Source organism: Acinetobacter sp. F-1 (assembly GCF_022869025.1).
GTDB classification, from domain to species: domain Bacteria; phylum Pseudomonadota; class Gammaproteobacteria; order Pseudomonadales; family Moraxellaceae; genus Acinetobacter; species Acinetobacter pseudolwoffii.
On the sequence record NZ_JAJKFX010000006.1, the window covers coordinates 1 to 115,343 of the forward strand.

General features: G+C 44.1%; 107 protein-coding genes and 1 riboswitch (1 of these 108 running past the window's edge). Of the genes, 43 read left to right on the forward strand and 64 right to left on the reverse strand.

Going from position 1 to position 115,343, the window contains the following annotated elements:
• Positions 1-167: 167 nt before the first annotated feature.
• The 6 genes from LOZ91_RS07220 to LOZ91_RS07245 all read left to right on the forward strand — a co-directional run bounded on the left by LOZ91_RS07220 (position 168) and on the right by LOZ91_RS07245 (position 4,705).
• Positions 168-1,058, forward strand: a complete 891-nt coding sequence (locus LOZ91_RS07220; protein WP_005095841.1) for a VacJ family lipoprotein — start codon at positions 168-170, stop codon at positions 1,056-1,058.
• 102 nt (positions 1,059-1,160) lie between these two features.
• A complete protein-coding gene (gene gigA, locus LOZ91_RS07225; RefSeq protein ID WP_005095839.1) occupies positions 1,161-2,129 on the forward strand; it encodes an RsbU family protein phosphatase GigA in 969 nt (322 codons plus the stop codon).
• A 112-nt stretch (positions 2,130-2,241) separates the two neighbouring features.
• Entirely contained in the window at positions 2,242-2,760 is a 519-nt protein-coding gene (gigB, locus tag LOZ91_RS07230) for an anti-anti-sigma factor GigB (RefSeq protein ID WP_004647542.1), read from the forward strand.
• 20 nt (positions 2,761-2,780) lie between these two features.
• Positions 2,781-3,608 carry a carbon-nitrogen hydrolase family protein gene (locus LOZ91_RS07235; RefSeq protein WP_179999671.1) on the forward strand — a complete coding sequence of 276 codons (828 nt, stop codon included), beginning with the start codon at positions 2,781-2,783 and terminating at the stop codon, positions 3,606-3,608.
• A gap of 105 nt (positions 3,609-3,713) precedes the next feature.
• Positions 3,714-4,139, forward strand: coding sequence for an organic hydroperoxide resistance protein (locus LOZ91_RS07240; protein WP_005095836.1), 426 nt, complete (start codon positions 3,714-3,716; stop codon positions 4,137-4,139).
• Between the two features lie 173 nt (positions 4,140-4,312).
• Complete coding sequence (locus LOZ91_RS07245) at positions 4,313-4,705, forward strand: DUF4951 domain-containing protein (protein ID WP_100355709.1); 393 nt, start codon at positions 4,313-4,315, stop codon at positions 4,703-4,705.
• Between the two features lie 49 nt (positions 4,706-4,754).
• On the opposite strand, the gene gspE is transcribed toward LOZ91_RS07245, so the two are convergent.
• Positions 4,755-6,242 carry a type II secretion system ATPase GspE gene (gspE, locus tag LOZ91_RS07250; RefSeq protein WP_005172539.1) on the reverse strand — a complete coding sequence of 496 codons (1,488 nt, stop codon included), beginning with the start codon at positions 6,240-6,242 and terminating at the stop codon, positions 4,755-4,757.
• 144 nt (positions 6,243-6,386) lie between these two features.
• Between gspE and LOZ91_RS07255 the strand changes: the two genes are divergently transcribed.
• On the forward strand, positions 6,387-7,166 hold the full coding sequence (locus LOZ91_RS07255; protein WP_167381259.1) for a hypothetical protein: 780 nt from the start codon (positions 6,387-6,389) through the stop codon (positions 7,164-7,166).
• Between the two features lie 9 nt (positions 7,167-7,175).
• Entirely contained in the window at positions 7,176-8,099 is a 924-nt protein-coding gene (locus LOZ91_RS07260; RefSeq protein WP_005095828.1) for a mechanosensitive ion channel family protein, read from the forward strand.
• A gap of 47 nt (positions 8,100-8,146) precedes the next feature.
• Here LOZ91_RS07260 and LOZ91_RS07265 read toward each other — a convergent pair whose 3' ends face one another.
• Positions 8,147-10,849 carry a DUF2339 domain-containing protein gene (locus tag LOZ91_RS07265; RefSeq protein WP_244782902.1) on the reverse strand — a complete coding sequence of 901 codons (2,703 nt, stop codon included), beginning with the start codon at positions 10,847-10,849 and terminating at the stop codon, positions 8,147-8,149.
• 161 nt (positions 10,850-11,010) lie between these two features.
• On the opposite strand from LOZ91_RS07265, the gene polA reads away from it, so the two are divergent.
• Positions 11,011-13,773: a DNA polymerase I gene (polA, locus tag LOZ91_RS07270; RefSeq protein WP_244782903.1), complete on the forward strand. Its 2,763-nt coding sequence runs from the start codon at positions 11,011-11,013 to the stop codon at positions 13,771-13,773.
• A 303-nt stretch (positions 13,774-14,076) separates the two neighbouring features.
• On the opposite strand, the gene LOZ91_RS07275 is transcribed toward polA, so the two are convergent.
• From LOZ91_RS07275 to ppx, 5 genes are read right to left on the reverse strand one after another with little or no spacing between them, the layout of a single operon-like run.
• The gene (locus tag LOZ91_RS07275; protein ID WP_005095820.1) at positions 14,077-14,646 is read right to left on the reverse strand and encodes a YggT family protein; all 570 of its coding nucleotides are present in this window, start codon (positions 14,644-14,646) and stop codon (positions 14,077-14,079) included.
• A gap of 19 nt (positions 14,647-14,665) precedes the next feature.
• Positions 14,666-15,505, reverse strand: a complete 840-nt coding sequence (proC, locus tag LOZ91_RS07280; RefSeq protein ID WP_005095818.1) for a pyrroline-5-carboxylate reductase — start codon at positions 15,503-15,505, stop codon at positions 14,666-14,668.
• Between the two features lie 2 nt (positions 15,506-15,507).
• Positions 15,508-16,884, reverse strand: a complete 1,377-nt coding sequence (gene tilS, locus LOZ91_RS07285; RefSeq protein WP_244782905.1) for a tRNA lysidine(34) synthetase TilS — start codon at positions 16,882-16,884, stop codon at positions 15,508-15,510.
• Positions 16,821-17,645 (reverse strand): acetyl-CoA carboxylase carboxyltransferase subunit alpha, encoded by an 825-nt coding sequence (locus tag LOZ91_RS07290; RefSeq protein ID WP_005095813.1) that lies wholly within the window; start codon positions 17,643-17,645, stop codon positions 16,821-16,823. Before LOZ91_RS07290 ends, tilS begins: the two co-directional genes overlap by 64 nt.
• Before the next feature lie 30 nt (positions 17,646-17,675).
• Positions 17,676-19,196 carry an exopolyphosphatase gene (ppx, locus tag LOZ91_RS07295; protein WP_005095810.1) on the reverse strand — a complete coding sequence of 507 codons (1,521 nt, stop codon included), beginning with the start codon at positions 19,194-19,196 and terminating at the stop codon, positions 17,676-17,678.
• Positions 19,197-19,455: 259 nt separating this feature from the next.
• On the opposite strand from ppx, the gene trxA reads away from it, so the two are divergent.
• From trxA to LOZ91_RS07310, 3 genes are all read left to right on the forward strand, one after another.
• Positions 19,456-19,782, forward strand: coding sequence for a thioredoxin (gene trxA, locus LOZ91_RS07300; RefSeq protein ID WP_004278266.1), 327 nt, complete (start codon positions 19,456-19,458; stop codon positions 19,780-19,782).
• A 322-nt stretch (positions 19,783-20,104) separates the two neighbouring features.
• Complete coding sequence (gene rho, locus LOZ91_RS07305; RefSeq protein ID WP_005095808.1) at positions 20,105-21,373, forward strand: transcription termination factor Rho; 1,269 nt, start codon at positions 20,105-20,107, stop codon at positions 21,371-21,373.
• Positions 21,374-21,775: 402 nt separating this feature from the next.
• The gene (locus tag LOZ91_RS07310) at positions 21,776-22,063 is read left to right on the forward strand and encodes a hypothetical protein (RefSeq protein WP_004647530.1); all 288 of its coding nucleotides are present in this window, start codon (positions 21,776-21,778) and stop codon (positions 22,061-22,063) included.
• Between the two features lie 103 nt (positions 22,064-22,166).
• On the opposite strand, the gene LOZ91_RS07315 is transcribed toward LOZ91_RS07310, so the two are convergent.
• The 3 genes from LOZ91_RS07315 to pheS form a co-directional block, all read right to left on the reverse strand.
• Complete coding sequence (locus LOZ91_RS07315) at positions 22,167-22,463, reverse strand: integration host factor subunit alpha (RefSeq protein ID WP_004783565.1); 297 nt, start codon at positions 22,461-22,463, stop codon at positions 22,167-22,169.
• A complete protein-coding gene (pheT, locus tag LOZ91_RS07320; RefSeq protein ID WP_244782907.1) occupies positions 22,460-24,841 on the reverse strand; it encodes a phenylalanine--tRNA ligase subunit beta in 2,382 nt (793 codons plus the stop codon). The genes LOZ91_RS07315 and pheT overlap by 4 nt, the downstream gene beginning before the upstream one ends.
• A 137-nt stretch (positions 24,842-24,978) precedes the next feature.
• The gene (gene pheS / locus LOZ91_RS07325; RefSeq protein WP_005095803.1) at positions 24,979-25,959 is read right to left on the reverse strand and encodes a phenylalanine--tRNA ligase subunit alpha; all 981 of its coding nucleotides are present in this window, start codon (positions 25,957-25,959) and stop codon (positions 24,979-24,981) included.
• Positions 25,960-26,117: 158 nt separating this feature from the next.
• Between pheS and LOZ91_RS07330 the strand changes: the two genes are divergently transcribed.
• Complete coding sequence (locus LOZ91_RS07330; RefSeq protein ID WP_244782909.1) at positions 26,118-27,140, forward strand: hypothetical protein; 1,023 nt, start codon at positions 26,118-26,120, stop codon at positions 27,138-27,140.
• A 455-nt stretch (positions 27,141-27,595) separates the two neighbouring features.
• Here the strand turns inward: LOZ91_RS07330 and rplT are convergent, their stop codons facing one another.
• The 5 genes from rplT to LOZ91_RS07355 form a co-directional block, all read right to left on the reverse strand.
• On the reverse strand, positions 27,596-27,955 hold the full coding sequence (gene rplT / locus LOZ91_RS07335) for a 50S ribosomal protein L20 (protein ID WP_005095799.1): 360 nt from the start codon (positions 27,953-27,955) through the stop codon (positions 27,596-27,598).
• 11 nt (positions 27,956-27,966) lie between these two features.
• Complete coding sequence (rpmI, locus tag LOZ91_RS07340; protein WP_004278281.1) at positions 27,967-28,161, reverse strand: 50S ribosomal protein L35; 195 nt, start codon at positions 28,159-28,161, stop codon at positions 27,967-27,969.
• A gap of 196 nt (positions 28,162-28,357) precedes the next feature.
• A complete protein-coding gene (locus LOZ91_RS07345; RefSeq protein WP_005095796.1) occupies positions 28,358-28,780 on the reverse strand; it encodes a YqaA family protein in 423 nt (140 codons plus the stop codon).
• Positions 28,781-28,787: 7 nt separating this feature from the next.
• Positions 28,788-29,078 (reverse strand): hypothetical protein, encoded by a 291-nt coding sequence (locus tag LOZ91_RS07350; RefSeq protein WP_005095794.1) that lies wholly within the window; start codon positions 29,076-29,078, stop codon positions 28,788-28,790.
• Positions 29,079-29,152: 74 nt separating this feature from the next.
• On the reverse strand, positions 29,153-29,773 hold the full coding sequence (locus LOZ91_RS07355; protein WP_005095793.1) for a glutathione binding-like protein: 621 nt from the start codon (positions 29,771-29,773) through the stop codon (positions 29,153-29,155).
• A gap of 281 nt (positions 29,774-30,054) precedes the next feature.
• Between LOZ91_RS07355 and LOZ91_RS07360 the strand changes: the two genes are divergently transcribed.
• On the forward strand, positions 30,055-30,510 hold the full coding sequence (locus LOZ91_RS07360) for an Hsp20 family protein (RefSeq protein WP_005095791.1): 456 nt from the start codon (positions 30,055-30,057) through the stop codon (positions 30,508-30,510).
• A gap of 103 nt (positions 30,511-30,613) precedes the next feature.
• Positions 30,614-31,165, forward strand: coding sequence for a hypothetical protein (locus LOZ91_RS07365; protein ID WP_074384065.1), 552 nt, complete (start codon positions 30,614-30,616; stop codon positions 31,163-31,165).
• 43 nt (positions 31,166-31,208) lie between these two features.
• Here LOZ91_RS07365 and infC read toward each other — a convergent pair whose 3' ends face one another.
• The 4 genes from infC to LOZ91_RS07385 all read right to left on the reverse strand — a co-directional run bounded on the left by infC (position 31,209) and on the right by LOZ91_RS07385 (position 36,378).
• Entirely contained in the window at positions 31,209-31,760 is a 552-nt protein-coding gene (gene infC / locus LOZ91_RS07370; protein ID WP_064094722.1) for a translation initiation factor IF-3, read from the reverse strand.
• A gap of 5 nt (positions 31,761-31,765) precedes the next feature.
• Positions 31,766-33,688 carry a threonine--tRNA ligase gene (gene thrS / locus LOZ91_RS07375; RefSeq protein ID WP_244782915.1) on the reverse strand — a complete coding sequence of 641 codons (1,923 nt, stop codon included), beginning with the start codon at positions 33,686-33,688 and terminating at the stop codon, positions 31,766-31,768.
• 224 nt (positions 33,689-33,912) lie between these two features.
• A complete protein-coding gene (locus LOZ91_RS07380; RefSeq protein WP_244782916.1) occupies positions 33,913-35,082 on the reverse strand; it encodes an alanine racemase in 1,170 nt (389 codons plus the stop codon).
• 12 nt (positions 35,083-35,094) lie between these two features.
• The gene (locus LOZ91_RS07385; RefSeq protein ID WP_244782918.1) at positions 35,095-36,378 is read right to left on the reverse strand and encodes a D-arabinono-1,4-lactone oxidase; all 1,284 of its coding nucleotides are present in this window, start codon (positions 36,376-36,378) and stop codon (positions 35,095-35,097) included.
• 233 nt (positions 36,379-36,611) lie between these two features.
• Between LOZ91_RS07385 and LOZ91_RS07390 the strand changes: the two genes are divergently transcribed.
• A complete protein-coding gene (locus LOZ91_RS07390) occupies positions 36,612-38,252 on the forward strand; it encodes an acyl-CoA synthetase (RefSeq protein WP_244782920.1) in 1,641 nt (546 codons plus the stop codon).
• Between the two features lie 122 nt (positions 38,253-38,374).
• On the opposite strand, the gene trpB is transcribed toward LOZ91_RS07390, so the two are convergent.
• The gene (gene trpB / locus LOZ91_RS07395) at positions 38,375-39,619 is read right to left on the reverse strand and encodes a tryptophan synthase subunit beta (RefSeq protein WP_005095779.1); all 1,245 of its coding nucleotides are present in this window, start codon (positions 39,617-39,619) and stop codon (positions 38,375-38,377) included.
• The gene (locus tag LOZ91_RS07400; protein WP_159138718.1) at positions 39,600-40,244 is read right to left on the reverse strand and encodes a phosphoribosylanthranilate isomerase; all 645 of its coding nucleotides are present in this window, start codon (positions 40,242-40,244) and stop codon (positions 39,600-39,602) included. The genes trpB and LOZ91_RS07400 overlap by 20 nt, the downstream gene beginning before the upstream one ends.
• 144 nt (positions 40,245-40,388) lie before the next feature.
• Positions 40,389-40,601: riboswitch (cobalamin riboswitch) on the forward strand.
• Between the two features lie 36 nt (positions 40,602-40,637).
• Here LOZ91_RS07400 and LOZ91_RS07405 point away from each other — a divergent pair.
• The 6 genes from LOZ91_RS07405 to LOZ91_RS07430 all read left to right on the forward strand — a co-directional run bounded on the left by LOZ91_RS07405 (position 40,638) and on the right by LOZ91_RS07430 (position 47,834).
• On the forward strand, positions 40,638-42,461 hold the full coding sequence (locus LOZ91_RS07405) for a TonB-dependent receptor (RefSeq protein WP_244782922.1): 1,824 nt from the start codon (positions 40,638-40,640) through the stop codon (positions 42,459-42,461).
• A 91-nt stretch (positions 42,462-42,552) separates the two neighbouring features.
• Positions 42,553-43,137, forward strand: a complete 585-nt coding sequence (locus LOZ91_RS07410) for a cob(I)yrinic acid a,c-diamide adenosyltransferase (RefSeq protein ID WP_005172582.1) — start codon at positions 42,553-42,555, stop codon at positions 43,135-43,137.
• Positions 43,138-43,279: 142 nt separating this feature from the next.
• A complete protein-coding gene (locus tag LOZ91_RS07415; RefSeq protein WP_100329210.1) occupies positions 43,280-43,993 on the forward strand; it encodes a glycerophosphodiester phosphodiesterase in 714 nt (237 codons plus the stop codon).
• A gap of 440 nt (positions 43,994-44,433) precedes the next feature.
• Complete coding sequence (locus tag LOZ91_RS07420; protein WP_005095770.1) at positions 44,434-45,597, forward strand: acyl-CoA desaturase; 1,164 nt, start codon at positions 44,434-44,436, stop codon at positions 45,595-45,597.
• 134 nt (positions 45,598-45,731) lie between these two features.
• On the forward strand, positions 45,732-47,177 hold the full coding sequence (locus tag LOZ91_RS07425) for a protein adenylyltransferase SelO family protein (RefSeq protein ID WP_244782924.1): 1,446 nt from the start codon (positions 45,732-45,734) through the stop codon (positions 47,175-47,177).
• An 18-nt stretch (positions 47,178-47,195) separates the two neighbouring features.
• Positions 47,196-47,834: a hypothetical protein gene (locus tag LOZ91_RS07430; protein WP_225553108.1), complete on the forward strand. Its 639-nt coding sequence runs from the start codon at positions 47,196-47,198 to the stop codon at positions 47,832-47,834.
• Between the two features lie 44 nt (positions 47,835-47,878).
• Here the strand turns inward: LOZ91_RS07430 and LOZ91_RS07435 are convergent, their stop codons facing one another.
• Both LOZ91_RS07435 and baeS read right to left on the reverse strand, forming a co-directional pair.
• Positions 47,879-48,565 (reverse strand): response regulator, encoded by a 687-nt coding sequence (locus tag LOZ91_RS07435; protein WP_004278304.1) that lies wholly within the window; start codon positions 48,563-48,565, stop codon positions 47,879-47,881.
• 13 nt (positions 48,566-48,578) lie between these two features.
• Positions 48,579-50,231 carry a sensor histidine kinase efflux regulator BaeS gene (gene baeS, locus LOZ91_RS07440; RefSeq protein WP_005095758.1) on the reverse strand — a complete coding sequence of 551 codons (1,653 nt, stop codon included), beginning with the start codon at positions 50,229-50,231 and terminating at the stop codon, positions 48,579-48,581.
• 135 nt (positions 50,232-50,366) lie between these two features.
• On the opposite strand from baeS, the gene LOZ91_RS07445 reads away from it, so the two are divergent.
• The 3 genes from LOZ91_RS07445 to LOZ91_RS07455 all read left to right on the forward strand — a co-directional run bounded on the left by LOZ91_RS07445 (position 50,367) and on the right by LOZ91_RS07455 (position 55,034).
• Positions 50,367-50,978: a hypothetical protein gene (locus LOZ91_RS07445; RefSeq protein WP_244782925.1), complete on the forward strand. Its 612-nt coding sequence runs from the start codon at positions 50,367-50,369 to the stop codon at positions 50,976-50,978.
• 303 nt (positions 50,979-51,281) lie between these two features.
• On the forward strand, positions 51,282-53,084 hold the full coding sequence (locus tag LOZ91_RS07450) for an acyl-CoA dehydrogenase C-terminal domain-containing protein (RefSeq protein WP_005095752.1): 1,803 nt from the start codon (positions 51,282-51,284) through the stop codon (positions 53,082-53,084).
• A gap of 168 nt (positions 53,085-53,252) precedes the next feature.
• A complete protein-coding gene (locus LOZ91_RS07455) occupies positions 53,253-55,034 on the forward strand; it encodes an acyl-CoA dehydrogenase C-terminal domain-containing protein (RefSeq protein WP_244782927.1) in 1,782 nt (593 codons plus the stop codon).
• A gap of 63 nt (positions 55,035-55,097) precedes the next feature.
• Here the strand turns inward: LOZ91_RS07455 and LOZ91_RS07460 are convergent, their stop codons facing one another.
• Positions 55,098-55,304: a hypothetical protein gene (locus LOZ91_RS07460; protein WP_005095746.1), complete on the reverse strand. Its 207-nt coding sequence runs from the start codon at positions 55,302-55,304 to the stop codon at positions 55,098-55,100.
• A 173-nt stretch (positions 55,305-55,477) separates the two neighbouring features.
• On the opposite strand from LOZ91_RS07460, the gene LOZ91_RS07465 reads away from it, so the two are divergent.
• Positions 55,478-55,975: a phosphate-starvation-inducible PsiE family protein gene (locus tag LOZ91_RS07465; protein WP_005095743.1), complete on the forward strand. Its 498-nt coding sequence runs from the start codon at positions 55,478-55,480 to the stop codon at positions 55,973-55,975.
• A gap of 38 nt (positions 55,976-56,013) precedes the next feature.
• Here the strand turns inward: LOZ91_RS07465 and LOZ91_RS07470 are convergent, their stop codons facing one another.
• Positions 56,014-56,469: an RcnB family protein gene (locus tag LOZ91_RS07470; protein ID WP_005095740.1), complete on the reverse strand. Its 456-nt coding sequence runs from the start codon at positions 56,467-56,469 to the stop codon at positions 56,014-56,016.
• Between the two features lie 179 nt (positions 56,470-56,648).
• Here LOZ91_RS07470 and LOZ91_RS07475 point away from each other — a divergent pair, with 179 nt between their 5' ends.
• Positions 56,649-57,101, forward strand: a complete 453-nt coding sequence (locus LOZ91_RS07475) for a hypothetical protein (RefSeq protein ID WP_005095738.1) — start codon at positions 56,649-56,651, stop codon at positions 57,099-57,101.
• Positions 57,102-57,184: 83 nt separating this feature from the next.
• Here LOZ91_RS07475 and LOZ91_RS07480 read toward each other — a convergent pair whose 3' ends face one another.
• The gene (locus LOZ91_RS07480) at positions 57,185-58,648 is read right to left on the reverse strand and encodes a phospholipase D-like domain-containing protein (RefSeq protein WP_244782929.1); all 1,464 of its coding nucleotides are present in this window, start codon (positions 58,646-58,648) and stop codon (positions 57,185-57,187) included.
• A gap of 105 nt (positions 58,649-58,753) precedes the next feature.
• Complete coding sequence (gene znuD / locus LOZ91_RS07485; RefSeq protein WP_244782931.1) at positions 58,754-60,892, reverse strand: zinc piracy TonB-dependent receptor ZnuD; 2,139 nt, start codon at positions 60,890-60,892, stop codon at positions 58,754-58,756.
• 140 nt (positions 60,893-61,032) lie between these two features.
• On the opposite strand from znuD, the gene LOZ91_RS07490 reads away from it, so the two are divergent.
• The 4 genes from LOZ91_RS07490 (at position 61,033) to LOZ91_RS07505 (ending at position 64,959) form a co-directional block, all read left to right on the forward strand.
• Positions 61,033-61,797, forward strand: coding sequence for a DUF4184 family protein (locus LOZ91_RS07490; RefSeq protein ID WP_244782933.1), 765 nt, complete (start codon positions 61,033-61,035; stop codon positions 61,795-61,797).
• 161 nt (positions 61,798-61,958) lie between these two features.
• Positions 61,959-63,743: an aspartate--tRNA ligase gene (gene aspS, locus LOZ91_RS07495; RefSeq protein WP_244782934.1), complete on the forward strand. Its 1,785-nt coding sequence runs from the start codon at positions 61,959-61,961 to the stop codon at positions 63,741-63,743.
• A gap of 115 nt (positions 63,744-63,858) precedes the next feature.
• Complete coding sequence (locus LOZ91_RS07500) at positions 63,859-64,080, forward strand: hypothetical protein (RefSeq protein ID WP_004733007.1); 222 nt, start codon at positions 63,859-63,861, stop codon at positions 64,078-64,080.
• Between the two features lie 18 nt (positions 64,081-64,098).
• Complete coding sequence (locus LOZ91_RS07505) at positions 64,099-64,959, forward strand: lysophospholipid acyltransferase family protein (protein ID WP_244782936.1); 861 nt, start codon at positions 64,099-64,101, stop codon at positions 64,957-64,959.
• A gap of 13 nt (positions 64,960-64,972) precedes the next feature.
• On the opposite strand, the gene LOZ91_RS07510 is transcribed toward LOZ91_RS07505, so the two are convergent.
• The 16 genes from LOZ91_RS07510 to mazG form a co-directional block, all read right to left on the reverse strand.
• The gene (locus LOZ91_RS07510; protein WP_159516245.1) at positions 64,973-65,761 is read right to left on the reverse strand and encodes a glycosyltransferase family 25 protein; all 789 of its coding nucleotides are present in this window, start codon (positions 65,759-65,761) and stop codon (positions 64,973-64,975) included.
• Positions 65,762-65,769: 8 nt separating this feature from the next.
• A complete protein-coding gene (locus tag LOZ91_RS07515; RefSeq protein ID WP_159516244.1) occupies positions 65,770-66,534 on the reverse strand; it encodes a glycosyltransferase family 25 protein in 765 nt (254 codons plus the stop codon).
• Between the two features lie 9 nt (positions 66,535-66,543).
• On the reverse strand, positions 66,544-67,515 hold the full coding sequence (locus tag LOZ91_RS07520; RefSeq protein WP_159516243.1) for a Stealth CR1 domain-containing protein: 972 nt from the start codon (positions 67,513-67,515) through the stop codon (positions 66,544-66,546).
• Between the two features lie 41 nt (positions 67,516-67,556).
• Positions 67,557-68,279 (reverse strand): glycosyltransferase, encoded by a 723-nt coding sequence (locus LOZ91_RS07525; protein ID WP_074384044.1) that lies wholly within the window; start codon positions 68,277-68,279, stop codon positions 67,557-67,559.
• Between the two features lie 128 nt (positions 68,280-68,407).
• Complete coding sequence (locus LOZ91_RS07530; protein ID WP_244782937.1) at positions 68,408-69,334, reverse strand: branched-chain amino acid transaminase; 927 nt, start codon at positions 69,332-69,334, stop codon at positions 68,408-68,410.
• 24 nt (positions 69,335-69,358) lie between these two features.
• Positions 69,359-72,109, reverse strand: coding sequence for a bifunctional [glutamate--ammonia ligase]-adenylyl-L-tyrosine phosphorylase/[glutamate--ammonia-ligase] adenylyltransferase (glnE, locus tag LOZ91_RS07535; RefSeq protein ID WP_244782939.1), 2,751 nt, complete (start codon positions 72,107-72,109; stop codon positions 69,359-69,361).
• An 84-nt stretch (positions 72,110-72,193) separates the two neighbouring features.
• Positions 72,194-73,462 (reverse strand): HAMP domain-containing sensor histidine kinase, encoded by a 1,269-nt coding sequence (locus LOZ91_RS07540; RefSeq protein WP_244782941.1) that lies wholly within the window; start codon positions 73,460-73,462, stop codon positions 72,194-72,196.
• Positions 73,463-74,445: 983 nt separating this feature from the next.
• Positions 74,446-74,979, reverse strand: a complete 534-nt coding sequence (yjgA, locus tag LOZ91_RS07545) for a ribosome biogenesis factor YjgA (protein ID WP_005172645.1) — start codon at positions 74,977-74,979, stop codon at positions 74,446-74,448.
• 2 nt (positions 74,980-74,981) lie between these two features.
• Positions 74,982-75,251 (reverse strand): HPr family phosphocarrier protein, encoded by a 270-nt coding sequence (locus tag LOZ91_RS07550; protein WP_034608740.1) that lies wholly within the window; start codon positions 75,249-75,251, stop codon positions 74,982-74,984.
• Positions 75,248-76,099 carry an RNase adapter RapZ gene (rapZ, locus tag LOZ91_RS07555; protein ID WP_005172647.1) on the reverse strand — a complete coding sequence of 284 codons (852 nt, stop codon included), beginning with the start codon at positions 76,097-76,099 and terminating at the stop codon, positions 75,248-75,250. Before rapZ ends, LOZ91_RS07550 begins: the two co-directional genes overlap by 4 nt.
• Before the next feature lie 18 nt (positions 76,100-76,117).
• A complete protein-coding gene (gene panC, locus LOZ91_RS07560; RefSeq protein ID WP_005095700.1) occupies positions 76,118-76,966 on the reverse strand; it encodes a pantoate--beta-alanine ligase in 849 nt (282 codons plus the stop codon).
• 1 nt (position 76,967) lies between these two features.
• The gene (gene panB, locus LOZ91_RS07565; protein ID WP_074384037.1) at positions 76,968-77,777 is read right to left on the reverse strand and encodes a 3-methyl-2-oxobutanoate hydroxymethyltransferase; all 810 of its coding nucleotides are present in this window, start codon (positions 77,775-77,777) and stop codon (positions 76,968-76,970) included.
• A gap of 53 nt (positions 77,778-77,830) precedes the next feature.
• Entirely contained in the window at positions 77,831-78,316 is a 486-nt protein-coding gene (gene folK, locus LOZ91_RS07570; RefSeq protein WP_005172653.1) for a 2-amino-4-hydroxy-6-hydroxymethyldihydropteridine diphosphokinase, read from the reverse strand.
• The gene (pcnB, locus tag LOZ91_RS07575; protein WP_159516240.1) at positions 78,313-79,785 is read right to left on the reverse strand and encodes a polynucleotide adenylyltransferase PcnB; all 1,473 of its coding nucleotides are present in this window, start codon (positions 79,783-79,785) and stop codon (positions 78,313-78,315) included. The genes folK and pcnB overlap by 4 nt, the downstream gene beginning before the upstream one ends.
• 136 nt (positions 79,786-79,921) lie before the next feature.
• Positions 79,922-80,335 (reverse strand): ComEA family DNA-binding protein, encoded by a 414-nt coding sequence (locus LOZ91_RS07580; RefSeq protein ID WP_005172659.1) that lies wholly within the window; start codon positions 80,333-80,335, stop codon positions 79,922-79,924.
• Positions 80,295-81,107: a nucleoside triphosphate pyrophosphohydrolase gene (gene mazG / locus LOZ91_RS07585; RefSeq protein ID WP_244782943.1), complete on the reverse strand. Its 813-nt coding sequence runs from the start codon at positions 81,105-81,107 to the stop codon at positions 80,295-80,297. Before mazG ends, LOZ91_RS07580 begins: the two co-directional genes overlap by 41 nt.
• A 90-nt stretch (positions 81,108-81,197) precedes the next feature.
• Here mazG and LOZ91_RS07590 point away from each other — a divergent pair, with 90 nt between their 5' ends.
• Complete coding sequence (locus tag LOZ91_RS07590; protein ID WP_179999049.1) at positions 81,198-81,968, forward strand: SDR family oxidoreductase; 771 nt, start codon at positions 81,198-81,200, stop codon at positions 81,966-81,968.
• Between the two features lie 22 nt (positions 81,969-81,990).
• On the opposite strand, the gene LOZ91_RS07595 is transcribed toward LOZ91_RS07590, so the two are convergent.
• From LOZ91_RS07595 to LOZ91_RS07675, 17 genes are all read right to left on the reverse strand, one after another.
• Positions 81,991-82,638, reverse strand: coding sequence for a 4'-phosphopantetheinyl transferase superfamily protein (locus LOZ91_RS07595; RefSeq protein WP_218208828.1), 648 nt, complete (start codon positions 82,636-82,638; stop codon positions 81,991-81,993).
• A gap of 145 nt (positions 82,639-82,783) precedes the next feature.
• Positions 82,784-84,193, reverse strand: a complete 1,410-nt coding sequence (gene der / locus LOZ91_RS07600; RefSeq protein WP_005095683.1) for a ribosome biogenesis GTPase Der — start codon at positions 84,191-84,193, stop codon at positions 82,784-82,786.
• A 170-nt stretch (positions 84,194-84,363) separates the two neighbouring features.
• A complete protein-coding gene (bamB, locus tag LOZ91_RS07605) occupies positions 84,364-85,512 on the reverse strand; it encodes an outer membrane protein assembly factor BamB (RefSeq protein ID WP_005095682.1) in 1,149 nt (382 codons plus the stop codon).
• Positions 85,509-86,204, reverse strand: a complete 696-nt coding sequence (locus tag LOZ91_RS07610; RefSeq protein ID WP_005095680.1) for a tetratricopeptide repeat protein — start codon at positions 86,202-86,204, stop codon at positions 85,509-85,511. Before LOZ91_RS07610 ends, bamB begins: the two co-directional genes overlap by 4 nt.
• A 30-nt stretch (positions 86,205-86,234) precedes the next feature.
• A complete protein-coding gene (gene hisS / locus LOZ91_RS07615) occupies positions 86,235-87,530 on the reverse strand; it encodes a histidine--tRNA ligase (RefSeq protein ID WP_005095678.1) in 1,296 nt (431 codons plus the stop codon).
• Positions 87,531-87,533: 3 nt separating this feature from the next.
• Positions 87,534-88,655 carry a flavodoxin-dependent (E)-4-hydroxy-3-methylbut-2-enyl-diphosphate synthase gene (ispG, locus tag LOZ91_RS07620; protein WP_225553145.1) on the reverse strand — a complete coding sequence of 374 codons (1,122 nt, stop codon included), beginning with the start codon at positions 88,653-88,655 and terminating at the stop codon, positions 87,534-87,536.
• Positions 88,656-88,678: 23 nt separating this feature from the next.
• Positions 88,679-89,470, reverse strand: a complete 792-nt coding sequence (locus LOZ91_RS07625; RefSeq protein ID WP_244782944.1) for a helix-turn-helix domain-containing protein — start codon at positions 89,468-89,470, stop codon at positions 88,679-88,681.
• Positions 89,461-90,261, reverse strand: a complete 801-nt coding sequence (pilW, locus tag LOZ91_RS07630) for a type IV pilus biogenesis/stability protein PilW (RefSeq protein ID WP_005172689.1) — start codon at positions 90,259-90,261, stop codon at positions 89,461-89,463. Before pilW ends, LOZ91_RS07625 begins: the two co-directional genes overlap by 10 nt.
• A 14-nt stretch (positions 90,262-90,275) precedes the next feature.
• Entirely contained in the window at positions 90,276-91,511 is a 1,236-nt protein-coding gene (rlmN, locus tag LOZ91_RS07635; RefSeq protein ID WP_005095669.1) for a 23S rRNA (adenine(2503)-C(2))-methyltransferase RlmN, read from the reverse strand.
• Positions 91,512-91,633: 122 nt separating this feature from the next.
• Positions 91,634-92,065 carry a nucleoside-diphosphate kinase gene (ndk, locus tag LOZ91_RS07640; RefSeq protein ID WP_004647460.1) on the reverse strand — a complete coding sequence of 144 codons (432 nt, stop codon included), beginning with the start codon at positions 92,063-92,065 and terminating at the stop codon, positions 91,634-91,636.
• A 110-nt stretch (positions 92,066-92,175) separates the two neighbouring features.
• Complete coding sequence (iscX, locus tag LOZ91_RS07645) at positions 92,176-92,376, reverse strand: Fe-S cluster assembly protein IscX (RefSeq protein ID WP_100329232.1); 201 nt, start codon at positions 92,374-92,376, stop codon at positions 92,176-92,178.
• Between the two features lie 87 nt (positions 92,377-92,463).
• On the reverse strand, positions 92,464-93,015 hold the full coding sequence (locus LOZ91_RS07650; RefSeq protein WP_005095663.1) for a phosphatase PAP2 family protein: 552 nt from the start codon (positions 93,013-93,015) through the stop codon (positions 92,464-92,466).
• Positions 93,016-93,045: 30 nt separating this feature from the next.
• Positions 93,046-94,317 carry a glycosyltransferase family 1 protein gene (locus LOZ91_RS07655; protein WP_244782946.1) on the reverse strand — a complete coding sequence of 424 codons (1,272 nt, stop codon included), beginning with the start codon at positions 94,315-94,317 and terminating at the stop codon, positions 93,046-93,048.
• 91 nt (positions 94,318-94,408) lie between these two features.
• A complete protein-coding gene (locus LOZ91_RS07660) occupies positions 94,409-94,642 on the reverse strand; it encodes a hypothetical protein (RefSeq protein ID WP_244782947.1) in 234 nt (77 codons plus the stop codon).
• 326 nt (positions 94,643-94,968) lie between these two features.
• The gene (gene ilvC / locus LOZ91_RS07665; protein ID WP_005095658.1) at positions 94,969-95,985 is read right to left on the reverse strand and encodes a ketol-acid reductoisomerase; all 1,017 of its coding nucleotides are present in this window, start codon (positions 95,983-95,985) and stop codon (positions 94,969-94,971) included.
• 107 nt (positions 95,986-96,092) lie between these two features.
• Complete coding sequence (gene ilvN, locus LOZ91_RS07670) at positions 96,093-96,584, reverse strand: acetolactate synthase small subunit (protein ID WP_005095657.1); 492 nt, start codon at positions 96,582-96,584, stop codon at positions 96,093-96,095.
• A complete protein-coding gene (locus LOZ91_RS07675; protein ID WP_244782948.1) occupies positions 96,581-98,308 on the reverse strand; it encodes an acetolactate synthase 3 large subunit in 1,728 nt (575 codons plus the stop codon). Before LOZ91_RS07675 ends, ilvN begins: the two co-directional genes overlap by 4 nt.
• Before the next feature lie 686 nt (positions 98,309-98,994).
• On the opposite strand from LOZ91_RS07675, the gene LOZ91_RS07680 reads away from it, so the two are divergent.
• From LOZ91_RS07680 to holA, 4 genes are all read left to right on the forward strand, one after another.
• Complete coding sequence (locus tag LOZ91_RS07680; protein WP_244782949.1) at positions 98,995-99,348, forward strand: DUF4124 domain-containing protein; 354 nt, start codon at positions 98,995-98,997, stop codon at positions 99,346-99,348.
• A 123-nt stretch (positions 99,349-99,471) separates the two neighbouring features.
• Positions 99,472-102,108 carry a leucine--tRNA ligase gene (gene leuS / locus LOZ91_RS07685; RefSeq protein ID WP_244782950.1) on the forward strand — a complete coding sequence of 879 codons (2,637 nt, stop codon included), beginning with the start codon at positions 99,472-99,474 and terminating at the stop codon, positions 102,106-102,108.
• Positions 102,109-102,362: 254 nt separating this feature from the next.
• Positions 102,363-102,896: a hypothetical protein gene (locus tag LOZ91_RS07690; RefSeq protein WP_218208823.1), complete on the forward strand. Its 534-nt coding sequence runs from the start codon at positions 102,363-102,365 to the stop codon at positions 102,894-102,896.
• Positions 102,897-102,905: 9 nt separating this feature from the next.
• The gene (gene holA / locus LOZ91_RS07695; RefSeq protein ID WP_074384021.1) at positions 102,906-103,904 is read left to right on the forward strand and encodes a DNA polymerase III subunit delta; all 999 of its coding nucleotides are present in this window, start codon (positions 102,906-102,908) and stop codon (positions 103,902-103,904) included.
• On the opposite strand, the gene LOZ91_RS07700 is transcribed toward holA, so the two are convergent.
• Positions 103,901-104,350, reverse strand: coding sequence for a bacteriohemerythrin (locus LOZ91_RS07700; protein ID WP_005172715.1), 450 nt, complete (start codon positions 104,348-104,350; stop codon positions 103,901-103,903). The genes holA and LOZ91_RS07700 overlap by 4 nt on opposite strands.
• A 577-nt stretch (positions 104,351-104,927) precedes the next feature.
• On the opposite strand from LOZ91_RS07700, the gene LOZ91_RS07705 reads away from it, so the two are divergent.
• Genes LOZ91_RS07705 through LOZ91_RS07715 form a run of 3 tightly spaced genes read left to right on the forward strand, consistent with a single transcriptional unit; the run spans position 104,928 to position 109,700 of the window.
• Positions 104,928-106,292: a MacA family efflux pump subunit gene (locus tag LOZ91_RS07705; protein ID WP_244782951.1), complete on the forward strand. Its 1,365-nt coding sequence runs from the start codon at positions 104,928-104,930 to the stop codon at positions 106,290-106,292.
• A 2-nt stretch (positions 106,293-106,294) separates the two neighbouring features.
• Positions 106,295-108,271, forward strand: coding sequence for a MacB family efflux pump subunit (locus LOZ91_RS07710; protein WP_005095636.1), 1,977 nt, complete (start codon positions 106,295-106,297; stop codon positions 108,269-108,271).
• Between the two features lie 10 nt (positions 108,272-108,281).
• Positions 108,282-109,700, forward strand: coding sequence for an efflux transporter outer membrane subunit (locus LOZ91_RS07715; protein ID WP_159516231.1), 1,419 nt, complete (start codon positions 108,282-108,284; stop codon positions 109,698-109,700).
• A 70-nt stretch (positions 109,701-109,770) separates the two neighbouring features.
• Here LOZ91_RS07715 and LOZ91_RS07720 read toward each other — a convergent pair whose 3' ends face one another.
• Both LOZ91_RS07720 and LOZ91_RS07725 read right to left on the reverse strand, forming a co-directional pair.
• Positions 109,771-111,606 carry a tetratricopeptide repeat protein gene (locus tag LOZ91_RS07720; protein WP_180082958.1) on the reverse strand — a complete coding sequence of 612 codons (1,836 nt, stop codon included), beginning with the start codon at positions 111,604-111,606 and terminating at the stop codon, positions 109,771-109,773.
• 98 nt (positions 111,607-111,704) lie between these two features.
• Complete coding sequence (locus tag LOZ91_RS07725) at positions 111,705-112,475, reverse strand: tRNA threonylcarbamoyladenosine dehydratase (protein ID WP_005172727.1); 771 nt, start codon at positions 112,473-112,475, stop codon at positions 111,705-111,707.
• A 171-nt stretch (positions 112,476-112,646) separates the two neighbouring features.
• Between LOZ91_RS07725 and LOZ91_RS07730 the strand changes: the two genes are divergently transcribed.
• On the forward strand, positions 112,647-112,895 hold the full coding sequence (locus tag LOZ91_RS07730) for a hypothetical protein (RefSeq protein ID WP_005095625.1): 249 nt from the start codon (positions 112,647-112,649) through the stop codon (positions 112,893-112,895).
• A 36-nt stretch (positions 112,896-112,931) separates the two neighbouring features.
• On the opposite strand, the gene orn is transcribed toward LOZ91_RS07730, so the two are convergent.
• The gene (gene orn, locus LOZ91_RS07735) at positions 112,932-113,489 is read right to left on the reverse strand and encodes an oligoribonuclease (RefSeq protein ID WP_004278381.1); all 558 of its coding nucleotides are present in this window, start codon (positions 113,487-113,489) and stop codon (positions 112,932-112,934) included.
• Between the two features lie 124 nt (positions 113,490-113,613).
• Between orn and rsgA the strand changes: the two genes are divergently transcribed.
• The 3 genes from rsgA to grxC form a co-directional block, all read left to right on the forward strand.
• Positions 113,614-114,672 (forward strand): ribosome small subunit-dependent GTPase A, encoded by a 1,059-nt coding sequence (rsgA, locus tag LOZ91_RS07740; protein ID WP_005095621.1) that lies wholly within the window; start codon positions 113,614-113,616, stop codon positions 114,670-114,672.
• Positions 114,673-114,765: 93 nt separating this feature from the next.
• Positions 114,766-115,173 (forward strand): rhodanese-like domain-containing protein, encoded by a 408-nt coding sequence (locus LOZ91_RS07745; protein ID WP_005095619.1) that lies wholly within the window; start codon positions 114,766-114,768, stop codon positions 115,171-115,173.
• An 18-nt stretch (positions 115,174-115,191) separates the two neighbouring features.
• A protein-coding gene (gene grxC / locus LOZ91_RS07750) for a glutaredoxin 3 (protein ID WP_100329331.1) crosses the window boundary here: on the forward strand, positions 115,192-115,343 show its 5' portion. 106 nt of this gene lie beyond the right edge of the window; only the first 152 of its 258 coding nucleotides appear in the window; it begins with the start codon at positions 115,192-115,194; its stop codon lies off the right edge, out of view.

A 115,343-nucleotide genomic window follows, 5' to 3' on the forward strand; every position in this document is an offset into this window, starting at 1 on the left:
CTTTTTCAAGAAAATTATTTTGCATGTACATTTTTTACTCTTTTTGTGTATTTTCATTCATTTTTTATACAAATTTGCTTAAATGATGTCTATTCGTGAATATAACGTTTATTATTTTTATACTAATAAGTAGTGCTCCTTACTCAGACAAGGCCTCGGGTTTCCTTATGCATCGTTCTATTTACTTATCTATATGCTTATTTTCTCTAGTATCAAGCGTACATGTTTTCGCAGAGGTCAACACGGATGTGGAAAATGAATCTTTGAAAACGCCACTCAGAACCAAAATATCGGCCAAGGCACAACAATTACAGACACAGCTAAAAGTCGATGCCAGTGCAGCACAGGCTGAAGAAGTCAAAGATCCTTTCCAACCGTTAAATAGAAAGATTTATCAGTTTAATGATGCGATTGACCGTACTGTGGTACGTCCTATAGCTGTTCAGTATGTTGAGAAAGTTCCACAGGATGTCCGCGGTAGCTACACCAATTTCCGTAATAACCTGGGGGAACCCTGGAATGTGGTCAATCAGCTGATTCAGGGCCGTCCGACCCGCGCAGCAAAATCCTTGGGACGTTTTACCATTAATACTTTAACGACCTTAGGTTTGGCTGATCCGGCACGTCGCCTTGGTTTAAGTCATGAAGACGAGAGATTTGGAACTACTTTGGGTTATTATGGTGTTGCGTCTGGTCCTTATATTATGTTGCCATTTTTAGGCCCAAGTTCAGTGCGTGGGGTGATTGGTACTGCTGTAGATAGTCAAACCCGCCCACAAAAATATCTTCTCGAAGATGAAGATGGGCTTTACTGGACCGACCAGTTCTGGCGTGCCATTGATAACCGCTCGGAAATACTGGATGTTGAAGGGGTACTGACCGGTGATCGTTATGCCCAGATTCGGGATATTTATTTGCAACGCACCAACTACGCGATTGCTGAAAAGAAAGGTACAGAACAAGATACCCTATTCCTAGAAGATGACTTCGAAGAAGATAGTTCTGAAGATGTACCTTTTGATGAGAACAATATTGAATCTTCAGAAGAAGATCTTTAAGTTCATGCTTGATGTATGATTGCTAGTGAAATCTGTTCGCTAGCAATACCTTGCTTGTTATAGTACATCGTATAACCAACCCTGAGATCGAATCACTTTTTTATGTATTTCATTCAACCGACTCGTGATATTCCCTATTTAGATCAGGTACTTGATACGCTTCCGCATATTCAGATGATCTATCTGGATGATCATGAGCTGTATGATTCTACGATTATCGCAATTGCAGATGTACATGACTATCTGAAATATAAGTGGAATCTGCCTACCATTGTGCTGGCCTTAGAGCATGAAGGCACAGCGTTGGCTCAGGCTTGGGAGCAAGGGGCGCTGGCAGGCTGGATCTGGAATAAACTTCCTGAAAATCCTGACCTGGCGCTGCAAAAAATTGATGCGCAATATAAACGTAACCAGGACAGCCGTGATCTGCCTTCTGCGGCAGAACTCCAAAAAAGATTGTTACCCAACCCGATTAAACTGACCAATTATGAGGTCGAAACTTATTTTCAGCCTTCAGCCTATCTTTCTGGAGATTGGTATGATTACTGGAAAATTAGCGACAAAGAAGTGATTTTCTATTTGGCCGATGTATCTGGACATGGCGTCACCAGTAGTTTACTCACGTCCTGGATGGCGGCTTTTCACGGTCGCTCCAAAACGCCGCGAGAGCTGATTAAAAAGCTTAACGGCATGCTAATGCAGGAAAATATTGAAAAGCACATCACCATGATTGCCGGGATTTTAAATCTGGAAACCCATGTATTGAAATGGTCCAGTGCCGGACATTATCCCCCACCGATTATATTTGAACCCAATCAAGAACCTAAGATTTTCTCTACCAGCAGCTTCCCTTTAGGCCTGACCGAAGAGCTTGAGGTTGAAGAAAACGAATGGGTATTAAGCCCTAATGCCCGTTTTATTATCTGTTCAGATGGTGCACTGGAACCCTTTGATGGTGGATTAAATGAGCAATTTTCACAATTATTACATCACTTGCAGAATGAGTCATTTCAGGCTCCAGAACATGTGGCCGACGATATCGCCTTTTTAAGCTTTATCCGCGTAAATTAGCAGTATATTTACAGACTTTATAAGCACTTAATTTGATTACCACTTTCAGCTACTTGAGTATCAATACACCCTATGGGATAATTTAATATCCTTCTCTGCAAATGGCATTTATATGTCAACAGGTCATGTTGAATATGCAAGTCTGAATGGAACGCATATTTTTAAGCTTATCGGCGAAGTGCGTGCCCAATCTTGTATTAGTCTAGACAAATTACTGAACAAAATTGAACAGCAGGACAATGTGGTTGGCGCTATCGTTGATCTCACCGAAACCAGTTTTATTGACAGTACCGTACTCGGTGTTTTGGCCAAGTTAGGACTGAAACTCAAACAAGTACATAATATTCAGGCTGTTATGCTTTCTACCAATTCCGACATTACTACTTTGGCCAACAGTATGGGACTGAGCCAGGTGTTTGTGATTCTGAATTATTGTGGCGATCCGAATGTCTGCACCCGTGCGCTGATGGAAGAACATGTCACGCATCAAAATATGCTAAATACCGTTCTGGATGCGCATAAAACCTTGATGAAGCTAAATCAAAGCAACCAGAATATGTTTGAACCTTTAGTCAAACAGTTACAGAAAGAGCAAGACAATTTAGATAAAATCTCCGAGCAAAAGGTATAACGACTATATAAGAGGACCGCATGACTTTACTTTCTGTTGCACAAATGAATTCTCAAAATGAAATTGATGCCAATTTTGTGGAGATTGAGTCTTTAATTCAACAAAGTAAGGCCAATGGTGCTGAGTTAATTGTTTTCCCGGAAAATTTCGTCTGTTTCGCAGCAGGCAAACAACGCGAAACTGCTGCACAATTTGAAGTCATTCAACAACGTCTGGAACAACTTGCCCATCAATATCAAACCTGGATTGTGGCCGGGACTTTGCCCTGCCCTTATCGTCCGGATGGCTCAATCATTCAAGATGGCCGGGTGCGTACTGTCAGTCTGTGTATCAGTCCTGAACGAACTGAAGCGCGCTATGACAAAATTCATTTGTTTGATGTGCAAGTCGGCGATGCCGTTGGTGGTTATCAGGAGTCCAAATTCTTTGAACCTGGTACAGAGGTGGTCGTCGCGAAAACTCCTTTTGGCAATATCGGCTTGATGGTCTGTTATGACCTGCGCTTTCCAGAACTGGCTTTAAGCTTACGTGCTAAGGGTGCAAACCTGCTGACTGCGCCTTCTGCATTTACCTATACCACCGGTGAAATGCACTGGCAGTTATTGCTGCAAACCCGTGCCATGGATAGCCAGTGTTCGGTACTTGGCGCTGCTCAACAAGGCTGGCATGGTGAAAAACGTCAGACTTGGGGGCATGCAGCTGCCACCAATAGCCGCGGCCAACTGTTGAATATGATCCATGCTGATGGCTCCCATTTGATTACGGTGGACTTTGATTTAAGTGAACAGCAAAAAATCCGTGAATCCATGCCTTTAATGCAACATCGTAAACTGCTACAACTTTCTTAAGAAACCTGCCCGGATACTTGCATAAATTAACAAAATCCCTGCTTATTCTTCAGGCAAAATCGCCGAGCATAGAAGCTCCATGAACAATAAATAGGGATTAAGCTCATGTCATTAGAAAAAGCCGTCTATACCGCACATGCCAAAGCCACAGGTGGTCGTGATGGCCGCGCCACCTCTGACGATCAGATTTTAGATGTACAATTAGCCGTGCCCAAAGAAATGGGGGGCCCTGGTGGTGGAACCAACCCTGAACAGCTCTTTGCCGCAGGTTATTCGGCATGTTTCTTGGGTGCGATGAAATTTGTTGCCAATCGTGACAAACTGAATATGAGTAAAGATGCTTATATCGAAGGTGATGTAGGAATTGGTCCAATTCCGACCGGGTTTGGTATTGAGGTGACTTTAAATATCCATCTTGAAGGTATGGATCAGCAAGAAGCGCAAAAACTGGTAGATGCCGCGCATATTGTCTGTCCGTATTCAAATGCAACCCGCAATAATATTGATGTGAACTTAAACGTCATTACTTAATTTTTCGATTCAACCGCTATCCTGAAAAATGCTTCAGGATAGCTAGAGCGCTATTATAAAATTTTAATCGCTGCATCTTCCCTTAAAAACAAATTCTCTTTTCAAAACAAAAGCAAAAATCTTAATACTTATATATAATGATTCTTATTTGCAATGATTTATTTTAAGTCACCATGTTCAAATTATTTATTTCTAGTTCTCTCCTGTTCAGCATTGCGACTGCCTCTTTTGCAGAGCTGCAAATTTCAGAAAAAGTTCGCCCCCAAGTAAAATCTGTAGTTAATGCCGGGATTGAACGTCTGCCCATTCCTGCAACACCCAACAATATGATTCTGCCTGAATTTGGTAAAGGTATCATTGGTTGGGGTGCTGGCCCCAAAGATGCCGAAGTCCGTTTCCAGCGTGTCACCACAGCCGATGTTGAAAAAATGAAACAGGATGGGGTTACTTTAGAAATGGCGCAGGCCTGGCAGACCTTCTATGAAAATGAAACTCAGCGGAATCCGGGCAATCCGACTGCACCTTTTCGGGCCCAACTGATGAAAAAAATCGTCAGCCTCTGGTAAATATCCAGATATCCTGAGGATAAGTCATTAAAAGCAGCAGATTAAAAAATTATTCTGCTGCTTCATTGGTGACCCGTAATACTTCTTCAATGGTAGTTTTCCCTGCCAAAACTTTGCGCAGACCATCATCCCGAATCGAACCGGATTGCTGCCGTGCATAACTTTCTATTTCGTATTCGGCCGCATTGCCATGAACCAGACGGCGCATATGATCATCGACGGGCACAATTTCATAAATCGCAGTACGCCCACTAAAACCAGTATTGCCACAGCGTTCACAACCCTGTGGTTGCGGCAGTCTTAAATCCTGTGGATGTTCAATATTTTCAAACAGTTTCTTTTCAAAAGCATCTGCTTCATGCCAGGTCGCGCAATGCGGACATAACGTTCTGACCAGACGCTGGGCAATTACCCCAATCAGGGAACTTGAAAGCAGGAACGGCTCAATGCCCATATCCTTCAAACGCGTGACAGCACCAATCGCGGTATTGGTATGCAGGGTCGACAACACCAGATGCCCGGTCAAGGAGGCCTGCACCGCAATTTCTGCGGTCTCCAGATCACGAATTTCACCGACCATCACCACATCAGGATCTTGGCGCAGCATGGCTTTTAAGGCACGCGCAAAGGTCATATCCACTTTGGTATTCACCTGGGTCTGGCCAATACCTTCCAGTTGATATTCAATCGGATCTTCAGCGGTGAGGATGTTTTTGGAACCATCATTCAGGTCAGAAAGTGCGGCATATAAAGTGGTGGTTTTACCCGAACCGGTGGGGCCAGTAACTAAAATAATGCCGTGTGGACGATGCACCAGAGTTTTCAGTCGATCATAGTCATTATTCATCAAGCCCAAATGGGTCATATTTAAACGACCGGCCTGCTTGTCCAGCAGACGCATCACCACACGCTCACCATGAGAGGATGGCAAAGTAGATACACGGACATCGACTTCACGTCCGGCCAGACGCAAGGAAATACGACCATCTTGTGGAATACGCTTTTCCGCAATATCCAGTTTGGCCATGACTTTAATCCGCGAGACCAAAAGCGGCGCAAGTTCACGGCGTGGCTGGACAATTTCACGGAGCTGGCCATCGACCCGTAAACGTACCGACAGTTTTTTCTCAAAAGATTCAATATGAATATCGGAAGCCCCGACCCGAATCGCTTCAGACAATAATGCATTGATCAGTCGTACAATCGGCGCATCATCTTCCTGATCCATCAGATCTTCAGCTTCAGGTACGGAATCGGCCAGACTGAGTAAATCCGGATGATCTTCCAGACCCGCAGCCACCTGTTGTGATTCGCCGCTATCTCCGGCAAAACTGGAGCTGAGTAACTGGTTAAATTCCTGTTCGCTGCACAGCTGAAAATGAGCCGGATAACCGAGCAGACGGCGCGCTTCCTGCAATGCAAGCATCGAGGTATTGTCACGACGCAGAATAAAGGCCTGATCTCCCTCATAACGCAACAGCACACCATGGCGCTTGGCGAAGCTATATGGGATTTGTAATTGTTTAAGTACTTGCATCGCGGATTATAATAATGATGAAAAAATTTAAATTGAGTGTACTCTAAGCATATGACAGCGTGAAGTATGTTTTCAAAGATTTAGCAAGAAAGGGTGCCAACATTGCCGCAAGATAAAGATGAATTAATCCCGAATACAGCGAAAATGCGCTGGTGGGGAGAACAGATTTTTGAAATAAATCAATCCAAAGCCTGGCAGTTTGGTTCCTTGCTGTTTCGTCTGACTCGAGGCATTCAGGAATGGCGACTGGAATACTATCGTCCTGTGGTGCAATATGATTATGAGCAGCAATGGCATCAGATTGATGATCCGAACTTTGCCTTTCCAGCGCCGGTGCACATTGAACGTTATATGTTCAAATCCACCCAAAATAAATTACAGTTGATGCCACGTTTGGCAAACCGTTCGGTGGTGATCAAGCCGGTTGATCCGATTTATATTCCTGCCGGACAACGTGGTACGCTTTATATCAGCACGCCCTTATGGATTGCTGGTTTTGTCGAGGGGCAGCGCGAACCAATTTTTGATCTCCCGGTGATCTTGCCAAAAGACACCTGGTTTGGGCCGAATCATCGCTCAGGTGAAATCTGCTATGCCACTGCAGTCGATGGCAGAACTGAACTGAAACAATTGCATCCACGCGCTTTTCGTGCGGTTACACCGATTGAATTTCACAATACCAGTAACCAGCAATTGCGCTTTGACCGGATGAATGTCCCGGTGCCTGCCCTGCCGTTATTTTACAGTGAAAGTACCGGGCGCTTATGGACCTCGCAAATCCGGGTCTTGCATGAAGGTTCGGACCGCCCACCGCGTATTCGGGTGGAGAACCGTACCCCGCCAAATGCCGGTGAAGTCGCCTATCTGCATCCACCGCGTGATCCGGCGGGCGCTTTATTTAATATGTTTGATTCATTTTTCTAAGGGCGTCTGATGCCAAGTTCAAATATTCCGACCGAAGTCACCAACAGCCTGAAGGGAGTATTTACCAATATCAATACCGACCGTTTAACCGAAATTTTGGTCGCGGTGGTGTTATGTTTTATTGGTTTCCTGATTGCGCGCTTTATTTCCAATACCTTTATTCGGACCATTGGTGTACGTTTTAATGCCCATCAGAAGCTGGTCTGGCGCCGCGGGATTTTCTATTTTATTTTCCTGCTGTTTGTAATGGCCAGCCTGAAAGAAGCCGGTTTTAAACTGAGTGTCTTCCTCGGGGCTGCCGGGATTCTCACCGTAGCCTTGGGTTTTGCGTCACAAACCTCGGCATCCAACCTGATCAGCGGTCTGTTCCTGATTGGTGAGGGTTCTTTCGAAGTCGGCGATACTATTCAAATCACCTTGATTCGTGGGCATACCATTGAAGGTGAAGTGATTTCGATTGACCTGCTTTCAGTCAAACTCCTCACGCAGGATAATATCTATGTACGTTTGCCGAATGAACAGCTGATTCGGGCACCGGTACAGAACCTGTCAAAATTTCCGATACGGCGTATTCCGATTACGCTGGCGATCAATTTCCACGAAGATATTATTAAAGTACGAGAAGTGCTGCTGGATGTCGCCAATAAGTATCCATTAGTTTTGGCTGACCCGAAACCTGCAGTCACCGTTACCGCCTTTCGTGAATCATCCATCGAGTTGTTATTTGCGATCTGGTGCCAGCAGGAAAATTATCTGAAAGTACGCGATGAAATGCAGGAACGGATTCGTAATGGCTTTGTCGATAATCAGATTGAAATTCCAGTGCCGAAAATGGGCTTTGTCGACCATCCATTATCTCGCCCCTTAGAGAATGTTGATATTGACCAATACGCCAATGACAAGGCCCTCAAAAGAGAGCCTGATCTAAAATAACCCTTCGATTCCCTCTCCTTTTTAAAGGAGAGGCTTAGGGAGAGGATTCAATCAGTTTTCTCTGGCATCGGTGCAATATAGGCAATCAGCAGCATCACCCCACCTGCCAGCAAGAAGGAAATGACTCGCGTCAGGGTGCCAATATGCGACAGGTCAAAGAGCACCAATTTTAAGGTCACAACCACCAGAATACTGCCGCCTAAAATCCACATCGGCTTCAGGTTTTTTAAGGTTGCCGTCCACATGGTGATCCAGGCCAGTAATACCCAAAGTACAGTCAAGCTGAGTTGCACCGTCGCATTACCCCATAGCTCCATATCATTAAACGGCGTGTGTAAATACACATGTAAAGCTCTTAAAACCATATAACTGGAAAGCCATAACAGGCTCAACACCATCAAGACTGCGATCATGCCCTTATCACGGCCAACCTTAATCTGTTGCAACAGCATCCAGATAAAACTGGCAAACATGGCGATACTGATCAGGTCAAAAGGATTCAGAATCGGCAACCAGTAATACTGGAATGCTTGCTGACTAAATAACTGTGAACATACCAGCCAAGTGGCCATCAGCAATAAACAACACTTGGTTTGCCAAAGCTGCTGCCAGCCTGATTGCAGGTCCTGTCGATAGCACCACAGGCAAAACAATAAAGGTAAGATCACCATACTGAAATAAGGCATGCTCGGGATCAGACACAGACTGGCCAAAGCCAAACTGCTAAAAACGCCCAAACTCATCCATTCTTTGGATAGCTGCAAACCAGCCAGCGGTCTGAGCCACAGAATCGCTAATAGCATCGCCGAAAGGGCAAAAACCCCGCGCTCCAGACCGCTATCCCAGACAATCACCGCATTTTGACTGCGATCCAGTGTCAAAATCACTGCAATGACCAGCAAGGGTGAGATACCACTCCACTTCGGTAGCAACCAGGACCATTGCTGATTTTTGCGCAGAATCATTTCATTCAACAGCACATAGCCCAGTGTGATGATGAATAAACTCAACACATAGGCATGCTGACTCGAAAATTCATCTTCCAGCAAGGCAAAGAGCATTAAACTGGCTGCAACACTTAAAGTACTTAAAAAACTGACACTCAGACTATCCAGTTGCTGCTGGTATTTTTCTTTAAGCTGACTGATCGCCACCACTGCCACATAACACAGACTCAAAATCCAGAAAATCATCCGCGGTGTGGGATTGATTTCGACCAGATAATACAGGCTGCTAAATCCGGCCATCAACAATAAGCCCATACTTAAATAATGCGCCACCCGGACATTTTTCTCTAAGGCCCACAGATAAATTAGTACCCCTTCCACAGCCCAACCAACCACACTCCATTGTTCGGTCAATAAGATCGGTGGCACCAGTGCCAGAAAAATTAGCATCAGACTCAGATAACTTTGTGAAATAAGCTGAATCGTTTGTTTTTGGCGCAATAAAGTCCAACAAGTGGCAAAGACCCCTGCGAACAACAGACTTAGACCGGCTTGCCAGAGTTTTTGATCGGGCTGATTAAAGTGAATCAGATACAGAAAAATATAAGCAGTAATCGGTGCGGCAAAAATCAAGGCCAAGTCGAGTACCGGTTTTAGCTGAAAACGGGACAAATCCTGTCGTGCCAGCAACTGGCTAAAACGAAAACCCAGCCAGATAAACAGCGCACTATGCGCCAGAATCAGCGCAGTCATGGCATAACGCTCATGAGTATCACCATGAATCAGGCTATACATTCCACCGACAATCGCCGTAATTAAAAAGGCAATCTGATTGAGAATTTTCCAGGGGCGGAAGCTGCTCAGCACTGCCACCCCGACATTAATCAGCAAGTAATAACTGATCAGCTCAACAGCGGAAGCATCTCGGATTGGCAAGGTAAACGGCGCCAGATAAGCAATCAGCAAAGCCATTATGGCCAGTTCGATACTTTCCTGTTTCAGACTTAAATACAGCGTCATTGCCAAAATGATGATAAATACACATGCTGCCAGCGGTAGGGTTGGAATCACCAGATTGTAATAGGCAAAGAATAATGTCAGAAACAAACTCCCTAAACCTAATCCTTCCAGCGCCAGAGCAAAACTGCGGTTTTTAGGAATCAGCCGATAGCCCAGTCCTGTTACAAACAAACTGGCCAGCGCAACCAGACCTAATTTAGCAGCCAGACTCAGCTGCCAGTGCTCGGTGGCAAAACGCAGCAACAAAATAATCCCGATCACTAAAATACTAATGGCAACTTTTAAGACCGGATTGCCCTGAAAGATCCAGCGCTGCACTTGATCGATGAGATTAGGCGTAGACTGAGAATTGAGAGCCGGTTGAGTAGTCACAGGTGCAGCATCAGACCAGTTCGGTGGTATTGAAGGTGATGCATCGTCAGAATAAGATTGCAACTGTATCAAGCGTCCTTCCAGACGTTGCAGCCATCGGAGTAAAAAGAACACCCAAGCGGTAATCCCGATGCCCATCAACCAGTCAAGCTCGGCCAGCCCACCAACAATTGCAATAATTGAAGAGACATATAAAGGAACTTTTGAATTGCGTTCCAGAGACCTCTGCTGCTGTGCAGCCAGTTGCTGTAGCGGGGCTTCTACTGCGCTGACATATTGCATCACACTGAAGAGAAAACCCACGCCACACAGATAAGTCACAATCTGATAATCCAGATACCAGGCACTGATCCCGACAATTAGCAGAGTAATCAGCCAGATCATGCGTAACTCATTGCGTCCTGCAGCCATTCTTATATTTCTCTTTCCTGAATCATTCCATCATACAACAGCTTGTGCTGCTTATTTCATCTTCAGCCGATATTCGCTAAGCTGTAAACTCAGACTCGCCTCAGCGAGCGCAGTAAAAATCACGTACAATAGCGCTGTATTTTGAATAAGGAATTGATTACATGCCACCATTTGTCTTGGTCGATGGCTCTTACTTTTTATTTCGTGCCTTTCACGCACTGCCACCATTAACCACGTCAACCGGTTTACATACCAATGCAATTCGTGGTGCGATTTCTGCTATTCAAAAACTGATGCGTCGGATCCAACCGACCCATATGGCGGTGATTTTCGATACGCCAGAACCGACGTTCCGGCATGAGCTTTCACCGATTTATAAAGGTGACCGCCCGAGCATGCCGACGGAATTATCCGAACAGATTCCTTATTTGCACGCCTTGATTCGTGCGCTGGGTATTCCCCTGCATACCTTACCGGGTGCCGAAGCCGATGACATTATCGGAACATTGGCCAAACGTGCCGAAGCCTTGGGACATCAGGTGCTGATTTCGACTGGTGATAAAGATATGGCGCAATTGGTCACAGACAAAGTGACCCTGGAAGACAGCTTCAAAGAAAAACCGCTGGATGTCGATGGCGTGTTTGAAAAGTTTGGCGTCTGGCCAAATCAGATTATTGATTACCTGACCCTGATGGGCGATGCTTCTGATGGCATCATGGGCGTGCCGGGTGTCGGTGCCAAAACCGCGGCAAAACTGCTAACCGAATATGGTTCGATTGGCGGCATTTTAGAAAATGTCGACAAGATCAAAGGCAAAGTCGGTCAAAATATTAAAGAGCATGTGGAGGGCATTGCACTGGACCATCAACTGGCCAGTATTGTGATCGATCTGGATCTTAACTTTGGTTATGACGATTTAAAACTGGGTGAGCCGAATGTCGAGACCTTACGTCATTTGTACACCGAGCTGGAATTTCGTAATCAGCTACAATCCTTAGATCATCCAAACAACCCGAATCATTCAAATTATAAACAGGCGGCAAGATCCATTACCGCCAAACCGGCAACTCTGCCAGACACCACAGAAGATCATGCTTCTGTGACCAGTGGCGATGATCAGCTGGGTCAAGCGACCTATCATAGCGTGTTAAGCCAGCAGGACTGGGACAAGCTGTTTGCGCGCTTAAGTAGCGAAAAACGTTTTGCCTTTGATACTGAAACCACCAGTCTGGATTATCGTATCGCGCAGATTGTCGGCTTCTCGGTCGCCTTTGATGCCAACGATGCCTACTATGTTCCTTTGGCCCATGATTATGAAGGCGCACCGGAACAGCTCAATCGTGAAGTCATCTTGGCACAGATCAAGCCGATTCTGGAAGATGACAGTGTACAGAAAATTGGTCATCATCTGAAATACGATGCGCATGTACTGGAAAACCATGGCATTCATTTGGCAGGCTGGTATTTTGATACCATGCTGGCATCGTATGTGCTGAATTCTGTGGCAACCCGTCATGGTATGGATGATGTGGCGCGTCTGTATTTGAGCCATCTGACCACGACCTATGAACAAGTTGCCGGTAAAGGAGCCAAACAGAAAACCTTTAACCAGATTCCGCTGGAAACCGCTGCACATTATGCTGCTGAAGATGCTCATGTCACTTATCGTCTTTATGAAGTTTTGGATGAAAAACTCAAAGTCCATCCTGAATTAAGTCAGCTTTTGCATCGCATTGAAATGCCGGTGGCACGTGTATTAACGAAAATGGAAGAAAATGGCATTCAGTTAGACGTGCATTTCCTTGACCAGCTCAGTGAAGAATTTGCACAAACCATTCAGAATCTGGAAAACCAGATTATTGAATTAGCAGATCAAAGTTTTAATGTCAGCTCACCAAAACAAGTCGGTGAAATTTTGTTTGATAAGCTGGGCCTCAAAGGCGGCAAAAAAACCTCGACTGGCCAATACAGCACCAGTGAAAGTATTTTAGAAAAACTGGATCATCCGATTGCCGCATTGATTTTGGAATATCGTGGCCTGTCTAAACTGAAAAGCACCTATACCGATGGTTTATGCAAACAGGCCAATAATGACAGTGGCCGCGTACACACCAGTTATCATCAAGCGCTGACTGCAACGGGTCGTCTATCCTCAACAGATCCAAATTTACAGAATATTCCCATTCGCGAAAAAATTGGCCGTCAAATTCGTAAAGCTTTTGTAGCACCGAAAGGTCGTGTGCTGCTCGCTGCCGATTATTCACAAATTGAATTACGCCTCATGGCGCATTTTTCCCAAGACGAAGCCTTGGTACATGCCTTTAATCACGGTCAGGACGTGCATCGTCGTACTGCAGCAGAAGTTTTGGGCATCGCTTTTGAAGAGGTGACAAATGATCAACGTCGCCAAGCCAAAGCCGTGAACTTTGGTCTGCTCTATGGCATGTCTGAATTCGGTCTAACCCGTCAGTTGGGCTTTACTCGTCAAGAGTCACAAGAATACATTAAACAGTATTTCCATCGTTATCCGGGGATTTATGAATATATGCAACGCACCCGTCAGGTGGCACTCGATCAAGGTTTTGTCGAAACCGTTTCTGGTCGTCGTTTATATACACCGGATATTGATGCTCGTAATATGATGGTGCGTAAAGCAGCAGAACGTGCTGCAATTAATGCCCCGCTACAGGGTTCGGCTGCAGATATCATTAAAATGGCAATGATTGAAGTCGACAAGATGTTACCAAAAGATCAGGCCAAAATGCTGTTGCAAGTCCACGATGAACTGGTGTTTGAAGTCGATGAAGCTATTGCCGATGAATTGGCACCGAAACTGGCTGAAGTCATGCAATCGGTATTGCAGATTTCTGTACCGTTGCTGGTTGAAGTCGGTAAAGGTAAAAACTGGGATGAGGCGCATTAATGCGCCTTTAAGCCCCTTCCTCCCTATAGGAGATGAGGCATATATTCGGCAAGGGGATGCAGGTTAGTTTTAATCCCCTCTTCCCTTACGAAGCAATGCTCCCCATCCCAAAGGAAGAGGAACTTTCATTTACTTATTCCTATGCCTTTCTTGAAGTCCATAATTTTGAGTTGGAAGATGTAAGGTAAAGCCCCTCTTTGAAAAAGAGGGGTTTGGGGAGATTTAAATCCTTCCCAACCTCCCTTTAGAAAAAGGAGGCGCAAATAAAAAGGACGCCTCAGCGTCCTTTTTATTTGAATCCAATTAAAGACCGGTCAACAATACAATTGCCACCTGGTTCATGATCATTTCAATGATGATCAAGGTTAAAATAGCAAAAATTGGAGAGAGATCAATCATCCCCATATTTGGCATAATCTTACGGAAAGGTGCCAGCAATGGTTCAGCCAACTCCTGAACCACTTCAATATACGGTGAACGAGACTGAGTAAACATCACCACCCAACTTAAGATAATCGTAGCGAAAATCAAATAACGACAGAAACGGATCAAGTCCTGCATCATGGTGACAAAGGTCAAAATCAGTAAATGCACAGGACCATTCGGCATGCCACCAGAGAGATACATCATGCCGAAAATTTTCAGCAAATACAGTACCACCAATAATGCCAAAGCGGCAGTATTGACACGGCCTTTGGCCAAAGTTGGGAAAATTCGACCAAACACATCTACAATTTTAGTGGCTTTTACAGTCGAAAGAACCACGGGATTGTAGGGGCTGACAGCAGCCAATTGCATTAAAAATCGGAAGAATACGAGCAAAATCGCGACGTTAATGATAATGCCAAAAATTAGCGCAGAATTTGCACCCATACTTGAACGTTCCTAAAAATTAAACTGAAGATTTGCTGCTTTCACTGAGCTCTTGTGCCAGTTCTTGACTGCGTTTTTGTGCAGCGGCAAGTGCGGCCTGAATATTTTGAGAAATCTGGGCGCGATCGAAGACTTCAAGGGCTGCCTGTGTCGTTCCATTTGGAGAGGTCACATTTTTACGCAGCTCGGCTGGGGTGTTCGAACTGGTGATCGCCATTTGTGCCGCACCTAAAGCCGTTTGCAAGGTCAGCGCCGTAGCCACTTTTTCATCCAGCCCTAAATTTTTGCCCGCACGAATCATACTTTCCATCATATAGAAAAAGTAAGCCGGCCCCGAACCCGATACAGCAGTCACCGCATCAATTTGCGCTTCTGAATTCACCCAAATGGTCAAGCCCGTAGAGGCTAAAACCTGACTGGCCAAATCACGGTCACTATTTTCTACATCTTCATGGGCGTATAGACCATGCGCCCCGGTTTGTACCAAGGCTGGCGTATTCGGCATGACCCGTACAATACGCGCTGTCCCCAATAAGCTTGCCAATGTCGCTATTTCCGCACCGGCAACAATGGAAATAATCAGCTTATCATTGACCAGACCTTTTAAAGGCTGTAACACTTGTGCCAAAACTTGAGGCTTTACCGCAAACACCACAATATCTGCATCCTGAATTGCAGCGCTATTATCATCGGTCACATTGATTTCTTTTTCCGCAAGTAAGGCACGGACTTGTTCGACCGGATCAGAAACTGTAATACGTGTTGTTGGCAAACCACGCGAAATCAGGCCGCCAATTAAGGCTTGGGCCATATTACCGCCACCAATAAAACTAATATTACAATTTAAAGCTGCACTCATGTTTAATGCTCGTTGTTGAGTTCTAAAGTTGAAGAAACCGAAATCGGCAGCCATCCCCCTGCTTCACAATATGCAGATTGGGCCAACCAAAATCCTTTAGGGGTAAACACGCCTAGCATAACATTATCTGTGCTTAATATTTGAATAGTATGCCGAACCCAAGGAAATATTTGCGCTTCCTGAATGGCTTTTTTCAGCGGCCAGGCGCCAACACGACCATAGAGATGGATCTTTTCACCCCCCTGACGCTGCTGCAAGTATAAGGGCTGCTGCAATAATGCTGCGGATAAACCCACCTTTGCAGATTCAATGACATATTTTCCGGACAAGACCTGCACATGATCTTTTAACGCAATTTTCAAGGTTTTTAGGCCAGTTTGAAGCTGTTGCTGCTCGGCCAAATAAACCTCTGCTGTCAAACGATATAGTTGCTGCTGATAGCGTACATAGTAATAATCTTTCCAGTGTAAGGCCGCCTGAGCATCAGGTTTGGCATGAATCACCTCGCGTTGCAAACGCTCGACCATATCTAAAGAGGGACGATACTGCGCTTCGCCTTTCATCCAGGCGGAGAGTAACTGGCGTTGCCGTGATCTTGAAAGTTGTAGAAGTTTAGACAAATCAAGTTGCGTATCGGTTCCACACGCCTGTAAATCTTGTTGTAGCACTTCTTGCAAAATTTGCTGGGCATCTTGCATCAGTTCACTGGTGCGTACCAGCGCAGACTGCATTTTCGGATAACGTTCACTCAAAACTGGCCACAAGGTCTGGCGTGCCCAGGCCCGGTCATAATGGGTATCAGCATTGCTCGGATCTTCAATATTTTGAATATTTAAGTGTTTTGCCCATTGGCAAATCTGTTCACGGGAAATATCCAGCAGTGGCCGCCAAATGGTGAGATTTTCACGTACATCAACCTGTTTCATGGCCGCCAAACCATCCACGCCAGCACCAGATAATAGGCGCAGCATTAAGGTTTCTGCCTGATCCTGTTGATGATGCGCCAGCACCAGAATTTCATCCGTTTGCAAATGTTGTAAATAAGCCTGATAACGGCAATGACGCGCTTGCTGTTCCAGATTGCCATTTTTGACCTGAACCGGCTGGATGATGCAGGGAATACTCAGTTGCTGGCATCGATCTGCCACGAACTTGCCCCAATCTGCACTAAAAGCTTGTAATTGATGATCGATATAAATCGCCCGAACTTTTTCCGGGCATAAAAAAAACATCAGATGCAGTAGCAGCATAGAATCTACGCCGCCACTGCACCCGATGAGAAATTTTGTCTCTGCAGGAAAGCCCTGCAGCTGTTTTAAGAAACCAGACCTAAATTGTCGCTGCCAAACTTCATTAAACGTTGGTAACGTGCTTCGCATCGTGCTTGCGCTTCCATTGGTTGCAGTTCATTCAAAGCTTCTTTTAACACTGCTTTCAAGCTGTTCATCACATGATCCGGATTTAAATGAGCGCCCTCACCTTCATCTACCACATATTCTACAATGCCCATTTTCTGCAATTTTTCTGCAGTCAGCGCCAAGGCTTCACTGGCCTGTTCGGCTTTTTCGGCAGTTTTCCAAAGAATCGATGCACAGCCTTCAGGTGAAATCACTGAATAGATACTGTGAGACAGCATCACCACACGGTCTGCCACACCAATACCCAGTGCGCCACCTGAACCGCCTTCACCGAGTACAGTTGCAATCACCGGTACTTTCAAATTGGAAAGCTGCGCCAGACTGGTGGCAATGGCTTCAGCCTGACCACGTTCTTCTGCACCAACTCCCGGATAAGCACCCATGGTATCAATAAAGGTGAAGACTGGCAGATTAAAACGTTCAGCCATATCTAACAGACGCTGCGCCTTACGATAACCCTCAGGGTTACTCATGCCAAAATTATGCTGTAATTTTTCACGGGTACTACGACCACGATGCTGACCGACGATCATCACCGGTTGACCATCAAAACGAGCCAGACCACCGATCATCGCACCATCATCACCATATAGGCGGTCACCATGTAAAGCATCAAATTCAGTGAATATTTCACCCACATAGTCCAGAAATTGTGGACGTTCCGGATGACGTGCAATCTGCACTGTCGCCCATGCTTTTGATGGAGTCGCTTTATTTTTCATAGGTTAACCGTTTTCATCCCTATAAAGGTATTAATTAACAAACTGTTCGGATTGAATCGAGAGTTCAATCTCCCAATTTTTAAATTGCTGCTGTTCATCATGCAGTTCAGCCACCAGCAATGGCCATTGTTTGGCATCACCAGACACGCTGAGCTGCCATTGTTGCGCATTTTCAACCTTAAGTTCAATGGCAGGAAGCATCTCATCACTACGACTGTGATTGACCAAAACCGACAGACGAAGCAGCAAACATAACCATAAAAGTTTCGATCCACCGACTTTCATCACATCATGCTTGGCATCAACGCGCAATTTGCGGCGATGGTGTGCGACCAAATGTGACAAATGATTTTGGTCGACTTGTGAGAAACCGGCAATATCCGAGTGTTGTAATAAATAGGCACCATGACGATGATAACCACTATGGCTGATCGCCAAACCAATCTCATGCAGATAGGCAGCACGACGTAACAGATCGCTATCCTCTATCGTCAGGCCCAGTTCATGTTCCACGTCATTAAACAGTTTTTGTGCAGTCTGGACCACACGCTCGGCCTGTTTGGCATCGGCATTATAACGACCAATCAGGGCATGTACGGAACGATCACGGATATCTTCATGCTTGAAACGGCCAAGCAAGTCATACATCACGCCTTCACGCAGCGCACCATCCGAATAAACCAGATGATTAATTCCGAGCACATCAAACACAGCATAGAGAATGGCAATCCCAGCCGGCAATACCGCGCGGCGGTCTTCTTTGAGACCTTCGAATTCCATATCCGAGACATATTTATATTTGAGCAGTTTGTCTTTGAGTTTTTCCAGGCCTTCACGGGTGAGCTGTTCTTTGTCATTGCTCCAGCCCATATTGATACAAATCTGACGACAGGCCTTGATCGTGCCACTGGAACCGACCACCGCATCCCAGCCGGCTTCTTTATAGGTATTCGCAATTCCGGAGATTTCTTTACGCGCCGCAGTAACCGCTTTATCAAAAGCTTTGGCACTGATCTCACCATCCTGAAAATAAGCCTTGGTAAAGGCGACACAGCCCATCTGCACCGATTCAGTATGAATCGGCTCGAACTCTTCACCAATAATCAGCTCAGTCGAACCGCCACCGATGTCAACCACCAGACGACGACCACTGTTGGCCATGGTATGCGAAACCCCGAGATAAATCAGACGAGCTTCTTCACGGCCGGCAATAATTTCGATTGGCTTGGGTAGAATTTCTGCAGCTTTTTGAATAAATTCATGCCCATTTTTGGCTTGACGCAAGGCATTGGTCGCCACAATCCGTAAACGATTTGGCTGAACTGCACCTAAACGTCCGACAAAACGTGCCAGACAGGCCAAACCCCGTTGCTGTGCAGCTTCGGTTAAATTTTTATTTTCATCGAGTCCGGCGGCAAGCTGAACTTTTTCTGACATTGATGCCACTTTTTTAACTTCGCCATGATCTACACGTGCGATGGCCAAATGAAAGCTATTTGATCCCATATCGATGGCGGCAAGTAATTCTTCATCAATCAAAAAGTCAGACATTCCGGAAATAAACCTTTAACGAATTGTGCTTAGAGTAATTCACATGCATGCAATTTAAAAGCCATTTGTAGCGACAATTTGATGCATGATTCTTTTTATATCGGGAACAATAGTAGGACACGATCATCACTATCGTGATCATCCATTAGACAAAATAACATTAAGCATTGAAAATTTACAGATTCCCCTACATTGTTAAAGATGGCTATGTAATACTAATAATTAGTTATCTTTAAAATATTAATCTGGAGCACATTCCATGTCTGGCAACATCGTAAACACTACTGACGCAAACTTCGAAGCAGACGTTCTTCAATCAGACGTACCTGTACTGGTCGACTTCTGGGCGGGCTGGTGTGCACCATGTAAAGCAATTGCACCCGTACTAGAAGTGCTTGCTGATGAATACCAGGGCAAAGTTAAAATCGTGAAAGTTGACGTAACTTCTTGCGAACAAACTGCCGTAAATTTCAACATCCGTAATATCCCGGCTTTGTTGATGTTCAAAAATGGTGAAGTTGTTGCAACTCAAGTGGGTGCTGCGCCAAAATCTAAACTGACTGCGTTTATTGATGACAATATCTAAGCCCAGCATTTTCAGTAAAAAATACGCGACTGACAATCGCGTATTTTTTTCGGCTATAAATTGACAAAGCCGACATTTTCTCTTATATTTGCTACTCAAGAGATAAAGGATCTTAAATCCTGCCAATTTCTTACAAGACACATTACATAAGATGCCGCTCGGCAATAGAAATTGTTTTTCACATTTTTCTTTGAAACACTCAAACAGATCTCTGAATTGTTCTTTTGCAAATTCAATTGCTTTCGTTTGAATGCTTGTATGCGGCCGAATGTTACTCCCTTTCTAACCTGTACCTCAGAACTTTGATTCTATCTGACCACCTATGAATTTAACCGAACTCAAGAAAAAACCGATTGGCGAACTCATCAAGATTGCCGAGTTTATGGGCCTTGAAGGTATGGCTCGTAACCGTAAGCAAGACATTATTTTTGCCATCTTAAAACGTCATGCAATGAATGGCGAAGAGATTTTTGGTGATGGCGTTCTAGAAATTTTGTCAGATGGTTTTGGCTTTTTACGCTCAGCCGCAGGTTCTTATTTAGCAGGCCCTGACGATATCTATGTCAGTCCTTCTCAAATTCGTCGTTTTAACCTACGTACTGGCGACACCATTACTGGCACTATTCGTCCACCAAAAGAAGGCGAACGTTATTTTGCCTTACTTAAAGTTAATCAGATTAACTACGACACCCCTGAAAATTCACGTAATAAAATCTTATTCGAAAACTTGACCCCATTGTTCCCGACTGAACAGCTGGTGATGGAACTCGGTAATGGTACCACTGAAGATTTAACCACACGTGTGATCGACTTGGTGGCACCGATTGGTAAAGGTCAACGTTCAATCATTGTGGCACCGCCAAAAGCCGGTAAAACCATGTTGCTGCAAAGTATTGCGCAATCGATTGTTCGTAATAACCCAGAAGCTATTCTGATTGTGCTTCTCATTGATGAACGTCCAGAAGAAGTCACCGAGATGGAACGTACCGTTCGCGGTGAAGTGGTTGCGTCGACCTTTGATGAATCACCTGCACGTCATGTTCAAGTCGCTGAAATGGTGATTGAAAAAGCCAAACGTCTGGTTGAGCACAAAAAAGATGTGGTGATTCTGCTGGATTCGATTACCCGTCTGGCACGTGCGTATAACACGGTGATTCCTTCATCAGGCAAGGTTTTGACCGGTGGTGTAGATGCGCATGCATTAGAACGTCCTAAACGTTTCTTCGGTGCTGCACGTAATATTGAAGAAGGTGGTTCACTCACCATTATCTCTACTGCCCTGATTGAAACAGGCAGCAAGATGGATGAAGTGATCTACGAAGAATTCAAAGGTACAGGCAACCAGGAAATTACTCTGGATCGCCGTATTGCTGAAAAACGTGTCTTCCCTGCGATGAATATCAAGAAATCTGGTACTCGCCGTGAAGAACGCCTGATGTCAGAAGACAATCTGCGCAAAGTCTGGATTCTGCGTAAGCTGCTGCATACTCAAGATGAATTGGCAGCGATGGAGTTCTTACTGGATCGTATGAAAGAAACCAAGACCAATGATGACTTCTTTGATCAGATGAAACGCAAAGCCTCGAATTAAAATTTCAAATGAAAGGTCACCTAAGCGGTGGCCTTTTTTTAGGTTGACATAAATTACACAATGAAACAATCGAGCCTCATTTATGTAAACTTATTTTTAAGTTTTTGATTAATAAAATAATCAAATTAAAAATTGTATAACTTTTAAAAACTTAACAAGCCTTTCTCCAATCTAAATGTTTCATTCCATTGTTATTTTCTGTTAAAAACTTATGATTTTTTAGCATTTTTCAGTACTTTTTTGAGTCTTGCTAGTAGCAATTAAAAAGGCGCAGTGATAGCATATTTGCAGACCAGTTAGACTGCTCCTGCGTTGTTAGTCCCTAACACAATTAGGAACAATAAAAGCACTTAACAGACTAACTTAGGTTTTTTTTAATCTCAATTTTTAGAGAGTGATGCCATGTTATTCAAAAAAATCGCTATTGCTGCTGCAGTTGCTACTACTCTAGCTTTCGTTGGTTGTGCTAAAAAAGCTGACGACGCTGCTGCTGACGCTAACCAAGCTGCATCTGAAGCTGTAGAAGCTGCTTCTGAAGCTGAAGCTGCTGCTGACGCTGCTGCTGTAGAAGCTACTTCTGAAGTTGCTGCTTCTGAAACTGCTGCTGTTGCTGAAGCTGACGCTGCTGCTGCTGTTGCTGTTGACGCTGCTGCTGACGCTACTGCTGCTTCTGAAGCTGCTGCTCAATAATCTTTTAGATTATTCAGTACAAAAAAAGAGAGCCTTGAGCTCTCTTTTTTTTTATTTTAAAAACTGAAATTTAGAAAAATAACAGAATTTTAAAAAAAGCAGATCAGTTGATCTGCTCATTTCCCACACGTTGACGGAACTTCTGTCCCGCACGGAAGGTCACCACACGGCGTGCAGAAATCGGAATTTCTTCACCCGTTTTAGGATTACGGCCTGGACGTTGACGCTTATCACGCAACTCGAAGTTACCAAAACCCGAAAGTTTTACTTGTTCGCCTGAGATCAGCGCTTGGCTGATCTCATCGAAAAACAACTCAACCATTTGTTTTGCTTCACGACGGTTTAAACTCGTGAGCTCACTTAAATGATCAGCCATTTCTGCTTTAGTTAGTGCTGTCATGAAGCCCTCAATGTCGCTTGGTAAGTGTTTTCTAACACTTGAAGGATATTATCCATACCTGATTTAATTTCAGCATCTTCCAGTGTACGGCTTGGATGCTGCCAGAGAAGTGCAAATGCCAGTGAGCGTTTCCCTTCTTCTACTCCTTGTCCAGTGTACACATCGAATAACCACGTCGAGTCTAAAAGCTCCCCACCTGTTTGTTCGATAAGTCCCTGAATTTCGCTAACATTAATCTTATCACTAATTAAAAGCGCAATATCACGTCGAACCGATGGAAAACGTGATAATTCTGTAAAATTAGATACATAAGTTTGCAAAACAGCTGTTTGATCCAATTCTGCCACCCAAGTCGTTGCCAGATCAAGCTCGTCTTCCAGAGAAGGATGTAGACGCCCTAGGTAACCAATTGATTGACCATTCACGAGAATTTCTGCGGATTGACCTGGGTGTAACCAGCTACGCTCTGAACGTACATATTCCACTTTGACACGGCCGGCAGCCAGAATTTCTTCTACATCACCTTTAAAGTCAAAGAAGTCCATTGCAGCAGGTTTAGCATGCCAAGATTCAACATGACGTGAACCGGTTGCAATCAGCGCAAAGGTTGGAATCTGTTTTAAATCATGAATGCTGCTGGCTTCCTGATAGTCAAAACGTAAACCCAGTTCAAAGAAGCGTACACGGCTTTGCTGACGGTTAACATTGTACTGAACACAAGGGATCAGACTAGACAACAAGGTAGAACGCATGACAGCCAAATCACTTGAAATTGGATTTGCTAATGCTAATGGATTCACACCGGAATTAAGTTGCTTTTCAAGCTTCAAGTCAGCGAAGCTAAAACTGATCGCCTCTTGATAGCCTAAAGTCACCGCCGTTTGACGTAATTGACCCAGTTCAAACTGATCCTGGTATTTTGCCAACTTCACATCAATCACAGGCAGACTGATTTGAATGTTGTCATAGCCATGAATACGTGCAACTTCTTCAATCAAATCCTGATAAATCACCATATCATAACGATGTGATGGCGGAACTACAGACCATTCGCCTTCTGCTTTTACCATCACCGTGCAACCAAGGCGTGTCAAGGCATCAGTAATAAAATCGCTTTCAACTTTATAACCTAATAACTGATCGACTTGAGCTTGGTTTAATTCAATCGCATCACGTTTTGGCAAAAGTTCAGCTTTTTCCGCCACGGTGATTGGTCCAAATTCACCGCCAGCCAGCTCAGAAATAAGCTGAGATGCACGGTGCATTGCAATTAATGGCAATTCAAAGTCCACACCACGTTCATAACGTTGTGAGGCATCCGTATGTAAACCAAAGCTACGGGCACGACCGGCAATATGTAATGGTGCGAAGAAAGCAGATTCCAGGAAAATTTCAGTGGTTGCATCACTGACTGCTGAAGACAGGCCACCCATGATACCGGCAATCGCCAATGCTTTTTCGTCATCCGCAATCACCATCACGTTGTCAGAAAGCTCAACGTCTTGCTCGTTTAAAAGCACAAGTTTTTCGTCCGCAGTGGCTTGACGTACATGGACTGCGCCTTGCACTTTAGCAGCATCAAATGCATGTAGCGGTTGACCCAGCTCCATCAAGACATAGTTGGTAATATCGACCAGAATACTGTGCTGACGAATACCTGAACGTGCTAATGCGCGTTCCATCCATACAGGAGTCGCTGCCTTGGTATTGACGTTTTTGATCACACGACCTAAGTAACGTGGACAGCCTTCAGTGCTGACTACAACCTGCTTTTCATCAGCAATGGTTGCAGTCACTTCTTTAATTTCAGGCGCAGTCACTGGCAATTGGTTAATCACACCAATTTCACGTGCGATCCCGCGAATGCTGAAACAGTCACCACGGTTCGGCGTGATACTGATGTCAATCACATTGTCATCAAGATCCAGATATTCACGAATGTTGACACCCACAGCTGCGTCGTCTGGTAGCTCTAACAGACCGTCAATTTTATCTTCGAGATCAATCTCAGAAGCGCCGCACAGCATCCCTTGAGACTCAATACCACGTAGCTTGCCTTTCTTGATTTTGAAATCACCCGGCAATACCGCACCAATGGTTGCTACAGGCGCTTTCATGCCTGCACGTACGTTTGGCGCGCCACAGACGATTTGTAATGGCTCAGCTGTACCGATATTCACAGTGGTCACACGTAAACGGTCTGCATCCGGATGCTGTTCTACTGTCAGAACTTCACCAACCACTACGCCTGTAAATGCTTTTGCTGCAGGAGCAAGTTCATCAACTTCAAGACCCAACATGGTCAATTGATCAGAAAGCTTGTCGCTATCGATGGCTGGGTTGACCCATGTGCGTAGCCAATTTTCGCTAATTTTCATTGATATAAAACCTGTAATTCAAATCTCTAGAATCCCCCTCTGACTCCCCCTTTTTCTAAGGGGGAGAACCCCATTTATTTCGTGGAGTACCTCTCCTTTCTTAAAGGAGAGGTTAGGAGAGGATTAAATAAAAAGTTTTAAGCAAACTGGCGTAAGAAACGCACATCATTCTGGAAGAACATACGTAAGTCGTTCACACCGTAGCGCAACATCGCAAAACGTTCTACGCCCAGTCCGAAAGCAAAGCCTTTGTATTTCTCAGGGTCAATGCCGGCAGCTTGTAGCACATTTGGATGCACCATACCGCAGCCCAAAACTTCTAACCAGCGACCGCGTTCATCCATGATATCCACTTCAGCACTCGGCTCAGTGAACGGGAAATAAGATGGACGGAAGCGTACTTTCAAATCTTTTTCGAAGAATTCATTCAGCAGGTTAATCAACAAACCTTTCAGTTCTGCGAAGCTGGTATTTTCAGCCACATACAAACCTTCGATCTGATGGAACATTGGCGAATGGGTTTGATCCGAGTCACAACGATAGACACGACCCGGACACACGATCTGGATCGGTGGCTGTTGTGTTTCCATGGTACGGATCTGTACACCAGACGTATGCGTACGTAGCAAATGATTTACATCGAAGTAAAAGGTGTCATGCATGGCACGCGCCGGGTGATGCCCCGGAATATTCAGCGCTTCAAAGTTATGATAGTCATCTTCAACTTCAGGACCAGTGGCCACCGTAAAACCGGCTTTGGTAAAGAACTGACAAATACGCTCTTGTACCTGGGTTACAGGGTGGATACTGCCCACCTGTTGACCACGACCGGGCAAGGTAATATCAATGGTTTCGCTTGCCAATTTTTGTTCTAACGCCGCTTTATGCAGTTCAGCTTGACGTGATGTTAATGCAGCGGTAATGGCTTCGCGTACAGCATGGATTTGTGCACCGAAGACTTTACGTTGTTCAGGATCCATTTTACCAAGCGACTTAGATTGTTCCGCGAGCTGGCTTTTTTTCCCCGTAAATTGCACTCGTACTTGATCAAGTGCAGCAAGGTCTTCTGCTGCTGCAATCGCAGCGAGCGCTTCAGTGGTCAGGGCTTCCAGTGACATAGTAACTCTCAAAGCAACAGGTTAAAAAATATTTTAAAACCCCACATTCTAACAGTTTTTAGACACTTTGATGAAGATACGTTTTAAGGAAAATTAGATTGGCATGATTAAATATAAAAAGTATAAGATAAACACAATATCAATCAGATCAAATCACTATGGCACTCGATCAAATTTGGAAACAGCAGCTGACCTTGGTCACTTATGGCAATGAGTATCTGACTCAGGACCTGAGTTTCAATCGTTGGATTCAACATTCCATTTTTAATCAGCATCAGTTTGCCTTCCGGGATCTGATGTCACAGCACCTATTGGCCCAGCATTTTCAGATTTGGCTGGAAGGACTTAAAAAACAAGGGGTTCGCCGACTAAGCTTGCATCGCTCGGATTTACTGGTTGATGAAAAAAATCCGAATGCCAATGTCGAGCTGCTACCTCTGGCGCATTTTATCGTCAGCCATGGTGCCAAAGCCAAAACTGCCTGGATTATTGGCAAAGAATTGCCGGAATGGTATAGCTCAGACAATGATTACGAAGCGCCTAAATCGCAGCAGTCCCCTTTACGTCATGAAACATTCTGGTGTTATGAGCTGAATCCCAAACTGGCCAAGCGTATTGACACAGATCTGGAAGCACCGAACTGGGACGATATCCAGGCTTATACCAATTATGAGTTATTTGAAAGCAGCCTAGCTCAAGATTTTATAGAACCGGCGTATACCAATCTTCCATACTACGGCACGATACCTGCAATTCAGGCAGATACAGAAAGTCATTTGGCCCTGATTCCGACCGACTATTCAGCTGATTATGCCCATCAGACTTTATACCGGCTAGATGCCTTAAATGAGTTTATTCAAACTAAAATTCAACATCCCTATACGTCAGATGGTGAAGTCCTGAGCCCAGATCAGCAGCTCAATTTACGCCACTTTTCACAAAAAATTGATGATTTAAGTGCCAAATTCATCAGCAAAGTTGCCAACCACTATAAAATTGCACAGCTCACCCCAAAAGTTGCGCCTGACCCATTTGTGGGTATGAGTACCGAACACCGTTCGCCCAAAATATCTAAAGCGGAAAAACCTCAAGATCCGGGCAAATCTAATTCTGCAAATGTACTGACCTTGATTGTGATTACCGTGATTATCTGTCTGATTGGCTACTATTTTGGTCTTTAAGATTTCAGCAAGAAAATATTAACTTCTTGGATAAAACTTAGCCGAATCCAGTGGATATGTCGATATTCGACAGCAGAGATGAGCTTGAAATAATGCTGTCGGTTTTCGCGATGAGTTTTGATCATTCATCAAACAATTGAATCTCAACTCAACCAGGGTTTGATATTTTTTCGATTATTTGAATTTAACCGCAATTATTTTTTACTCAGCGCTCGAGATAATGCTCTTTTTATTGCTCAGTAAAGATGGAAATAAAAGGTTAAATTCAAGCAGATTACAGTATTAGTTTCAGCCCATTTTTCTGAAATAGTATCGGTGTCGTTATTCGCAAACTTAACTTTTTTTAGTCTGATCGATGGGCGACCATATTTCACGAAAATCGCGCATTAGCTATTTCCCATTTTTCAGGCAAAAAAAGACCGCCAAATGGCGGTCTTTTTTCAAGTCATAAAGACTTATGCAGCCAACGCATCTTTTGCTTTTTGAGCAATCGCAGCAAACGCAACTGCGTCATGCATAGCGATGTCAGCAAGAACGCGACGGTCAATGATTACTTGAGCTTTTTTCAAGCCAGAAATCATGCGGCTGTATGACAAACCGTTTTGACGTGCACCAGCATTGATACGTGCAATCCACAAAGCGCGGAATTGACGTTTCTTCTGACGACGGTCACGGTATGCATATTGACCAGCTTTGATTACCGCCTGGAACGCTACGCGGTAAACGCGTGAACGAGCACCATAGTAACCTTTAGCGCGAGCAAGAATTTTTTTGTGACGGCGATGAGCCTGTACACCACGTTTTACACGAGCCATTTATAATCTCCTTAGATGTACGGGCACATACGACGAACTGAAGCAACGTCACTTACGTGAACCATTACACAGCCGCGCAATTGACGAATACGCTTAGCAGATTTTTTGGTCAAAATGTGGCGTTTGAACGCTTGTTTACGCTTAAAACCGTTAGCAGTCGCTTTAAAGCGTTTAGCTGCACCACGGCGAGTTTTCATCTTAGGCATAACAACCTCTTTTGAACACCTGTTCGGCTCGTTTGCACCATTACAAAACGACCTGCAGGTAAGGGAGCGAGTATTCTAAAGCATCTTTGTTTAAAACAAAAGCATCTTCATCCAATAAGCGAATTTAAACAGGATGGTTTTATGATTTCACTTTAAAAATAGTGCGCAAAACAGAATCAGAAAAATCGCTTCAGGTTTAGAACAGGGCAAAAGCCGCATAAATAAACAGATAACGTCCAATTTTCGCCAGGCTGACAATGAGTAAAAATCGGGCAAAGTTTTCTTTCAGTAGTCCTGCAATTAAAGTAATGGGATCTCCAATAATAGGCACCCAGCTCAGCAGCAAAGACCAATAGCCATATTTCTGATATATCATTTGTGCCTTGAGCATCTTGTCTTCTGACACCGGAAACCATTTTTTATTTTTATAATGCTCGATTTTGAGCCCCAGATACCAGTTGACACAGGAACCCAGAATATTCCCCAGACTGGCCACCGCAATTAACAGTGCCACACTATGGCTTGCCTGTACCAAAAGACCAAGCAGCACAGCTTCAGACTGTAAAGGCAGTAATGTCGCTGCACCGAAGGCTGATAGAAAGAGCAGAAACAGGCTCATGCCAGTATTAATGGCTTAAACGCAGTTTTTTCTTGGCTTTGCTATATTCCCAGCTGGACCACAGTACTGCTGCCACCATTGCCATGATCCGTCCCCATTTATACTGCTGAGTAATGGGTTCAATCGCTGCACGCAAAATCTGCTGATCTTTGGTATTGAGAGCAGCAATTACCTGATCAATATGTACAATTTCAGCAATATAAAGCACTAAACATGCAGCAATACCGAAGAGAATACTCCAGTAAATTCGGGTATTGCTTTCAACAATCTTGGTAAAATTCAGAAGAAAATCGTTCATATATCCATCCAATAAAAAACCACCTTAAGGGTGGCTTTATTTATTTAAGGCTATTTTAGCATAAAGGCTGCAGCTTAACTGACCTGTATAGCAAGCGCTTTCTGAACCGCAGGACGTGCATTCAAGCGATCGATATATTTAGCCACTTCAGGATAATCTGCCAGATTAATCTGCTGCCAGTCGTGTCGCAACAACCACGGGAATATCGCCATATCGGCAATCGAATATTCACCAGCCACATAATCCTGCCCGACCAGCTGCTTGTTTAACACGCCATACAGACGTTTGCTTTCATTGACATAACGCTCGGTGGCATAGGCGATACGTTCAGGCGCAAAACGGCTAAAGTGATGATTTTGCCCAAGCATCGGGCCTAGTCCACCCATTTGCCACATCAGCCATTGTTCTACCTGAATACGTTTGATTTCATCTGTCGGATAGAACATGCCGGTTTTACGACCTAAATACTGCAAAATCGCACCCGATTCAAAGATTGAAATCGGCTGGCCATCTGGCCCTTCCTGATCGACAATCGCCGGAATTTTATTGTTAGGAGAAATAGCCAGAAAGTCAGACTGGAACTGGTCATTTTCCAGAATATTAATCGGAAAAATTTGATACTTCAGCCCCATTTCTTCCAAAGCAATGCTAATTTTATGGCCATTGGGGGTGCCCCAATAATATAAATCGATCATTTTTTTAATACTCCCTGCACTTTATCTATGCCATGATGCATTCAACATAGAGGATTCAGCCAGAAACAACAAGTCTGTATTTTAAAAATATTTTTATATAAATATCATTATCTTAATAAAAATTCATGTATTTTTTTATTTTTTATCTTGAAAATTTTTACAGCAGACACATATTTATTTGTGCATAAGGATTGCGTCAATCTTATGTACTGTCGATGTCTGACATGACAGATCTTATTTTCTTGTTTTTATAACTTTGCTTAATCGAGAAGGTTCTAATCATGAGCAACTTAAATCTTCATCCTCTGTTTCGTCGTAGTATCGGTTTTGATCGCTTGAATGACTTTATTGACTATGCCATGCAAAGTGATGCGCCGAATTATCCCCCGTATAATATCGAAAAGCATGGCGAAAATAATTATCGGATTGTGGTCGCAACTGCGGGTTTCCGTCAGGAAGAACTCGACATTCGTCTGGAAAATAAGTTACTGACCATTTTAGGTAAGCCTGAAAACCAGAGCAATGACCATACCGAATTCTTGCACAAAGGCATTGCACGACGTACATTTAAATTGTCTTTGCGTCTGGATGAATATATTGAAGTACAACAGGCAGATTATGAAAATGGTCTATTGATCATTGACTTGCAACGTATCATTCCAGAAGAGAAATTGCCGCGCCAAATTCCGATTGGCAATAAACTGCTGATCGAAAATGATGAAAAATCAGTTGAATAAGCTGGATTTGACTTAAAAGAAGGGCCCAAAAGGGCCTTTCTTTTTGACTCCAGATTCTCTAAGCTCATTAAAACAATACGCTTTATGATCATAAAAATAAGCTATGAACGCGTCAGAAAAAATCCTGTTTCATCAGAGTAGTCCGATCATGCGCGCTATTGGATATTTACTACTCTGTTATCCTGTTGGCATATTCAGCATTTTTTATTTAAGCAGTCTGCGTAGCAATTCCAGCTTTCTGCAAGGATTGTTATTTTTATGGCAAGAGTCGCCTGGCTTTTATGTTTATATCGGCGGCTTTCTTGGTCTTTCGCTGCTCATGCTGGGAACCAAACTAAAAATAACGTCTCAGGCAATTTATTATACTTTGGCCGGTTTCCGGATCAGCCTCTGCTTAAAACGGCACTCGGTACACTATAGCTTTCTGAATCCTCGATACGATTCTCTCAAAGCCCATCTCAAGCGCTGGCTGAGTAGAACTCCAGCGCATCTCATCAGTCAACGCGATGGCACGCTAGATTTTAGATTATGCCAGCCTGATCTGATCAATCAAATCTGTCTCGGATTTTTCAGGATTCAATTATCAATGTTTTCCCGGCAACAGGCTCAACAGATTATGCAGGCCATACAAACTGCTTGGAATTTTAGGGCATAAAAAAAGCCCTGCATCTGCAGGGCTTTTTTCGCTTCATGAGTGCTTACTTTTTCTTTTTAGGACCAAGCAGCATACCCATTTGACGGCCTTCCATTTTCGGCATCTGTTCAACAGTACCGAATTCAGCCACGTCAGCTTCAATTTTTTGCAATTGAGCCAGACCCAACTGTTGGTGCGCCATTTCACGGCCACGGAAACGAAGGGTGATTTTCACCTTGTTACCTTCTTCAAGGAACTTGATGATTGCACGTAGTTTTACGTTGTAATCACCAACATCAGTACCCGGGCGTAGCTTGATTTCTTTCACCTGGACTTGATGTTGTTTTTTCTTCGCTTCTTTCTGCTTTTGCTTAAGATCAAACAAATGCTTGTTGAAGTCCATGATCTTACATACTGGTGGCTCAGCATTGGCTACGATCTCGACAAGATCAAGTTCCACACTTTCTGCTGCGCGCAGGGCTTCAGCTAAGCTTACAATCCCTTTTTGCTCACCATTTTCGTCTACAAGACGGACTTCTTTCGCACGAATTTCATCATTCAAGGCAGGACGGTTTGATTTGTTACCGCCCTGTTGATTACGGTCAGGCTGTTTAATCGCTGTTACTCCACAATGTACCGGCCGCGTTCGGCAACGGCTGCTTTTACTAGGTCAACGAAAGCATCGATTGACATAGTACCCAAATTTTTTCCTGAGCGGGTACGGACGTTTACTGTACCTTCTTCAACTTCCCGGTCCCCAAGTACCAGTAAGTAAGGAATACGCTCTAAAGTACGTTCACGAATCTTAAAGCCGATTTTCTCATTTCTCAAGTCAGAAATTGCACGAATACCGTTTTCTTTAAGTTTTGCGACAACTGACTCACATGCTTCTGCCTGAGAATCGGTAATATTCATCACACACGCTTGCATCGGCGCCAACCAAGGTGGCATGAAGCCTGCGTAGTGTTCAATCAGTATACCAATAAAACGCTCAAAACTGCCAAGAATTGCACGATGTAACATTACTGGCTGATCGCGGTCGTTATCTTCTGTGACATAAGACGCATCTAAACGTTCTGGCAAGTTAAAGTCACACTGAATGGTACCACACTGCCAGACACGCCCCAGACAGTCTTTCAGAGAGAATTCAATCTTTGGACCATAGAATGCACCCTCGCCCGGCTGAAGCTCCCATTCAAGACCCGCAGCATCTAAAGCATCTGCTAAAGATTTTTCAGCCATATCCCAAAGTTTGTCATCACCGACACGTTTTTCAGGACGTGTTGATAATTTCATTTGTACTTCTTCGAAGCCAAAATCTTTGTATACGTCGAGTGTCAATTTGATAAAGTCTGCAACTTCAGGCCCAATCTGTTCTTTGGTACAGAAGATATGCGCATCATCTTGGGTAAAGCCACGTACACGCATAATGCCGTGTAAAGAACCTGATGGCTCGTTACGGTGACATGAACCAAATTCTGCCAGACGTACCGGAAGATCACGGTATGATTTTAAACCCTGGTTGAACACTTGTACGTGACAAGGACAGTTCATTGGTTTAACCGCGTAGTTACGGTTTTCAGAATGCGTGGTGAACATGTTGTCTGCATAGTTGGCAGCATGTCCTGATTTTTCCCACAGCGTGAAATCAACTACTTGCGGGGTACGGATTTCTTCATAGCCGTTGTCTTGCTGAACTTTACGCATGTATTGTTCAAGTACCTGGTAAATGGTCCAGCCGTTCGGATGCCAGAACACCATACCCGGTGCTTCTTCTTGCATATGGAACAAGTCTAGCGCTTTACCAATTTTACGGTGATCGCGTTTTTCTGCTTCTTCAATACGTTTTACATAAGCTGCAAGCTGTTTCTTGTCTGCCCACGCTGTACCATAAATACGTTGTAACTGTTCGTTTTTCGCATCACCGCGCCAGTAAGCACCAGAGATTTTAGTCAGCTTGAACGATTTTAAGAATTTGGTATTTGGTACGTGCGGACCACGGCACATATCCAAGTAATCTTGATGGTAGTACAAGCCCATTTGTGTTTCTTCAGGCATGTCGTTGATCAAGCGTAATTTGTATTCTTCGCCACGCGCTGTGAATTCTGCAATCACTTCGTCACGCGGGGTCATTTTTTTCACAACATCATAGTCTTGATCGATGAGCTTTTTCATACGCTCTTCGATGACTGCCATGTCGTCTAATGTGAATGGACGTGGCATCCAAATGTCATAGTAGAAACCTTCTTCAATGACCGGACCAATGACCATCTTTGCTTCTGGGAACAGTTGCTTAACCGCATGACCCACCAAATGCGCGCAAGAGTGACGAATAATTTCGACACCGGCTTCGTCTTTAGGCGTAATAATTTGTAAGGTTGCATCTTCAGTGATGAGATCAGACGCATCCACTAAACGGTCGTTTACACGACCAGCAACGGTATTTTTTGCAAGACCAGGACCAATGCTGAGTGCAACGTCCATCACAGATACGGCTTGATCAAACTGTTTTTGATCGCCATTTGGCAAAGTGATAATTGGCATAAGAAATCCTTAAGGAGTGATGCCCCGTACCATGGAGCATGTCACCGCGAGATTATGATCGAGGAAAACCTCAAAAGATAAAAACGGTGGATAAATAAAATCGATTCGAATTTTACACGGCTTGGCCGCATGATTAAACCTTTTCCCCAATAAAAATCAGATTTACTCCCAAATCTTTCCCTGATCTTTAAAGACTTAGGCTCATCTCTTAATTCAAAATGTGGTTATTCCCGGAAAGTCTGCCACTCAATAAATGTTCTCTCACGATAAACATAGAGCTGGGCAAATTGTGGAATGATGGCTTCACTTTGTGTCGGCCTTAAAAACACATAATCATCGACATGAATATTGCATTGCCTAGGTACCTGAAGCATTTCCTGATTACTACTGCGACCATACAACAGATGCGGCCGGCTTTTTTCAGGATAAATATAATCTGCCTGCCAATAGCCACCATAGATAAACAGTGCTTTATGCCGATGCGGCAAATGATTCAGCATTTCCAGACCCGGAATCTGGCTATAAGACAATACCTTTAAAATCGGTGTGGCAATCCAGAGCGCACATTTTAAAACGGATAAATTGTCCAGATCGAAGTCACTGGGTTTGAGCAGCATCGAGCCAAAAGCCAGATCATTACAGACACTCTGCTGGCAGTGCTGCATAAAGGTCGGACTGCCACCACCGTTAAAACACAAATCTGCCCGCCATAAATCGGGGAATTGCTGCTGAATAGTATTTTTATATTGTTGATAAATCTGCTGCGATTGCTGATAACTTTTTTCGGGGCTTTTCAAAATATTCGGCAATTTGGCGACATGTGCATCATAGCCCATCAACCCTGAAAGCCTGAGAGCGACGGGATATTGCTGAATAAGTTTGAGTAAGGCTATCAACTGTTGCTGGCTACTCACCCCACCACGATGTAAGCCGACATCAATTTCAATATTGATATTTAACTGAAGATTAGATTCTTGAGCGAATTGCAGATATTGCTTCAAGCGTTTTATGTCATCGACCAGCCATTGAATATTGCTTTGATCATTTGCTTTATTTTGTTCAGGAACGTTTTGATAAAAATGTTGTACCGCATGAATCGGCATTGGCTTACCCAGCAAGATATCGGCCTGTTCAAATGCTCTCATCATTTCTAAAAGATGGGGTAAATGAAATACCATAAATCGTCGGGTATTCAGCTTTTCACTGGCCAGTTTGAGTAGCTGGATACTGGCTAGAGACTTCACCACCAGACGCGGCTTGAGCTGCGCAGGGATTTTTGCCTGTACAATCTCCAGATTCTGCTGATATTGAGCCAGATCCAGAATCAGTTGCGGTGTACCAGTTCCCTGCTGCTGCAAATCTCGGGTCAGTTGCTGAAAATACTTCGATTGCATAATTCGCTCCTGCTATTCAGACAAAAATAACTGCTGTAAATGCGGATTCAGCCATTTTTGCTGCGGATCCAGTTGCTGGCGCAATCTCATAAAATCATCCCATTTTGGGTAAAGATCACACAGCGAAGCGGCTGTCATGCTGTGCAACTTTCCCCAATGTGGCCGTCCCTGATACTTCTGAAAAATCGGCTCGACCAGATCGAAAATAGCTCGGCAATCCTGTTTATAAAATTGATGAATCGAAATCGAAACCGAATCACGCTGATAAAAAGGACTCAGCCAGATCTCATCGCCTTTGACATAACGGAATTCGATCGGGAAAAACATCGGCACATTCTGCTTCCTTAAGGTGGCTAAAACCTCCTGCAGACATTGCAAGCCGGAATCGACCGGAAGCTGATATTCCATTTCATTAAATCTGGTCTGACGCGGAGTCGGAAAAATCCGGGATGACCAATCTACATAACAACTCGGTTTAACAAAAACACTGAGCAGTTTTTGCAGATAAGGATTAGATGCAGGAATAAATCGGGTCAATTCAGAACACAAGCTCAATAACGCATCTTCAGATGGCCAGTTCTCCTGCCTTGGCTGAATTTCATCATCCGTTTCATCCAGGGTTTTTAGCATGACCTGATCAGAATGAAGAAAAGCCCAAAATTCAATATGCCGGTGCTGATGTTTCCATTGATCGATATGCGCAAATACTTCTTTTAATGGACACAGCCGAATCTGTTCTTTTAATTTATAGCGCGGACGATTTTGCAGGGTAATTTTGGTCAATATCCCCAGACTACCTAACGCCACACGCCCCGCTTGAAATATCTCGGTATTCTGCTGATGATCACATTGCAACAGCTCTCCATCTGCAGTCAGCAATTCAAAACCGTCCACAAAAGCAGATAAACAGGGTAAATCGATGCCGGTGCCATGCGTTCCCGTGGAAATCGCTCCCGCCAGACTTTGCTGATCAATGTCACCCTGATTGGGTAAAGCTTGATTGATCGGGGCAATATATTCACCTAAATCATATAAACGCGTACCAGCGTGCACGGTACATTGAACTTTTGCCTCATCCAAAGCCACCACACCTTTTAAATGATCGAGATGAAGCAGCACATCATTGGTTTTAGCCAAAGCACTAAATGAATGCCCCGCACCTACTGCACGAATCTTTGCCTGTGACTTCACCAAACCTTGTAATTCGCTTATTTCTCTGGGCTGAAAAACTTGAGGAGCGCTGTGCTGACTCCCTGACCAGTTTCGCCAGACTGCATTCGCCTGTTGTATTTTCATTATTATTCTCTGGCTCATATTATTTTACTGACTCAATTAGAGTAAAATACCTAAAAAATCAAATATGGGAACCCACGGGTTCAAAAAAATCAAATAGGGCTAAATATTTTAATTAATATTCAATGACTTAAAATTTATATTAATTTACTCGACTAAAGCATAAATGCAAGATTTCGAAGAAGTGCATATCTTTTCAAAAGGATATGAAAATAACGATACAACGGAGTTTTACCATGGTTAGCGCATACGATGAATTACCGCGTACCCCCGCAAATTTTGTAGCCTTGTCACCTTTACGCTATCTAGATCGTGCAGCTTATATCTATCCGAATCAAAATGCGATTATTCATGGTCAGCGCCGCATTACCTGGCGTGAAAAATACAATCGCTGCCGTCAGTTTGCCAACCAACTCCAAAAATTAGGCATCGGTAAAAATGATACCGTGTCTGTCCTGCTGCCTAACGTCCCTGCCATGATTGAAGCGCACTTTGCTGTGCCAATGGCAGGTGCGGTACTCAATACCTTAAATACCCGTCTGGATGCCAAGACGCTCGCCTTTATGCTGGAACATGCTGAAAGCAAAGTCTTATTGGTCGACCCTGAATTTACTGCACTTGCGACCGAAGCACTGGCGCTGGTTTCACAAGAAATTTATGTGATTGATGTGGCCGATGCAGAGTTTGAAGGTGAAGACAGCCGTATTGGTCAAATCGAATATGAAGACTGGATTGCCCAAGGCGATGCAAATTTTGACTGGCATTTGCCTCAAGATGAATGGGATGCCATCAGCTTAAGTTACACCTCTGGAACCACGGGTAATCCGAAAGGTGTGGTCTATCATCACCGCGGTGCCTACATTAATGCCGCCAGTAATATCATTGCTTGTGGCATGATGCCGCGTGCCACCTATTTATGGACACTGCCACTGTTCCACTGTAATGGCTGGTGCTTTGCATGGACTATGGCGGCCAACGGCGGAACCAACGTCTGCCTGCGTAAAGTCGATGCCGAACTGATTTTCAAACTAATTGCTGAACATAAAGTCGATTACTTCTGTGGCGCACCGATTGTCCTGTCAATGCTGATCAATACGCCTGAAGAGAAAAAGACCAAAATTGACCATCGTGTCGAAGTCATGGTGGCGGGTGCTGCCCCGCCGGCTGCAATTATTGAAGGCATGCGTAATATCGGAATTAATGTGACGCATGTTTACGGTTTGACTGAAACCTACGGCCCTTCTGCGCTCTGTGCATCACAGGCTGGCTGGAGTGATTTGTCTATTCAGGAACAGGCGCAATTGCATTCACGTCAGGGTGTGCCATATCCGCTACAAGATGGTATGAAAGTGCTTGATCCTGACACCATGCAGGAAGTTCCGCATGATGGTCAGACCATGGGCGAGATCATGTTCCGTGGCAATATCGTGATGAAAGGTTATCTGAAAAATCCGGAAGCGACCACAGAAGCCTTTGCCGGTGGCTGGTTCCATACCGGCGATCTGGCCGTGTGTCAGCCTGATGGCTATGCCAAAATTACTGACCGATCTAAAGACGTGATTATTTCCGGAGGGGAAAATATTTCCTCACTAGAAGTCGAAGAAGTGCTGTATCAGCATCCTGCCATTTTAACGGCAGCTGTTGTGGCCAAGCCGGATCCACGCTGGCAGGAAGTACCATGTGCCTTTGTAGAACTCAAAGCAGGACAAACTGCAACAGCGGAAGAGATTATGGAATTCTGCAAACAGCATCTGGCACGTTTTAAAGCGCCTAAAGATGTTGTGATTACCGAAATTCCAAAAACCTCGACCGGAAAATTGCAGAAATTTGTTTTACGCGAATGGGCCAAAGAACGCGCTGAAGGTGAGTTTTCTTAATTCCATACCAGTGTGTTTTTTCAAAATCTACTCAATAAAAAATCGTGCCAAGTTTTCTTAGCACGATTTTTTTAACTTACCTTCTCCAAACCTATCCCATAGGAAGAGGCTGATCAGAACAGTTACATCTCAACCATTTCCACGCCATCAATACGTGCCACAGTCATCAAGTCTTTATCACCACGACCTGAAACCGTCGCAATAATGATTTGATCCTTGTCCATGGTCGGTGCAAGTTTAGATACATAAGCCATAGCATGTGCGCTTTCCAGCGCCGGAATAATGCCTTCAATCTTGGTTAAATCACGGAAACCCTGTAGGGCTTCATTGTCCGTGATCGGTACATAGTTCACACGTTCCATATCTTTCAGGAAGCTATGTTCTGGCCCCACACCCGGATAATCCAGACCGGCAGAAATTGAATGCGTTTCAATGATCTGACCTTCTTTATCCGACATCAGGTAAGTTCGGTTTCCATGCAGTACACCGACATGACCGGCATTCAATGGCGCTGAATGTTTACCGCTTTCAATACCCAAACCCGCGGCTTCTACACCGTACATTTGCACATCTTGATCGTTCAGGAATGGATAGAACAAGCCCATTGCATTGGAACCACCACCAACACAGGCTACCAAGGCATCAGGCAGACGACCAGCTTGCTCCTGAATCTGACGGCGTGCTTCACGGCCAATAATCGACTGGAAATCACGTACCAGCTGCGGATATGGATGTGGGCCTGCCACGGTACCAATCACATAGTAAGTTGAATCGACATTGGTTACCCAGTCACGCATGGCTTCGTTCATGGCATCTTTCAAGGTTTTAGAGCCACTTTGTACAGGCACAACTGTCGCACCAAGCAAACGCATACGGTACACGTTCATGGCCTGACGTTTGACATCTTCAGCGCCCATAAATACCACGCACTCAAGACCTAAACGTGCTGCAATTGTGGCAGTTGCTACACCATGCTGACCGGCACCTGTTTCGGCAATAATACGTTTTTTGCCTGACAATTTCGCAAGCAAGGCCTGACCAATAGTGTTGTTGACCTTATGCGAACCGGTATGGTTCAGGTCTTCACGTTTCAGATAAATTTGCGCACCACCCAACTCTTTCGACCATCGTTCAGCATGATATAAAGGACTCGGACGACCGACGTAAAACGCCAGATCACGGTCAAATTCTGCCAAAAACTGTGCATCATCTTTCATACGGAAGTAGAGCTTTTCCAAGTCTTCTAAAGCCGCCATGAGTGTTTCTGACACAAAACGTCCGCCATGAATACCGAAATGCCCGCGTTCATCCGGGAATTGGGTATAGTCAACTGCCTGACTGTTCTGGCTAGTACTTTGCTGATCCACGATGGACTCCTTGCATAAAGCGTTCTATGAGTTGTTGGTCTTTAATACCTTTTGCGGACTCGACACCGCCACTCACATCTACGGCATAGGCCTGTGTGGTGAGAATTGCCTGTTCGATATTGTCAGGATTTAAACCGCCTGCCAAGATCAAGGGAATATCAAGTTTGGGAAATGTCTCCCAATCGAAGCTGTGGCCCGTACCACCTTTCAGATCAGGATGCCATGCGTCTAACAGCACTGCACTCGCGCCAGCATCTTGATAACGTTGAATTTCTACAACTACGTCAAGATCAGGTTTGACCTGAATGGCCTTGTACCAGCGGCGTCCGACCTGTTGAGCGATTGTCTGACATTGTTCCGGCGTTTCATCACCATGGAATTGCACAATATCAAGATGAACCGTTTGCAAGATATCCTGAATCTCATTAGCTGAATGATTCACAAACAGTCCAACCACTTGCACATAAGGTGCAATGGCTTGAACCAGTTGAGCAGCTTGAGCGGCTGTAACAGCTCGGGGACTCGGTGGATAAAATACGAATCCTATCGCATCTGCACCTGCGTTCACCACAGCATGAACATCTTCGACTCGGGTGATTCCACAAATTTTGGCACGGGTTCGCATATTATTCTGGCTCTAGATCTACCAATGTCTTGAACAATCTATAAGATTGGGGCAAATCATTGTAATGCAATTTTTCCGGCTTGCGTAAAGTTCATCCGGATTATTCTTGCTGCAGATTGTGTATAAGGCATACAAACTTTATACTGCGCCCATCTTGCAACAAGCCAAAGTAGCCTCCTGCTTTAGGGAAGCTGGTGTAAATCCAGCACTGCCCCCGCAACGGTAAAAATGAAACGTCTATCAAATAAACCACTTCGGTTTACACCACTGCATCTTGATGTGGGAAGGTGGATAGACAGCAAAGCCTGTACTTTGCACATTTAAGTCCGGAAACCTGCTTGTTGTGTTCTATCACCCAATCATTCACGGGGAAGTGAATGTATGGAGCATTTCATGTCTATTCAATTTCAACCTACTGCCTTGGTAGGTGCGATCGCACTTGCGTTGGGTATCACTTCACCTGTTTTTGCTACCGAGCAAAAAGTTGCAAAAGCATCTTTGGATACCATTGTGGTGACTGCTTCTCGTAGTGAACAAAATATCAAAGATGTACCCGCGCGTATTTCAATTATTGAAGCTGCGACTCTTGAGCAATCTCCTATTGCTTCATTACCAAACTTATTGAAAAAAGAGGCTGCTTTAAACGTCGCTCAGCTCGGCGGTTATGGACAACAGTCCTCTATTTTTATGCGAGGTACAAGCTCTTCACATACACTCGTTCTTCGTGATGGCATGCGATTGAATACAGCATTAAGCAGTTCAGCTTCCTTACCTTTTATTGATACGACTGATCTCAAGCAAATTGAAATTTTAAAAGGCCCTGCATCCGTTCTATATGGCACAGATGCGATTGGTGGTGTGGTACAACTCGTGTCTAAAACACCTGAAAAAACATCTGCATTTATGACTGGTGAAATTGGCGAGAATAAAACCTACAAATCACTTGTGGGTGCCGATTTAGCTGAAGATGGTTTTTATGCGCAAATCCGTGGTCAACGTCTAGAAACTGACGGAAAATCTGTTCTAGATAATGAAGATGAAAACTATTCCTTTGACCAAAAAGGTTTCAGCACCAAATTTGGTGTCGACAAAGACCAATATGCGTTATCTCTTGATTACAGCCAAAATAAAGGCATAAGTGATTACAACGCAGGTAGCCTTACTTCACAAGATTTTGAAAATGAAATGTTTAACCTGAAAGGGCGCATTAACCTAGGTTCACAATTAGAACTCAATGCTCGCTTATCGCAGTTTGATGATCAACTCGATCAAAATGCTGCGAATTATCTGGGTCAGGTCGATTATTCATATAGCACCACTCAAGAAGCTGAAATGTATGCCAAACTCAATTTAAATGATCAGCATCATTTTTTATTAGGCACAACTTACAGCAAGCTTGATGGCGATGTGCTGTCCTATGGAATAGCCTATCAAGGTGATGTTTCATCACAAGGCTATTATGCACAACATCAATATCAATCAGACAAACTTAATACGCAACTTGGCATCCGTGTTGAAGACAACGAAAAATATGGCACCCATACGGTAGGCCAAGCCGCTGCACGTTATGCAATATCACCTCAACTCAGCGTCTATACGAATATCGGCTCTGCTTTCCGTTCACCGAATCTGAATGAGCTGTACAGTGGCGAATCTGCAAATCCAGACCTAAAAGCCGAAGAAAGCCTGTCTTATGAAATCGGCTTAGACCATGCTCTCACTCAAAACTCATCTGTTGCAATTTCTGTATATCAAAATGATATAGATCACATGATCCAAAAAGTAGATGGCAAGTTAAATAATATCAACGAAGCGACACTTCGTGGTGGCGAGCTTGCATCGAACTGGAAAAAAAACGATTGGTTCATTGATGCTGCTTTTGCATATGTGCAAGCTAAAGATAGCAAAGCGGATGTTGCTTTAGCTAAACGACCACGTCAGACCCTCACTCTGACTACAGGCCTGGAAAATGAAGTTTATGGAATGAGTGCTTCTCTTATTGCTCGTTCCAAGTCAAAAAGCTGGAGTGATTCAGACCATAATCCGGGCTATGCGACCGTCGATTTAAATGCCTACTGGAATATCAATCCACATGTCAAAGTCTTTACCAACATAGAAAATGTCGGTGATGTCCGTCATAAGATCGAATACAACTGGAATAATTATTATATTGATGAAGGCCGCCTCGCTTCTGCCGGTGTAACCTTTACATACTAAGTTCAGCGTTTCAATAAATACTTTTGAGCATCATGTCATGCCTATGGCATGATGCTTTTTATTTACAGCATTTAAAAATCAAGGAAATCACATGGGTCACCGTTTAAGTAAGATTTATACCCGCACAGGCGATTCAGGCACCACAGGTTTGGGTGATGGTTCTCGCGTTGCCAAAGACGATTTACGTATTGATGCGCTCGGTGATGTGGATGAACTCAATGCCGTGATTGGTGTATTACGTGCACAGATTTCAGCAAGCACGATTGAAGATAAAGCCACTTGGGACAAATCTTTAAGCCTGATTCAACACTGGTTATTTGATCTCGGTGGTGAAGTGTGTATTCCGGGTTTTAATCTGGTACAACCTGTGTCGATTGATTTTTTAGAAAATGATATCGACCGTATGAATGAAGCCTTGCCAATGCTCAAAGACTTTATTCTGCCTGCCGGCACTTTAGTCTGCAGCTTTGCCCATCAGGCGCGCGCAGTCTGCCGCCGGGCAGAACGTAGCGTGATGTCAGTCCACTCTCGCGACCAGAATATTCAGGCAGCGTCGCTACAACTGCTGAACCGTTTATCAGACTGGCTATTTGTAGCATCGCGCACCTTGCAACGCAGCGAGGGCGGTTCAGAAGTGCTGTGGCAAAAAAATATCAATGACAGCATCGAAAACTAGAATTATTTCTTGATTCTAAATCTAAAAATACGCGTCAGATGTATCTTGATTTTACAGTGCATCTGACGACAATAAGCCTTATCATCTTTTTGTCACATAGCACGCATACAATGAAATCAACTTCTCAATTTATGGGCAGTCTATGCGCATAATTGGTCATCGTGGTGCACGTGGCGAAGCCCCTGAAAATACCCTAGGCGGTTTTCAATATATTCAAGACATCGGTATTCGCGCCGTTGAGTTTGATGTGCGTCAGCTCAAAGACAATGCCTTAATCATCATGCATGATGACGACTTTGTGCGAACCACAGGTTTGCAAAAGCATTTATATGAATGCAATCGTCAAGATCTTGCACACTATAATCATGCTGTGACCTGGTCAGACTGGAATAAAGTCGAAGCCACTCCCCTTTTAAATCAGACCTTAAATGTCATTCGAGACTTTGAGCATATTGAAGTCGAAATCAAAAGTGTCGATTCCGAAGCTGCGGCTGAGAAAATTGCACTGGACGTTGCACAGCAACTGCAAGGCTATGAGCAGGCGGCCATCATTACCAGTTTTGATGCCAAAGTCCTACAAGCCTTCAAACAGCAAAATTCCCGGCTAAAACGCGGTTTACTCATCGAAACCGACCTAAAATATCAAGCGATTGATCAGGCGCTAGAACTGGATTGCTGTCATATTGGCTGGATGAATGAGCTGGCCAGCAAAGACCTGATTCAGGCCACCCAGGCTGCTGAATTGAATATCAGTGTCTGGACGGTCAATGATGTGAGCCGAGCCAAAGAGCTGCGTGATTGGGGAATTCAAGGGCTGATTACCGATTACCCAAAACTGATGCTGCAGCAACTCTAAAAAACACCCTGATTATTGATCAGTTCAAATCGTTTTATTTAAGACAGCTCGATTTCATGTCAAGCTATTAAAGCGTGTCTGACTTTTAGATTGATTCGACTTGAATGTTAAATTAATTTTCTATGAGATATATTCTGCAAATTTTCTGGCAATATTGTAGAAATGATGAACAGTTAAATCGCTTAATATTAGCCCAATTAAATAGTCTAAAAGACCGATAATCCTCAGTCACTTAGTCGAAAATCAAGCCCCGTCTAGACTGGCAAAATGGTCGTTTTTGCCCTACTTATCCTGTTACTGACAAGTACAATACAACCGTACAATAATGCTAGTGATGCTATAGGCCACATGCTAATATAAACAAGATAGGCTGCTGTTAAAATCAACAGTGGTTTCTGCTTTTTGTTAAACCTTCCGAGGTTCTAGGAGTGCTGTTGGAGATGAATGCTCCCTTACCCAAAGCCCCCATTAACTGGATTGCGGTGTTTGCATTGGTGTTATTACCCATTGTCGCACTGATTGCAATTCCGTTATATGCGTATCACCATGATTTTAGCGCCGCCGCTTGGATCAGCATGTTTGTTTTACTGGGCGTAAGCAGCCTTGGCATTACAGCAGGATACCATCGCCTGTGGGCACATCGTGCTTATGAAGCCACTCTACCATTAAAAATCATCTTAATGATTATGGGTACATTTGCTGTACAGAATAGTATCTTGTTCTGGGCATCTGGTCACCGTACTCATCATCGTCATGTCGATGATGTGGATCAAGATCCGTACTCGATCAACAAAGGTTTCTGGTATGCACATATCGGCTGGATGTTACGTGATTATCCATCAGGTGTGGCAAACTATAAAAATGCGCCAGATCTGTTAAAAGACAAAGTCGTCATGTTTCAGGACAAATACTATATTCCATTAGTGATTGCCGTTCATGCTGCTATTTTGCTTCCAATTGGCTGGGCAGTCGGCGATGTCTGGGGAGTCTTGCTGCTGGGTGGATTAGTGCGTTTAATCCTGAGCCATCATGTGACTTTCTTCATCAACTCGCTGTGTCACATGTGGGGTAATCGTCCTTATACCGACGAGAACACTGCACGTGACAACTTCGTACTTGCGATTGCCACCTGGGGTGAGGGTTATCATAATTACCACCACATTTTCCAGTACGATTACCGTAATGGCGTGAAATGGTGGCAATACGATCCAACCAAATGGTTGATCTGGACCTGCTCTAAACTGGGTTTAGCCAAAAACTTACGTCGTATTCCTAGCTTTAATATCAAAAAAGCGGAACTGGCGATGAAGTTTAAATATGCTGAACAGGATCTTGCGGTCTATGGTCATGATGTTTCTGAAGACATCATTACTGTGAAAACCAAGATTGCTCAGGAATATGATGCCTTTACCCAAACTTTAAATGACTGGGCCAAACTGAAAGAGCAAGAAATTCAGGTGAAAAAGGCTTCTATGGCAGAAAAAATTCACCAGATGGATGACAAACTGAAAGTTGAATTCCAGCTGGTTGAACAGCGTTTATCCCATCACCGGGCAACCTTGAATCTACTGGTTCGTAATTTGAAAAAATCAGCAGTATCTTAATAAAAACTGCTCACAAAAAAGCCCCAATCGGGGCTTTTTTATGTCTGAAAGATAACTTGAACTCTCGTTTATACAACAGTTTTCTACAGGCAACTTTGTTATAGTCAAGGTATTCCAAGCCTGTACTGAGTGCCATGTATTTTAACTCTCGTTATCAAACCCTTCCTGCTGCCCTTTATCACCATCAAGTTCCGCTGCCGTTGAAAGGCGCAAAAGCCGGGCATTTTAACGTAGCTTTGGCAGAACAACTGCAATGGTCAGATGATGATAAAGCGCAATGGGTCGAGATGTGTAGTGGTCAGAAAGTCTTTGCTGAGTTTCAACCCTTGGCCATGGTCTACGCAGGTCATCAGTTTGGACAGTGGGCCGGACAATTGGGAGATGGTCGCGGCCTGTTAATTGCACAGATTCTTGATCAGGAAGGTCAGACTATTGACCTGCATTTAAAAGGTGCGGGTGCAACGCCCTATTCACGCATGGGTGATGGGCGTGCAGTACTGCGTTCGGTGATTCGTGAATATCTGGCGGGTCATGCATTAAATGCTTTGGGTGTGGCGGCGAGCAATGCGGTTGGCTTTACTTCCTCAACGCAAGGCATTCAACGCGAAAGGCTGGAGCCGGGTGCGATGATGTTACGTACCTCAGATTGTCATATCCGTTTCGGGCATTTTGAATGGATCAATCAATATCAGCCGGAGTTATTGGCTGAATTTACCCAGAAATGTATTGAATGGCATTATCCGGAATGCCTGCAAGCCGAACAGCCGCTATTAGCCTTTGCCACAAAAGTCATTCAGCGCACAGCGGTGATGATTGCCAAATGGCAACTGGTTGGCTTCGCGCATGGCGTGATGAATACTGACAACCTGAATATTACCGGTTCAACTTTGGACTTTGGTCCTTATGGCTTTATGGAGCGCTTCCGTCCGAACTGGATCAATAACCATTCGGATTATCAGGGGCGTTATACCTATCAGCAACAACCAAGTATCGGGCACTGGAACTTGTGGCAATGGTTAAACAATCTGGTTCCCCTCTGCCCTGCGGATTATGACAAAGAACAATGGAAACAGGATCTGGCCTGCTGTCTGGAACATTATGAGCAGACGTTCTTGGAACATTACAAACATGGTTTAAACCAGAAAATGGGCTTGCCAAGTTTTCATAAAGACAGTTTTGATTGTGCGATGGCATTTCTACGCATTTTGCAAAGCGAGCAACTGGACTACACTCAGAGTTTTATCCGTCTGCAAAATAAAGACTATGAAGCCATGAAAGACGATTGTCTGGATCGTCGTCAGTTTGAAGCATTCTTGGCGCAATATGAAAGCATTCGCGAACAACAGGATATTGAAGAATTAGACGCCGCCATGCAACTGGCCAATCCGCATTATATTCTGCGTAATCATATGGCACAGAAAGCCATTGAACTGGCAGAGCGGGATGATTTTTCTGAAGTAGATCGTTTATTTAAACTATTGAGCCAGCCTTATCTAAAACAGCCAGATCTGGAACAGCCTGAAGATTTAGCGCCATTGCCAAGTGATGTGCCTGAAGTGATGGTGAGTTGTTCGTCTTAATAAATAGACTCAAAAAACATGCAAAAAATTGATCAAACTAAACTGACACATGAAATTATTGAAACAGCATATAAGCTGCTTACTCACAAACTCGCATTTGGAGGATTAATTACACATAACGAAAGTGCTTTCCAATTAGAACTAGGACATATTTTAAAAACACTTGGGCAGTTATATGAGTTTAGGTTAAGCGACAAATTCCATTTAGAGTTTGAAACATTTTTACCTTTAAAAACAACGAGTATTAAGAGTCAATCTGAGCGAGCAAGAATTGATATTTTAATTCGTTATCAAGATGGTAATCATCAAACTTGTGCTGCTATAGAACTAAAATTCTTTAAGAAAAGTAACCATCGGGAACCTAACAACCGCTACGATGTCTTTAAAGATCTTTCAAATTTAGAACTTTACAAGAAAAATGGAGTCGACATTTGTTATTTCATTCTCGCAACTGATCATGCCCACTATTGCAACCAAATAAAATATTCAGATGATACCCGTGATTTTGATTTCAGGCATAAAAGTACGTACAAAGAAGGAACGATATTAAGTTATAGAACTCCTAAGCCTTACGGAAACGATATTACACTCATGCAAGACTATGAGTTTTTATGGGACCAGATTAACGATTTATATTTTCTGAAAGTACAAGTTTAAATAAATGTGGATGGTTAATAATTACATCCACATTTATTTTTTAATCAGTCTTCGGGATATTCAAAACGGTAACCAACACCGTACACTGCCTGAATCCACTCATGGCGGTTACCGGTTTCAGCCGCATCTGAAATCTTACGGCGCAAATTCTTGATATGACTGTCAATGACCCGGTCTGCGACATCAAAACTGTCCGGATTGATATGATCCAGCAATTGCGCACGTGAATAGACCTGTCCGACATGTTCCAGGAATAACTCCAGCAAACGGAATTCGGTCGGCGTTAAATTCAAGGCTTTTTGTTGATACCAGATGCGCTGTTGTGATTTGTCCATACGAAATAAATCATTGCTTTCCGGTTCTGATTTACGATCCAGACGACGTAACACAGCCTGTACGCGCGCAACCAGTTCTTTCGGACTAAATGGTTTACAGAGATAATCATCTGCACCCATATTCAGACCCAACACACGGTCAATTTCTTCGGTACGCGCGGTCACCATAATAATCGGCAAATCTGACTGTTCACGCACTTTACGGCAAATGGTCAGACCGTCCATACGCGGCACCATCAAGTCCAAAATCATCAGACTCGGTTTACGCTGGGTAAAACTGTTATATGCTTCCTGCCCATCATGAAACATACTGACCTCAAAACCAGCAGCTTCCAGATAGTCTCGCACCAATTGTGCAAGTTCGATTTCATCTTCAACCAGCATGACATGTTTCATCAATATATTTCCTTTAGGGTTTCATTTGTTTAGGAAAACTCAGTTTGCAGCGTAAACCACCCAGTGGTGAATGCGCAAAGCTTAAGCTGCCACCCAGCGCCTGCGTAATTTTACATGATAATGCCAAACCAAGCCCAGTTCCGCCAGTCGCCCGGGTACGCGAATCATCGACACGGTAGAAACGCTCGCCAATCCGCGCCAGTTGCTCATCGCTCAAACCAAATGGGCTGTCATCGACATATAAGCTCCATTCTTTCTCATCCTGCATGCTATGAATATGCACCTGCCCGCCCGCTTCAGTATAGCGAATACTGTTACTGAGCAAGTTCGCCACAATCTGTTTAAAGCGGTCCAGATCCAGATTTAACTCAGTATCTTCGCCATTTGCGGTGACCGTCAATTTGGCCTGTTCAAAGTTTGGCTGGAAGTTGATCAGTTCCTGCTGTACCACCTCCCACGGATTCACCGTCGAGAAGTAAAATTGCAATTGCTGCGCATCGGCCTGTGCCAATGCGGCCAGATCCTGTGTCAGTTTTTTCAGGCTGGTGACCTGCGCCAGCATGGAAGCAAAATGTTCAGGGGTGGGTTTACGAATCCCATCCTGCATCGCTTCAATCTGTGCCTGCAATACCGCCAGTGGCGTTTTCAATTCATGTGAGGTATCTGCCACCCATTGACGGCGTGAGGTTTCATGCTGATCCAGAATCACAGCCAAGGCATTTAATTCATTGGACAAATCACCCAATTCATCATTGCGGTTGACTTTGACCTGATACTGATAATTGCCTTGGGTCAGAGCACGCGTACCATTCAGCAAACGTTGAATTGGTTTCTTGAAATAAGTCGCCAATAACAAGGAGGCAATCAGACTGGCCAAAATACTGAGCGCATAGACCAAGAACAAATAACGCTTTTGATTACTAAAAAAATTAATACTTAAGGCATCATCCTGATCCAGAACCGGCTTTAAGCCCAGATAGCCGACAATCTGATTATTCACCATAATCGGGCGATAGGAAATCTGCTCATCTGAAGCCTCACCGACCACAAAGCGCCGTTTTGCATCATACAGCGAAAGACGTGAACTGAGACCAAGACGGTCCGGCATCTGGATAAACTGCTTCTTGCCGGTCGGCTGCTGTGCTGCTTGTTCGCCATTCTTACGGTCAGTTCTAAACAGATTCTGATTGGAACTCAGCGGAAATTTTAGGCCTTCAAAGGGCTGAAACTGCGAGGGTAGATTGGAAGCCAGGAGGCGTAACTCTTCTTCATTGACCTGACGCGGTGGCAAAGCCGGATCGACCATACTGGGTGCGACTTGAACCAGGGTCTGTTCCTGAAAATAGCGCTGCTGCAAGGCAATATCATACTGACGGCGCAGCCACCAGCGTGATAAACGGTCATAATCATCTGGCGCAGCTTCCCCTTCCATTTGTAGAATCTGGGCCTGAATCGCATTGCCCCAGTCCTGATACACCGCATAGACATCCGCCAGATTTTTAATCACATAATCCAGTTTCTGCATTTCGACATCAGCCACATAGCGGGCGAAATTACGCTGCATATTCAGATGCAGTACACCCAGACTCACTGTGGTAATAACCAGCGTGGTCAACAGTACGGTCAAAAATAGACGTAATGCAATCGGAATACGACGAATGTTCAAAACAGAAATCTCAATTTTTCTTCTATATTCATTATTGTAGCGAACATGGCATCAAAAAACTCTTCATTGTTTCTTCATCTTTATTGTTTAATCTTTACCTGACATAAAATCAGGTTCTTGACGGGAATAAATACAATGCAAGCCATGACAAAAATAGCCTTAATCAGCGCCAGTGTTCTTTCTATGGGGGCTTTGACTGCCTGTCAATCTACCAGTAATGTACCGAACAATGAGCATCGCCAAATGATGAAACATCATCATGAGGGTAAAAAACAGCATCATCTTTCGCCTGAACAGCGTGAGCAGTTTAAGGAAAAGCGTGCGGAACGTCTGCAATTTGCCAAACAGCTGCAACAGGCCTGTGACAATAAAGCCGTAGGTTCAGCGGTTCAAATCAAGGCCGGTGATAAAACCATTGATGGCAATTGCACTATCGTTTTTAAAGCCGATCGTAAAAACATGAAAGGCGAGCGCGGCGAACACCGCGGTATGAAAGGTGAACATCGTCCAATGCGTGCCGATGTCCGTGGTGGCATGATGCGCGGTGAAGCATTAACTGATGCAAAACGTGCAGAATTGACCAAACAGTTTGATCAACGTCTGGCTCAGCGTCAGGCACAACAACAAGCAATGCTGCAAGCCTGTCAAGGCAAGAAAGATGGTACTGCTGCACAGATCAAAGCAGGTGAACAAACAGTGAATGGTCAATGTCATGTTCGTTTCCAGCCCAAAACATCTGCCTATTAATGCATAGGAATCAATGATTCACGACAAGCACCTTCGGGTGCTTTTTTATTGCGTGCTATTTACCCTGGATAGTTGACTATTCGTATCATACAAAATATGACTAAAGCCTTTATACTCAATATGTTTAATACGTCATGCATATTAATCTTTGACTTTACAGTCACCAAGAAATCCCCCTGAAAAGCTTGTACCGCAGGGGAAGATGTTGCAGGATTAGAATCATTCCAAACCGTGTCAGTGAAGATACGTTTTTAGTTCATCTAAGATTATAACGCTGGTTAAACCAGTATTGAGGAAACCGATATGCCACAATACAAAGCGCCTTTACGTGATATGCAATTTGTGTTGCATGAATTATTAAATGCTGAACAACACTATGCAAATCTCCCTGCATTCCAAGAAAACGTAAGCCGTGAACTGGTAGATCAGTACTTAGAAGCTGCGGCTGATTTCTGTGAAAATGAACTTTCTCCGATTAACCAGGCGGGCGACCGTGAAGGTTGTACCTGGAATGACGGCGTGGTGACTACACCAACAGGCTTTAAAGAAGCGTATCAAAAATACATCGAGCTGGGCTTCCCTTCACTTTCTGCTGAAGAACAGTATGGCGGTCAAGGCTTACCGAACTCTTTAGGGATTACCATCTCTGAAATGGTCGGTACTGCGAACTGGGCATGGGGCATGTACCCTGGCCTGTCTCACGGTGCGGTTCGTACTTTAGAACACCACGGTTCAGCTGAACAAAAAGATGCTTACCTGCCTAAACTGGTTTCAGGTGAGTGGACGGGTACCATGTGCCTGACCGAGTCGCATGCAGGTTCTGACCTGGGTATTATCCGTACCAAAGCCGAGCCACAAGCAGATGGCAGCTACGCCATTTCTGGCGAGAAAATCTTCATCTCTGCGGGTGAACACGACATGGCTGAAAACATCATCCATATCGTACTGGCACGTTTACCGGGCGCACCGAAAGGTACCAAAGGTATTTCATTATTCATCGTACCGAAGTTCAACCTGAATGCCGATGGCTCTATTGCCGATCGCAATGGCGTACGTTGTGGTTCAATCGAACATAAAATGGGGATCCACGGTAACGCAACCTGTGTGATCAACTTCGATAACGCGAAAGGCTTCCTGATTGGCCCTGAAAACCGTGGTCTGAACTGCATGTTCACCTTCATGAACACCGCACGTATCGGTACGGCAGTACAAGGTCTGGCAGCGTCTGAAGGTTCTTTCCAGGGTGCACTTGCCTACGCCAAAGACCGTCTGGCGATGCGTTCACTGTCTGGCCCTAAAAACCCGGAAAAAGAAGCAGATCCAATCATTGTGCATCCAGCTGTACGTAACATGCTGCTAACCCAAAAAGCATATGCTGAAGCAGGTCGCGCACTGGTTTACCTGTTGGCGCAATATGCGGACGTGGTTGAACATGCTGTAGAAGAAGCCGATCGTAAATTTGCAGACAATATCTTGTCTCTACTTACCCCAATCGCAAAAGCATTCCTGACTGAAACCGGTTCTGAAGCTGCGAAACACGGTGTGCAGGTCTTCGGTGGTCATGGCTTTATTTCTGAGCATGGCATGGAGCAAATCGTACGTGATACACGTATTGCCTGTTTGTACGAAGGTACCACTGAAATTCAGGCGCTGGACTTGTTAGGTCGTAAAGTGTTGGGTACGCAAGGTGCGATGTTGAAAGACTTCACCAAGATGATCCACAAATTTGCTGAAGCGCACAAAGACAATGCTGCAATGAAAGAATTCGTTGAGCCATTGGCTGCCTTGAACAAGGAATGGGGCGACCTGACCATGCAAATTGGTATGCGTGCGATGCAAAACCCTGAAGAAGTCGGTGCAGCTGCGGTCGATTACCTGTACTTCTCTGGTTATGTCACCCTGGCTTACCTATGGGCACGTATGGCACTGGTTGCTCAAGAGCAACTGGCTGCTGGCACCACTGAAGTTGACTTCTACAATGCCAAAGTGACCACTGCACGCTTCTACTTCAAGAAAATCCTGCCACGCGTTCGTTCACATGTTGACGTGATCGCAACAGGTGTAGAGCCATTGATGAACCTGGATGCAGAACATTTCGCATTCTAAGTTAGTCTCAGACTAGCTACATTTCAGAAAAAGGACGGTCAATCAACAGGCAGTCCTTTTTCTTTATAAAGAGTTACAGAATTAACCTTTAGTCGTCTAACATTCAGATTTTGAGTGTTTTAGACTGATTAAAACTCATTTAATCAAACAATAAACAGGTGACACACCATGCCAATTTATAACGCGCCACTTGCCGATATGAAATTCATCCTGAACGATGTCTTCAATGCAGAACCGTTCTGGCAGGCCAATGAAAATCTAGCGCATCTGGATGCTGCGACAGCAGAAGCGATTCTTGAAGAAATGGCAAAATTTTCGCAAAACGTCATGCTTCCACTGAACCGTACAGGTGATGAAGAAGGCGCAAAAATTGAAAATGGCAATGTGACCACACCTGCTGGCTTTAAAGAAGCATTCAAACAATATGCAGAAGGCGGCTGGATTGGTCTGGGCGCAGATATGGAATGGGGCGGCCAGGAAATGCCGAAAATGCTGACAGTACTTTCTGATGAAATGCTGTTCGCGACCAACCCATCTTTTATGCTGTATCCACTGCTTTCTGTTGGTGCAGGCATGGCGTTGAATAGCTATGCTTCACAAGCACAAAAAGAAACCTATTTACCTAAAATTTATTCGGGCGAATGGTCAGGCACCATGTGCTTAACTGAACCACATGCCGGTACTGATCTGGGTATTATCAAGACCAAAGCTGAACGTAACGAAGACGGCACTTATAGCATCAGCGGCACCAAGATTTTCATCACTGGCGGTGACCATGACCTGACGGAAAACATCATTCATTTAGTTCTGGCAAAAACCCCAGATGCGCCTGCCGGCTCTCGTGGTATTTCCCTCTTCATCGTACCGAAATTCCTGGTGAATGAAGATGGTTCTATTGGCGAACGTAACCCGGTCGGCCCAGGTTCAATCGAACACAAGATGGGAATCAAGGCATCAGCAACCTGTGTAATGAACTTTGACGGTGCGAAAGGTTACCTCGTTGGTAAAGAAAATGAAGGTCTCGCTGCAATGTTCGTAATGATGAACTATGAACGCCTGTCCATGGGGATTCAGGGCTTAGGTGCTTCTGAATTTGCTTATCAAAATGCTGCACAATATGCCACAGACCGTTTACAGGGTCGCAGTGCGGCTGGCGTTCAATCACCAAACAAACCGGCGGACAGTATTCTGGTGCATGGTGATGTACGCCGTATGCTGCTGAATGTACGTGCCAACAATGAAGCGTCTCGTGCCTTTGCAGTTTATGTCGGTCAGCAACTGGACATTACCAAGTTCTCTACCGATCCAGAAGCGGTGAAAAAAGCCAATGACCGCGTGGCACTACTCACGCCAATCGCAAAAGCCTATTTAACCGATACTGCCTTCCAGGCAACATTAGATGCGCAAATGGTGTTTGGTGGTCATGGCTATATCCGTGAATGGGGTGTGGAACAATGTATCCGTGACCTGCGTATTTCCCAGATCTATGAAGGCACCAACGGCGTACAGTCACAAGATTTAATCGGTCGTAAAACCATTAAATGTGGCGGTGAATATATCTCTGAATATATCTCTGAAATCCGTGACTTTGCCAACAGTCTGGATGCAGACCTAAACTTCATTAAAGACGCCACTTTGGATGCAGCGACTGAAGTCGAATCGGTGACTCAGTTTATTCTGGAAGCAGCAAGAGAAAGTCATGATTTCCCGAACTCGACCGCGGTCGACTATCTGCACGCTGTCGGTCTGCTCAGCTTCTCGTATATGTTCGCACGTATTGCCAATGCTGCGAAAAATAAAGAGGGCGAGTTCTATCAAAACAAACTGGCTTTGGCGAATTATTTTGTGCAACGCATTCTGCCTGAGCTGGCTCTACGCATCACCAAAGTAAAATCAGGTTCTGACCTGATCATGAACTTCTCTGAAGATTACTTCACGACTCAAGCTTAAGCTGAAACAGCCATAATCAAAAACGCCTGCTTGATGCAGGCGTTTTTGATTGCAATTCGAAACTTAAACTTTCTGAATCATTAAAGAATCCGGTTGATTATTGCTTTTCGGATTCAGATGTTTATTCACAATTTTGATATTCCCCTCTGACTCTAAAGACTCGCAGAGTTCCACCACCTTTTGCATATCTTCAGCCTTAATGCCTACGCCGAGGATTAATTTTTTTCCGGCTTCTAATTGGTCAATTTTTGTTTGAATTTTATCTAACACTTTTTTCTCCTATTTATTCAATGTACCACCCATACAATATAGCAATTTAGTCTAAAAAAAGCGCAAAAGTTCAAATAATTTAATCTTTATTTTTCATCCAATCATTCTGTGCATAATTTTTGCAGGTTATTCTATAAGTATTGTTTATATCACATAAAAATCAGGAGGATCTTATGCCGAAACCCCATCCCAAAGTTGAAAAACTTGAAGCCCTCCTCGACCGTTTTGGTAATCTTGCTGTAGAAAGTTTTCATTATATTGCGCTGTTTATTATTGGCTGTATGGTGATCTGGTCCGCTGGCCATACCGTCATCGATATTCTGACCGTGAAACAGTTCGCCACCATTGACGATATTCTTTTACTGTTCATCTATCTCGAACTCGGTGCCATGGTGGGGATCTATTTTAAAACCAATCATATGCCGGTACGCTTCCTGATTTATATTGCCATTACCGCACTGACCCGCTTGCTCATTGCGGACATTCAGCACACGCATAAAGCCAGTATGGATCTGGTGATTATTACCGGTTCGATCCTGATTATGGCATTTGCCATTTTAGTGGTGCGCTATGCGTCATGGACCTATCCATCGGTGATTCGTGACAAACACAGCGAGAAACCAGTGCCACAAGGCAAAACGCCTCGTCCGGAAGATGATGAGTTGGCTTGATATAAAAAATCCCCCTTGAATAAAGGGGGATTTTTAACTTAACGATTCGGCACCAGCACATAACGTCCATTTTCATAAATCCAGTAACTGCCACGCGGTGGTGCAGGTAAGCCCAGACGCTGCCAGTCACTGATAACGCTATATCTTGAACTTTCAATTCGAGCCACATTCGGATCGCCATTCACCCAGCTATAGCTATTGGAATTTTGATAAATCGTGGTCGGTGCCTGATACTGGATATTGAGACCACTTTGACTTTGAGCAGGCGGATAACCCCAATGGGTCGGTCGTTGCGGGTAATGTGGTCTAGGTGGCATCGGACGCTGCGGATAAGAGTGCCGTGGTGGATCATAAGAGCGTGATGGTGCAGCGCGGTAATTCGGCTTAGAACGTTCAACCCCTGTATATCCGCCCCAAGCGTTTCCGGCCATCGTCTGTGCAGAAGCCCCCAATAGCAATGCAGCAAATATTGCACTCAATAACACTATTTTCATTTGAGCTTCCTCTCAATCACTCGTTTATATTTTAAACAAAATAAATGCAGAAAATATGAATACGCTTACTGACCCTGCAATTTTTTGTAATGTGCCTGCGTATTTTCAATCTAGCAGGCCCATCGGCAGGCGACTGCTTTATGCTAAAATCACTTTTTTAATGTTTCGAGTTGAATACTGTGTCTGATTTAAATTTCGATCGTTTACATGAATATTTTTCTAAAGTGCCGAGTGTTCAAAAAGAACGGATTGATAGCTATGGTTCAGATGGCAAACAGGCATGGTGGTTTAAATTTCAGATCAATGTAGATCATCCGTTGGCTTGGCAGACCGTACAGGAACTAGGTCATGTCCTGAATTATATTTCTAAAAATGAACGTCTTCCGACTCAGTTCCTGCCAGTATCGCCACCACCGTATATGAATGGTGTCGCCAAAGATTTCTTGTCTTGGGTGATTCAATGTAATCATGCCAATTTCCCGCCAGATGTAGTCTGTGACTGGCTAGAAGCGCGTTTACCCAATCCGGTCGACCATGAAGAGCAATGGAAAATTAAAACGGATCTTGCTGAACTTGAAGCATTGTCCGATAAAGAACTGGATGAACTGGTTCCACCGAATCCGGAGCCTTAAAAAATCCCTCCTACCCTCCCTTTAAAAAAGGGAGGTAAAGTCCCTCTTTTCAAAAGAGGGATTTAGGGAGATTATTAGAGATGCTAAAACGTCGACCAGCCGCTCCATTCCATAAAGCGGTACAGCCAATATTTAGACCATGAATTGTCTTCATATTGTCTATAGTCCACACTCATCACACGGCCATTCAGATTTGACCATGCACCATCAAAATATTGTTGGGCATCTTTAAACACTTCTGCCTGATGCTGACCCAGCACGCGCATATTGGTTTCCAGATTATAGTTTTTCAGATTGCGTGCGGTGAAATTGGCCGAACCTAAAATCATTTCAGCCTGTTGAGCATTACGCTTCATCAATATTTTGCTATGACATTGCTCACCCTGGGTATTGCACCAGCGTACATCAATGCCTGCCTTGTGCAGTTCCGAAGCCACCTGCCGGTTTGGAATCCCGTTTTTCTCACGGCCAAAGGCATCTTTATTGGGATCGAGTAAAACCCGAACCTTAACCTTGCGTTCATGCGCCGCGATCAGACTTTTAATAATCTTGCGCTCGGACAGATAAAACATGGCCAGATCAATCTGTTCATTTTTTTTCGCCGTCTGAATCAGATTTAAAGTCGCATCATAAATGGCTTTTTCCGTCAGGACCTGCACCTGTGGCTGGGTAGATTCTGCCTGAAAATCACCCGCGATAATGGCTGGCATATTGGCCTGTGACATGATGCCGACCGATTGTTCTGTTCTCAGAATATCCACGGCTGTGGTTCCCCAGACCAATAAACCGATATTGGAATGCCGCGAACTCCCATCATGCGGATTCATGGAGGTGACCAGCGCTTTCCAGCCCTGATCGGTGTCTACCACCAAAGTTTTACGATGATTGGCTTTAAAGTTAAATAAATCAAAATAACTGCGCAGGGTAATTTTTTCTGGGCCAAATGGATTCGGTAACCAGCCTTTTTCCGGATTATTACCAATGCCCTGGCAACATAAATACCAGAACCCCGACCAGCTCGGATTGGACGCCCGCAAAGGGATCAGATTGGTTTCAATCACATCTATACCATGCTGACGTAACTTGCGATACTGCTCGGACTGAATTCCGCCATAGACTGAATTGATCGGATCGGTAATGAACTTGATTTCAACTTGCGGTTGCAACAGGCGTTTACTGATTAAGGCATCGCTCAACTGTTGACTCAATGCCTGATGTTCCTGTGTCGAGGCACCGGTTTGCTGATTAAATAAAAACAGATCCAGTACAATCAGTGATTTGGCCTCTTCAATCATCTTCAGCATTTCATTAAAAATACGATGATCTAAGTGCTGTTTTCCTTCGGCATCCAGATAAGTCCGATCGGCCAGAAACTTGACTTCGGCATGGCGCAGCTTGCCGGTGTAATTCAGACCTTCTGGTAAAGGCTTATAAGTATGATAAACAGCAGATGCCAGATAACTGACCGCCAGTAGACTGATAATCAATGCCGCATAACGGCGATTTGACCAGTTCAGTTTATTGTGAATTCGTTGAAAGATACGCATAAGAAAAAACCTAACCCAATATGCTCAGGCTAGGTTTTATCAGATGATTTTTCAAGTCAATTTCAGTGACATCTCTTTGATTTGGTCAGTTATTTCATCACTGCCTTAGAAATCATACTGCACACCGACGCTAAAGTTACGACCGACTTGCGGAATATTCGACAGGAATGAAGTATGGGAATAGACCTGATCATCGAGCAGGTTATTGGCCTTGAAATACACCCGATAAGCCTTGTTATCTGCAAGGGTATTGGTATAGCTTAAGCCCAGATTGACCATGTTGTAGCCTTGGGTTTCCTCTTCATAACTGGCAATTTTGTCCTGATTGAAGACATGATAATATTCAGCCAGACCTGACCAGCCATCGGCAAAATCTGCTTCCACTTTGCTGCCTAAGCGACCGGCAGGAATACGTGGTGCATTCTCAGCTTCAATTTTGCCACGCACGTAATCGCCAAAGACACTCAGCTTGTACATATCATTGATCTGATAACCGGCTTGAGCCTCAGTGCCATAGAATCTGGCCTGGTCTTGGGTATATTGCACGCCGCGCAAATTACCTTTCTGCGCTACCGTTTCGCCATAAATATAATCATCAAACCAGTTGTGATAGACATGCACATGGTAATCCAGTTTATCCCCTGCATAGTGCAGACCTAATTCAAGATTATTTGACCTTTCTTTATCAAGATCAGGATTCCCCACTTCATAGGTATTGGTCGCAAAATGCAGACCATCAGCATACAGCTCTTGCGCTAGAGGCAAACGCTGTTGATGTGATCCCACTACAGACAGTTTGTAATTCGGTGCAAACTCCCAATTCGCAGCGGCAGAGGCAGAAACACCCGTACCGGAATAATCTTTTTGCTCCGAATCCACTTTTACTTTTTGATGATCGACACGTGCTCCAAGTTCAACATGAACATCGCCGAACTGCTTATGTTCTAAAGCAAAAAGGCTGTATTTTTGGGTTTTGGTATCTGCCATCAACACATCATGATTATGATCCGCATGCTCACTCTGATCGTGTTCATGTCCTTCATGATCGTGTTCTGCATGACTATGCGATTCTGGAGCCGATAAATTAATTTTCTGCTGTGAAAGCTGGGTGCCAATGACACCTTCCCAACCTGCAACAGGAACCTGTACCAGCTCTAAACGTGCATCATAACCCTTACTTTTAAAGTTGCTGATGACTGCATTTTCTTCCAGTTCATCATGTTCATAATCGGTAAAGCTGGCATGCGCACGCAACTTGTCAAAACCGGCAAAAGGTTGTTCTAGCTCGGTACGAACATCATAACGCTCAGAGTTTAAATCTACCCACGGCCCCGCTGTTTCTTCATGATCATGCTCATCTTCGCCCGGTTTTGGACAGTGAAAATGATCGCCATGAATTTCACAGCCATGATATTCATGGCTGTGTCCTGGCAGACCATACTGATCCTGACGGTCGCTATAAGACAAACCAACAAAACCACGGTCATGGATCCATGAACCGCCAATATTCACCGTTTGCCCTTCGGCAAAGGTATTGTCTACACGGCGCTGTTTATGAAAATGTGAGTGATCTCCATGAGACTCTTCAACGACATAATCTGGTGCAATATAATCATTGGCCTTACGTTTTGAGCCTTCTACACGCAAAGCAAAGTTTTCACCAATTCCAGCCGTAATTCCTGCACTCGCCAGTTTCTCATCACTACCGGTGTTATAGCGCAGACCGACTGTACCTTCCAGACCATCTTCAGGCATTTGCGTTGGAATTTTCTGATCGGTGACATTGACCAGACCACCCACTGTTCCTGCTGCATAGAGTAACGTCGATGGCCCACGAATCACTTCGACCTGTTTTGCCAAAATCGGATCGACGGTGACGGCGTGATCTGGAGATAACGTCGAAACATCGGCTGTCTCTGAAGCATGCTGCAAGACTTTGACACGTGGCCCATCTTGCCCACGAATCACCGGACGGCTGGCCCCCGTACCAAACTGGTTAGAATATACGCCCAGTTCATCTGCCAATGCATCTCCAATGGTGGTTGCACGTTCAGACAAGGCTTTCTGATCTACAACATGATCCGCTACCGCGAAATCCGCCGCAGTCTGCACCAATGGATGAGCTTGCACCTGAATCGTGTCCATGGTCTGAACAGGGATAGAAGATGGGGATTGCTCTGCAAATACTGTAGGCGCAACTACAGCAAAAATTGACAATGTTATTAGATTCTTAGGGAAGGACATGACCGAAGCTCAAATTCAGTAATCTGGATTAATGTTATAATATAACATTTCATTATTTTTGCAATCCTTTACGATAATCAGTGCTATATTTTATTAGAATGTCCTTTGAATACTTTTGATTACATTAAAATATTGTCTTTATGCCCTTTACCTTATCGCATGCTGTGCTTGCTCCACCTATTTCATATTTGACTGGGAATAGACTTCCTGTTGCTGCGCTGGCAATTGGGAGCATGGTTCCCGATCTGCATCGCTTGTTTACTCATACTAATTCGAATATCACCCATTTATGGTCTTCTCTGATTCATCCAGATCTCTGGATTGGTTTGGCTTTTTGTGCCGTCTGGTACCTGATTTACCGGCCCGTGATTTACCGTTTCATCGGTATTCAGCATGATTTAAAGATTCACAATATCCTTTCAGCACTAAAATTCATCCTGGTGATGTGTCTGGCAGTCATCATTGGTACAGCCACCCATTTAATCTGGGATGGAATAACCCATGTCGATTTTCGAACTTTTGCCTTCCATGAAGTCTTAGCCCAACATTTTCAGTTGTTTGGACAAAGTTATCCACTGCACCGGATTTTACAGATTGGCACGTCCATGATTGTTTTGCCGTTTATGCTGTGGATGAGTGCGCACTACTATAAAAAGCATAAGCAATATCTGGCAGTCAGCCGAAAAATCAAATCGTTTGCCTGGGGCTTATTGCTCTTTTCTATATTTACCGGCCTATTTTCGGTCTGGGATTATGCGCGCTATATTTCTACGGAAGTCTGGCGATCGGATCTCTATTATTTTACTGGTCGCTCTATCAATGAATTTAGTCAAGGCTTTTTGATCACCTTCAGTCTGGGCTGTTTATTGTTTTTATTTTTAGACAGAGATCGCAGGATGGGTTAAACAAAGCACTGGCTTTCCCCTATTCACTTTAAAATGATATTGTTTTTGACCCAAGTTCTTGTGACAACATGCCCAAAGAGGCATAATCCTACCTTTACTCAAAGCGGTACGCTGTTTACGTATTCGCTGACCTTAACCCATATAGTTGGATTTCTAACGCTATGATGCGAACTCATTACTGCGGTTCTTTAACCGAAGCTCAAATTGACCAAACCGTAACATTATGCGGTTGGGTACACCGTCGCCGTGACCACGGTGGTGTCATCTTCCTTGACATGCGTGACCGTGATGGTCTTGTTCAAGTGGTTATTGACCCAGATACTCCTGAAGCATTCGCAACTGCTGATAAAGTACGTTCAGAATTTGTATTAAAAATTACAGGCCGTGTACGTCGCCGTTATGAAGGCACAGAAAATGCCAATATGGTGAGCGGTCAAATCGAAGTCTTGGGTAAAGAAATTGAAGTTCTTGCTCAGTCTGAAACTCCGCCATTCCCTTTGAATGACGAAAACACCAATATTTCTGAAGAAATCCGTTTGAAATACCGTTTCCTGGATATCCGTCGTCCAGAAATGCTAGATCGTTTACGCTTCCGTTCTAAGTTAACCAACCTGATTCGTAACTACTTCGAAGACAATGGTTTCTTAGACGTTGAAACACCAATTTTGACACGTGCGACTCCTGAAGGCGCACGTGACTATTTAGTACCAAGCCGTGTATCTAACGGTAGCTTCTATGCGCTTCCACAATCTCCACAGCTATTCAAACAGTTGTTGATGGTGGGCGGTATTGATCGTTACTACCAAATTGCTAAATGTTTCCGTGATGAAGACTTACGTGCGGATCGTCAGCCAGAATTTACCCAGATTGACGTTGAAACATCGTTCATGAGTGACGATGACATTATGGATTTGATGGAAACCTTGACGGTTAAAATGTTCAAAGAACTTTTAAATGTTGAATTCGACAAATTCCCACGTATGACTTATGCCGATGCAATGCGTGACTATGCATCTGATAAACCGGATATGCGTATTCCTTTGAAACTGGTTGACGTTGCAGATATGATGCAAGACGTTGAATTCAAAGTATTCGCAGGTCCTGCTAAAGACCCGAAAGGCCGTATCGTTGCGCTTCGCGTACCGGGTGCAGGTTCATTGCCACGTAGCCAGATTGATGAATACACCAAATTTGTCGGCATCTACGGTGCAAAAGGTCTCGCTTATATCAAAGTTAACGAACTTGAAAAAGGTATCGAAGGCCTTCAGTCTCCAATCGTGAAATTCATCGAGCCAATCGTGCTTGATCTATTAAAACGTGTGGGTGCTGAAAATGGCGATATCGTATTCTTCGGTGCGGACAAAGCCAAAATCGTAAACGATGCGATGGGTGCTTTACGTATTAAAGTCGGCCATGACATGAAATTGGCAACATGTGAGTGGGCACCGCTTTGGGTCGTTGACTTCCCGATGTTCGAAGAAACTGACGATGGCAAATGGACCTCTGTGCATCACCCATTCACGCTACCGAAATCAAGCGTTGAAGAGGTGAAGAACAACCCGGGTGCTGCACTTTCTGTTGCTTACGATATGGTATTGAACGGTACTGAAGTGGGTGGTGGTTCGCTGCGTATTCATAACCTTGAAATGCAAAAAGCGATTTTTGAAGCTTTAGGCATTGATGAAGAAGAAGCGGAAGAGAAATTCAGCTTCTTGCTCAATGCTTTACGTTATGGCGCACCTCCACATGGTGGTTTGGCATTCGGTCTTGACCGTCTGGTAATGTTGATGACTGGTGCATCTTCAATCCGTGACGTGATCGCATTCCCGAAAACCAAAACTGCGGAATGTCCATTGACGCAAGCACCGGCACCAGTTGAATCAAACCAACTGCGTGACCTTGGTATTCGCTTACGTGAAAAACCAAAAGCTGAATCTCAAGAATAATTCTTGAAGATTTAAGTGAAAAAGCCCTGCCTCGTGCGGGGCTTTTTTTGTGTGATTGAGTCACATCTGGAACAGTGGCATAATAGCGACAGTTTTTAATCTAAGGTAATTAGCAATGGCTATGCGTCCTGCAGTTCGTAATCGCAGCATTATGCTTATTGTATTTTCAGTGGTTCAATGGCTGTTCATGCGTTATATCCTTGCCAACAACCTGTTCAACCTCGATACCAATGAACGTATTGTATATTTCTGCCTGAGCAGTATTTTAGGTGCCTTACTGATTTTCGTCGGTTTGATTTATATGGTGCTGAAGGGCAATCCAGATAAAGACCTATAATCTGACGCTCTGGATAGCATGTACACCTTACTGAAAAATTTCTCCAAATTTCCATTAAGATTTATTCAAAATCTTGCGCAACTGGCTGGATCTCTTTTGTATCTCAGCCATTCTTCTGCACGCCGAGTAACTGAGATTAATCTGGCCTCTGCCTATCCTGAACTTTCGGAATCTGAACGCGCTGATTTAAGTAAACGCAGCCTGAAAAGTCAGTGTATGACCTATGCGGAATCGGTCAAGATTTGGGGTTCATCACCAGATTATGCGCTGTCTTTAATTCGAGATGTGCATGGTGCAGATTTATTTATTCAGGCTTTAAAAAACCCGCATGGCTGCTTGGCGGTAGTGCCTCATTTTGGTACTTGGGAGCTGTTGAATGTCTGGGTCAATCAACATACCTCCCCTGTGATTATGTATAAGCCCAGCAAAAATGAAGATGTCGATCGCTTTATGCTGGAAGCTCGGCAACGTCTGAATGCGACACTGGTTCCGACCGATGATTCTGGTGTACGTGCTTTATTTAAGCATCTCAAACAGGGTGGTTTTTCTGCGATTTTACCGGATCATGTCCCGAAAGAATCTGGTGGAATCTATTCTTATTTTTATGGTCAAAATGCGCTATCTTCTACGCTTCTTTCCAAACTTGCGGCTAAAACACAATGCTCTGTGGTTGGACTCAGTTGTTTAAGACGTGAAGATTTATCGGGTTATGATATTTACGTGACTGAATTATCAAATGATATTTTATCGAAAGATTTGCAGCTTTCTGTAGATACTTTAAATAAAGAAATGGAGCGCATGATTAATGTCGCTCCAGAACAGTATTTGTGGGGGTATAAAAGGTTTAGGAAGTTGGAAAATCGTAAAAAAATCTATTAGATATAATAAGTTATTATCTAAATGTAACTTTTTTTCGATACATAATTCTTCTAAATATTCCTTTAACTTGCAAAGCCAATCTCAAAATCTCCCTTTTAAGTTTTTGAACAAATGTTAACTTAACTTTTATACTATTAAATCGTTTGCGCCTTTCTTCCTCTAGAGAGCTAGCAAAGTTTTCATATGTACTATGTTTTATAAAATCTTGAATACATAGAGCAGGTAAAATCTGAACTATATTAGTATTATTGTCTAAAATTAAATCTTCAAATAAATAATGATCTAAAGGTTTGATTTTTTTTTCTTGTTTTAGTCGTAATAAAATTTTATTAATTATTTTATGAGAAATAATATATCCGGCTCCACCAATATGCTTAGAAATTAAATGATAAATTTCTCTATTATCTAGAGTATTTAAAACACTACTTCTATCTACTTCAATATATTTATCAAAAGCTTCTAATTTTAAAACATCAATATCGTTAGGAATCCAACTAGCATTTGTTAAGAATAGATTGGCATTTTCACCTAAATAAATATCATCTTCAAAAATAGCAATATATTCTAAATTATTTTCTTCAGCATAAACCCATAAATAAATATGACTTAAAAAGCAAGAAATTTCTGTAGGTTTCAAATTAAAAGAATTTAAATTTAACCCAAACTTTTCAGCATACTGTTGATTTTTATCAGGAGTAATGGCATCAAAAAATTCAAAGCTGATATTCTGTTGACCAAATTCTTTTTCAATATGCTCACGGCGTGCTTTTGCCGTCTGTAGGCTGATGACAATATTTTTCATAGAATTACTTACTTCGTTGCAACTAAATGCTTGAGTGCATAATAACGATCACGCCACATGCGCTTTTGTTTTTTAAAGCCATAGGAACTGCTTCTGTTTTCGAGTGCTTTACGAGAAATCCCCTGAGCTGCAACCGTTCCCAAAATATCACTATCCACCCCTGCCGGCTTTACTAATGATGGCCAAACTCCTAAACCTTTGCCATTTTGACTTAACCAAGACTGGAAGAAAATATCAACTGGCATATTTATAGTTTTGCCAGCCTCAATAAAAGCCCGTGCTCCCTGCCGCGACCAGATTAACCCTAAGCCACGAATTGGGAAATAAAAAGCATGCCATAGACTTATATCCTCTATTTGCGTAATATCTTTTGCTAATTTTTTCTTTTTTGCAGCAATATTAATGAGATACCAGTTTAGATCTTTATGCTGATGCAAATATTTAATGATGCTGTCAATTTTAATCTTAAAGTTATTATTAATTTTAAGGTCATCTTCCAGTACAACCAAATAATCTGCATCAGTGGTTAAAAATTTTTCAGCACAACCGTAATGACTCAGATAACATCCTAATTCTGAGTTCATCAGGCTACGCCCGAGAACCTGTTGCGCACCTTGATTATCATAGTTGGCAAATTCAGTTAAAGTCTTGCCACGGCCATCTACTGCAGAAAATCGTTCAAAATCCCAGCCCACACTATTAAGCTGTTGTGTTGCATTTTTTAGACGTTCATCACTTCCGTCTAAATTAATTAAATAAGTTATAACTTTCATGACTAACTCTTAATGATGAATAAATAGAGGTAAATAATCTTTAAATTTAGCAATTAAAGCAGAAGATATCTTCGATTTTTGTAAAGAATCGAATTGATCTAAACTCTGAGCACAGCCAAATTTAATAGTTACATCATTTAAGTTTCTTAAAAATAAAGGTAACGATGCTTCATTTTTTAAATAAGCAATATTGATATCATCATACAGAACTGCTTCATTAGCTTGAATTTTCAAATGGTTATTGAGTCCTACTGGTAAAAATTGTAAAGCACTTCTAAACCGGTGTTTAATCTGTTGATCTAATATTTCGGGGTTCTCTTCGAAATACTTTTGTAGTATGTCACGATCGAGTATATGAGGGCGATGATGGATTTCATAATATTGATTTAACCCACATAACTCAGCACTGAGCATTTGTGCAATCGTATATTTAGGCTGTAAAGGCTTACCAAAATATTTATTGAAGCCTTTACGTAGATTGAATTTTGCTTTTATGAGTGAGCTACTTTGCCAATGCCCATAAATTTTAATTCGATCCTCAATTAAAAAGTCATCAAGTTTAGAAGGTGCATTGAAGAAGAAATCATCATTTAAATAAATGAAATAGCGACATAAGCCTGGAATATTCCAAAGCATGGTTTCAATACTTAAAGAATTAAATGTAGGCAAATACTGCTCGTGACTAGCAAATATCGTCTGATGATCAATTATTTTAATCTGTTCAGGAGTACATAATCCTTGTTCAACAAAATCATGAATATGTTGTGGCTGCTGTTTATCAGTAATAATATAAATTGCTCCAAAATAGGGAGCATATTTAAGAATTGAAGCAATTGAAAAATAGATTTCATCATTACTGGCAAATCGAGTTTCTTCTGCTGCACCTTTTACTATATTAGCAGATTGAAACTGTTGCCTTTTAAGTCGATGTTTTACATCATTACCATCGACCCAAGCAATAACAAAATCTATTTTTTCCATAACACTTCTAATTAATAATTAGGTTGAATAAACTCTAGAACCTACTGCCAAGCATCCTTAATCCACTGCGATGGCAGCACATAACGATACCACTTTCCACCACCACCATTGACTGCATCAGGTGGATTAATTTCACCATGAAACACAATAATTTTGGCGCCTTCAGGCTTCACTGGGGGCTTGAAATAAGCCATCGGAATTTTTTGCAGGCAATGATATTTATAACTCTTACACCAGCTTTCCGGCCAATAAGTCTGCTTGCCCTCTTTATCTACATACCAAGACAAATAAGCCTGCTCATTACGGAATTTCTGACGGATTTCATCAAAATTTTCACGGAAATACGGTAAAAGTCCCGGAAATGCACCCAGTTTAAAACGATACACCGAACTGTTACCAGTAATCCGCCAAGGACGTTTCCAGTCATGGATAATCAGAAAATCACCCGGATAGCTAAAGAACTCATCGATGTTATCGACAATCACCACATCAAGATCGAGAAATAGCGCATTGCCTTCTAAACCATATAAATCCGGTTCAAAAGTAGATAGCTTATTCCAGCCACGCTCAGGTGCACCTTCAGGCAATGCCAAAGGTGGAATTGGGAAACATTGTACTTCAGGATTAATTCCTTCAGTACGATCCGTCAGACAGACCATTTTGAAATCGACTGTCGTATGTCGTTTAACCATGTTGTATAAACGATTGACATATTCAGAACCGTATTTGGTTCCCCATTTCATACAAATAACGATGTTACTCATTGCGTATGCCTAAGCTCATCTTAAAATCTTCTGGATACCGAATATGATGACATAAGTTCGGCAGAATAAGTATATCCCTTAAAAAAAACCTCTCAAATGAGAGGTTTTTTCAATCAGTAAATTATTACTTATTTCACGTAAGTTAACCAATGTGCATATTTAGGATCTTTACCCTGAACTGCATCAAAATAAGCTTTCTGGATTTGCGTCGTGATTGGACCACGGACACCTTCACCAATTTGACGGTCATCGTATTCACGAATTGGCGTCACTTCTGCTGCTGTACCTGTGAAGAATGCTTCATCTGCAATGTAGAATTCATCACGAGTAATACGACGCTCAACAACGTCATAACCTAAGTCTTTAGCAATGGTAATGATGGTTTGACGGGTAATACCATCAAGCGCACCGCCTGCGATATCAGGCGTATGAATCACACCGTCACGTACCAAGAATACGTTTTCACCTGAACCTTGGCAAACATAGCCTTGTGGATCAAGTAACATAGCTTCGTCATAACCAGAATGCGCAACTTCCTGATGCGCCAGAATCGACAACGTGTAGTTACCAGACGCTTTCGCTTTACACATAGTCACGTTCGGATGATGATGCGTAAACGATGATGTTTTCACGCGAATACCCTTCGCCATTGCCTCATCACCAAGGTAAGCACCCCAGCTCCATGCAGCAACCACGGCATGAATGGTATTATCAGTCGCTGCAATACCCAATTTTTCAGAGCCAATAAAAAGGATTGGACGTAAATAGCAAGATGCCAGTTTATTTTCACGCACCACATCAATTTGCGCTTGTTCTAATGTTGCATGATCAAATGGAACTTTCATTTGATAAATTTTTGCAGAATTCAACAAACGCTTGGTGTGTTCTTTTAGACGGAAAATAGCCGTTCCATTCGGAGTTTCATAGGCACGGACGCCTTCAAACACACCCATGCTGTAATGCAATGTATGTGTTAATACGTGAGTTTTCGCCTCACGCCAGTCAACCAGTTGTCCATCTTGCCAAATGAAACCATCACGATCAGCCAAATTCATGCCACAAACTCCAATTTTTCACAATTATTCACTATCCAGCGCAAAGCTTGCACTTGGATCAATTAGTCTTTGCCATAACTTGCAAACGGTCATTCGGGTATCGTGCCAGTCGCTTGCAGACACTTGCATGGATTGATTTGCAAGGGCTAAGCGGTGGCTCTCGGCGCGTTCACTGAGATAAGCTTGAATCAGAGCAGTCGCATCGTCGCTGGATAAGCAACCTGATTTTGCGGTATCCTCAAGAATTCTTACATTGTCGGAGAAATGGGCGAGATCTTTATTCGTCCCACTCCAGGCCAACACCGCATACTGTGCCATAAATTCGATGTCTACGATACCACCTGTATCTTGTTTTAAATGAAAAATTCCATCTTTTTTCTGCGCTTTGGAGGAGCCCAGATGATCCTTCATTTTCTGACGCATTTTTAGTACTTCTGCCCGCACATAATTTTCATCACGAGGCTGAATCAAAATATTACGGCGTAAGATTTCAAATTTTTGTCTTAGGCTTAACTCACCCGCAATTGGACGCGCGCGCACCAAGGCTTGATGCTCCCATAACCAGGCACTCTTAAGCTGATATTGTTCAAAGGCTTTCAGACTGGTGACCAAAAGGCCTGCTTCACCTGAAGGACGTAAACGGGTATCGACTTCATAGACCCGCCCATCCAGGGTTTGCGTGGTCATCAATGACATGAATTTTTGTGCCACGCGCATGGCAAACTCAAAACCACTAATCGGCTTGAGTCCATCCGTATCGGCCTGTTCTCCCATAAAATGAATAAACACTAAATCCAAGTCCGAGCCATAACCCAGTTCAATGCCACCGACCTTGCCATAACCAATGACCGCAAAGGCAGTATGCTCGATTGAACAGCGCTTGCCTTCGGCATCCAGTGGAAAACCATGCCTTTTGGCCACCATCTGATAGGCCAAATGCAGAGCTGCATTGACAGATACTTCGGCAATATCGGTTAAGGCATCAGAAACTTTCATCAAAGGACTTTCAGCCAGAACATCACTGGCTGCTACGGCCAAGACATTGGATTTTTTAAACAGGCGCAATACCCGCATCTGATCTTCAACCTGATCAATCTCAATACGGAGTAATTGCTGGCGTAAAGAATCTTCCAGATCCTGTCGTTTCGGTAACTCAAAATCCATCGACAGAAACTCATCCAGCAATACCGGATATTGTGAGAGTTCTTCACAAATCCAGGGACTCACCGTGGCCATTTTCACCAGTCGTTGCAGTGCGCCTTTACTTTCAATCAGCATGACCAGATAGACAGTACGGCGCATCACCGACTCAACCAAGGGCATGAGACGCAACAACGCCATTTGCGGCTTGGCAGACTCCAGAATCGCTTCAATCAGATAAGGCCAAAAGGTTTTTAAACGTTGAATCGCCTTGGCCGGTAGCTTTTTCAATGCATGACCATGCCAGAATTCATGAACCAGATTCTTGGCGGCATCATCCAGAACATCGTTGAGCTTCTTTTCCAGCTGGACAAAACTTTCGACCTGGGCTTCCGGTTCATTTTCCTTAATCAGATGCTCAAACTGATAAATGACTTTGGCTCGCTTCTGGTTCAGGACAGTCATAAAACCTGACCAGTCTGCAAAACCTAAGGTCTCTACCATTCGCTGACGTAAATCAGGCTCAGTCGGTAAAGATTGGGTTTGTTGATCGTTTAAGGCCTGAATCGCATGTTCCACCCGGCGCAGGAACAAATAGGCATCTTCCAGATCTTGGACTGCCTGTTCATCCAAGAGTTCAGCATCATCGAGATGGTTCAGATTGACCAGACATTGGCGATCCTGCAATTCAAGTTTGGCTCCACCATAAATCAGCTGAAAGACCTGCACGATAAATTCAACTTCGCGAATACCGCCAGCACCGAGCTTGATATCATCTTCAATATTACGCCGCTGGACTTCACGCTCGATCATGGTTTTCATTTCGCGCATGGCTTCAAAAGCACTGTAATCCACGTATTTACGAAAGACAAAAGGACGGGTCATGTCAAGCAGAGCATCACCTTCCGGACTTGGATTGACAACACGCGCCTTGATCCAAGCGTAGCGCTCCCATTCCCGGCCATGCTGACTTAAGTATTTCTCTAAGGCCACATGACTAATGGCCAGGGCTGAACCATCACCCCAAGGACGCAGACGCATATCGACCCGAAACACAAAACCATCCGCCGTGATCTGATCCAGCAGGTGAATCAGTTTTTGTCCCCACAGGATGCAAAACTGCTGCACATCGATACATTTGCGTCCATCGGTTTCACCCTGTTCATCGAAGGCAAAAATCAGGTCAATATCACTGGAAAGATTAAGTTCTTGCGCGCCGAGTTTGCCCATAGCGATGACAATAAGATCCTGAACTTTACCGTTATAAGCAATCGGCTGGCCATACTTGGCAGCAATCGGCATACGGGCAAAATCTTTGGCTGCACAAATACAGGCATCGGCAAAATCGGAGAGTTCTCGGGTGAGGGTGATGACATCGGTCAGTTGATTGGCATCCTGCCAGATCCAGCGAAACATCAGGCGGGCCCGCAGAATACGCATGGCGCGCATCCAGGCGGCTTCGTCTATAATATTCAGGATACAGTGCTGCACCAGCTGATCAATATATTCCCGACTGAGTGCAGCCTGAAACTGGTCAATTGCATAATCCTGTTCCAGGAGGCTCTGGTGATTGGCCAATACCTGTTCAGCATATTGGCTTGCTCTTAAGGTTTTTTGCAATTGTGTCGCATTCATCACTCAACTCTTCCCCCGAAACGTTCTGCTTAGTTATAGCAGGAGTTTTGTCTCAGGGGGAGTGTTTTAGTTTGAAATTATCTTTTAGGATTTCTCAGCATGCAGATCTTCAAGCACCAGTGCCTGATGATCATTGGTGACCATTGGCAAATGCACCGTAAAGGTCGTACCTCGACCTTCTTTTGAATCCACCGCGATTTGACCATGATTCAGATCAATAAAGCGCTTGCACAATACCAAACCTAAACCAGCACCTTTCTCTTCAGCGGTACCTCGGACACTCACCATCAACGTCGGCTTGAACAGATTCTGTATCTGCTCTTCAGTCATGCCCAGACCGGTATCCTGAATGGTGATTTTAACCTGCTCACCGTCCATTTCTGCCTCTAAAATGACTTTACCGCCTTGATTAACCGGGGTGAATTTCAGCGCATTGGAAACCAGATTCTGCAACACTGAAGTAATCATATTGATATCCGCATGGACTTTAATGTCTTCGGGAATATTGTCAATTAATTCAATTTTTTTATTCAACGCCAGACTGTGCAATACACTGCAGACAATTTTACTGGATTGCTTGAGTTCATAATTAATCGGATGATATACAAAGCGTCCACCCTCAGCCATGGCCCAGGTCAGCAAGCTTTCCAGCAAGTTATAAGTCGATTGTGCATTATCATATAAATAATCCGCGATACTCTGAATACTGGACTCATCCAAGGTATCGCGTTCCTGCGCCAGAACTTCGGAAAAGCCCAGCAGTCCATGAAATGGCGCACGCAGATCATGTGCGATGATCTGGAAAAATTTGGTTGTACTAAAGTTTTGTGCACATTGCTGTTCGTATAGCTCTTTCAGCTCAGTATGTTCTTCATTGAGTTGGATTCGAATTACTAAACTTTCAGCAAATTGCTTAACGGTCTCAATATCATCCTGATCAAACATGTCAGTTTGATCATCAAAAAAAATCACCTGACCTAGCGGCTGACCAGCATTCGCTTTTAAATTAAATGTGACCAGTCGGTGATGCGCCACACCCAGCTCTTTCACATAATTCGACAATTCTGCATAAGCAGGATGAGTCTGGTCGATGACATCTGCCTGTTGCAGATATGTAGGGATGGCAATTTCCTGCGGAGCATGCAAGGCCCGAAAACCGTGCGGACAGCTGTACCAGATATACGGCTCCATATGGAATCCAATAATACTGGTTTTAACGCCTAGGACTTTACGGGCAACCTTACAGAAGGTGTCTAGTAAATTATTGGAGGTATAGACGCCTAAAATGAGAGATATACGACATGAGCTTAAAAGCTCCGTATTCTGACCGACCTCTAGCAGTTTTAGTTCCATGTCTGCCTCTCTGAATATGTATGGAATATAGAAAACACTGTCGACCAAATTTATACAATCAATAACAAAGATTCTATATTTACTGAACGCTGAAAACTCACCTATAGGTTAAAGGATTTGTTAATCTGTTTCTATCCAAATACACTCATAACCGCAAGGCACTGATATTTAATTAATTAAGAATAACTTGAAAATTTAATCTTCAAAAAAAGTCTGCTTAAGTATTTGAAACTCAATATCTAAGCTAAAATTAAGCATGTTTATTTGTATTTACTTTAACATACTCTTGACCAAAAAATACTCAGCATCGATTTTTATCCCCTTTTAAATAAAAGTTAATGGTTTTTCAACTATATAAATTTAAATTTCGTTTAAAAAAATAAATTAGATTGGCTTCACTCTCTAATAACGCTCAAAATTCATTTTTTATTTTTAAAAAATACTTAACAATGATCTTGAGTCTCAACTTAAAGTCTCAAAAAAACTGTCTGAAAGATAGCCTTTGAATTGTAAAGAAATTACAGTCTTTAACAAATTAATTGCGAAAATTTTGTGATTTTTTATCACTCAAGCTTACATTAAAAATGGAAATTTCATGCTGAGGACGAATGAATCCAATTCAGGGTATTTTTTACACAAGGAACAGCGCACTTAAGGTAAAGACAAAAAAAGCGGCCTAAAAAGACTAATGCTGATCAGTTAAGGAGTTTAGAAATAGACTCTTTAACTTTTTAGTCGTTCACGACGGAGTCTTAAATTTATAAATCAAATACTTAAAAATAATTTGTTACTTTGGTTTCGCCCAAATGAGAAGCGAAGCTTCGCAAGGAAGGCATCTTGCGGTGCAATACACCTCATGCCTCAAACAGTTGCGGATGACTTTTCTATCTATCAGATATAATCATGAATTTGAAAAAGAAAATGCCAGTCAATTCCTTAACTGACTGGCATTAGCCTAAAAAGACCGCTTTTTTAACGAAGAATTAATTGTCTGAAATTAACGCCACTTGCTGTACATAGTTAAATAACTTTAACTTAGACGCATTGACCTCTGCTTCAGGTGCCTGATTCTTTAAATCACGGTGTACGCGAAGATAATGCTGACGCAAGGTATGACGCTCTGTGGCATTATAGGTTTTGGTAAATTCATTAATGGCCGGGTCACCATCTTTGACAATTCGATCGACCCAACGCTGTAATTGGGCTGTCTTTTTAAGACCTTGTTTTGGTGTTAAATAAGATAAAATCACCGTTTCATTTTCATTGCGCAGTAATTTACCAATACGTGAAAATTGACGGCGACGTGCTTCATGTGAGGTAAATTCCTGTACATCGAGCAATGCTTCAATCAAACGCTCTTCAACAGGCAAGTTTTTAATTTGTTTAGCACTCAGCTCAGCCAGCTGTGCACCCAAAGCCGCCATACGCTGGACTGCTTTTTTCTGTTCGGTTTTACTTGCGCGTCCCTCTAAAGAATCGAAATCTTCTTCAGTTAAACTGTTCGGTCGACGTGCCACGATTAATCTGCCTCATAAAATTTTGCTGCAAATAGTGCCTGAATTTCAGATAAGGCTTTGTCCTCATCCGCTCCTTCAATCACCAAGCGTAAAGTTGTTCCTTTGCCCGCACCGAGCATCAGCAAGGACATGATATTTTTTGCATCTACCAGTTTGTCCGTTTTTCCAATCTGGATACTGGAACGAAATTTGGTAGTCACTTCTATAAGTTTACCAGATGCGCGTGCATGTAAACCCAGTTTATTAATTACGTCAACAGTGGTATCAATCATGACCAGTGCTTCATTTCTCGATGGAGGACTTGAATAGACCATTTTGCCTCAAGGGCTTTTTTTAGTCTATCCACAATGTAAACAGAACGATGCTGGCCACCGGTACAGCCAATTGACACAGTCATATAATGACGATGCCCTTCAGAAAAGGTTGGCAACCATTTGTCCAGAAAATGGTAAATATCATTAAACATATCTTCGACCTGATCGCTCTTTTGCAAAAACTCCTGCACCGGTTGATCGAGTCCTGAAAATTTGCGTAATTCTAGTTCCCAATGCGGATTCGGCAAATGCCGGACATCAAAGACATAATCGGCATCCAGTGGAATGCCATGCTTATAACCAAAAGACTGCAAAATCAGGATCAGGTTATCGGTCTGTCCCAACTTGGTCAATAAGGTATGTTTCAGGTCATGCACGCTTTTATCTGTAGTATCGATGTGCACGGTAGAACGCAGCTGGATGGGCATTAGCAGGATTTTTTCTTCCTGAATGCACTCGTTCAGACTCTTAAAGCGCGAAGCTAGAGGATGCGGCCGACGCGAGGCACTAAAGCGCGCAATCAGTTCCTGATCCTGCGTGGTCAGATAGATAATATCAACCGAGCCATGCTGTTGTAGCTGCTCGAACACATGATCAAATTCTTGCAAATCGGCACGGGTACTGCGTACATCGACCCCCAAAGCCAACTGTTCCAGATTGTTCTCACTGTGCAGTTTCGCCACGATTTCGGGAAGCAATGCCAAAGGCAGATTATCAATACAGTAATAACCCAGATCCTCAAGCACCTGCAATGCAGATGATTTACCTGAACCAGATTGTCCCGTGACAATTAAAATGCGCTTCATACATGCTACCCTTTCATCCTATCCGGCAGTGTATTTGACCTGCAGGTTATCGATCAGACGTGTATTACCTATCTTTGCAGCTACAAATAACACAACATCTTGATTAAACGTATGAATTTTTTTTAATTCTGGCGTTCGTGCTTCAACATAGTCTACGACAAACCCGACATCTGTTAAAGTCTGGCGAAGCTCGGCCAATACCGTATCCAGTTCAATCGCAGCATGGAGCTGCTGTTCAGCCTTTTGTAAGCTTTGATAAATGACCGGTGCGATTGCACGATGCTCTTGGCTTAGGTAACCATTTCGAGAACTTAAGGCTAAACCATCTTCTGCACGGGCAATTGGCACGCCAATCACTTCTAATGGAATATTCAGGTCTTGTACAAACTGGCGAATCACTGCCAACTGCTGATAATCTTTTTGCCCAAAGAAAGCATAGTTTGGCTGAACAATGTTAAACAATTTGGTCACCACCACCGCTACACCATCAAAATGGCCGGGGCGCTGCAAACCACACAAGTCATCAGTAATGTCAGAGATACTGATATTGGTCAGACGCGGTTTTTTGCCATACATTTGCTCAACCGTTGGCGCGAAGACGATATCACAACCGACGTCTGCCAAAAGCTGCTGGTCCTGCTCCAGCGTACGCGGGTAGTTATCAAAATCTTCATTGGGTCCAAACTGGATCGGATTGACAAAGATACTGACCACCACCACATCACACAGCTTACGCGCTTCACGTACCAGATTTAAATGACCCTGATGCAGATTGCCCATGGTGGGTACAAAACCAATAATCTTGCGGTTGGCACGTGCCGGATTAAGTGAGGCCGCTAATCCCTGAATGGTGGTTTCTGTTTTCATCTTACAATTCAACCTGAAAAGTTTGTGCGGGTGCCGGGAAAGATCCATCTAAAACTGCAGCATGATAAGCTTTAAAAGCATCCAGAATGGCAGTAGCACCCGATTGTTCCTGCATAAAATTACGGACAAATTTTGCAGTATGGCCAAAGGTTAAACCCAGCATGTCTTGTACTACCAAGACCTGACCATCAGTGGCTGCGCCTGCACCGATACCAATCACCGGAATTTGTGGAAACAGTTCTGTGATTTCCTGACCCAATTGTGCCGGTACACATTCCAGCAGTAACAGTGCAGCACCTGCATCAACCACTGCTTTACAGTCTGCAATCAGTTGATCCGCTGCTTCACGGGTACGAGCTTGCAGCTTATAACCGCCAAAGACATGTACCGATTGTGGCGTCAATCCCAAGTGCACACAGACTGGAATACCGTTACGAGTCAGCACCTGCACGGTTTCTGCCAGCCATGCACCGCCTTCCATTTTCACCATTTGCGCACCGGCCTGCATCACGGTTTTCGAACTTTGCAAGGCATCATTTAAGGTGGCATAACTCATAAACGGCAAGTCAGTCATGATAAAGGCATGCTGGTTACCACGGCGTACCGCAGCGGTATGATAGGCCATATCTGCAACAGTCACTGGTAAAGTCGAATCGCGGCCCTGAATTGACATTCCCAAAGAGTCGCCAATCAGAATACTGTCTACTTCTGCAATTTCCATGGCTTTGGCCATGCTGGCATCATAGCAAGTCAGACATGAAAATTTGCGTCCATCTGCTTTGAAGCGTCTTAAGTCACTCAGACTGACCATGAAGATGTTCCTCTATGATTGAAGTTCTCGCGAACATACCCATAACTCAAAAATTAAATATTTGCCCAGTTTGTGTCATCGAGTACCGTTAAGGTCGATTGCTTGACGATGTCCAGGTCTTTTAAGGATGTAGCATGAACCTGTATTTCAGCATCAATGTCCAGCAACGGAATGAGTACGAAATCACGCTCTAACACGCCGACATGCGGTACAGTCAGGCGTTGATTCTGTATCTGTTCATCTCCGTAGATCAGCAAGTCCAGATCCAGCGTACGCTCGCCCCAATGACGCAAACGTACCCGACCGGCTTCCTGCTCGAAGGCTTGCAAATAATCCAGCAAGCTTAAAGCTGCCAGATTAGTATTCAACTGCACCACAGCATTCAGATAATTTGGCTGATCCTGTGGCCCCATCGGTGGACTTTGATACAGATGCGAAGTTTTCACCTGACCCAATGTCGCCAGTTTCTGTACAGCTTCTGCCAAAATCTGGCGTGAATCGCCCAGGTTACTGCCCAGGCCAATATACGTCACGATCATTGTGTTGGCCCAAACACCACCTGGCTTAAATCACGTTGCACCCGCTTACGTTTCATAATCGGATGATCTGCGCCAATTTCACCACTGGCACTGGCTGCCACATGTGACAGGGTTTTCGCCTTATCTTCAAACTTGGCTTTACGCACCCGGCGGTTACGTGGTTCAGGTTCATTGACTAAAGGCTCAATCTCGGCGAGATCCTGTTGTGCCGTCAGTTTCTGTTCCAGATGTTCTTCTTGAGTGGCCTTACGACGGCTCTTGGCACGTTGACGGTTGTACTGGCTAATCGCCCGCTCTTTCTCGTCACCGCTCATTTGCTGATAAGCATCCCACCAGCTGCCCATGCCTTGCGCCATTGCATCGCCTGATTTTTCGCGCAACAGCAAAAAGTCAAATCCGGCACGGAAGCGCGCATGACTAGACAAGGCCTCAATTTGTTGCGGTTTTGGATTCAGTAAACGGGTCTGCATTTCCCAGACTTCACGAATGAAAGTCTCGGCGAAGCGAGGAATAATGGTTCGGGTTGCCTGACGTTTCAAAACATCCAGACCCGCTTGGGCACGTGCTTCTGCTGCGACCACGCCTTTATTCAGATAAAACTCACAACGCTCGAGGAATGGCTGCCATAACAGTACCGCGTAGAAAAATGCAGGATTGATGGTCTTGCCAATCGAAATACGCTGATCGGTATTTTTCGCGGCACGCTCCATAAACGGCGTGATTTCAGCTTTGATATCGGCGAACAGCTGATGCCAGATTCCGAAATCAATCAGCATGGGCAACACACGATTCAGATGCCCCATGGTGAATAACTTTTGTGATTCATCATAGAGTCGATGCGGAGAGACATCACGCAGCAGCTGGGTCATTTCCGGGGTAAAGATATCCAAAATTGCTTCATCAATATTGAAATTCAATTTGGCAGCAAAACGTAAGGTACGTAACATCCGCACCGGATCTTCTTCAAATCTTAAGGCCGGATCACCGAGCAAACGTAAAGTTTTGCTGTGAATATCATCTACAGCATTGCAGAAATCCAGCACAATCGCTTTACGCGGCTGGTAATACATTGCATTGATCGAGAAGTCGCGACGGGCAAAATCCTGCTCGATGCTGCCCCAGTTATTATCACGCAGAATCATCCCCGCGGCCGAGGTGACTGCTTTTTTTGGAGGTGCACGGAAGGTGGCCACTTCAACCAGTTCCCGCCCTGAATAGACATGCGCCAGTTCAAAACGCCGTCCGATAATTCGACAACGTCGTCCGAATACTTCCTTGACCTGAGCCGGGGTTGCATTGGTAACTGCATCGAAATCTTTAGGATTCAAACCTAACATCAGATCTCGAACACCACCACCCACGATATAAGCTTCATAGCCTGCCTTGTTTAAGGCATCAATCACATCGAGAATATAAGAAGGTAATTGAGCGGTTGATAAACCACATTTTGACGCGCGCAAAGTTTGCAAAAGACGCTGTCTCCTACGTCTGAACGTAAAATTCTAAGATGACGCTAATCATATCGCTTACACGACTAAAGGGCAATTTGATTATGTCAATCCTGCCGCTCAGATTGATTCTGTATTTTGCATCAATTCCGTCTATTCACAACGCGAGTCTGGCCTTGTTTTTGGCAAATAATGCCGGCCCAATGCCTTTGACCAGCTGAATATCTTCAATGCTTTTAAATTTCCCATTTTTCTGCCGATACTCAACAATGGCTTGGGCTTTCTTTTGTCCCACGCCATGCAACTGTTGCAATTGTTCAATATTTGCACTATTTAAACTAATTCTATCACCTGTCGCTTGTACCGAAAGTGCCGGTTTTGCCAGATAGTGATCTGCTTTAGTCGATGCATTCTGTTGTTTGAGCCGCGCATCATGTTGCTGTTGTCTGGTCTTCCATTCCATATAATCGGTCGCAGTTGCATGTGCAGTTCCAATAGCAATATAGCCTAGCCATAAACCCAGAAGAAGATTAATCCACGCCGGACTTGTTCGATGTTGTTGTTTGTTCATGCGCCGCTCTTTGTTTTAATTCTAATTTGGCCTGTTCCCAGAGCTGATCCAATTCAGCCAGTGACAAGCGGTCTATATTGAGTTGTTGTTTTTCCGCCTGATGTTCCATCAAGGCAAATCGAGTACGAAACTTATGGATCGTGCCTAATAATGCCATTTCACTCGAGATTCCAAGTTTACGGCCAACATTGACCAGAGAAAATAAGCAGTCACCAAATTCTTCCTGTATTTCATCGGAATTCTGGCTTGCCAAAGCTTCTTTTAACTCGGCCAGCTCTTCTTCTACTTTGTCATATGCCCCAGTGACATCGGGAAAATCAAAGCCGATTTTTGCGACATTTTTCTGGATTTCATCTGCCTGTACCAAGGCCGGTGCATGCTTGATTTCATCTAAACGGGAACGTGGCTTGCCCTGCTTTTCTTGCTGTTTAATTTCTTGCCAGAGCTGAGAGACATCTTCCGGGCTCAATTTTGCAAACTGTTCAGCCTGAAATACATGCGGATGACGGCGGATGAGCTTGTCGCTAATGGCCTGCACCACATCCTGAAAATCAAAAGCACCCTGCTCGCTGTACATTTGCGACTGGAACACCACCTGTAACAGCAGATCGCCCAGCTCATCGCGAATCTCGTCAACATTTCCAGAACGTACCGCAGCTTCTACTTCATAAGCTTCTTCAATCGCATATTGGGTCAGAGATTCGGGAGTCTGCTGCTGATCCCATGGACATTTTTCACGTAATTCACGCATGATATTAAGCAATTGTTCCACTTTTAAAACCTCTTCTTTACCAAATAGTCGCGTCAATCTGCCTGTTTCTTGTTATGCTCAAGAAAAAAAGACAATAAGGAGATCAAGCACATGCACAGTATATTGATTAGTGGGGCAGCACAAGGAATTGGCGCCGCGACAGCCATGCTATTTTACCAGCACGGCTATAAAGTCGGTATTTATGATATCAATGTGGCACAGGCCGAACAGCTGGCCCAGCAACTGGGCGAACATGCCAAAGCTGGCTTTCTGGATGTGGCAGACTATACTTCCTGGGAAACAGCTTTGGCGGAGTTTTCAGCCTGGGCCGGTGAAATCAACATTCTGGTGAATAATGCCGGAATTTTATATTCAGGGCCTTTTGAAGACACCACAATTGCAGCGCATCATCGCACGCTGGATATTAATGTTAAAGGTCTCCTCAATGGCTGTCATGCCACTTTCCCTTATTTAAAAGAATCTTCCTTTGCTCGTGTCATTAATTTATCCTCGGCATCCGCCATTTATGGACAGGCCGATTTGGCCTCTTATGCGACCAGTAAATTTGCCGTGCGCGGTCTGACTGAAAGTCTGGATATTGAATGGCAACCCTATGGGATTCGGGTGCTTGATGTGATGCCACTTTTCGTCAGTACAGCCATGGTGAAAGATATGCAGGCAGAAAGTATTAAAAAAATGGGGGTACATTTGAAAGCAGAGGATGTCGCACAGGATATTCTAAAACTGGTACAGCTTAAAGATTCCATCTGGCACGCTACGCACCATCCGGTTGGATTAAAAAGTAAATTTTTATTTCATCTATCACGTATGAGTCCACAGTTTGTGAACCGAATCAGCAACCTGTTGATTGCCAGACAATAGAGTCTATTTCTACTCTGCTGATTTAAACAGATTGATGAATCTGGATTAGCGGAAATCTGAAACCCTTGTATGAATGCTCACTTTGCCAGGCCACGGTGAGCATACATCCTGCCATATTATAATTTTGATAGGCATAGACGCCGATCTCTGGATGTTCACATCTTCCACCATTCTGATCTGGATGAATCTGGGTATTTAACTCATTCAGGTTGATGCGTATGCCCAGTCCTGAGGCCTTTAATACAGCTTCCTTGGTGGTCCAGACCTTAAACCAGTATTCGGAATCATAGTCCAGTGCCTGCCACTGTTTAAGCTCTTCAGGATGAAAGGCATGTTGTGCCATGGCTTCAAATCGAACCTTACGGCTCAGCTCTTCAATATCAATTCCCAAATTTTGGACATTATTGCTCGTTGCCAGAGCATAGAAATTTTGACTATGGCTATGGTTAAAGTTGAAGTCTGGATGAGTGTGGAGATAGGGTTTGCCGAATGTAGTCCGCACAACATCCTGATTGAAGACAGCGGATTCCAAATGACTGGATAAAAACTGATTTCTTAACGCGGCTATCTCAATCTTACGCGCTTGAATCTGTGCCTTACGTTCCAGGAGTTGGTTGCTTTGACTCGCGTCAGACAACGCATGCAGATCAATTCGAATAAGTGAAGTCACAATGGTTTTTCAATCTATATTTACTTTGAATCTATTGTAAGAGAGTTCATCAATCTTTGACCATGAGAATTGCCTTACATTTGAGAATCTAAGAGGGAAAAAAGCCTGCATCAGCAGGCTTTTTATCGAAAACTAAAAAAAGAAATTAACGTTTAAATTTCTTCTCGGCTTTCTTGAACTTCTGTACATAACGACGTTTACGCGCTGCAATACGCTCATCCATCACCGTCTTACGCCCTTCAAACGGGTTTTCAGAGGTTTTAAACTCGATTTTAATCGGCGTACCTTCAAGCTTGTATACTTTACGGAACACGTTTTCAAGATAACGACGGTAATCCGCAGGGGTTTTATCGACCTTGTTACCATGGATCACGATAGTTGGTGGATTCTGTCCGCCCATATGCGCATAACGCATTTTAATACGACGACCCTGAACCATAGGCGGTTGGTGGGCATCTGTTGCATCATTTAAAATCTGGGTGATTTTTGCCGGTGATACTTTCAAACGAGATGAATCATAGGCACGGTGAATCGAAGGATAAAGCTCACCCACACCCGTTCCATGCAATGCAGAAATCAAATGCACTTTTGCCCATGGAATGAAATCGAAGCGACGCTCTACATCGAGCTTACATTGCTTGCGATCATATTCAGTCATGTTATCCCATTTGTTGACAGCAATGACCATGGCACGACCCGCTTCAAGCGCATAGCCAATCAGATGCAAATCTTGCTCAACAATACCATCACGTGCATCGACCACAACCACAATCACGTTGGCATCTTTCATCGCCTGTAAAGTCTTAACAATCGAGAATTTCTCAATCATTTCATCCACTTTACCTTTACGACGCACCCCTGCAGTATCAATCAGGGTATATTGACGGCCATCACGCTCGAATGGAATATAAATCGAGTCACGTGTTGTACCCGGCTGGTCAAATGCCACCACACGCTCTTCGCCGAGCAAACGGTTCACCAGCGTAGATTTACCCACGTTTGGACGACCAATAATCGCTAAACGCAGACCAGTGTTTTTATCATGCTCTTCCGGGTTTTCATCTTCCGGTACATCGGCAAGCACGTCTTCCAGCATTTGCTGAACACCACGACCATGGCTGGCAGCAACTTGTAGCGGCTCGCCCATGCCCAGTTTGTAGAATTCAACCAAGGCAGCTTCAGCATGTACGCCATCGACTTTATTGGCCGCCAGAAAGACCTTTTTACCTAAAGTACGCAGTTCACGCGCAATCTGCTCATCGGAAGCCAGCAGTCCGGCACGCGCGTCGACCACAAAAATGATAATATCGGCTTCATGAATGGCAGTTTTAGATTGCTCTGCCATATACGAGTCAATACCGCCTTCATTTTCACCAATACCACCGGTATCAACCACAATGAAAGATTTATTTTGATAGGTTGCATCGCCATATTTACGGTCGCGTGTCAGACCAGCAAAGTCTGCCACCAATGCGTCACGGCTCTTGGTAATCTGATTGAACAGAGTTGATTTTCCGACGTTCGGACGACCAATGAGCGCAATTACGGGTTTCATAGAGTAACCTTTATTCAATAATCAGGCAGTCAAAGTGGCCTGAACATCAGAAAGTATAGGAAGATATAAGGGGAAAAATACCCTAAATAAAAACACGGGGCATTGATTTTTCAATCACCCCGCGTTCACAAAATACGGTTGCGGCTAGTTTAACATAAGGCTCGTTAAAATTAACGGTTCTGCCAAATGCTTAATGCGCCCTTGCGTGTAGAAACATAAAGCTGGTTGTCGATCACGCGTAAGTTACGCACTTCACCAGAGGTTTTCGAACGACCAGTAATTTGTCCGGTACGCGGGTCAATCAGGTGCAACACACCATCCAGATCACCGACCACCAAATCCGTGCCTAACATCACTGGATTACTGAGCTGACGATTCAGCAATTGATCATTTTCCCAAAGCGGTTGACCCGAGCTAATCTCAAAAGCTTTAATTTTGCCATCAGTTTGCGCCACGAATACGCCATTGCCGACAACTTCTGGACGCTGGATGCTGCTGGCATCTTCACTCCAGATGACTTGCTGTGAAGCCAAGTCCAGTACAGTCACCTGACCTTGATAACTGGTCGTCACCACAAACTGGCCTGCAACGACCGGCTCACCGTCAATATCGACCAGACGCTGAATATCAGAACGGCCATCCGACACGGCGACACGACGCTGTAACTTTGGTACGCCACTTAAGGCATCCAGTGCATAAATATACGCATTTGAAGAGGCAATCAGCACATTACGCGCATCTAATGGCACAGGAGCCGCCATACCACGCAGGCTGAATTGTACATTAGGCAGGTTATAAGTCCAAACTTGTGCACCGCTTGCCACTTCATGCGCATAGACCATACCGTCATTGCTCACACTAATCACACGACCTGCATGAATCAGTGACGGCGCCAGTAAAGCACCCGTCAATTGTGCAGTCCATTTTTGCTCACCAGTTTGCTGATCGAGTGCAAACAGTTGGCCCTTCTGGCTACCGACAACAACCAGACCCTCGGCCGCTTCAACGCCAGAACTTAGATTATCTTTGCTGACTTTTTTCTGCCAAAGACGCTGTTTGCCCTTAAATGCAGACACCTCACCTTTTGGATCAATCGCAAAAACCACACCATTGTCTGCATCCAGACGTAAACGCAATGGATCGGCAGCATCTGTCGCAGATACACTGGTGGAAAATACAGGAACCAGTGTTTTGGCTTGGGTCAGTTTTGGAAGTGGGTTCGGTTTTACTTCTGGAACTTTATTTGTTTTACCTGCACAGCCAGCCAGTGCAAGCGTTAAAACAGTCAAGGCACAGGTAATTTTGTATTTTCTATTCATGCAGCTTCTTCCGCTTGTGTTTCTATAATTGGGCGTTCGATTTCCGGATCATCGACCAACACGCCTACGCTTTCGAGCTTAATTTGTAAAATCTGACGTTCTTCTTTACGTTCAATCAAGGCATCCCATGCACTTTGATATACTTTTTTCGCATTTTCAATATCATTTTTGGCAACATAGATATCGCCACGTGCTTCATCGGCAGTTGCTTTAAACGCAGGTTCAGTCACTGCTTCTAAAGTTTTCAATGCAGCATCATATTTTTTCTGTGCCAGTTGCGCATAAGCCAGACGAAGTTTGACCACCTGAACCAGACCTTTATCGTCTAGTGTCGAGTTTTCAACTTTTTGTAGCGCTTTCTCAGCCGCAGCATAATCTTCTTTGTCATAGGCCAGTTTCGCCATGACCAGCTGAGTCTGAATGGCCTGAGCTGAATCTGGTGCTTCTTTGACAATTTTGTCCGCAGTTTCAGACAGCTTGGCAAAGGCATCGCCCTGCGTCGCCTGTGCATCATCCATCAACTGCTGAACCTTGGCAGTGTGCATTTGCGACTCTGCCAGGTTTTTCTTCTGCCAATATTCCCATCCAAAAAAGGCAATCAGCGCAATCAAAATCCCTGTAATGATCGAAGAACCATATTTCTTCGTAAAGGATTTTAAGCTTTCAAACTGTTCATCACCCACTGCGCTCATGAGACTACCCTTTTCCTGATGTTTTATCGATTATTTTAAAGAAATTTTAGCACTAAAAAATGCAACGAAGTCCGTAAATGGCACATTCGATTGCTCTGCGGTTGCCAGTTCTTTCACCGTAAAAGTCTGCGCTTCAAGTTCACGCTCACCTAAAATCGCAGCAAACAAAGCACCGGCCTGATCGGCCTTTTTCATTTGCGACTTCATTGAACCTTGAGAGCCCACTTTCAAACGCACCTGACTCCCCGCTGCTTCAAGCTGATCACGGATCTGTTCAGCAATGACCAAGGCTTGACCTTGAGAAGCCGGTTCAGCCACCAGGAATACTTCACAATCACGCGTTGGTGTATTGTCTTCAACCTGTTCAAGCAGAAGCAATAAACGTTCGATACCCATGGCAAAACCAACCGCAGGTACAGACTGATCAGGCTTGCCCTTCAATTGACCAACAAGACCGTCATAACGGCCACCGGCACACACGGTTCCTTGTGAACCTAAATGTGTTGTGGTCCATTCAAACACAGTTTTGTTGTAGTAGTCTAAGCCACGTACCAGTTTTTGGTTGATCACAAAACTCACGCCGGCATCAGTCAGGTACTGTTGTAACTGGGCAAAATGCGCCAGAGTTTCTTCACCCATAAAGTCATGCAGTTTCGGTGCATTTTCTAGGATGCTTTGGGTTTTGGCATCTTTAGAATCCAGAATACGCAGTGGATTTGTGGTCAGACGGCGCTGAGAATCTTCGTCCAGATCGGCTTTATGTGACTCTAAAAATTCAACCAAGGCTGCACGATAGGCTGCACGTTCATCCGATTCGCCTAAAGTATTTAATTCAAGTTGAACCTTGTCCGCTACGCCCATACGTTTCCACAGACGTGCAGTCATCAAAATCAGCTCTGCATCCATGTCCGGAGTCGCCACACCAAAGGTTTCTACACCAAACTGGTGGAACTGACGGTAACGACCTTTCTGTGGTTTTTCATAACGGAACATTGGCCCGATATACCAGACGCGAGGAGTTGCACCACGAAGCAGATTATGCTCCAGCATGGCACGTACACAGCCTGCAGTTCCTTCAGGGCGTAGTGTCAGAGACTCAGGCGGATTACCTTTGTCCAGAAAGGTATACATTTCTTTTTCAACGATATCGGTGGCATCACCGATCGAACGTTTGAACAGATTGGTCTGTTCAACGATAGGCAAACGGATTTGTTGATAGCCATAAGCATCCATCAAACCCGACAGATGCTGTTCAAGACGTCTCCAAGCTGGGCTTTGCGTTGGGAGAATGTCATTAAAACCTTTGATTGCGACGATTGAACTCATGATCTACTCAGAAAAACTTGTACGAATAATTTCTTTAGATTTAGCTTCTTCAAGCTCGGTAACGCGTTGACGAACCATATTTTCGATTTCATCAACCAGTTGATTGGTATCAATTAGATGGCTTTTTTCACCATTACGATACACCAGTGAACGTGGCGCTGCACCTACGACACCGATATCGGCTTCTTTAGCCTCGCCCGGCCCATTTACTTTACAGCCAATCACCGACACATCCATTGGAGTACGAATATCTTCCAGACGTTCTTCAAGCTGCTGCATCACGGAAATCACATTAAATTCCTGACGTGAACAGCTTGGGCAGGCAATAAAATTAATGCCGTTAGAACGCAGACCCAGCGATTTTAGAATATCAAAACCGATTTTAATTTCTTCTTCAGGCTCGGCAGCAAGCGAAATACGCATGGTATCGCCAATGCCTTCCATCAGCAAACCACCCAAGGCGATTGCAGATTTAACCGAACCTGTACGGTAAATACCGGCTTCGGTTACACCCAAATGCAGCGGATTATCAATTTGCTGAGACAGCAAACGATACGCATCCATGGTCAGGAACACATTGGATGCTTTAACTGAAATTTTAAATTCCTGAAAATCCAGACGGTCTAAAATGTCGATATGACGCATCGCAGATTCAAGCAATGCTGCGCCTGTCGGCTCGCCATATTTCTTTTGAATGTCTTTTTCGAGTGAACCGGCATTGACACCAATCCGCATTGAAATATCATTATGACGTGCTGCTGCCACCACTTCACGAATCTTTGCTTCTGAGCCGATATTGCCCGGGTTAATCCGCAGGCAGTCTGCACCCAAATCGGCAACTGCCAAAGCAATTTTATAATCAAAGTGAATATCGGCGACCAAAGGCACATTGACCTGCTTGCGAATTTCACCAAATGCCGCTGCCGCTTCCATCGTTGGCACAGAAACCCGCATAATATCCGCACCAGCATCGACGCAGCGCTGGATCTGTGCAACCGTAGCTGCCACATCACAGGTTTCAGTATTGGTCATGGACTGGATACTGATTGGTGCATCACCACCCACATAAACTGAACCCACACGAATTTTACGTGTTGGACGACGTTTAATTGGATTTATGATCATTGTTCTGCTCTACTCTTGATCTGTTAAGGTGATAAACGGAATTCTGCTTTTCCGTTCACAGTGTAGGGTGACAATGAAATATTTTCATTATTCAAACTGAGCGATACAGCCGAGGCATCATCCAGACGAATCTGGAATGGTGCTTCACCATTTAGCTGCAAGCTTGATGCCTGACGGCCAGTTGCTAGAACATTGCCCGCCGAGTCCACAATATGCACAGAGGTCGGACGCTTAAACTCAAGTTTCAGCTGGTCGCCCGAAAGCGCGTTACCTGTATCCAGATTCAGAATCTCGACATTAGAAGCACCCACTCCAGAGACTTCACTGCTATTTTGTGAATTACTACTTGACCAGTTCTGAATCATGGCAAAAAGTGCACCCAAAATCAGTAGCACTACCAGCGTAATAAAAATGCGCTTTAACCACTTACGATTGCGGTCCCGCTTGGAGCCTGGTAATTTCCCCATAATTTTAATAGGAGAATTGTTCAGGGCATGATTCGGCAGCAACCCGGTATCATTGGTATAAATTTCATCAAAACGCTGAATAATAGTCGACGCATCTACACCCAAAAGTTTGGCATAGATCCGGTAATAGCCTTTGATAAAAGTCGCCTCAGGCAAAGACTTATATTCATCCTGCTCCAGTGCAGTCAGGGTTTTGACCGGTATATTCAGCTCTTTGGCTACATCTTCCAGATCACGTTGCTGATTGAGACGAATCTGGCGCAAGTACTCGCCCGGACGTTGAATATTTCCTAACGCATTTGGAGCTACGCTCGAATGATTCGAAGGTGAATTAGGATTTACTTCCATACGGCCTCAGTACTGTACTGTAATTGCAAATAACGTTGGTATTCCTGGCTTTCAGGAAACAATGCACGTAACTGGTTCACCAATACCTGCATCCCCAACTGATCACCACTGGCACGCGCGGTGCGAATGCCAACCCAGAGCGCACGGGCACCCTGATTTTTCTGTCCCACACCACGCGCAAACTGTTGATACAGTTGTGTCGCTGCCGGGAACTGCTGGTTTAAATAAAAAATTTCTGACAACTCTAACATTGATATATATGAATCGCGATTCGCCTGAAGCGCCTGTTTGAATGATTTTTCAGCATTCACCACATCGCCCATTTTCAGGTAAATACGTCCCATATTTTCCAGCGCACGGAAACGCTGATCATAACCTAAAGTTGCACCGGCAATGTTAAACTGCTCGATCGCATCATTATAGCGTTCTAGCTGATATAAATACGTGCCATAGTTGTTGCGTGCCTGTGCATTTTTCGGATCTGCCGAAATTGCACGCTTGAAATAAGCATCTGCTTTCTCAAGATTGAGCTGACTACCTTCCTGTTGCAATAGCACGCCCATCATCATATTCGCTTGCGAATCACGCGGAGTCGTTTCGAGTGCCTGATCCAGCGCACGTTTGGCTGCATCTAAGTCACCTGTTCTTAAATATTCTGCCGCCAATTGGGTACGGACTTTGGTGGCTTTTTCAGGATCTTTCTGACCTAAATCTGGCGTTTGACATGCAACCAAAGCTAAAGACACACATACTGTTGAAATCAAAGCAATTTTAGATGTTAGATTTCTCAACTGGCGACCTCTTATTATCCTTGTGAACGCATAATCTCATTTGACTGCGCAATTTTCTTTTTCCACTGTTCCGCACGACGGGTACGATCAGCCACTTGACCTACAAGCTGTCCACACGCCGCATCAATATCATCACCGCGTGTCTGACGAATCGTACACACAAAACCGGCATCAGACAAAGTTTTTTGGAAAGAAATAATGCGGTTACGGCTTGAACGCCCATAAGGCGCGTGCGGGAAAGGGTTGAATGGAATCAAATTAATCTTGCTCGGCAAGTTCTTCAGCAGCTTAATCATTTGCTGTGCATGTTCAGGATGATCATTCACACCATCCAGCATCACATATTCAATGGTGACGTGTTTACGTGAACTTTCATTACCATCTTTGGCAATATAACGCTGACACGCCGCAATCAGTTGTTCTAACGGATATTTCTTGTTGATTGGCACCAGTTCATTACGCAGTTCGTCATTTGGTGCGTGCAATGAAATGGCCAGTGCCACATCAATGTCTTTGACCATTTGATCGATTTTCGGCACCACACCTGATGTCGATAAGGTCACACGACGTTTCGACATGCCATAAGCAAAGTCGTCCAGCATAATGCGCATGGAATTGAGTACGGCATCGTAGTTAAGCAGTGGTTCGCCCATGCCCATCATGACCACATTCGTGACTGAACGTTCACGATCTGCCACAGGTACATCTTCCATATAGGAATAGTTCGCCACCCACAACTGACCAATGATTTCTGACTGATCTAAATCGCGCTGAAAACCCTGTTTACCGGTTGAACAGAATGAACAGTCCAGTGCGCAGCCCACTTGAGACGAAATACACAAGGTACGACGTAGGCCGCTACGATGTTCAGCAGGAATCAATACAGTTTCGACAAGAGAGCCGTCACCATCACCGACACGGAAGACCCATTTCCGGGTACCGTCTTTAGAATAATTTTTATGCACCACTTCGGGCGCTTTAATTTCACAAATACGTTCCAGTTTTTCACGCAGTTTGCCCGAGATATTGGTCATCTCGGCAAAATCGGTCACGAAAAATTGGTGAATCCATTTCATTACCTGCCCGGCACGAAACTTCTTCTCCCCCATATCCTCAAAGAATTTCTCCATTTGCGGACGAGACATGCCGAGTAGGTTCACTTTTTCCACAGCATTCTGCTGTGTGGGAGTGGACGGAGATGGTTGCTGTGCAGCTGAAACTGCAGATACAGCGACGACTTCAGTACTCATGTGTATTACCTAAACCATGTCTAAAGATCAAAGGAGAAGCTCAATATGTGAGCAAAGAATTATTCAAAGAATAAAAAAACCAGATAAGTATAATAACACTTATCTGGTTTGAATACTGCGAATTAACGAGTACGTGGAGCAATCTCAGTTTGAGCGAAGAAGTAGTTAACTTCACGGTCAGCTGATGCTACAGAGTCAGAACCGTGAGCAGCATTTTCGTCGATGCTTACAGCGAAATCTGCACGGATTGTACCAGGAGCAGCTTCTTTAGGATTCGTCGCGCCAAGGATGTCACGGTGAGCAAGAACAGCGTTTTCGCCTTCAAGAACTGAAACAACCACTGGACCAGAAGTCATGAAAGCAACAAGATCAGCAAAGAAACCACGTTCTTTGTGCTCAGCGTAGAAGCCTTCAGCTTCAGCTTGAGTCAAGTGTTTCATTTTAGTTGCAACGATTTGAAGACCAGCTTTCTCAAAACGAGCAAAGATGTCGCCGATGTGGTTTTTAGCAACTGCGTCTGGTTTTACGATAGATAAAGTACGTTCGATAGCCATGATAGGCTCCTTAAGTCAATTGTTGACATGAAAATTTGGCGCATTATACCGAGATAATGCGCATTTTTCTGCTTTTACACTGTAAAAATATGCTTTTTTCAATCGGGCACTTAACGCGCTTCGTCAATCCATGCCATTTGAATCGCTTCCAGCAGACCTTCTGTGGATTTAGTCGGGTCATCCGTAAACTCAGGCAAGGCACATACCCAGGCGTGTAAATCAGTAAAACGAATCCACTGCGGGTCCACATCTGGATGCGCTTCGTAGAGTTCAATCGCGATATCCAGGGTATCAGTCCAACGTAAACCCATCTCTATTTCTCACCATATTTGCTTTAATGCTGTACTTTAGCAAATTTATAAAAATCTGCGAGCTTTCGCCTCAGTTTTCACTTATTTTTACAACATAATATTGAGATAAGGTGCGCTCAGCACAATGACCACGGCCATCATGCCTCCGATCATTGCCCCAACTGCGACATCACTTGGATAATGCAATCCCAGAATCATGCGCGATAAAGCCACCAGCAGCGTAAAAGGGAGCATCAACAGCAATAATAGCGGTGCAACATAACCCAAGACCGTGGTTGCCATTACCGCATGCAAGGTATGTCCAGACGGAAAACTAAAATGATCCAGCGGCCGCTCACCCAGTCGAATCACCTGATGCACCTGATAAGGTCTTGGACGTACAGTTTTTGTTTTGAGAATTTTATAAATCAGCGTACCGAACGTTCCGCCCAAAATGATATAGAGCATCTGTAGCCCATACTCCAAGCCACGAAGTCCCCATGCAGCAAAACACATCACATACCAAAACACGCCATCCCCCAAACGGCTAATGATTTTAAAAAAAGCAGCGATTCGATTTGAGTGGGAGAGATGATTGAGGTAGACACAGCCTTTTAAATCTATTTCTAAAAATTTGAGTTTGGCATTGTGGATTTTCATCATGTTGCTCCCGCTCTTGTTTTAATTAGGTCATTTATTTTGCCTTGTGATTGAGTACAGAACCTGTTCAAACTGCTCTACAGGATGTTGCCATCCGACCTTCTGTGCACAGTGTGAAGCATACACACCCATTCTTCTAAGTGTGTGATAATCTGGTAACTTTAAGATATTGGCTGTTAAATCTTCTTGCAGACCCAGTGAGCTGAGCCAGCCTGTTCGGTCGTGTTGTACATGTAGATGTGCACAAGCATAATCATAAGCAATAACCGGTAGTCCACTGGCCATCGCCTCCAATACCACATTGCCAAAGGTTTCAACCTGACTCGCAAAGCAAAACACATCGGCACTGGCATAGGCTTCAGCAAGCTGTTGACCACGCAAACTCCCGGTAAACACAATCGAAGCATCATGATTCAACTGCTCTAAGCGCTGTCGGTCTGGACCATCTCCGACCACCACCAGACGCACATCCCGACAATGCATATGACGCAATGTGAAATATGCCTGAATCACCACTGGTATTTCTTTTTCAGGCGATAAACGCCCGACATACAACATGACACGGGTCTCTTTGGAAGCTCCCCAGCTCTGGCGTAGGGAATCAGAACGCCATTTAGGTGAAAAGGCTTGTGTATCTACCCCTCGCCCCACCACAACCAGTGGACACGTCACTCCAAATTTGCGGAGTGCTTCGGTAGTCTCACGACTCGGTACACAGGTAATTGCGGTATGATTATGAAACCATTTGAGATAATGCTGAATGGGTTTAACCAAGAATGCCAAATCGAAGAAACGGCTAAATTCCTGAAATGGAGAGTGAAAGCCGCTTGATACAGGAATTTCAAGGAATCTTGCAGTTTGCTGCGCGGCAAGCCCTAATGGGCCTTCTGTGACGATATGCACTACATCGGGTGCAAAGGCTTCTACCGCATGGCGAACCTTTAGAAACTGCGGCCAACCGAACTGTAAGCCTGAATATTTGGGAATACGCTGTGCTTTAACCAAACATTCCCGATAGGGTTGAAATTCAGCACAGATGCCTTTTTGCTCGGGTCGAATCAATAAAATTTTATGCCCCTGTTTTTTCAGCCCTTTGCAGAGTTGTAACAATGAATTTGCTACCCCATTAATTTCAGGTGGCCATGTTTCGGTCACTATGGCAATTTTTAAGCGGGGGCGTACCAAATCTGCAAGCGCAGATGATTTTTGAGGACTTTTCAGACGTTGCTGTTTTAAGTCAAATTGAAAGCCATCAAGGAATGCTTGTTGTTTTGTTAAGGCTTGGCTGTAGGGCTGATTCATGTCGCACCTATCTTACTTATGTATGTTTTAAGCAAAGCATAGGTGTTCTATGTGACTGTTTGATGAAGTAGCAAAAACTTAATAATGGGTGCTATGCAACCCAAAATAAGCCTTCTGAATTGAATATCATTTTGGCTGTAGAAGCTTTTTGATCTTTAATAGTTAGAATTAATCCTTTGTAGTAATTAGGGTCATTACAATCAATAAATACATCACGCTTAAAAATATCTTTTATCTCAAAAACTAAATTGCTCTCAATAAAATCATTAATATTTATTAGATTCTTTTCTGTACTAATCTCAAATCCTAAGCATTTAACTTTCATGCATTTTCCAATAAAAAACCCCATAATAACGAGGCCTTTATAGCATAAAATTCAACCAAAAGGAGTATTAATTCTTTTCCTTATCAACGATTTTGTTTACTTGAATCCACGGTACGAAAAAAATAAAGCACTGCTTTATTCTTCTTGAGGCACTTAACGTTAATACTAACATCATTATCACACACAAAAAGCCCCTGTTAAAAACAGGGGCTTTTTGACTTAGACATTAGAACTTAGTTCTTTTCTTTGTCTACGATTTTGTTTGCTTGAATCCAAGGTACGAAAGAAAATTAAAGCATGGCCTTACTTTTCTTGAGGCACGTAACTTAGTTCTTTTCTTTATCTACAATCTTATTCGCTTGAATCCAAGGCATCATCGCGCGAAGTTTGTTACCCGTTACTTCGATACCGTGAGCAGCGTTTTGACGACGACGAGCAGTCATAGATGGGTAGTTCAACGCACCTTCTTGAATGAACATCTTCGCGTATTCACCAGACTGAATACGTTTAAGCGCATTACGCATCGCTTCACGAGACTGCTCGTTAATTACTTCAGTACCCGTTACATATTCACCATATTCCGCATTGTTCGATACAGAGTAGTTCATGTCCGCGATACCGCCTTCGAACATCAAGTCAACGATCAATTTAAGCTCGTGTAGACATTCGAAGTACGCCATTTCAGGCGCATAACCAGCTTCAACCAAAGTTTCGAAGCCCATTTTAACCAGTTCAACTGCACCACCACAAAGAACTGCTTGCTCACCGAAAAGGTCAGTTTCAGTTTCTTCACGGAATGAAGTTTCGATAATACCAGTACGGCCGCCACCTACGCCTGAAGCATAAGAAAGTGCAACGTTACGCGCGTTACCAGATGCATCCTGGTGAATTGCGATTAAATCAGGAACACCTGAACCACGCTGGTATTCAGAACGTACTGTGTGACCAGGTGCTTTAGGCGCAACCATGATTACGTCAAGGTCAGCACGTGGAACAACTTGGTTGTAAAGAATCGAGAAACCGTGAGCAAACGCTAAAGTAGCACCTTGCTTGATGTTTGGCTCAATCTCGTCACGATAAAGTTGAGATTGGAATTCGTCAGGCGTCAAGATCATGACTACATCCGCTTGCGCTACAGCAGCAGCAACTTCAGCAACTTTAAGACCTGAATTTTCAGCTTTTTTCCAAGAAGTAGAGTTCGCACGTAAACCTACAGTGACATCAACGCCAGAATCTTTCAGGTTAAGCGCATGTGCGTGACCTTGTGAACCGTAACCAATGATCGCTACTTTCTTCGATTGGATGATAGATAAATCGCAGTCTTTATCGTAAAAAATTTGCATTGCTGTCTCCGCTTAATGCTTGTTTGTCTGTTTAAATCAGGCAGTGACCCTTAAATTTACACTGCCTGATACCCCCTTCTTATTAGGATGAGGAAATACTTTAAAATTTAGATGGTGAGTACTTTTTCACCGCGTGCGATACCAGAAACACCTGAACGCACGACTTCTAAAATGGTGTGTTCTGCTAGTGCATCGATAAACGCATCCACTTTTTCAGTCGTACCGGCAATTTGAATGGTATAGGTTGTCGGTGTGACATCAACAATCTGACCACGGAAAATATCCGCAGTACGCTTAATTTCGTCACGAGATAAACCGAGTGCTTTTACTTTAATCAGCATCAATTCACGCTCAATGTGTGCACCTTCAGACAGGTCAACCACTTTCACCACTTCAACCAGCTTGTTGAGCTGTTTGGTAATTTGTTCAATCTTGTGATCATCGCCATAAGTGGTCAATGTCAAACGTGAAAGCGTTGGGTCTTCAGTCGGAGCAACATTCAATGTTTCGATGTTGTAGCCACGCTGTGAGAACAAGCCGACTAGGCGGGAAAGCGCGCCTGACTCGTTTTCTACGAGTACAGAGATAATATGTCTCATTTAGTGCGCTCCCCTTTAGCCAACCACATATCCTGCATCGATTGACCCGCAATCAACATCGGATAAACGTGCTCGGTACGATCTACCATCACGTTAATAAATACGCATTTGTCGTTAATCGCCATCGCTTCTGCAAGTTTCGACTCTAGCTCATCGGCATGGTTAATCTGAATACCGACATGACCATAAGCTTCCATCAGTTTGGCAAAGTCAGGCAATGAATCTACATAAGAACTTGAATGACGTCCTTCATAGTTCATATCTTGCCATTGTTTTACCATCCCTAAAGCCTGGTTATTCAAGCACAGAATTTTTACATTCAGGCCATATTGCTTACAGGTCGAAAGCTCCTGGATACACATCTGAATCGATGCTTCACCCGTGATACACACCACTTGCTGTTCTGGGTATGCAAGCTTCGCAGCCATCGCATACGGCAAACCTACACCCATGGTGCCTAGGCCACCTGAGTTGATCCATTGACGTGGACGTTTGTATTTGTAATACATCGCACCAAACATTTGATGCTGACCGACGTCAGAAGTAATGATTGCTTCGCCATTGGTCACTTTGTCCAATGCCTGAACCACTTGTTGTGGCTTCATTACACCATCAACACCTGCCTCAAAACGACCGCCGTGAACCTTGCGCCATTCATTGATCTGTTTCCACCATGCCGCAATCGCTTCAGGATTTGGCTTAGAAACATTCAGCTGTTTCAACTGATTCAACATTTCATTCAATACAGGCTCTACAGCACCGACAATTGGAATGTGCGCCATAATGGTTTTTGAAATCGTCGCTGGGTCGATATCAATATGAATGACTTTTGCATTCGGACAGAATTTCGCAGGATTGTTGGTCACACGGTCATCGAAACGCGCACCCACACACAGAATTACATCTGCATTGTGCATGGTCATGTTGGCTTCGTAAGTACCGTGCATACCCAACATACCGATGAACTGTTCATCATTACCCGGGAATGCGCCTAGACCCATCAAGGTATTGGTCACTGGATAACCCAATAAATGCGCAAGCTCTGTCAATTGTGCTGAAGCATTGCCTTGAACTACACCACCGCCTGAGTAAATCACTGGGCGTTTAGCGTTGATTAATTCTTCAATTGCTTTACGAATTTGACCTGAATGACCACGGAATGGTGGCTGATACGAACGCATCTTCACTTTTTCTGGGTATTCGTAAGCAAATTTTTCTGCAGGATTGGTCGCATCCTTTGGAATATCGATCACCACAGGGCCTGGACGACCTGATGATGCGATATAGAAGGCTTTTTTGATAATTGCAGGAATTTCGCTGGCATGACGCACCTGGAAACTATGCTTCACGATCGGACGTGAAATACCGACCATATCGGTTTCCTGGAATGCATCTTCACCAATCAAATGACTCGCAACCTGACCTGACAAAATCACCATCGGGATTGAGTCCATATAGGCTGTTGCAATTGGCGTTACCGTATTGGTTGCGCCCGGACCTGAGGTCACTAGCACAACACCAGTCTTGCCTGTCACGCGTGAGTAAGCATCGGCCATATGACCGGCAGCCTGTTCGTGACGTACGAGATAATGATTGATTTTGTCTTGTTGAAATAGCGCATCATAAATATGAAGAACTGCGCCGCCTGGGTATCCAAAAACATGTTCAACGCCTTCGTCCGCTAATGCGCGAACAAGCATTTCACCACCAGATAGAAGTTCCAACGTGATTCACCCTAATATTATTCACTGCACAAATGGGAGGCATTTGCAGTGTTTCATTTGTTAACTGTCTGCACTGTTATAGCACACAAAATTCATAGTTTTCATAGCAATAGGAAAAAAATCTGATCTCTTCGCTGTTCGAGCAATACGGGATCTAAAACATGTTGGGATAAACATATTTTGCTTAGCTTTGTTCAATTTCTCGGCTAGAGAAATCGCCCATTGCATGAAATGACACTTAGTCGAAGGGTGATCGATCTAAGGCATATAAAACTATTGCAGCATTCTTGTGTTTTCAGGCTTTAAAGTCAAGTTTAAAAAACAGACAATCCATACTTATAGTGCCTAGATCTGCTGTTTTTAACAGCAATATCAACTGAGAACCATGCATTGACTGTCTTTCCTATTCACCTAATTCAATAAAATTCATAGAGTTAATGGTTTAATTTTATAAATTTTTAATATGTCTTATATAAAAAAAATGAATGAATTTTTATTAAATGAAAGGAAATTGTTTATCAATAATTTTTGTATACGAAGATTTGTCTATGACATCTCATCCTTTAGGTTGTGCTTATTTAAGCAGTTAGCTTTGAATAAAGCAGATAAAAATCCATCATTTTTACTGAAAATATCACTACAATAATTGCAGTATTCCATGCCTAGCAAGCCGAGGCCCAAGAACAATGAAAATATCTTTTTTAACCACTTTCAGTTTGAGTTGCGCAGTTGTTTTGAGCATCTGCAGCACCAGCGCTTCCGCGATTCAGTATCATAAATGGGTCGATGCGAAAGGCGTCACGCATTATACCAAGACGCCACCGCCGAAATCTGCAAAAAAAGCCACCACAGTGGATACTTATGGCTGGAAAAATTCAGCACCGGCATCACCTAGAACGGCTAAAACTGAAGTGCAAACCGAGAACATATCGCAAGAACAACAGCAACAAGTCCCTCAAGTTCCTGCGAATCAGGACCAGCAACAACGTGAAGCGAACGAAGCCTTGCAGCAATCTAAAAATCGTGCAGTCGCTTTATAAGATACCTCCATATAGAACAGCGTGTTTTTTCTTCGGGAAATGCCGGCGCAAAATTCACTTTTAGGTGCATTTTGCGCTATGCTGTGCAACAGACTTTTTTCACCGTAATTCACTGATACGTTTATGACTACTCACATTGATTCCGAATATCAAGCCAGTGCGATTGAGCCTCAAGTCCAACAGGATTGGGAATCTCGCAAAGCCTTTAAAGTTGCCGACAAAGTAGAAGGTCCACGTCGTTATATTCTATCGATGTTCCCTTACCCAAGTGGCAAGCTGCATATGGGTCATGTGCGTAACTATACCATTGGTGACGTGATCAGCCGTTTTCATCGCTTAAAAGGTGAAACTGTGCTGCAACCGATGGGTTGGGATGCTTTTGGTCTGCCTGCTGAAAATGCAGCGATTGCACATCAGGTTGCACCAGCAAAATGGACATTTGAAAATATCGCCTACATGCGCGACCAGTTAAAAAAACTCGGGCTTGCAGTAGATTGGGATCGTGAATTTGCGACCTGCACCCCAGAATACTATCGCTGGGAACAATGGTTATTTGTTCAGCTTTATAAAAAAGGCTTGATCTACCGTAAACTTTCAACAGTGAACTGGGATCCGGTCGATCAGACTGTTCTTGCCAACGAACAGGTTGAAAATGGTCGCGGCTGGCGTTCAGGTGCATTGGTTGAAAAACGTGACATTCCAATGTACTACTTCCGCATTACCGATTATGCGCAAGAATTATTAGATGATCTAGACACATTGAAAGACGGTTGGCCTCAACAAGTTCTGACCATGCAACGTAACTGGATTGGTCGCTCACAAGGGATGGACATTAGTTTCCCTTCAGCAAATCCAGAAATCTACGCTGAAGGCTTAACAGTCTTTACCACACGTGCTGACACGTTGATGGGCGTGACTTATGTTGCTGTTGCAGCAGAACACCCAATGGCACTCAAAGCTGCTGCTCTCCAATCAGAAGCAGGCAACCCTGAACTTGCTGCATTTATTGAAGAATGTCGTATGGGTTCAGTTGCTGAAGCGGATCTTGCGACTGCCGAGAAGAAAGGTATGGCAACAGGCCTGTCTGTTAAGCATCCTGTGACTGGTGAAGAAGTTCCGGTCTGGATCGCCAACTATGTGTTGATGTCTTACGGTTCAGGTGCGGTGATGGCGGTGCCTTCACACGATGAGCGTGACTTCGAATTTGCCAATAAATATGGCTTAAGCATCAAACAAGTCATTGATGCCAAAGGCGCTGACGATAGCGACTTTTCTGCAACAGAATGGCAAGAATGGTACGGTTCGAAAGAAGGCAAACTGGTGAATTCAGGCGAGTTTGACGGTCTAGATTTTCAGGGTGCATACGATGCATTCCTAGCTAAACTAGAACCAACAGGTCTGGCAAGCTCTAAAGTTCAATTCCGTTTACGTGACTGGGGTGTTTCCCGTCAGCGTTATTGGGGTTGTCCAATTCCAATGATTAACTGTCCATCATGTGGTCAAGTGCCGGTGCCTGAAGAGCAACTTCCTGTTGTCCTTCCGACTGACGTGGTTCCAGACGGTTCAGGCAATCCATTGAACAAGATGCCTGAGTTTTATCAAACCACTTGCCCAAGCTGTGGTGGTGATGCGCGTCGTGAAACAGATACGCTGGATACCTTTGTAGAGTCATCTTGGTACTATGCACGTTATGCATCTCCTGATTTTACTAATGGTTTAGTTAAACCTGAAGCTGCTCAAACATGGCTTCCAGTAAATCAATACATCGGTGGTGTTGAACACGCGATTCTGCACTTACTTTATGCACGCTTCTTCCACAAATTGATGCGTGATGAAGGTGTAGTACAAGGTAATGAACCATTTACCAACCTGTTAACTCAAGGTATGGTTTTGGCAGATACTTATTACCGTGAAGCTGAATCAGGCAAGAAAACCTGGTTTAACCCTGCAGATATCGACCTCGAACGTGATGAAAAAGGGCGTATTCTGTCTGCGAAATACCAAGGTGATGGTCAGGACGTAATTGTTGGTGGTCAGGAAAAAATGTCGAAATCGAAAAATAACGGTATCGACCCGCAATCAATTATTGACCAGTACGGCGCAGATACGGCACGTGTGTTCATGATGTTTGCAGCTCCACCAGATCAATCACTAGAATGGTCTGACGCCGGTGTTGAGGGTGCAAACCGCTTCCTGAAACGTGTATGGCGTTTAGCAACAGGCTTCCTTGAAAAAGGTAACGGTGCATCAAACATCGACAAAGCGGCACTGTCTACGGCTGCACAAGACCTACGTCGTAAAACTCATGAAACCATCCAAAAAGTCGGTGATGACATCGAACGTCGTCATGCATTTAACACTGCAATTGCTGCATTGATGGAACTTCTAAACGCGAACAACAAGTTTGAAGCCCGAGATGACAATGACGTTGCTGTTGCACGTGAATCGATTACAACGCTATTAACTTTACTTGCACCATTTGCACCGCATTTAACCCAGACTTTATTGGCTGAATTTGGGATTGAATTGAATTCAACTTTATTCCCTGCAGTAGATGAATCTGCGCTGACACGTAATACGCAAACCATCGTGGTTCAAGTCAACGGTAAACTTCGTGGCAAGCTTGAAGTATCTGTAGATGCTTCTAAAGATGACATCTTGGCTCAAGCCAAAGCATTGCCTGAAGTTCAGCAATTCTTGACTGGTCCAACCAAGAAAGAAATTGTTGTTCCAAATAAGTTGGTGAACTTGGTGGTTTAAGTCCTTACATTCCCTCTCCTTTCAGGAGAGGGTTAGGGAGAGGTAAATATATACATCCTCATCCTCTTGCGAAACAATGTTTCTCATCTCCTAAAAGAAGCGAGAAATTCCTTCTCCCTCTGGGAGAAGGTTAGGATGAGGGAACAAAAGGATTTCACAATTCCCAAACAAAGCCCGTTGCCAGCCAGCGGGCTTTGACTTTACAATCCGGTTCAGGATTTCAAATATTTCCCTGAGGGAAAAAGAGGATACTCATGCATTTAGGCAAACGTTTAGCAGCAATTGTTTTAACTTGTGGTCTAAGTGCAGGCTTAGTCGGTTGTGGCTTCCATTTGAAAGGCACCAACCCAAGCTCGGCACCTGTGGCCTATTCTGTTATGAGCCTTTCTTTACCCCCCAATACTGAAGAATTACAAGAAAAGCTGGCGGTTTATTTAGGTGCTGCGGGCGTACAACTCAGTAATGCACCAGAAGCTTATGTTTTACGTGTTCTCGATTACACGCCGCGCCGCTTAGAATTGAATGGTAAGCTGGTAGAAACCTTGCTACGTTTAAATGTGACTTTTCGCATTGAAGATGCACAAGGCAATCCGATCACTGAACCACGCACTGTGGTGGCAACGCGTACTTATCAATATGACATTGAAACAGTCAACACTGATGACCAGGAACAAAAGTTTCTCAATCAGGTGATTATTGATGATGTGGCACAGCAGATCGCGCGTCAGATTTCATCGAACCGCCTACCCTTGGCCAAACAAAATACCCCAGCGCAACCTGCTCAATAAGAACGCCTTATGAAACTTGACTATCTGCAAGCCCTAAAACGTGTCGATGAAGCTCGCGGTGCCTGGGTCTTGCATGGTCAAGAGCCTTTGCTAGAACAAAACCTGATCGATGCCTTTCGCACACATTGGCAAGCCAAAGACATCGAACGTCAACGTTATGATGTCAGTTCAGTTTCTGAGTGGAAAAATGTCTTTAATGCATTGAACAGTTTGTCATTGTTCTCAACCCAACTGGCAGTTGAAGTGCATGGCAATATCAAACCAGATGCCAGTAGCCTCAAACTGCTGAAAAGCTATTTACAACAAGACAGTGATAATCTGCTATTGGTCGTTATGCCCAAGCAAGATGCGAGCAGCCTCAAATCCAGCTTCTTCCAGACGGTTGAGGCCAATGGTGTCTGCGTTGCGCTTACTGCAAATTATCCACGCGATCGTCAGCAAATTTTGGCAGTTGAAGCAGAGAAACTGGGGATTAAACTGGCCCATGATGCCTGGCAATGGCTGGAACAGCATCATGAGCACAACTTGCTGGCAGCCAAAAACAGCCTGATGCGGGTCAGTGACACCTTTGCTGAAGTTGATGTGATTCAGATTGATCATTTATATGCCTGCTTACAGGATCAATCACGCTATAGCACCTATGATTTGAGTGATGCCCTGCTGCAAGGCAATCTCTCGCAATCGATCAAGATTTTCCAGTATCTGGTCGCTTCAGGTGAACCGATGAGCCTGATCTTATGGAGCCTGAGCAAGGAAATGCGTCTGTTGATGCAATTGTTTGAACAGCCGCAAAATGCCTTGCAAATTGGAATCTGGAAAACCAAAGTCGGGCTATATCAGCAAGCTTTACGCCGTCTCAGCCCCCAACGCTTTTTGAGCTGGCCCCAGCTGTTAATCCGTATTGATGCAGCCATTAAAGGAATGTCCAAAGAGAACCCTGAACATCTCATCTTACAGGCCATTGCTGAAATGTGCGGTCAACGCTTATTTTTAGCGCCGAGTGCTTAACCAAAGAAACGTGCAAACCAGCCCTTGCCTTTTTTGCTTTCCTGAGCACGTAAATAACTCAACATATTATCGCGCACTGCATCGACATAGTCCTGATCATCATGTTGAATATGATTGATCAGCCATTTGGACAATAAACGATATAAATCATTTTCAATCGATTCTCCCTTCTCGAACTTGAGACGATAATCATTGAGTCGTTTCACAAATAATTCATGTATACCGCGATGCGAAGGTAGGTATTGATAACTGACCTGTTCCAGCAGGTTTTCTTCAAAGCTGAAATGTGACTGGGTATAATCGATTAAATCCTCCAAGACCTCTTTGATTCGATCGCGATCTCCTGTGCTTTTTACCTGCTCCAAAGCATTGATATAATCTAAAATTTGACGGTGCTGATTATCGATTACGTCGATTCCAATATTATAGCTTTCATTCCATTCCATCGTTAAACCCTCATCAAAGTTGTATTATTTTTGCACAATAAATGTGCATTTTCTTGTTAAGTGGTAAAACCATAATTTTTTTATGGAATTAAATCTTACAAGCTTTATTTATTTAAATCCATATATAAAACATGGGTTTTTAATTTTTTTTCTACTTAATTTTCAACTGGTTTTTGCTATTGGGACTAAAGGGAGGAAAATTAAGCCAGAAACAGCCTTAAAACAAATATCACACAACAAATCTAGTATGTTTGGTCTTATGTCTTTATTGATTCACACTCGATTTTATTTGTGCAGCGCTTTGATTGAAAAAATACTGTTGGGGACAGTGATCATTTTATTCAAGAGTCACCTGATGATCTTTTAAACAGGATCGATGTTATCTATAGAGGGTCAAATCCTGTTATCAATGTCAGAACAAGCAATTCATGGAGCATTTTAAAATGGTCTGTATGGACGATATTTTCAGAAATCAGCCAATAGAAAATAATTCTCATTATAATTCAAAAAATTCACGATTTATCCCAATTTCGCTTTTATAATCAATCCCTATCTTTGATCCGAATTCGTACTCAATATGCCAAAAATAAAACCGACGAAACTAATTATGGCCGCCGTGATTGCCATTGTGTTAATCGTTGCGGGGTGGTATTTCCTCAAACCTAAAGAACAGCCGCCACAGTATATTACTGCTGAAGTGACGCAGGGTGATATTGAAAGTTCTGTACTGGCGACCGGTATTTTAGAAGCCACCAAAATGGTCAGCGTAGGTGCCCAGGTTTCTGGCCAAGTGAGACAAATGTATGTGGAACTCGGTGATCAGGTTAAACAGGGTCAGCTGATTGCACGAATTGATTCTGTTCGTCAGGAAAATGATTTAAAAACTGCTGAAGCCAGCATTAAAAACCAGATGGCACAGCTTGCGGTGAGACAGGCGAATCTGGCCAAAGTTGAAGCTGAATACAATCGTCAGAAAGCCATGTATGCACAGGATGCGACTTCCCGTTCAGAGCTGGAATCTGCATTTGCCAGTTATAAAACGGCTCAGGCCGATATCACGGCAATCAATGCACAGATCGAACAGTCGCGCCTGACCTTGGCAACTGCCAAAGAAGACTTGGGTTATACCCAGATTGTGGCACCGATGGATGGCACGATTGTGGCGATTGTGACCGAAGAAGGTCAAACCGTGAATGCCAATCAAAGTGCACCGACCATTGTGAAACTGGCCAAGCTCGACACCATGACCATCAAAGCTGAAATTTCTGAAGCAGATGTGATGAAAGTGGAAGAAGGCCAAACCGTTTATTTCACCACGCTGGGCAATAACGAGAAAAAGATTTACGCCAAACTACGTCAGGTTGAACCTGCACCCAATTCGATTAATACCGATTCAAATACATCTGGTTCATCGTCAAGTTCTGCGGTGTATTACAACGCTTTATTTGATGTGCCAAATGAAGACGGCAAACTGCGTATTGATATGACGGCGCAGGTTTATATCGTGCTGGATGAAGCTAAAAATGTGCTGACCATTCCAGCCGCTGCGATTCAGAGCTCAAATCGTCCGGCACGTGCCAATCGGGGTGAAGGTTCTCGCGGAGAAGGTTCCCGTAGCGAAGCTAATCCAGCAGCACGTCCTGAAACTGAATCAACTCAAGGCAATCGTCCTGCCGCTGAACGCCCTGCCCGCCTAAATCTGTCTGACGCTGAAATTGCGCTGATTGAACAAGGCAAAGCGCAACGTGCCATGGTTCGTGTCTTGCAAGCCGATGGTACTGCAAAACCAACCCCTGTGCTGATCGGTTTGAATAACCGTGCCACTGCACAAGTGCTGAAAGGTTTAAAACGTGGTGATCAGGTGGTGATTGCCGATGGTTCTGATACTTCCAATGATGCAGCAAAACGCGGTGGTAATAGCCGTGGCCCAATGAGAATGTAAGCATGAATTCACAACAGCAGCCTCTGCTCGAGGTGAAAAATCTGGTACGTGAATTCCCTGCGGGTGAAGGCACAGTCCAGATTTTAAAAGGGGTGAATCTGGAGATTTATCCGGGTGAACTGGTGGCGATTGTCGGCCAGTCCGGTTCGGGTAAATCAACCCTGATGAATATTCTGGGTTGTCTGGACAAACCCACCACGGGTAGCTACAAGGTCAAAGGCCGTGAAACCCGGGAACTGGAAGCAGATGAACTGGCGCAGTTACGTCGTGAATATTTCGGCTTTATTTTTCAGCGTTATCACCTGCTCGGCGATTTAAACGCAGCAGGCAATGTCGAAGTCCCTGCCATTTATGCGGGTGCAGATTCATCGGAACGGCATGCGCGTGCGGTCAAGATTCTGACCGATCTGGGTCTGGGCGAAAAAACCCAGAACCGTCCGAGTCAACTGTCAGGCGGTCAGCAGCAACGTGTGTCGATTGCCCGTGCGCTGATGAATGGCGGTGATGTGATTCTGGCCGATGAGCCGACAGGTGCCTTGGATAAGAACAGCGGTATTGAGGTGATGCGTATTTTGCGCGAACTGAATGCCAAGGGTCATACCATCATTCTGGTTACGCATGATCATAATGTGGCAAAAAACGCGACACGAATCATTGAAATTTCAGACGGGAATATCATTTCCGATCAGCCGAATGTGCCTGAAGCCGAAGACCATCTGGAAAAGCAGCCGCTGATCCGTAATCAACAAAAGAAGATTTCTTCATGGCGTTCTGCGGTTGACCGTCTAGGTGAAGCCTTCCGTATGGCATTGCTGGCCATGAATGCGCATCGTATGCGGACTTTCCTGACCATGCTCGGAATCATTATCGGTATCGCTTCGGTGGTTTCAGTGGTGGCTTTGGGGAATGGTTCACAGAAGCAGATTCTGGAAAATATCAGCAGTCTGGGCACCAATACCATTACCGTATTTCAGGGGCGGGGCTTCGGAGACAATTCCAGATCTTCACAAGCCAAGACCCTGATTCCAGCCGATGCCGATGCGCTGGCCGAACAACCTTATGTTGATGGCGTCAGTCCGTCGGTGAACAGCAGTGTTACCGGCCGTTATAAAGAAATTGAAGCCTCAACCACGGTCAATGGCGTCAGCGAAGATTTCTTTTATGTGCGTGGCATGACTTTCCAGTCCGGTCAGCCCTTTGACCGCAGTAGCGTCATGCAACAGGCACAAGATGTTGTCATTGACACCAATACCAAAAATACCTTCTTTAAAGATGGTACTAATCCGGTGGGTCAGGTGATTTTACTGGGTAGCGTCCCGAGCCGGATTATCGGGGTGATTGATGCACAAAAAGGCATGATGGGCAATAATGACAGCCTGAATGTCTACCTGCCGTATTCTACCGTGATGAGTCGTATGCTGGGGCAATCTAACGTTCGCAGCATCATTGTGCGGATTAAGGATGAATATCCAAGTGCGGCGGCTGAAAATGCAATTTTAAACCTGTTGGTACAGCGCCATGGCGCGCAGGATGTGTTTACCCAGAATGCCGACAGTATTCGTGAAACCATTCAGCAGACCACAGCGACTATGACGCTTTTAATTTCGGCGATTGCTGTGATTTCACTGGTGGTCGGCGGGATCGGGGTGATGAATATCATGCTGGTGTCCGTGACTGAACGTACTCAGGAAATTGGGGTACGTATGGCAGTAGGTGCACGTCAAAGTGATATTTTGCAGCAATTCCTGATTGAAGCAGTGCTGGTGTGTATTTTAGGCGGTATTTTGGGTGTGCTGCTCTCGCTCGGGATTGGCCAGCTAATTACACACTTTGCCGGCGGTACTTTCCAGATGGCCTATTCAACCACTTCGATTGTGGCTGCCTTTGTCTGCTCAAGCCTGATTGGAATTGTGTTTGGCTTTATCCCGGCACGTAATGCCGCTCGTCTGAATCCAGTCGATGCGCTTTCTCGCGAATAAGGAACCTGATATGCAAATGAATTTAACCAAGCTTGCCAGTGCCCTGTTGCTGGGAAGCTCGCTGACCGGTTGTGCGGCAGTGGTAAAAACACCTTATGAGCAGCCTGCGATCAATATGCCGGGCAACTTTCAAAATAATAAGGTTTTAAGTCAGCAGATCCATGCCGACATTCTGGCAGATCAATGGTGGACCTTATTTAAAGATCCGCAATTGAACAGTCTGGTCGATCAAGTGCTGGCGCAGAATACAGATCTGGCGGTGGCTGGCATCAGTTTACAGCAGGCGCGCATTCAGGCCAGACAGGCACAAAGCCAGCAAGGCGTCCGTGTCGGTGATGCACGAATTTCAACGGGTCAGCGTTTTGATCTGGAGGGTGGCAGCAATGCTTCGACGGGTCTTTCACTGGGCTATCCGGGCTTAAGCTATGAACTGGATCTGTTTGGCAAACTGGCCAATCAGACTGAAGCGGCGCGCTGGGAAGCCTTGGCATCTGCACAGGACTTACAGGCGACGGCGCAGAGCCTGATTGGCACCACGGCACAGCTTTACTGGCAATTGGCTTATTTAAACGAGCGTTATAGCGTGGTACAGCAAAATCTGGCAACAGCGCAAAAAACCTATGATCTGGTGCAGGTACAATATCGTGCCGGTGCGGTGTCCGGTCTGGATTTAACCCAGGCCGAACAGGCGATTCAAAGCCAGCAAGCCACCTTAAGCCAGATTGAGCAGCAACGGGTGGAAACGCGTACCGGCCTCGCAGTATTGCTGCATATGCCAGTACAACAGCTTTCTATTCAGGAGCCAAGCCGTTTACCGAATATTCAATTACCGAGTATTCAGGCCGACTTACCCGCGAGTTTATTGTCCCGTCGTCCCGACCTCCAAGCGACTGAACTACGTTTGCGTAAAGCGCTGGCCAATAAGGATGCCAACAAAGCCAGTTATTATCCTTCAATCAGTCTGACTGGGAATTTGACCACAGGTATTGGCAGCAGTACCTCGCTTTCAAATGCGTTGAAGAATCCGGTGGCGACTTTAGGTGCGGGTCTGACCTTGCCCTTCCTGCAATGGAATGACATGAAACGTGATCTGCAAGTCAATGAGCTGGAATATGAAAAAGCGATTATGCAATATCGCCAGACCATGTATGAAGCCTTTGCCGATGTGGAAAATGCCTTGTCGAACCGGACTGAAATCAGTAAGCAAGTCACTTTGCAGCAACGTAATGTCGAACTGGCTGAACGTACCGAACGTCTGACTGAAGTACGTTATCGTAATGGCGCGGTGGCGTTAAAGAACCTGCTAGATGCGCAGGAAACCACACGGAATGCACGGCTGTCTTTGGTACAAACCCGACAGAACCAGTACAATGCCTATGTGACTTTAATGCAGGCATTAGGTGGCAGTCCAATCCAGCAATTACCTTAAACAAAGCTTGAACCATAAAAAAAACCGCTGTCTAACAGCGGTTTTTTATATTGCGTGATGTCAATAAAAATTACTTCATTTGCAAATAGGCATGCACATTTTTCAATAATTCAGTTGATCGCTCATGCCCGAGCAAACTGCCTTTTTCCAGCCAGTCCCGCGCGACTCCAATATCGCGTTCCACCCCAATTCCCTTGGTATATAAACGTCCCAGATGACTATAAGCATCGGCATTGACCTGCGCTGCCGCCTGACGGTAATACTGTACCGCCTGTTCGATATTTGCCTCAGTGCCTATGCCATTTTCAAACGCTTCCCCCAGCGCATTCAGTGCCACACTATTCTGCTGAGCAGCCGCTTTTTGCAGATAGCTCAAACCTAAGGCAATATCCTGCGCAATCTGTTTTCCTTTAAGATACTCCAAGCCCAATTCTGCCTGTGCCTGTGCATGTCCCAGTTGTGCAGCCTGATGCAGATAACGATTGGCCTGCTCTGGATTAAGGATAAAGACCGGATAAAGACCTGACAGAGCCTGATACAGGAACCAGGCTGCTTCCTTGGAGCCTTTCGCGACCGCCTGATTCAGATATTGAATGGCTTTGTCGCGTGTCGGCAATGGATATTCCGCCAGACTATAAAAACGCCCGACCACATAAATTAAATCTGCCTCAGACTGAGCCTCGATCTGCCAGTATTGCTGGGCCACTGCCTGAATCATGCGGGTGGCTTTGGCTGTGTCTTTTACAGTACCGATGCCATTTAAATAACACAGTGCCAGACCCATTTGTGCATAAGCATCATCGGAACTGAGCTGAAATGCTGCCTGATATAATTCAAATGCCTTTTGCGGCTCATAAGCCACTAGATGCTGTTCAAAATACAGCGCGGCAATCATGCATAAAGCGGGCGGATGCTGAGTATTGGCAGCTTCAGACCAGTAACGAAACGCCATGGTTTCATTTTTATCGACATACCAGCCATGAAAATAAGCCAGTCCAATTAAAGTCTTGGAATGCGCATCGGCATGTTCTTTGGACTGCTGCATCAAATGCTGGAACACGCGCTGACGCTGGTCGGTATCGATACGGCCTTGCAGTACGCCAGCATAATAATCATAGAGACCTTTTTGATCACCAAGACTGATACAGCGTTTAATAAATTGCAGGGCTTGAGTCTGGTCTTGGGGCAGCCTCTGTCCACGCGCATAATCATCGGCGATCTGCTGATTGGCAGCCAGATGATCTTGCTGCGCAGCTAAAAACAGATAATGAATTCCCTGAACCAAATCTTGAGCCGCTGAATCTGTTAAATAATACTGCGCCAGTTGATACTGCGAATTGCTATGTCCCTGCCCGGCATTTTGAATGAGTAAGGCCAAGCGCTGCTGTTCAGCGTTCTTCTCTTCTGGATTTGTTTCTGTAGTGGAAGAAAGTTCAGTGATGCGGTACTGGGCATCCAGATTGCCACGGGCTACGGCATGTCGGTACCAGTACAGCGCTTTTTCCGGGTCAGCCATTTGATAGCGTTGCTCCTCATGAATCTGCCCTAGATGATAAGCTGCGTCATCACTGCCCAGATGAAAGGCTTTATCGAGATAACTGATGGCTGTTTCCGTATTTTGCGCATGTCCCAGACCCTGCAAATGCATCAGCCCCATGCCGACATAAGCCTGTGGAATTTCCTGTTGCTGGGCAAGATTCTGGTAAATCTGATAGGCGCGTGCATAATTCGGATGTTCAGGATCTGAACTCAAGCGCGCCGCATGCTTGAGCTGTGCATCAAGCTGCTCAATCCATAGATCATGCTGCACAGCTTTGGCCTGATCACGTTTCACCGGATCCGGACGTTTCCACATCCAAATCCCCAAGGCCCCTATCCCCAAAATCAATACCAGCAAGAACCACATAACTGCTCCAAAACATTATTTTTGTTCTGCAAATGAATCCTTTCATTCTAAACGCCGTCTCAAAAAAAGCACATATCTTGTGCTTTTTATTTTGTAAATCAGGCTTTTGCTCTTTTACTATCCAGCTTCTTCAAGCCTTCTGCCACAGCGACCATGGCAAAGCTTGATGTCACCACCACGGCAGAGCCATAACCACCACAGCGCAAGCCGGCACTGGCACAGACATCGGCACTCGAGAACGGATTATCGATTGAATAGACACAGGTAATGCCGAATTTTTCTTTAGGTTTTTTACAAATACCTTTGCCGCGTAACTGGGCACGCAATTTGGCCAGCATCGGGTCCTGTTCGGTTTTAGATAAGTCTGCGACACGAATTTTCAGGGGATCCAGTTTACCGCCTGCCCCGCCCGACACAATCAAGGGAATCTTGTTAAAGCGACAATGCAGCATCAAGGCAAATTTGGCCTTCACATCATCAATACAGTCGAGAATTAAATCAGGATTACCTGCTAAAATTTCTTTGATATTTTCCGGCGTCAGATAGTCATCAATCAGATTAATCTTGATCCGTGGATTAATGGCATGACAACGCTCGGCCATCACTGCAATTTTTTCATGGCCCAAGGTCGTGCTCATGGCAGGCAATTGACGATTAATATTGGATGCCGCCACCACATCCATATCGACCAAACTCAGCTCGCCCACACCGCTACGTGCCAGCGCTTCTACTGCCCAAGAACCGACACCACCGATGCCAATCACCATCACATGACTTTTTTCATAATGGCTGAAGCTGTCTTCTCCATAAATTTTGGCAACACCCGCAAAGCGGCGCTCATATTCATCGTCTTGAAGCAGTTCAGTCATAAGTCATCAATAGCTGTTAAATCACGGCTTATTTTAGCAAAGTCAGCATTTTTTTACTGCTTCTAAAATTTTGATACAAAATCTATCAGCAAAATCAGAAAGATAAATTCAGGAACATTTATAATTGGATAAAATACATACATAAAATTTCAAATATGGGAGTCAAACACTGTGCTGATCAATGCTCTTTTGGCTCTCAATTTTATCCTGATCACTCTACATTTTTATTTTTACAGTAGCCAAAAACAGAAAAACTATGCGCTGAGTATTTTTATTCGTTTGTTGATTTTAGGCCTATTCGGATATGTGATCCTAGATCGCCATGAAACCCAGACCCATCTGATTTTGGTACTGATATCCTGGGTGATATTTGAACTGATTGAGAGTTTATATCAAAAGAAAAAAGCATCAATCTCATAAAAAAAGAGGCTTCGCCTCTTTTCAATTCATCGGAATTTAGTCTTTATTCATGATAAAGAAATATTGACGATAGTATTTCAGTTCGGCAATTGAATCACGAATGTCATCCATCGCCAGATGCGAAGCATTTTTCTTGAGACCACTCATAATTTCTGGACGCCAGCGTTTTGCCAGCTCTTTCACTGAAGATACATCCAGATTACGGTAATGGAAATACTGCTCCAGCTCAGGCATCAGGCGATGCAAGAAACGGCGATCCTGACAGATCGAGTTACCACACATCGGGGATGATTTTGGATTCACCCATTTCTTCAGGAATTCAATAGTTTGCTGTTCTGCATCCTGAGCCGTCAGTTTACTGCGACGCACACGTTCAATCAGACCAGACTGGCCATGTTGACGGGTGTTCCACTCATCCATGGCATTTAACAGACGTGCAGGCTGATGCACCGCAAGCACAGGACCTTCTGCCAGAATATTCAAATTGTCATCGGTTACAATCGTCGCAATTTCAATAATTTGGTCATTGTCTGTGTCTAGACCTGTCATTTCAAGGTCAATCCAAATCAGGCGGGTATCAGCGGTGCTGCTCATAAATGTGCAATCTTATTGGGTTTAAAAACAACTATAGTAGCAAATTAATTACATCTTGGGTGTCATTCGGGGGCTGCTTCATGCTATTTTTGCCATCTGATTTACCCGGTTTTTTAGGATATGAATGGCCTTAATACGTAAGCGTCGTCTGACAGAGCAACAACAGCGCCGCATTCAGAAACAACAGAAAACACGTCAAGAAGATCTCGATACCTCCAGTGATCTGGAAGGTTTGGTAGTGCAACACTACGGCCGCCAACTTGAAGTGCAAGCTTTGTCTACTCCTGACATTCACCCTGAAAAACCTGTGGTCGCCGATGGTGAGCCTGAACCTTTCTGGAAAGAAATTGAACTAGGCAGCGTCTGGCGCTGTCATACCCGAACCAATCTGGATTTACTGGTCACGGGTGACCGGGTTAAATGGCAAGCCGATCCGAATACCGGTTTAGGAATTATTACGGCGATTCATCCACGTAAATCCTTATTGACCCGTCCTGACCGCTATCACAAGGTTAAACCGGTAGCGGCCAATATTTCACTGATTGTGATTGTGTTTGCACCATTGCCTGAGCCAGCACCGGGCCTGATCGACCGTTATCTGGTGGCCTGTGCCGATGCCGATATTCCTGCGCTTCTAGTGATGAACAAAGCCGATTTGTTAAAAGAGAACGATCCAATTCTGACTCTGCTACAAGAATATCAAGACCTCGGTTATGAAGTAATGCAAACCCAGTCCGATGGTGATCTGACTGTATTGTCCAATCGTCTGGAAAATGAAACGGTGGCTTTTGTCGGTCAATCGGGTGTCGGTAAAAGTACGCTGATCAATGCGATCGTGCCAGATGCAGCCCAGAAAACCAATATTATTTCGGAAAACTCGGCACTCGGTCAGCACACCACCACCTCAACCCGTTTGATCGGTTTTGGTGAAGGTGCTGCCCTGATCGACTCTCCGGGAATTCGTGAATTTGGCCTGTGGCATCTGCCTTTAGATAAGGTACAAATCGGTTTTCCTGAAATTGAAAACCTGCTCGGACACTGTCAGTTCCGGAACTGCACGCATAAGCATGAAAAACAATGTGCTTTACGTCAGGCCGCGAGTGCGGGTGAAATTTTACCGCGCCGACTGGACAGCTATTTGCGTTTAATCGATGAAATCACTGAAGCACAGCAAAAAAATTAATTTTCTTGTGCCTCAACCCTTGAAGCGGTGATTTTGATCACCATATTTATGAGCTATACTCTTGGCAATTTTAAAATTGTAATTAGGTGAATTGTGGAACGTTGGTTCGAGTTTATGGGGAATCACCCCTTCTTATTTGGAACACTCGCGGTATTGGTAGTTTTGTTCTTCATTATCGAAGGTCAACGTAACGGTCGTAAAATTTCTCCGCAGTCGCTGGGAATTTTAGTCAAAGCAAAAAATGCCATGCTGATTGATTTACGGGATGCCAAAGACTTCCGTGAAGGTCATATCAGCGGCAGCCGTAACATTCCATATAGCCAGATTACAAAGCATGTTGAAGAGCTGAAAGCATCTGATCGCCCTTTGGTGTTCATTTGCAACCTTGGACAGGTGGCTGGTACTGCGCTACAACAAGTGGGTCATGCCGATGCATACCGTCTTGATGGCGGCATCAGCAACTGGAAAGCCCAAGGTTTACCTTTGGTGAAAAGCAAATAATCCACGAACAGGAGATTGATCATGGCTGACGTTATTGTTTATTCAACGACTGTGTGTCCTTATTGCGTGCGTGCAAAACAGTTGCTTGAGCGTAAAGGTGTCGCATATAAAGAAATTAATCTATCTCAAGAAGCACCTGAAGTACGTCTTGAATTGATGCAGCGTACCAA

What these genes read in the sequence shown, in the direction of transcription:
- rho (WP_005095808.1), top strand. Translation starts at nt 20,105, where the DNA reads ATGAATTTAACCGAACTCAAGAAAAAACCGATTGGCGAACTCATCAAG.
- LOZ91_RS07530 (WP_244782937.1), bottom strand. Translation starts at nt 69,334, where the DNA reads ATGAATTTGGCTGATCGTGATGGTTTCATTTGGCAAGATGGACAACTG.
- tilS (WP_244782905.1), bottom strand. Translation starts at nt 16,884, where the DNA reads ATGCGAAGCACGTTACCAACGTTTAATGAAGTTTGGCAGCGACAATTT.
- LOZ91_RS07625 (WP_244782944.1), bottom strand. Translation starts at nt 89,470, where the DNA reads ATGGAAGTAAATCCTAATTCACCTTCGAATCATTCGAGCGTAGCTCCA.
- ilvC (WP_005095658.1), bottom strand. Translation starts at nt 95,985, where the DNA reads ATGCAAATTTTTTACGATAAAGACTGCGATTTATCTATCATCCAATCG.
- gspE (WP_005172539.1), bottom strand. Translation starts at nt 6,242, where the DNA reads ATGCAAGTACTTAAACAATTACAAATCCCATATAGCTTCGCCAAGCGC.
- LOZ91_RS07240 (WP_005095836.1), top strand. Translation starts at nt 3,714, where the DNA reads ATGTCATTAGAAAAAGCCGTCTATACCGCACATGCCAAAGCCACAGGT.
- glnE (WP_244782939.1), bottom strand. Translation starts at nt 72,109, where the DNA reads ATGAATGCGACACAATTGCAAAAAACCTTAAGAGCAAGCCAATATGCT.
- LOZ91_RS07315 (WP_004783565.1), bottom strand. Translation starts at nt 22,463, where the DNA reads ATGACAGCACTAACTAAAGCAGAAATGGCTGATCATTTAAGTGAGCTC.
- LOZ91_RS07450 (WP_005095752.1), top strand. Translation starts at nt 51,282, where the DNA reads ATGCCACAATACAAAGCGCCTTTACGTGATATGCAATTTGTGTTGCAT.
- LOZ91_RS07505 (WP_244782936.1), top strand. Translation starts at nt 64,099, where the DNA reads ATGTACACCTTACTGAAAAATTTCTCCAAATTTCCATTAAGATTTATT.
- LOZ91_RS07420 (WP_005095770.1), top strand. Translation starts at nt 44,434, where the DNA reads ATGAATGCTCCCTTACCCAAAGCCCCCATTAACTGGATTGCGGTGTTT.
- leuS (WP_244782950.1), top strand. Translation starts at nt 99,472, where the DNA reads ATGACTACTCACATTGATTCCGAATATCAAGCCAGTGCGATTGAGCCT.
- LOZ91_RS07465 (WP_005095743.1), top strand. Translation starts at nt 55,478, where the DNA reads ATGCCGAAACCCCATCCCAAAGTTGAAAAACTTGAAGCCCTCCTCGAC.
- LOZ91_RS07690 (WP_218208823.1), top strand. Translation starts at nt 102,363, where the DNA reads ATGCATTTAGGCAAACGTTTAGCAGCAATTGTTTTAACTTGTGGTCTA.
- pheT (WP_244782907.1), bottom strand. Translation starts at nt 24,841, where the DNA reads ATGAAAATTAGCGAAAATTGGCTACGCACATGGGTCAACCCAGCCATC.
- LOZ91_RS07255 (WP_167381259.1), top strand. Translation starts at nt 6,387, where the DNA reads ATGCGCTGGTGGGGAGAACAGATTTTTGAAATAAATCAATCCAAAGCC.
- LOZ91_RS07425 (WP_244782924.1), top strand. Translation starts at nt 45,732, where the DNA reads ATGTATTTTAACTCTCGTTATCAAACCCTTCCTGCTGCCCTTTATCAC.
- gigA (WP_005095839.1), top strand. Translation starts at nt 1,161, where the DNA reads ATGTATTTCATTCAACCGACTCGTGATATTCCCTATTTAGATCAGGTA.
- LOZ91_RS07725 (WP_005172727.1), bottom strand. Translation starts at nt 112,475, where the DNA reads ATGACTGAACTGCTTCAAGACGATGAATATGAGCGCCGCTTTGCGGGT.
- LOZ91_RS07275 (WP_005095820.1), bottom strand. Translation starts at nt 14,646, where the DNA reads ATGGGTGCAAATTCTGCGCTAATTTTTGGCATTATCATTAACGTCGCG.
- LOZ91_RS07265 (WP_244782902.1), bottom strand. Translation starts at nt 10,849, where the DNA reads ATGGCTGCAGGACGCAATGAGTTACGCATGATCTGGCTGATTACTCTG.
- folK (WP_005172653.1), bottom strand. Translation starts at nt 78,316, where the DNA reads ATGATCGTGACGTATATTGGCCTGGGCAGTAACCTGGGCGATTCACGC.
- thrS (WP_244782915.1), bottom strand. Translation starts at nt 33,688, where the DNA reads ATGCCAATTATCACTTTGCCAAATGGCGATCAAAAACAGTTTGATCAA.
- LOZ91_RS07245 (WP_100355709.1), top strand. Translation starts at nt 4,313, where the DNA reads ATGTTCAAATTATTTATTTCTAGTTCTCTCCTGTTCAGCATTGCGACT.
- rplT (WP_005095799.1), bottom strand. Translation starts at nt 27,955, where the DNA reads ATGGCTCGTGTAAAACGTGGTGTACAGGCTCATCGCCGTCACAAAAAA.
- LOZ91_RS07480 (WP_244782929.1), bottom strand. Translation starts at nt 58,648, where the DNA reads ATGCGTATCTTTCAACGAATTCACAATAAACTGAACTGGTCAAATCGC.
- LOZ91_RS07650 (WP_005095663.1), bottom strand. Translation starts at nt 93,015, where the DNA reads ATGAAAATCCACAATGCCAAACTCAAATTTTTAGAAATAGATTTAAAA.
- rsgA (WP_005095621.1), top strand. Translation starts at nt 113,614, where the DNA reads ATGGCCTTAATACGTAAGCGTCGTCTGACAGAGCAACAACAGCGCCGC.
- iscX (WP_100329232.1), bottom strand. Translation starts at nt 92,376, where the DNA reads ATGGGTTTACGTTGGACTGATACCCTGGATATCGCGATTGAACTCTAC.
- LOZ91_RS07355 (WP_005095793.1), bottom strand. Translation starts at nt 29,773, where the DNA reads ATGATCGATTTATATTATTGGGGCACCCCCAATGGCCATAAAATTAGC.
- LOZ91_RS07500 (WP_004733007.1), top strand. Translation starts at nt 63,859, where the DNA reads ATGGCTATGCGTCCTGCAGTTCGTAATCGCAGCATTATGCTTATTGTA.
- LOZ91_RS07525 (WP_074384044.1), bottom strand. Translation starts at nt 68,279, where the DNA reads ATGAGTAACATCGTTATTTGTATGAAATGGGGAACCAAATACGGTTCT.
- aspS (WP_244782934.1), top strand. Translation starts at nt 61,959, where the DNA reads ATGATGCGAACTCATTACTGCGGTTCTTTAACCGAAGCTCAAATTGAC.
- LOZ91_RS07435 (WP_004278304.1), bottom strand. Translation starts at nt 48,565, where the DNA reads ATGAAACATGTCATGCTGGTTGAAGATGAAATCGAACTTGCACAATTG.
- LOZ91_RS07390 (WP_244782920.1), top strand. Translation starts at nt 36,612, where the DNA reads ATGGTTAGCGCATACGATGAATTACCGCGTACCCCCGCAAATTTTGTA.
- LOZ91_RS07715 (WP_159516231.1), top strand. Translation starts at nt 108,282, where the DNA reads ATGCAAATGAATTTAACCAAGCTTGCCAGTGCCCTGTTGCTGGGAAGC.
- LOZ91_RS07660 (WP_244782947.1), bottom strand. Translation starts at nt 94,642, where the DNA reads ATGAAAGTTAAATGCTTAGGATTTGAGATTAGTACAGAAAAGAATCTA.
- LOZ91_RS07405 (WP_244782922.1), top strand. Translation starts at nt 40,638, where the DNA reads ATGTCTATTCAATTTCAACCTACTGCCTTGGTAGGTGCGATCGCACTT.
- LOZ91_RS07490 (WP_244782933.1), top strand. Translation starts at nt 61,033, where the DNA reads ATGCCCTTTACCTTATCGCATGCTGTGCTTGCTCCACCTATTTCATAT.
- panB (WP_074384037.1), bottom strand. Translation starts at nt 77,777, where the DNA reads ATGGTCAGTCTGAGTGACTTAAGACGCTTCAAAGCAGATGGACGCAAA.
- LOZ91_RS07700 (WP_005172715.1), bottom strand. Translation starts at nt 104,350, where the DNA reads ATGGAATGGAATGAAAGCTATAATATTGGAATCGACGTAATCGATAAT.
- LOZ91_RS07235 (WP_179999671.1), top strand. Translation starts at nt 2,781, where the DNA reads ATGACTTTACTTTCTGTTGCACAAATGAATTCTCAAAATGAAATTGAT.
- LOZ91_RS07515 (WP_159516244.1), bottom strand. Translation starts at nt 66,534, where the DNA reads ATGAAAGTTATAACTTATTTAATTAATTTAGACGGAAGTGATGAACGT.
- bamB (WP_005095682.1), bottom strand. Translation starts at nt 85,512, where the DNA reads ATGAATAGAAAATACAAAATTACCTGTGCCTTGACTGTTTTAACGCTT.
- LOZ91_RS07470 (WP_005095740.1), bottom strand. Translation starts at nt 56,469, where the DNA reads ATGAAAATAGTGTTATTGAGTGCAATATTTGCTGCATTGCTATTGGGG.
- LOZ91_RS07330 (WP_244782909.1), top strand. Translation starts at nt 26,118, where the DNA reads ATGGCACTCGATCAAATTTGGAAACAGCAGCTGACCTTGGTCACTTAT.
- LOZ91_RS07445 (WP_244782925.1), top strand. Translation starts at nt 50,367, where the DNA reads ATGCAAGCCATGACAAAAATAGCCTTAATCAGCGCCAGTGTTCTTTCT.
- LOZ91_RS07345 (WP_005095796.1), bottom strand. Translation starts at nt 28,780, where the DNA reads ATGAGCCTGTTTCTGCTCTTTCTATCAGCCTTCGGTGCAGCGACATTA.
- LOZ91_RS07540 (WP_244782941.1), bottom strand. Translation starts at nt 73,462, where the DNA reads ATGGAACTAAAACTGCTAGAGGTCGGTCAGAATACGGAGCTTTTAAGC.
- pheS (WP_005095803.1), bottom strand. Translation starts at nt 25,959, where the DNA reads ATGTCACTGGAAGCCCTGACCACTGAAGCGCTCGCTGCGATTGCAGCA.
- ilvN (WP_005095657.1), bottom strand. Translation starts at nt 96,584, where the DNA reads ATGAGACATATTATCTCTGTACTCGTAGAAAACGAGTCAGGCGCGCTT.
- rpmI (WP_004278281.1), bottom strand. Translation starts at nt 28,161, where the DNA reads ATGCCTAAGATGAAAACTCGCCGTGGTGCAGCTAAACGCTTTAAAGCG.
- trxA (WP_004278266.1), top strand. Translation starts at nt 19,456, where the DNA reads ATGTCTGGCAACATCGTAAACACTACTGACGCAAACTTCGAAGCAGAC.
- LOZ91_RS07385 (WP_244782918.1), bottom strand. Translation starts at nt 36,378, where the DNA reads ATGAAAATACAACAGGCGAATGCAGTCTGGCGAAACTGGTCAGGGAGT.
- der (WP_005095683.1), bottom strand. Translation starts at nt 84,193, where the DNA reads ATGAAACCCGTAATTGCGCTCATTGGTCGTCCGAACGTCGGAAAATCA.
- LOZ91_RS07455 (WP_244782927.1), top strand. Translation starts at nt 53,253, where the DNA reads ATGCCAATTTATAACGCGCCACTTGCCGATATGAAATTCATCCTGAAC.
- ndk (WP_004647460.1), bottom strand. Translation starts at nt 92,065, where the DNA reads ATGGCTATCGAACGTACTTTATCTATCGTAAAACCAGACGCAGTTGCT.
- LOZ91_RS07610 (WP_005095680.1), bottom strand. Translation starts at nt 86,204, where the DNA reads ATGAGCGCAGTGGGTGATGAACAGTTTGAAAGCTTAAAATCCTTTACG.
- LOZ91_RS07590 (WP_179999049.1), top strand. Translation starts at nt 81,198, where the DNA reads ATGCACAGTATATTGATTAGTGGGGCAGCACAAGGAATTGGCGCCGCG.
- gigB (WP_004647542.1), top strand. Translation starts at nt 2,242, where the DNA reads ATGTCAACAGGTCATGTTGAATATGCAAGTCTGAATGGAACGCATATT.
- LOZ91_RS07520 (WP_159516243.1), bottom strand. Translation starts at nt 67,515, where the DNA reads ATGGAAAAAATAGATTTTGTTATTGCTTGGGTCGATGGTAATGATGTA.
- proC (WP_005095818.1), bottom strand. Translation starts at nt 15,505, where the DNA reads ATGAGTGCAGCTTTAAATTGTAATATTAGTTTTATTGGTGGCGGTAAT.
- LOZ91_RS07310 (WP_004647530.1), top strand. Translation starts at nt 21,776, where the DNA reads ATGTTATTCAAAAAAATCGCTATTGCTGCTGCAGTTGCTACTACTCTA.
- LOZ91_RS07350 (WP_005095794.1), bottom strand. Translation starts at nt 29,078, where the DNA reads ATGAACGATTTTCTTCTGAATTTTACCAAGATTGTTGAAAGCAATACC.
- LOZ91_RS07680 (WP_244782949.1), top strand. Translation starts at nt 98,995, where the DNA reads ATGAAAATATCTTTTTTAACCACTTTCAGTTTGAGTTGCGCAGTTGTT.
- ispG (WP_225553145.1), bottom strand. Translation starts at nt 88,655, where the DNA reads ATGATCATAAATCCAATTAAACGTCGTCCAACACGTAAAATTCGTGTG.
- znuD (WP_244782931.1), bottom strand. Translation starts at nt 60,892, where the DNA reads ATGTCCTTCCCTAAGAATCTAATAACATTGTCAATTTTTGCTGTAGTT.
- LOZ91_RS07220 (WP_005095841.1), top strand. Translation starts at nt 168, where the DNA reads ATGCATCGTTCTATTTACTTATCTATATGCTTATTTTCTCTAGTATCA.
- orn (WP_004278381.1), bottom strand. Translation starts at nt 113,489, where the DNA reads ATGAGCAGCACCGCTGATACCCGCCTGATTTGGATTGACCTTGAAATG.
- LOZ91_RS07380 (WP_244782916.1), bottom strand. Translation starts at nt 35,082, where the DNA reads ATGCAATCGAAGTATTTTCAGCAACTGACCCGAGATTTGCAGCAGCAG.
- LOZ91_RS07580 (WP_005172659.1), bottom strand. Translation starts at nt 80,335, where the DNA reads ATGAACAAACAACAACATCGAACAAGTCCGGCGTGGATTAATCTTCTT.
- LOZ91_RS07290 (WP_005095813.1), bottom strand. Translation starts at nt 17,645, where the DNA reads ATGAAAAATAAAGCGACTCCATCAAAAGCATGGGCGACAGTGCAGATT.
- LOZ91_RS07710 (WP_005095636.1), top strand. Translation starts at nt 106,295, where the DNA reads ATGAATTCACAACAGCAGCCTCTGCTCGAGGTGAAAAATCTGGTACGT.
- rlmN (WP_005095669.1), bottom strand. Translation starts at nt 91,511, where the DNA reads ATGAGTACTGAAGTCGTCGCTGTATCTGCAGTTTCAGCTGCACAGCAA.
- LOZ91_RS07410 (WP_005172582.1), top strand. Translation starts at nt 42,553, where the DNA reads ATGGGTCACCGTTTAAGTAAGATTTATACCCGCACAGGCGATTCAGGC.
- polA (WP_244782903.1), top strand. Translation starts at nt 11,011, where the DNA reads ATGCCACCATTTGTCTTGGTCGATGGCTCTTACTTTTTATTTCGTGCC.
- LOZ91_RS07400 (WP_159138718.1), bottom strand. Translation starts at nt 40,244, where the DNA reads ATGCGAACCCGTGCCAAAATTTGTGGAATCACCCGAGTCGAAGATGTT.
- LOZ91_RS07360 (WP_005095791.1), top strand. Translation starts at nt 30,055, where the DNA reads ATGAGCAACTTAAATCTTCATCCTCTGTTTCGTCGTAGTATCGGTTTT.
- LOZ91_RS07510 (WP_159516245.1), bottom strand. Translation starts at nt 65,761, where the DNA reads ATGAAAAATATTGTCATCAGCCTACAGACGGCAAAAGCACGCCGTGAG.
- LOZ91_RS07365 (WP_074384065.1), top strand. Translation starts at nt 30,614, where the DNA reads ATGAACGCGTCAGAAAAAATCCTGTTTCATCAGAGTAGTCCGATCATG.
- LOZ91_RS07415 (WP_100329210.1), top strand. Translation starts at nt 43,280, where the DNA reads ATGCGCATAATTGGTCATCGTGGTGCACGTGGCGAAGCCCCTGAAAAT.
- LOZ91_RS07705 (WP_244782951.1), top strand. Translation starts at nt 104,928, where the DNA reads ATGCCAAAAATAAAACCGACGAAACTAATTATGGCCGCCGTGATTGCC.
- holA (WP_074384021.1), top strand. Translation starts at nt 102,906, where the DNA reads ATGAAACTTGACTATCTGCAAGCCCTAAAACGTGTCGATGAAGCTCGC.
- LOZ91_RS07720 (WP_180082958.1), bottom strand. Translation starts at nt 111,606, where the DNA reads ATGTGGTTCTTGCTGGTATTGATTTTGGGGATAGGGGCCTTGGGGATT.
- LOZ91_RS07260 (WP_005095828.1), top strand. Translation starts at nt 7,176, where the DNA reads ATGCCAAGTTCAAATATTCCGACCGAAGTCACCAACAGCCTGAAGGGA.
- rapZ (WP_005172647.1), bottom strand. Translation starts at nt 76,099, where the DNA reads ATGAAGCGCATTTTAATTGTCACGGGACAATCTGGTTCAGGTAAATCA.
- LOZ91_RS07655 (WP_244782946.1), bottom strand. Translation starts at nt 94,317, where the DNA reads ATGAATCAGCCCTACAGCCAAGCCTTAACAAAACAACAAGCATTCCTT.
- panC (WP_005095700.1), bottom strand. Translation starts at nt 76,966, where the DNA reads ATGAAAACAGAAACCACCATTCAGGGATTAGCGGCCTCACTTAATCCG.
- ppx (WP_005095810.1), bottom strand. Translation starts at nt 19,196, where the DNA reads ATGTCTGACTTTTTGATTGATGAAGAATTACTTGCCGCCATCGATATG.
- hisS (WP_005095678.1), bottom strand. Translation starts at nt 87,530, where the DNA reads ATGAGTTCAATCGTCGCAATCAAAGGTTTTAATGACATTCTCCCAACG.
- LOZ91_RS07550 (WP_034608740.1), bottom strand. Translation starts at nt 75,251, where the DNA reads ATGATTGATACCACTGTTGACGTAATTAATAAACTGGGTTTACATGCA.
- LOZ91_RS07430 (WP_225553108.1), top strand. Translation starts at nt 47,196, where the DNA reads ATGCAAAAAATTGATCAAACTAAACTGACACATGAAATTATTGAAACA.